We start from the raw sequence: 113733 nt of genomic DNA on the forward strand, positions 1-113733 counted from the left end.
GTTCGCACAGCCGGTGTCGGGTCTCTGATACCTTGCGGGGCATGGACTTGAAGTCGTGCGGGTATTGCAAGGAAGTGGTCGATCTTAGCGCTGACCCTCACATCCATGACCCCAAGAAGTGCAAACGGTGCGGGGAGACGCTGCCGGCGGAGGCCTTCGATCGTTGGCCCTCCAGCGCTGACGGCCGCCGGCACGTTTGCAGCGAGTGCGTATCCGGTGAATCCGGGAAAGCCAGGGTCCAGCGGGTGGTCGCAAAGGACAAGCAGTTCCGGGACGATAAGGAAAAGCTGAAAGAGCATGGTTACCGTTGGGTGCGGCGGGTCGTTCAGCCTGGCCCGGATCCCGTCTTTCGTTGGGCATTGTTGGATCCTCAGGGGCAAGAGGCGTCAAAGGAACAGGCCCTGCGGGATATCGAGATCGCGGTAAATCCGGAGCCCGACGACTACCCGATTTACTAAGAGGAGATTCAGCTTTGAGACTGCGCGAATTTTTTGTTCGGCGACGGACATCAGCTGCGGCTGTACTCTTCCCTGTGGCCTCGGCCATGAAGACGGAACGCCCGGCGCTTACACCGGCCCAGCTGGCCGAACTGGAAGAGGCTTGGGTGGAGCTCCGACAGGCTTGCCAGGAAGCCGGCGTTAAGTCATTCAGTGCTTGCACGCGTGACGGCAGCCGCTGGGAGGAAAACCCGGAGTCCGTGCGGGCCATGACGCGCATGATCAAGGACACGCACAAGGACACAGCCGAAGTTCCGAAGGACGTGTAGGGCTGCAGGGTCAAGCCCTGCGCTTTGTCAGACCCCTCCCCCATGATGAAAAGGATGGCGGCCTTTCCTGACCGCCATCTTTTGGCGTGTCTATTCGAATATATGTTCTAAGGTTGTGCTATGTCCTCCGAAGAGATTGCGGCCGCGCTTCAGGCGCAGTACGCGCGGCGGGCCGGCCCAATCGGGCTGACCGTGGAAGAGCTGGATTTCGAGCACTTCCCGGTCAAGAACGGGTATCCGGGGATCCCAGTGAAGGCGTGGATCCGGTTTCCGGACTGCGCCGAGCTGGTGGACGGTGAAGTGTTCGCCTGGACAGCGAAAGCAGCCGAAGTGACGTGGAAGGACGGGCCGGTCACGTACCGGACCTGGGTGTGGAGTTCGGCGGTTACCCGCCGGGAAGAATTGATGAACAGGAATTTGGGAGAGCGGACCCGTGGCAGGAACAGCAAATAAGAAACCACTGGATGTGCCGGTGCAGGTCCGGTTCACCGCCAAGGGCATTCCCCTGGCCGTCAGGTATGACGGCCGGATCTGGGCCGTGGCCGCGGAACCGGTGCGCTGGTTCACCCGGGCGGACTGGTGGAACACCGCCAAGCGGGCCCCGGTCGGCATCGGCAACCTGGTGGACATTGAGCACTGGCAGGTCCAGGTCAGGTTGACCTCGACCTCGGCGCTGCGGACCTTTGAGCTGCGCCGCGACCCGCTGTCCGAGCAATGGCTGCTCGCGGCCATCACGGACGCGGGGGCGGCCGCCGCCTGACCCCTCCAGGCCGGCAGCGGTAGCGTGGCTGTCATGACTGAGGACGTGCCGGCCGCGCTCCGTCCGCCCGTGCCTCTGGCGCTGGCGAAAGCAGTTGAATCGGTGCCGGCAGAGGCGGCGCTGCCCGGCGGCAGCGTCTATGAGCCCAAGTGGGATGGCTACCGGATCTGCGCCCTAGTGCGGGCTAGCGGAGTTTCCTTGTGGTCCCGCCAAGGCAGGGAATTGACCCGCTATTTCCCGGATCTGGTGGAAGCTGTGGCCGGCCAAGTTCCGCCGGGGTGCGTCCTAGACGGGGAAGCCGTGGTGTGGACCGCCGACAGGTTGGACTTCGACGCCCTCCAGCGGCGGCTGGTGGCTTCGAAAGCTGGCCTGCCTGCCCTTGTCCGGGAACACCCGGCTTCGTTCGTTGCCTTCGATCTGCTGGCCGTGGCCGGACACGACATCAGGGAAGCGCCGCTGTTCCAGCGCCGGGAGCTGCTGGAGCAGCTGGCCGGCGATTGGGCGCCTCCGCTGAACCTCTCCCCCACAACCAAGGACCGCGTCCAGGCACTCACATGGTTCGATGAACTGCACCATGCGGGGCTGGAAGGGCTCGTGGTCAAGGGCGCTGCCCAGAGCTACCAACCGGTGCGCCAGTGGCTGAAGGTGAAGCGCCGCGAATCCCTGGACGCCGTGTGCGCTGCCGTGATCGGCCCCTTAGATCGCCCCCAGTACGTTGTAGCCGGCCTACCGGTGGAGGGCCGGCTGCGGATCGTTGGACGCTCCACGCCGCTCACAACTAGAGCTGCATTGGAGCTGTCGGCTCACCTGCACCGGCCGCAGGGCACGCACCCGTGGCCGGATGTCGTCACCGAGGCGATGCTGAACAGGTTCAGCAAGGACAGAGGCCCGGTGTCCCTCACGCTGGTAGATCCGCTGGTGGTAGAGATTTCCGCGGATGCGGCCTGGACAGGCAATGCCTTCCGCCACGCAGTTAGGTACCTCCGGCCGCGTCCGGAGCTATCCCCGGCCGATGTCGTCCTGCCGGACCGGCTTCAGGCGGGTTAGCGGTCCGTGCGGATCACTACGAGGTTTTGGCCTTCTTCCAGAAGCGCGTAGAGGTTTTCGCGCGCTTCTTCATAGGTGTCACCTTCGGCTTCTATGTGGTTGTAGCTGCCGTCCGGGTTGGTAATGGTGCCGGTGAGTATCACGGCATGAGTCTATTTGGCTTCGGGTTCGGCGGGCTCAATGAGCTCTGGTCCGTTGTTGCGCACGCTGTTGACCCGGGTGCTGACGATCCGGGGTGTCAGGATTGGCTCGGGCAGGGAGTCCAGCAAGTGCTGGATGCCTTCCTTATCGGTCAAGTCCGGGTCGAGCCATTCAGCGAAGCGGTCCCGCGGGATGATGACCGGCGAACGGTCATGGACGTGGCCCAGGGCGTCCTGGGTGGTCGTCGTGAGCACCGTGCAGCTGAGCAGCCATCTTCCCGGATCATCCTCCGGCAGCGACGGATCAGCCCACCACTCGTACAGGCCAGCGAACCCGAGCAAGGGTTCCTTTTCCGAGTACAGGTAGTTCGGGATCTTCTTGCCGTCCTCGGTCTTCTGCCATTCGTAATACCCTTCGGCAGGGACGACGCAGCGGCGCTTGACCGCCGCTTTCCGGAAGGACGGCTTGTCCAGGATCGATTCGCTGCGGGCGTTTATCAGCTTGTTCCCGATCTTGATGTCTTTAGCCCAAGACGGCACCAGGCCCCAGTGGGCGATAAGCAGGTGCCGGTCAATCGAGTCCTTATCCAGCCGTTCGGCCACGATCGGCACATCCTGGGTAGGTGCGACGTTCCACGACGGCGGCGGCGGGCTGCCCTCGACCTCTTTCGCCTCAAAATGGCTCAGGAGATCCCCCGTTGCCTTGGACATCACGTACCTGCCGCACATTAGACCATTCTGCCTGAACCCACACACGGACGCCCCCTGCCACGACTTGGCCACGCGTCCGGCCTGTCCAGTTGAGGGCAGTGCGGGTTTTCCACGGCTGGTCTCTTCCGGGGAACTACCTTCGGTGGGCGCAGCGGTGGATAACCCGCAACGAATTGTCTCCGGTTGTGGCAGCGCGGCCCCTCCCACAGGCCCCGGTTTCGGCTCCTGCACCAGATGAGGAGCTCGACCCAACGTGAGGCTGGGGAGTGCACCGCGAGGCGTAGGCCAGGTCCCCCTGCTCCACCCATGTAAAGTTCTTGATACACGCAGGATCGCAACGAGGGCAGGGACGAGCACGCATGGCAGAGCCGACGGGGGCATCCAGGAGCACAACGGCACGCATTGTCTGGGACACGGCGGACAAATACCTCCGCAACATCGTCGATGAGGAAGACTACGGCGACTACATCTTGCCGTTCACGGTACTCCGACGGTTGGAGTGCATGCTCGCCGATACCAAGGACGACGTCATCAAGTACGTGGACTCGTTCGCCCGCATGCCCCAGCATCTGATCGACATCGCGGTCAAGGACCGTTTCGGACTGGGCTTCTACAATGTCTCGCCGCTCGACCTCGCCACTATCGCGTCGGTCGATGACAACGTGGACAAATCCCTGAAAAACTACGTTGACGGATTCTCGAATAACATCACCGACATCTGGGTCTCGTTCGACTTCAATCGGCGGGCAAAAGTCCTGGCCGACGCGAATCGCTTGCATGCCGTCGTCAAGCATTTCTCTACGCTCGACCTCAGCCCCGGAAGCTTGAGCAACACCGGCATGGGCGACGTCTTCGAGGACGTTATGTACCGGGCCTTCAACAAGAAGGGCAAGGCCGCGGGCAACTTCTATACGCCGCGAGACGCGATCAAGTTGATGGTCGACGTCCTCATCGCCAATGACGACGACACTCTCGCAGGGGAGAACACGGCGCGTTCAATTTACGACCCTACGGCAGGTTCCGGAGGCATGCTGCTTATTGCCCAAGAAGCCCTGCGGCGCATGAATGAGACCATCGATGTCACGCTCTACGGTCAGGAGCTCATGCCATCCGCGTTCGCCCTCGGCAAGGCCGATCTGCTCATCCAGGGCGGTCGCCCGGACGCGATCAAGCAAGGCAACACCCTCGTCCAGGACCTCTATGAGGGACAGGCTTTCGATTACGTGCTCTCGAACCCTCCGTTCGGTATCGACTGGGAAGTCGAGGAGAAATCTGTGCGAGACCAAGCCAAGGCACCCGGGTCCCGCTTCAGTCATGGTCTCCCGAGCATCAGCGACGGTCAGATGCTGTTTCTGGCCCACTGTGCTTCGAAGCTCAGCCCGGCTGGTGCCAACGGCCAGGGAGGACGAGCCGCGGTCGTCTCCAACGCAGCTCCCCTTTTCAACGGCGACAAGGGTCCGACCGCCATCCGAGAGTGGCTCCTCGACGAGGACTTGGTAGACGCCATCATCGCCCTGCCGCCCAGCATGTTCTACGGGACCGGTATTCCGACCTATGTCTGGATCCTCGATACGAACAAGAACCCCGAACGCGAAGGCAAGATCCAGTTAATCGACGGATCTGACCGATGGAGCTTGCTGCGCAGACCCATGGGTGAGAAGCGCCGGGAAATGCGTGCCGTCGACCGCAATCCCGTGCTCGAGGCGTATAAGGCCTTCGACGGCGCTGACCCTGAGATCTCCCGCGTGATGACTCCGGAGGACTTCAAGTTCCGGGACGTTCCCGTCTTCAAGCAGATACGACTGGCTTCACGTTTCAGCGACGAGGCACTCGATTTGCTGCGAGAGCGGACGGACTTCACGGAAGAACTCATCCCCGTGCTCAAACAGCTGGACGGTACGAACTGGAACGACCTGCCTAAGGCCTTTCCGCATGCCGCGAAGGCAGCTGGGCTGAAAGCACCTCTCGGCCTGCTGGACGCCGTGATGAAGGCGATGGCCGTGCCCGACAACTCAGCGCCACCAGCTGTCGATCGCAAAGGCAACGCTGTCACTTCGAGCGAGTGGAAGATCACCGAACGCGTAGCGCTTAGTGAAGATCTTGCAGAACACATGAAACGAGAAGTCGTGCCATTCTCTCCCGATGCACAGTGGGACGAGAGCAAAGCAAAGCACGGTAACGAGATCCCGTTCACGAGGATCTTCTACACGCCGCGGGCACCACGACCGCTCGAGGAGATAGATTCCGAGGTGCAGAGCCTCATGGGCGAGCTCGGTGAGATGTTTAAATTGGTAAGGAACCAGTGACCACGCGGGCGGTCCATGAGTCCCTACTGGAGAGCTCCACCTTCGTAATGGCTCCGCTCGGATCCATCGTCGTAGAGCGGAACGAGAAAGTCGGAGAAACCGCGTTCTCCCCGTTGTCGGTCGGGAAACTTGGCGTGACTCCCCAACTCGCCGGCGTTGCCAAGTCGCAAACCGAAGGCGATCGGAAGCTCGTGCGTGCCGGAGACCTCGTCATCAATTCGCGAGCTGACCGCCGTGGAGCATCTGGTCTGGCGAACCAGGACGGGAGCGTTTCGGTCATCTACTCCGTTATGACACCGAGGCCTGATCTTCTGGTCCCGGAGTACGGTCATCATCTGTTCCGCAGTATCGCGTTCCAAGACGAGTTCTTTCGCTGGGGCACGGGAATCGTGGACGATTTGTGGTCGACGAATTTCACGCGGATGTCCCGCATTCGCGTACCTTTGCCGCCTTTGAAAGTCCAGTCCGAGATTGCAGCTCGGCTCAACAAGGTTGATGCCATGATCGCAAAGCTCGATAAGCTGACCGACGCATTGCGTGCGCGGGCCATCGACACTGCTGCGCTTTTTGGTCTCTCGCAAGAGGACTCGCGCCGAGGCGAAGAGGCGCAGTCTCCGCTGTCCGGCATACCTAAACATTGGGGGCGGACGAAGTTTGGTTACGACTTCACCGAGAGCACCGAACGGAACGGTGAGAACCCGCCTGGGCCGCTACTTTCGATCTCCGAGTACCGGGGCGTGGAGCTGAACAACCGTGCCCAGGGCCAGCAAGCGTCGCTCGATGTCTCGAAGTACCGGGTGGTGCGACCAGGGCAGCTCGCGGCCAACATGATGTGGCTCAACCACGGCGGTCTCGGCGTGTCATCGCTGACCGGGTACATCAGCCCTGACTATAAGGCGTTCTGGATCTCGCCGCGATTCCACCCACGCTACGTTCACCATCTGCTCCGAAGTCCCCGATACGTTGACTACTTTGGAGCGATCGGGACGGGCGTCCGTCCCAATGCCCAGCGAGTTACAAAGATCGGACTCGACATGATGCCTCTGCCTCTGCCTCCCCTGGACGAGCAGCAACGCATCGCGGACCATCTCGACGAAGTGACTGGTCGCATCGACTGCATGCTGTCGAAGATCGCCAGCCTTAGAGACCTTCTCGTGGAGCATTCCTCTACGTTCTTGCTCGACGCCGTAACCGGAAAGAAGGAAGTCGCATGAGCCACGCACAGCTGATGGAGCGCGAGTTCGAAGACAACCTCTGCTTCGAATTGGCCGAGCGCGGCTGGCTATGCGAGGACGACGGCAAGCCAATCGGCTGGGATGCCGGTCTGGCGATGGTTCCGACCGATGCATTGCACTGGTTGGCTACTCAGTACCCGGAGGAGTACGAGAAGGCCGTCCCCAGCGACCTGGTCGACGAGCAGAAAACTGACGCCGAGCGGAATCTTCTCGAGCACATCACCAAGGAACTCGCTAAGACGACGCGGATGGATCCGACGACAGGTCACCCAGTCGGTGGTCTGCTCGGGGTACTTCGTAAGGGCTTTTCCTATGCCCAGATCGGCCGTCCCACCGCGAAGTTCGGCCCGATGATGGCCTTTCCGCCTGCGAACCCGGGCTTGACCGAGGTCGTGGAAGCAGCGGCGTCAGTCCGACTGCGCATCCTGCGCCAGGTGCGCTTCGACACGAAAACCAATGAGAGCATCGACGTCGTGCTCCTCGCCAACGGACTTCCGGTCGTCACGCTGGAACTCAAGACCGACAACACTCAGACCGTCAGCCACGCAATCCGCCAGTACAAGGAGGACCGCAAGCCAGGGAGGAGTCGGCCCCTCCTTGCGCCCGGCCGCGCCTTGGTTCACTTCGCTGTCTCCAATGATCTCGTCTACATGACGACCAAATTGCAGGGTGCTGACACGGCCTTTCTACCCTTCAACCAAGGCGATGGCGGCCACCAAGGCAACCCACCTTCGAGCACCGGCTCGTCTACGAACTACTTGTGGCGCGAAATCCTCGCCCGACCAACTTTCATGCGAATTCTCAAGGATTTCGCGCTCTTCGAGCCGAGTAGATCGGGCAAGAAGGACGAAGGACGCCTCGTATTCCCGCGCTTCCATCAGCTGCGCGCCGTGGAGCGGGTTGTGGCTGACATCGAGGCAAACGGCACGGGAGGCCGCTACCTGATATGGCACTCGGCGGGATCGGGGAAGACCAAGACGATCGCGTGGCTCAGCCACCGCCTCATCCGGCACATGAGCGCCGATTCGAAGTCCACTTTCGACTCGGTAATCGTCGTGACCGACCGGACTGTTCTTGATGAGAACATACGCGAGGACATGAACCTCGTGCAGTCGAGCAAAGGACTCGTCGTTACTGTCGGCGAGAAGTCCGGCGCCAAGTCACCGCAACTGAAGAAGGCGTTGCTTGAGGGCGACCACATCATCACCTGCACTCTGCAGACCTTCCCGGAGGTCATGAAGCTCATCGAGGGAACGCAGGAGCTGCGCGGCAGGCGTTGGGCTGTCGTTGCCGATGAGGCGCACTCTTCGCAGTCCGGATCCGCTGCGCGCCAGCTCAAGGAGCTGCTCGCCGACGTCGAACTTGACACCGATGACGACATCGGCGCGGACGACCTGCTGCGAGCCAAAGACTCGGCAATCGCTGCCTCCAGCAACATCACCTTCGTCGCCCTTACCGCTACTCCTAAGGCGAAGACGCTGCGCCTTTTTGGCACCGAGCGCGACGGTCGCTGGGAGGCCTTCGATACGTACACGATGGCTCAGGCGATCGAGGAAGGGTTTATCCTCGACGTCCTCACCAATTACTCGACCTACGATATGTTTCTCCGGGTCAAGAACACGCTCGACGGTCAGCCGTCCGAGGGCGAGATCCGGGTCAACACAGGCGAAGCCGTGTCTAGTATCGTTCGCTTCGCCCGGCTCCATCCGACCGCGATTGCGCAGAAAGTGCGGGTCGTCGTAGAGCACTTCCAGCGCAACGTTATCCACATGCTCGGTGGCCAGGCGCGCGCCATGGTCGTCACGAGCTCGCGGATGGAGGCCCTGAGCTGGTCGCGGAAGATGGACGCGTACATCGCAGAGAAGGGGTACGACTTGCACACGCTGGCCGCATTCTCCGGATCACTCATCGATGAAGACGGCGAGAACGTGACCGAGACTTCGGTGAATCGCGTAAGCGACGTCGGCAGGGCATTCCGCGAGGAGGGCGTCTACCGCGTACTAATCGTCGCCAACAAGTTTCAGACCGGCTTCGATGAGCCACGACTGATCGCCATGTACGTAGACAAGAAGCTTTCAGGCGTGGCCACCGTGCAAACCCTATCCAGGCTCAACCGGATCTACCCTGGCAAGACCGCGCCGATGGTCGTCGACTTCCGGAACACCCCCGCGAGCATCCAAGAGGACTTCAAACTCTATTACTCCGACGCCCATGTCGACGGTGACGTTGACCCCAATGCACTAATCACCGTGGGGGAACGCCTCGACACGTCCGGAATTTACACACACAAGGAGATGGACGCCGTCGCTGATGCCTTCGTCGCGGACGCCGGCGGCGAAGCGATAGCCAAAGTCTTGTCTCCCATCAAGAACCGGTGGATAGGCCAATGGCGTCAGGCCGTGCGTTCGAAGGACAAGGCACAGAAGGAGTTACTCGAGTCATTCAGGTCCGATGTCCTCAGCTACCGCAATGCCTGGCAGTTCCTAAGCCAGATCGTCGACTACCAAGACCCCGAGCTACACCGCCGCGCAATCCTGGCTACGTTGCTTGGTCGCAACCTCCACACGGACGGAAATGACTACGACGATAGCTTCCTTGAGGGCGTACAGCTCTCCGGCGTGAAGCTCGTTCCGTCCGCGATAAGCGAGGACCACTCGTTGACTGAAGGCAGTGGAGAAAGCATCAGACTCCCAATCTTCGATGGCGAACACAGGGGCAGCACCGCGCCCAAGCGCGGCCCACTCGATGAGGCCATCGACAAGGTCAACGAGATGTTCAAGGCCAAAGGTGTCGACGTTAGCCCCGAGAGCGTCGCTGGCTTCATCACCACGTTTTGGGGGTTCCTTGACGCGAACGAGGAGGCCGTGGCGATGGCGAAAAACAACACCATCGCGCAACTTAAGGCATCCGAAGGGTTCAGCGGCGCCGTTGGTCTCGCTGTCCTGAAGACAGTGAACGAGTCCAAGGAAATCCAGTCCTACATGACTGACCCGGCGTTCCTCGGAGAGATTTCCAATATTGCAGCTGACGCGCTCCACACGCAGCATCGCTCCGATTCGGATGCAAGCACTAACGGAAAAGGCGTTGAGGCATGAGCGAATTGGCGCCGTCCGGCTTCGGTGACGTCATTCGCGATGCCCGGAAGAAGCAGGGATGGTCACAAGGAGAGCTCGGCGAGAAAGCCGGGGTGTCGCGTCCGACCATCGCACGTATCGAGGCCAACAACGACGTCACGACTGCGACCATCGCCAAGGTTGCGCAGGCGCTGGGACTGAAGCTCGAGCTAAGGAGCGAATGATCAAGCTCGCGCTCCTATGTCCACACAGCGCCCCTGATGGCGCCGGTTTGTCCATCTCAAGAGTATGGCCCTTTTCCAGGAGCTTTGTAGGGCGGTTTGTTCCGCGCGTCTTGTCGGCCTTCGGGCTGCGTCCTTCTCTTTGTTCGCGCTAAGCCCGTACTTGGACCGCGTCGCAGCCGGCCACGATTTCCTGGCTCGCGGCTAGCTCCTAGGACTCTCATGGTCAATGGCACCCAAAACGTGCCGTCCCATTTCCTTCTTCCCGGAAAGGTGCTTGTGCTTGGCATACAGTCATGGAATTGGTCTCGTGGAAGGAAGCCATGCCGCTGCATCCGCCGTCGAAAAAGCTCTTGAGTCTGCCTACACAGGAAGGGCCTTCCGATGACTGCGACTCGGGTGGCCGGGCGACTAAGTTTATGCTTGCTCGCTAGTACCTCCGAGCCCAGGACATATTCGCCATGATTGCCGGTAGCCGCCGCGGTCCCGCCATCCAGTACACATCGGCTCTTGACGACATACTCGCTCAGGCAGCCGCCGCTGACCAAGAACAACATGACTCCTCTGAGGACCTGTCGGAGCTCCGAGAGCACCCGGACATCCTTGCCCTCCTCGCCAAGGCGAAGCAGAACGAAAAGAATCCTCCCCGGAAACACCATGTAGTCCCGGCATCATATTTGCGACGTTGGACGGAAGAACGACGGTTGCGGGTGACGGAAATCGACCAAGGAAGATCCTGGACCACAACCGCAGAGAAGGCCGCCAGAATAACCGATTACTATAATTTGGCCTCGGACGACCTAGACCCTGACCAGGTTCCACCGTTGCTCGCCGAGACATTGCTGTCGGAGATTGAAGCTATCGGAAAAGAAGCAATAGACGCTGTGCTGGAGAAAGGCATCGACGCTCTTTCGCATCAAGAACGCAGCAACCTGGCGATCTTCCTCGGATTCCAATCCGTCCGCGGCGACAGCACGCGACAAATGATCAGGAAGGTCGTAAACGACGGGTTCAAAATCCAATACGGGCAGCTAACCAGAGATGGCGTACGCCAGGAGTTGATCAAGCACGGTTTGGAGGCTTCTGAAGATAGCGTCGAGGAGTCCGTCAAATTCATCGCGGATCTGAACGAAGGCACAATGAGTGTTGGACCCCAACGGCCAGCAGAAGTGATGCATGCTTTCCAGATGGCACTGAAAGTTGCCGAAGTTTTCTATGACAGGCATTGGGCCAGGTTCAAGACCGCGCCGATCCTGCTGACGTGCGACGAACCCGTGATCCCCCTTGGCGGTCCAGGTGATAATCGTGCTGAGCGAACTGGGATTGCCGACGCTAGGGCGATCATTTTTCCCCTCGCACCCGACTTCCTCCTGGTGATGTTCCGCAACCCTCCATCATTCAGAGCACTCGCTCCCTTAACCCTCCAAGAAATTGCCGAGATCAATCACGAAATCATCGCCTATGCCGCTCGGTGGGCATTCGAGCGGCCAGGAAGAAGAACATCAACGGCCCTTCGTGTCCCACCCCGCGCCCAAGCAACGCAAATAGTGGAGCACGAAGTCACGGGCAAGCCAAATACGTCCATCGTCCGCTTCTTCAGCCCATCCCGGTGGGCAGGTAGCCCGAACCCACCGTTGTGGCCTGTGTCGAAGTGGCTCTAGAACGCCGGCCTAAGCTGACTTTCCGTTTGAATTACTACTCCTTTTAGATAATGTCGGAGGGTCGAGGTAAGGTCCGCGCATGGAATCAGAAATCCTCAAGTACCTCACAGCCATGACGCATGATCCCTTGGCTAGATCCGTCATCGGCGCGGTTCTGGCATTCCTTGCCATCAATGTTCTAAAAGGCACTGGAAAGTGGCTCTGGCTCTCTCTAACGAACATCCCTAAAAGGCTCAGCCGTTGGGCTGACCGTCAACAGAGCATGCTTTAACCGCCTTTTGAAGGGCTGAAGCCCTTGAACCGACATGACTTCCCCCTGCTCGCTGTGGAACTGATCCCGAAACCCGTCTTCGGGGAAAACCTCCGGAACCGACTAACGCGTTCTGAATGGGAGAAATGTAAGAAGTTCGCCAGGGCGGCATCAGGAGACGTGTGTGGCATTTGCGGCGGCGTTGGTGTTAAGGGCCGATTGGATTGTCATGAGCGTTGGGATTGGTTGAAGGATGGCGAGTTCCATGTTCAAAAGCTTGTAGGACTGGTCGCGTTATGCCCGCGCTGCCACAGCGCTAAGCACTATGGCCGAACGCAGGTAATGGGGTATGCGAGCGATGCGGATGAGCAGCTAAAGAAAGTTAACGGGTGGTCAGCGAAACAGTTGAATGAACACCTACTCGCAGCCCGGGATCAATGGCTGGAGCGAAACGCCCACGACTGGAAACTGGACCTTGATTGGCTGCCAGCAACGCTTGGAATTATCCCGGGTCCTGCCAGGGAAACGGAGTTTTCAGCGCAGCCACCAACGGCTGAGACACCTACAGTCGTGCCTCCACAGGCGTTTTCAACGGTGGGGAAGCTGAAACAAGCGCAAGCAACTTTGACGGACCTCCAGGAACGACTGAAACAAGCCCGTTACCGGGCTAAGTACGCAGAGTCTTGGAAGGCGAAGATTACTGATCCAGAAGCAGGGGAACAGCGTCTAGCCGAAGCAGTCGCTGAAGCCAAAGACGCCACCAATGCCGTGCGGAGGCAAAAGGCCGCCGTGAAACGCTTGGCCGAGGACTTGGACCGGGAGCAGAAGAGGGAGAGAACCCTGAAACGTGCCCAGAAGACCTGGCCACAATACACCCGCGATGAAATCGACCTCGCCGACAATGCCGCCAGAACCATCGGAACGACGAGGGCTGTGATACTCCGTGATTACGTTCCTGTGACCCGTCAGCAAATGGCTTGTTAACGCCAACCGAAAATAGGGCCAGTTTTGCCGACTGAAAACAGGGCCACGGGTTGCTGTTCTATTGTGCCTGAAGCTGGGTTCTTGTCTTGTTCCGGAGCCGGTAGCTGCTGCCGGTGAGGTTCAGGACTTCTGCGTGGTGAACGATCCGGTCGATCATCGCCGAGGCCACAGTCGCGTCGCTGAAGACCTCGCCCCACCTGCTGAAGGCGAGGTTGCTGGTAAGCACTAGAGAAGCGTGTTCATAACGGGATGAGACGAGCTGGAAGAACAGGTTGGCCGAGTCCTGGTCGAAAGGGATGTAGCCGACTTCGTCAACGATGAGCAGCTTGTATCGGCGCAACTTGGCCAGTTCCTGGGGCAGGCGGCCGCGGTCGTGGGCTTCGGCCAGTCTCGATACCCACCCGGTCGCGGTGTCGAACAGGACGCGATGCCCGGCGCGTGCGGCCCGGATCCCGATCCCGACGGCCAGATGGGTTTTCCCGGTGCCGGGCGGGCCGAGCAGGACCACGTTCTTGGCTTCTTCCAGGAAGACCCCGGTGCCCAGATGCGCAACGAGGTTCCGGTCCGCGGCAGGCTGGTGGTCGAAGTTGAACTCTTCCAGCAGCTTGTGTCCGGGGAACCTCGCGGCCCTGATCCGCAGGGCGGCCCCGGAGGCCTCGCGTTCGGCGACCTCGCGGGAGAGGACAGCAGCGAGGTATTCCTCGTGTGACCAGCCTGCCTCCCGAGCCCGGTCGCCGAGGGATCGGTAGCCGTCGGCGATCCGCGGGGCGCGCAGTGCGCGGGCGTAGTACTCGATGTCCTTCACCGCAGCGCTCATCGTCCTGCCCCGGAGAGCTCGCGGGCGTCGTCGGGGATGGCGACACCGAAGAGTTCGTCATAGATCGACAGGTCCCGTTCCTCCACCACCGTGGACCGTCCGGCCTTGACGCTGCGGTGGATCCGTCGGAGGGAGGCGGCCTTGTCCACATGCCCGGGGTCGGTGAAGATCTGGTGCCTGGCCCACCGCCGCTCGTGCCTGGCCAGCAGCCGGCCGTCTGCGCTCACAGTCACCTTTTCCAGGTCTGCTTCGACGTTCACGATCCGCCCGATCGCGCCCGGGTCCACGGAATAGTCATTGGAGAAGACCCGCACGTAGTAGTCCCGTGGCAGCCGGACGCTGCTGCGGAAGGCGAACTCGGGCGCCACCGGCGTCAACGGCCGCATCGCGTCCCGGTCCCGGACGAAAAGCTCGACCGGGCGGCCGTGACGGGTCCGGGAGTAGCGGGCGTTCGCGCGCGGCAGCCAGTCCGCGAGCTGGTCGTTGAAATCCAGCGGGGACGCGAACGTCCGGCCGGGCATGAAGCCCTGGCGGAAGTAACGGTTCATCCGCTCCACGATGCCCTTGGATTCCGGATCCCGTGGCGGCAACTGCCGGATCTCGCAGCCCAGCACGCCAGCGAACGCCGCCGCCGGCTCGGTCAGCCGGCCCTGGCCGATCCCTGATTCGTTGTCCCAGACCAGCTGCTTGGGGACTGCACCGGCCTCCTGCAGCAACGACCACATCCCGCCGAGCAGATCAAAGGTCGTGCGGGTTGGCAGCATCCTGGCCTGGATGTATCCGGAGAACGCGCTCGTCATCACCAACACCGGAGGCTTGCCCTCCTGCCCGTGCCCCAGGGGCAGCGGCTCATGGGGGAACCATAAATCGCACTGCATCGCCTGGCCTGGTTCATGGACCAGCCGGTCCACCGGATCCGCCGGCATATATTCGGGCCGGAGTCCACGGACCTTGTCCCGGAACAAGGATGCAGAGCCCGTCCAGCCGACGCGTTCGGCCAGTACCGAGGCCGGCATCGTCGGCGTCTGAACCAACAAGGCCCGCACCTGCGCCGCGTAAGCATCAAAACTCGAACCGGCCGGCTTCCGCTCATACTTCGGCGGCCGCTCCGCCTCCAAGGCCCGATCCACCGTCCCCCGGGAAACTCCGAGCTGTTTAGCCAGCTCCCTCTTGGAGATTTTCTCCGTCGCGTATCGGTGGCGTATCTGCGCCCAAACATCCAATGTGATCACCTTCCATAATGGTCAGTGGCCTCATTTTCAGTTGGCGTTATTGGCCCTACTTTCGGTTGGCGTCAACATGGCTGCCGAAAGAGGCATGACTGTTGAAGCCTGGGTGGAGTCATCGTTTGCCCTGGAGCGCTTCCAAGACGCCATGGCCCTTAGGGAGGCCCGCGAACTCGGACCCGACGTGCCCCTCGATGAGAAGACAGCTGCCGATCTCGATATCGTCCTTGCCACCCCGGACCCTATTAGCCCCAGTGGCGGGCACTAGCCAGATGACAACGACCCAATGGCTGAAGGATCAGGGGTTTGAAGGATTCATTCGATTCGACCAGATAGACGACCAAGAAGTAACCACTGAACATGGTGTCTACGCAGTCGTCCGCGAAGGCACGGATAAGCCGCGTTTCGTGCTTCCAGGAACAGGACGAAAAGGAAGCTCTTACACCTTGGAAGTTTTGGAGGCTGTGTGGGTGTACGACGCTGAAATCCTCTATTTCGGCAAAGCGGAGTGCAGGCTAGGCATCCTTGAACGCCTAACCAAGTACCGTCGGTTTGGAAACGGCAAAAGAAGCGGACACAGTGGGGGCCGGGCCATATGGCAGCTGGAGGACGCTCATAATCTCAGAGTGTGCTGGAGAGTCACAGGTGACCAAAACGCCGATGACGAGGAAAGCAAGCTCATCGAAGCCTTTAAAGAGGCCCACCGGGGGGCGCGTCCCTTCGCGAATCGCATCGACGGAAAGAAGAATCACAGATGAATCTCGAAACAGGGCCCACACTCACCGTGGCCGGCCAGACCCTCACCCTAGAAGACGCCATGGGAGTTCTGGAACGGTACCCGCGCAAGACGCCTGCCGCATTCGATTATTTAGGCAGTGGAGAGCCAGAAGAACTCACCGCCCACGAAGTGATTCGGACACGCAAGATCAGCTCCCGAATCTCGAACAAGGAAGTGACCTACTTCGTGGAGATGTCAGCAACGGCCCCGTGGATCAGAAATACTGCCGACCTGGGCGATGCGACCCCAGAGAGCACGTTGTTTGCCGCCATGACAGATCTCTACTGGCACTTCGCCGAAAACTCACCCAAGGGGGTCAGCTTTGCAAAGATTTCGAAGGTGCTGCACTTAAAACAGCCGAGCTTATTTCCCATCCTGGATAGTCACATAGCGCGTTCGTATGCGCCGGCAGCAAGGCTGCTTCGAACGGGCTACCCGGAGTTTGGATGGCGACGTCGGACATGGCTCGCCATACGCGATGACCTAGTTGCGGCGAGGGCGGCCGGCACGTTATCCGAGCTAAGGCATCGTCTCCGCTCCTATGAGTCCGACGACACCAACAAACAAGATGCAGTCCGGCTTCTCGACGGACTCACGGATCTTCGCCTTTTGGATATTTTGGTCTGGTAAGAAGATTCATCTTGGGCAAGAGCAACAACAGACGGGGCTGTGTTGCTACAGATCCGGCACATCTTTCAGCAGTGGCGCAGACAGCAGATCTCCAACAAAGAGCTCCAGACCTGCTCCCCGGAAATTGACTTCGTTCTCATCGATCCCGCTTGACTCCCCGTGCACAAGCTTGCTCCGTAACGTGTAGCACTTGCTGAAAAACGCTGCCGGTTCAAGATCCTGATACTTCCGCCCCACGAGTGCTTCGGCTGCCAACTCCCTGCCGGCTTGGCCCACTGATTGTTCCTTCATTTGGCGCAATGATCCCAGCAGTGAAGCCTTTATATTCATTGGTATCTCGGCTGAATCAGTCTGTGCAAGGAACTTGTCTACGAGCCCGATGACCTCAGGGGGATGAGCTTTCTGTCTGATGAGGGTCTCAACAGCCATCATTAACGTCACGAAGCGCGTAGTGAACTGATCTGAGGAAAAAGACATGCCGAAGAGGTCGAATGCGATTCTGTCATTCAGTGTCTGGGAGAGACCTTTTTCCTTTGCAACCCGAATAGCCTGGACGATTCCATTTGGGTCCTTGTTGACTACAACAGTCGCCTGGAACTGCGAGAAGGCCGGTGGAGGATCGGTCCTAAAGATGATCCTCCCGGGTACATCTTTAAGGACGGGCCTGCCTTCAAGCTCGAACATGTAACTCCCGGCCTCAGGCCGGGGGTGATAGAACTCAGCTCCTGCGTAACGTCTGGCTAATCCGAACTGAAGGTAGGACGACCATTTCTCTGCGGCCTCAGCCGCTTCTTCCCCGCTTGCAAAGCCATTTCCTTTAAGGGCAAGGTCGGCAGTGTCTGCTATCGATGGGGAGTTCAAAACGGCGAGGAAGACTCTATGAGGTGCATCGTCTTCGGTGGACAGAACAAGTTCTTGGCCCGCCTCTGCGATCCGCACCCTATCGCCCAAGTGGAAGCGCTCCCGAAAGGAATACACAGTACTTGCCTCCTCGCCTCGTGAAACAAGGGTCCCACACCCTGTACTGTCGCGACGGCGGTAAATTGACCCAGCTTGATCAGGTATGAATGATCCATGGGCAGATTCTGGGCTGACTTGGAGCCACAAAGCACTAACAAGGAATTCGAGCTGTGGCCAGAGCGCAGTCCGGAGGATGACACACATGTCAGACTCTGAATCGTCGGGCTGGTTCCCTCCACAGCTTGATCCTGTAGTTCTACGCCTGGCCCGCGCCGATCAGCTTGCGTATGAAATCGGTGATCTTGCAGGCGAGTGGTCTTGGAACGGCCCAATAACGCTAACGGAGTTTAGACGCGGGAACACGATGGAGCTCAGGGTCACCTCCATCCGACCAGTACCTCCGGTCGCCTCGCTACTGTTCAGCGAAGCCGTCAATCATCTACGCGCTGGGCTAGATAATGTCATTTGGCATTTGGTCGGCAAGGTGAATACCAAGCTCTCGCCCGCGGCCGAGCGCAAGGTGAGTATGCCCATATACGACGATGCGGAGAAGTTCAGAAGGTGGCAGGACGCGATGGTCCGCGCCCACGTTACAGCGGTCGGTCCGAGCACAACACTTGGAAAGAGATTGCGCCAATTGCAGCCCTTTCAGGATGACAAGAGCCGGGTGGGTTCAATTTCCAGCCGGTTTGCAGCTGCCAGCGGTCAAAAGATCGAGTACGCCCACCCTCTGCTCCTGCTACAGGCCTACTCGAACGCCGACAAGCACCGAGCCGTCAGGGTTGCTGCCGCCCGAACATTCACCTCAGATGATCTAACACCCTTTAGATCGCAGGATCATGGCCACCGTGAACTCCTCATCGGAGATGTCTTAGGGCGGGGGCGTATAGGACAGCAGGTTGAGGTCGAAACGCAGTCCGCTGCGATGATCCATCGCCCAGGGCCGTTCTCGGCATGGGTCAGCCCTGTGCGCGAACTCAATGAGATGCGTCAGTACTTGAGCACCGTCGCCTTCCCTACACTTCTCACCGGCCTCGCCCTCACAGACGGGCTGCCTCCCGACATTCAGTTAGGCGACACCGGCGCCTCTAACAGGGACCGCATTGCTGCAGGCGGTTGGAAAGACGCGTTGGAACGCCTTGTTGGACCCACGCAGGATCGATTCAAGCGCGCGGATGCGCGCGGGTTTGTACGGCACGACATCGTCTACGAAGACAGCTAAGTGGCGAAGGCTGGCTATGCTGCCGAAGCTTCTTCTTCCTGGGTGTCGCTTCCACTGAGGGCTCGCGTCAGCGATGAAACGCTGACGCTGAGCCGCTGCGCGGTCTCCTTCAAGGTCTTTCCTTCAGCGCGCAGCTGCCGGGCGGTTTCCAGCTTTCCTGGGGTCATGGAACGAGGCCGCCCTCCCAGCCGGCCGCGTGCCTTTGCCGCTGCAAGGCCGGCTTTCGTTCTTTCGGAAAGTCGGGACCGCTCGTACTCCGCCAGTGAGGCAAACATATCGAAGATGAGTTTTCCGTGGGCACTGGTGGTGTCGAGCCAGGGTTCGGCCAAAGAGCGGAACCCAATCCCCCGCCGGCCAAGGACGGTCACGATTTCAGCGAGATCCGCCGTGCTTCGACCGAGCCTGGTCAAATCTGCGACAGTCAAGACATTGCCCGGCTGCAGGTAGTCCAGGCACTCTTTCCATCGCGTCCGCGCCTGGGTGGCACCGGAGGCGTACTCCTGAAACACCCGGACAGCTCCAGCCGCCACAAGGGCATCAACCTGGGAATCCAAAGATTGCCCTCGAGTGCTGACCCTCGCGTACCCGATAACATTTCCAGACACGTCAAAAACCCTCCACGAATGGTTTTGACTGGTTTTCTTTCCGGAAACCAGTTTTGACCAACACTAAAGGGGTCTTTTAGGGAGTTCGGGTGTGGATGTTGGCATTGGGTGGCGGCTTTTGGTGTTCGCTCTGTGTCGCGCTAGTTTCCGATGACGAGGATGCTTGCTGCTGCTTCTACGACGTCGTCGGTGATGGTTTCGAGTTGGTTGATTTTTAGGACGCGGGTGATCTGGGGGAATAGCCGTTCGAGGAGTCGGAAGTTGCCTCGGGTGATGCGTTCTACTGCGGCAATTGCCTGGGCGTCGGTGAAGTCATCGGGGTCGAGGGTCCGGCCGAGCCGTTTCCAATGTCGGTCCAAAACGAAGAGGAGCTCGTCTCTGCCAAGGGCGCGGTATCGGTGGGAGAAGCCGAGGCGGCTGTATAGCTGGGGGTAGTGCCGGAATCGTTGGTCGATGCCGGGCATGCCGATGAGGATCATCGGCAGGTGGGTTCGGTCGTGGTTGTCACGGAGGAGTTCAAGGGCTGTCGCGCTAAGCCGTTCGGCTTCGTCGATTATTAGCAGCTCCACGAGTGTGGTGACTCTGTTCATTGAGCGTGGTGCGGTATCGAGTTTGTGCAGGTGTTCGTCAATGCACGAGCCGATTCTCACCTGGTAGCGGTGGATGTCCTCCATGAGTGTTCTGGGTCGGCAGAGAACGTCCGGGGTGTAGAAAACGGTGCGGGAGCGGTTGGCGAGGGTGTAGTGCTTTTCGTCCTGGTCGCCGCGTGGTCCCCATTCGGTGATGTAAGGCTCCAGGTCATCCCAGTTGGCGTAGCGACGCGCGGAGAGTGTTTTACCCACTCCGGCATCTCCGTGGCAGATCCCTATTGTTCGTTCTTTTCGGACTGCATTGGCGAACTCGGTGAAGCGTCGGTGTTCTTTGGTGACGATGAAGGTGGTGTTCATCATTCGTCCTCTTCGTAGGTGCGAAGTCGGCGCCGGCGCCGTACTGGTTCAGTGATGTGCGGTTCTTCACGGCTGGTGATTGTTGGAATGCGGTCATTGATGGTGCGGCGCAGTTCTTTCCGCCGCGCTCTCCGTGCAGCCTCGATGTCCCGCAGACTCAGACGAAGGTTGGGGTGGTCTTCATCGACCGCGGCGCAAACGAAGGTGTCGTGGTCGTAGACACGGATCTCGGAGATGTCCCGGGGGTCGTAGCGGATGGTGACGGTTTGCCCCACGAAGGGCGCCAGCGTGGGTGAGAGGTAGCGCTGGCCTTGAAAGTGGATGCCGTCGCGTTGCACGGTCCGGTTCTTTGGAACTGTCAGGAGGAGTCCGTCGAGGTCCTCCAGACTTTCGGGCATCCGGGGAAGCCAGCCGTCGGCGACCCAAGCATCCCGTGGTGAGATACCAAGTTCGCTGTGGGGCCGGTCGTTGTAGACGGCGACGAAGCCTCCGATGGCTCGGTCCAGTCCGGGGAGATCGAGTGCGGGGTGAGGTTTTCTGTTCCCCGGCCCCAGATGTCCGGGGAGGGTGGGAAGAACTTCGGTGTTGATGGTCCCGAAGAACCGCTCGATTTTTCCCCTGCCCTGCGGCCTGGCGATGGTCGAGTGGATGACGCGGATGTGCAGCTCGATGGCAGTGTGTTCAAGATGGCGGCTCGTGAAGTCGGAGCCGTGGTCCACGTGCAGGATGTCGGGCAGTCCGCACATTGCCCAGCTGGGGTCACTCTTTCGCCAGATGGCCTGCCGGAGGGCGAGGGCTGTGTTGAGCGCTGAGGGTGCGCCGGTGAAGACGGTGTAGCCGCAGAGCGCGCGGGAGTAATCGTCCATCACTGTCGTCAGCCAGGGCCGGTCGGGTTTGCCGTTGGCGCCGTTGATGAGGATGTCGAGTTGGGTGTGGTCCGCTTGCCAGATTTGGTTTGGGTGGTCGGCGCGGCGGCGAAGGACAAGTTCATGCCGGTCCCGGTAGGATGCGGAACCTTCGAGAGCCAGGGTCACCAGGGCGGGGTCCAGTGCCTGGACGATCTTGCGGACGACGGAGTAGCTCGGCGCCTGGTCGCCTCGTCTGCCCGCTTCGGCCGCCGTAAGTCGGTGCAACGTTGCGATACTCGGGCGCGGTCTGGTCAGCGCGAGTCCCTCGATAAACCTAACCATTCTTGGGTCTGTGCGACGTATGCCGGCATCGGCGCGTGGATGCAGGTCAAGAGCACTCCCGCCACCAGTTCGGTAGAGCCGGAGCCAGCGCTGAAGAGTGCGGGTACTGATTCCGGTTTCGCGGGCGAGGGCGGCAAGCGGGATCTGGTCCTCGACGTAGAGTCGGAGGACTTTCCAGCGCTCATCGCCGTTCAGGATTACCTACGTTCTTGTGCTCTCGCGGGCGGCGAGGGCTTGCTGGTGGCGGTAGAGAGTGGCACGGCTCCAACCAACGAGACGGGCTGCGTCTTCCGCGGTGCGTCCCTTCGCCCGGGCGTCCTGCGCGATCGCCAGCTTGTCCGCAATGACGCCCGGATCCGTCAGTGGGCGGCCAAAGCGCGTTCCGTTCTGTCTGGCGGCGGCGATGCCGGCATTGACCCGCTCGACGATCAGCTCGCGCTCATATTCGGCCAAGGTGGCGAGCATGTTCAGCATCAACCGACCCGTCGAGGTCGCCGGGTCGATACCGTCTGAGATGGATCGGACCTGAACGCCGCGTTTACGCAGCAGGTTCACGGTGTTCAGCACGTCGATCAATGACCGGCCCAGCCGATCGACCCGCCACACGACGACGGTGTCGCCCTCCTCGGCGTACTCGAGGAGCCTCTTCATCCCTGGCCGCTCGATCGCCGTCTTACTTCCCGAGGTTACATCGGCGAAGACGTCGCGCTTCTGCACGCCGACGGAGAGCAGAGCGTCGAGCTGCAGTCGGGCATCCTGGTTCGAAGTACTCACCCGCGTGTAGCCCAATTGCCTCATCAGGCCATTCTGACTCAAAAAGTCCGTCACGAGGCTATGCTGAGACGATTTACGGTGAGACGTGTTTTCGGGACATCGGCCAGCCCGGTTTTCTCAGTCCGCATGTCAGTTTCAGAAGTCGGCTGCACAGATTGTCAGAAGCCGTCTGCACTCAATGTGTACTGTCCCTCCACGAGTTCGATTGATTGCCAGGATTCCTTCGGAACTTCCATCGGCCACAAGTCACCCGAGGAAGCCGGGTACAGAGCTGAACCTCCAGCTCTATACCCGGCGGGCGCGGGGCTACGCCGAGGTGCCCGCCTTGTTTCGGCGACGCATGAGGTAGACCAAACCCGCTGCCAGTGCGGCGACGATGACACCGGCTCCGATAAGCCATCCGGTTCCGTCGGCAGGTTGGGTTTGTGACGCGGGATCTGCTGCGGCTTGGGTGGCAACGGCTAACGTTTCGGGCGCAGCAGCGGCTGGAGCGCTGCTTGTCGCGGTGGCCGAGGGAGCTTCAGTTGCTTCACCTTCGGGTGCGTAGGTGAAGCTGAAGGTTCCCTCTATAGGGTGGCCGTCAGCGGACACGGCCCGCCATTCCACGGTGTGTTTGCCGTCGTGGTCGATGTCGGCGTCCGTGCTCAGCGTCTTACCCTCGACGGTGACTTCGCCGCTGCTGACGACATGTCCGTCGGGGGCGGTGACGGTGAGGATATTGGAACCGGGGATGCCGGTCGTTGGCGGGTTGGTCAGGGTGATGGAGACCTTGCCCGGGTTGGTGGCGATGGTCTGCCCGTCGGTAGGGCTGGTGGAGGCCAGCGCGTCGTGGGCCTGGGCCGGTGCAACACCCAGAAGTGCGGCAAGGGCCAGGGAAGCGGTCAGCGCTGCGGTGGTCCGGGCGCGGCGGAGGGAAAAAGCCATGGGGATGTCCTTTCGGGACTGCCTGCTGCGTCTTGGGGCAGGCAAGAAGATGAGGGAATGGTCGCGTGTCCTGGTGCGGCGTCAAAGCACCGGCAGGAGGGTCCTTGAGCCCGGAGGGCCGCGGGGCGCAGCGATGCGGGTGCCTGGTGATTTCCGTGGCTGGGATGCCGTCCGCGGGATGGGCACGGCAACGACGGGAGGCAGTACGGCTGGTCGCGGCGCGTGGGTCAGTGGCCTAAGCCAGGCCCGGAGCTGCCACAGGGCGGCTTCGGCACGGCCGAGGGCCAGGACGGTCAGGGCGGTGGCCAGCACATGCGCAGCAGTCATTGCGGTCGGCCCGGAACCGGTGGCGAATGCGGCTTCGGCGAGATCAGCCGGGGCTGCCGTGGCGCATTCAGGAACCACCATCTCCTGGTGATGGCTGTGCGCGGCGATGCCCGCCGGCCCACAGCCCTGGCCTTGGCCAGACAAGGCGCTGAAAGCCGAATGCAGGAAGCCCTGGCCCGTCGCCAGAATCGCGGCGAGGACAGGGAGTGAGATCCGGCGGCGGGACAACGCGGTGACCGGGGCCATGATCAGGGCGGTGAGTAGGGCCATCAGCGGTACCGCGGGCAGGTGCCCGCCGGCTCCGGTGTGGGCGGCAGCCGCGATGCCGATCACCAGGGCGGTGACCACGCCGGCGCGGAGAAACTGCCAAAGGGATCCGGCTTGTGTGGGGACGGCGTTCCGCGCCCCAACGGTGACGGGCATCATCTGGTCAGCCGTGGGTCGGTTCGCCGGTGATCCGGTGGTCGGCGTGGTTGAAGGTTTCCTGGATAAGGCGTACCAGGTGCCCATCATGGAGGGAGTAGATAACGTGCCGGCCGTCTTTGCGGGTGTCCACGAGGCCGCTGAGACGGAGTTTGGCCAAGTGCTGACTGACTACCGTCCGGGGCACTCCCGCGGCAGCGGTGAGCTCAGTGACCGTCTGGGGGCCCTGGCCGAGTTTCCAGAGCAAATGGAGGCGGGTCGGTTCGGCCAGCATCCGCAACGTGCCGGCGGCCGTTTCCAGCAGTTCCGGCCCGGGGGTGACCGGGTGGACCAGTGAAGGTTCATCAGGCGCGGGGACGGGCGCGCCGTGCGGCTGGCTGCTCAACGGACTGCTCCTTCCCTGCCGGTTCCATGGCTTGTACGGTGTCGTGCCGCGGCCAGGACACAAACGCTCCTGCACTGGCTGTCACCGCAATAATAGTCAATGCCACCGCAGCCCAGCCCAAACCGGCGACCGCCCCGACCCACCCGGCCAGCGGGTAAGTCAGGATGTAACAGGCATGGGACAGCGAGAACTGGGCCGTGAACACGTACGGGCGCGTCTCCTCGGTAGATGCGTCCCGCAGCAGCCGGGACGAGGGCGTGAGGATGGTCGAGTTCGCAGCTCCCAGCAGGAACCACAGGCCCAGCAGCAGCCACCAGCCCGCGCCCGGAACACCCAGCAGGGTCAGTGCGGCCGCCCCGGCCAGGACGAACGGGATGACACCAGCGCCCGTGAGCATCACCGCCCGGTCCCCGAACCGGTCCAGGACCTTGGGGGCCGACAACGCCACGATCATGGACCCGACCCCGAAGCACGCCAGCGCCAGGGCAAGGTCGGTATCGGGCCGGTGCAGGACGTCCCGAACGTAAACCACCGTGTTGACCAGCACCAGCGCGGTGGGGGCGGCGACGACCAGGTTCAGGGCCAGCAAGGACCGGAGGCGGCGGTTCCGCCAGAAGATCCTTGCACCGAGCGTGGTCCGGTGCCACAGCGAAGTCTGCGGCGCCGCGGCTGCCGCGCCTTTGGGCAGCACGGTGATGGCGACCATGAAGGCCGAGAACAGGAATCCACCCACTGTGCCGAGGAAGAGGTTGTTGTAGCTGAGCACGGTCAGCAGCAGCGCCGCCATGGCCGGGCTCACCAAAGCTTCCATGTCATAGGCAAGCCGCGACAGGGACAGCGCACGGGTGTAATCCTTCTCATCCCTCAGGATGGTGGGAATCAGGGACTGGAACGCCGGGGTAAACGTTGCTGAGGCTGACTGGAGCAGGAAGATCACGATATAGATCTGCCAGACCTCGGTGATGAACGGCAGGCACAGCGCCATCGCCGCCCGGATCAGGTCAGCCCCGATCAACACCCGCTTCTTCGGCCACCGCGCCGCCAGAGCATTGATCACCGGGGCCAAGCCCACGTAGGCGAGCATTTTGATGGTCAGTGCCGTGCCGAGGACCGCGCCGGCGTTGCTGCCGGCTAAGTCGTAAGCCAGCAACCCCAGCGCCACCGTGAGCAGGCCGGTACCGATGAGTGCCACGATCTGCGCAGCAAAAAGCCGCCGGTACGTGAGATTCCGTAGAAGTGACAACATGAGCCAAACCCCCTAAGTGCATATGTGCATCATCATGCACCCATGCTACTCCGTTCCCCGTCCAGGCGTTCGCTTGTCAGATTCCTACAATGGCCGGAGACCGGACCGGATCCTAGGAAGTGGAACGCCCGAGGCTGGTCCTTTGAAGAGTTTCGACACGCCACGAACTGTGACTTTCAGCGATAAATGGCGGCGTTTTTACGGCGCTATTTGGCGCGCACGGTGCAGCCGTAAGGGGATCTTTTGATGGCCTTGGCATGACACTCGCCTCATGCAGGGACTTATTTCGCCGCCCAGAGCAGTTCACGTATAAGTCGTTGCAATACCTGGCGGTCAACTTCCGGATGGGTATCTGCCCAAACGACAAGGGCATTGGAGTAGTTGCCGTAAGGTCCGCCTGGATCGCAGCCACGCCGTGCTTCGGCGTGTAGTGCGTGAATGGTGGGCAAAACGTCTGACCTCTCTCGGAGCCGAAATCCGCTAAGAACCGCTTTTCCGGTATCGGAATCTCACAGGCTTGTGTGCCGGTTCCTTTTGGTACTGTTTCCACACATTGCGGTAAGTCGCCAGCGCTGCGCTGAGTTCTTCATCAACCATTCCCCAAGAATATGGCGGTAATGAAGACCGCATGCCTGCAGGCCGGTCGTGTCACCGGGCCCAGGAAACACGCCGCCGCGTTTCGTGAGGGCGGTGTTGGAACTCGCTATGTACCGTTGTCCAGGATACCCGGACCATCTCCGCCAATTCAGCCTGCCTGTGCCACCCGGCGTCGTGCAGCATCAGAAGATGCTTGCGCTGCGTCTTGGATAATTTTGCTTTCGGTCACGCCTTCTCCTTGGCGACCGCCATTCTTTCACAGGTGCGCCTCCGGATAAGGTCCACCGCAAACTAGGCCACCATCGGCCGCCACACATCCGGTGGCTCTCTCAGCAAAACGCTAGGAGTGTTACGTAGTGCATGAACCCGGGTTCTGCCGCTAGTCCACGCCCTGACTCTGTGTGGTTCTAGAGCAACCCGTCACGCGTGCTTCGGGGCGATTTCAACGGCGTCTCCGGCCAGATACATCCGGCGTGGAGCGTGACCGTCGATCCGGACCCACACCACGGACCCGTCCGGAGTCAGGTTGTCGATGACCCCGTGTCCGGACTGTCTGCCGGATTCGCGGACCGTGACTTCCTGCCCGGGTTCCAGAGGCCCCCAGGGACCCTGGGGGTCAGCATTAACGGCGGTGGGAGATGTCTCGTTCATCTACAGATCGAAACAGATGTTGGTGAACGTTTCGTGAACCAGGCCATTGGGCCGTGCTATTCATCCGCGCGGCAGCCGTGGTGGCGGTTGCTCTTTGGGGTGCGGGTTAATGTCGTTTCACCAGTTGTGCTTTTCCACGGTGAGTCCGAACGGCACACTCTCGCTCAGCGCTACCGTGAACTGGTCCGCGCCCTGCCTGGTAACAAGGATGCCGCATCGATGCTCGATGACTGCCTGCTCCCGGAGAGCTGACACGGCTTTGTCCAGTTCAAGTTCCATATCGTTCCGGTTGGTGACTTTGATGGTCAGCGGCTGCTCGGACCTGATTGCGGGCATTGCGGTTCTTCCACTCGTCGGATATATGCAGGGATGGGGCGGGCAGGGCCACGCGAAGTGGTGGCCAGCCCGCCGCGGTGCCGGCTTAGTGCCGGTAGTTAGTCGGGGCCTGCTGCCCAAGGTGCCTTACTTTCCCGGCGGCTGCAACTTGAGTGGTTCACGTGAGGGCATTAGCGTGTAAGCGCTTGCATACGCGCGGTTTTTCGTGTTAGTCGTCGCCGCTTCAAACGGGGAAAGGAGCAAAAGCTCTGGAGGTGGTGCCACCGAGAACTTGCCCGCCGACCAGAACAGGAAGGATGCGACGCTGGAGTCGCTGGTTCCCCATACCGGGCTCGCCGGAAGGAATGACCAGGCCAGGCCTCGAGCCCCCATCCGGTCTCAAGCCTTCGGGGCGCTCCTCCGTGTCCATGCCTGTCCTCCTGGTGTATTCCCGCGCGCACCGCCCAGGAATTCTTATACCCTTAGGGGTATTATACTCGCACCGGTGAGGTCCCGGTCGATCGCGCGGAACTGCCTTGTTCCTTACGGACCAACCCGGCACGTGCGAGGTTGCAATGACCCGCGGTACGTCCGACACCCCTCAAAAGTTCCCTATCACGCCATTCCTTAAATGTTTATACATTTATGATTTTTCCGTGTAGATTTGGGCCCGTGCCGCCCATCAGGTGCTGCACCCTTGGCCTGTTACCGAGCCCTGCCGCCTGCCAAGGCCCATACATCAACAATCTCCGGCAGGGGCGGGGGAACCAAAAATACGGATTCAAAATTGAATCCTTGGGGTTAAGCCGCCGCATGTATTTCCGGCGGCCGGGTGACTCCCACCCGCATCCGACAGCTCACCTCGCAGGTATCGGGAGAGGTTAAGCAATGTCAAAGAGAAACGCCCGCCACAGGGCCGTCACCAGCAGCACCTTGTCCACCATTTCACGAAGCGTTTCCAGCCACGGCGGAGCAGTGGGCCGCCAGGCCGCCCTTGTCGTAGTCGGATCCGGGCTTGTGCTGAGCATGGCCGTCCCAGCCCAAGCGGGCGCCACCGCATCCGACCCGCACGGGGGAACTGCTTCAGGCGCCATTTCCTCCCCGGCAGGTATTCCCGGCCAGGTGCCCGCTTCGGGGGCCTCCGTCCACACCGTGGTCGCCGGGGACACTTTAAGCCAGATAGGAGCGCTGCACGGAATCTCCCTGGATGAGATTCTGTCACTGAATGGACTTCACATGGCTTCGATCATCTATCCGGGGGACGTCATAACACTCTCCGGGGCGGCGGGCCTCCCGGGCCCGGAACAGGCTGCTGTTCCGGCACCGAGCACGACCGCAGTATCCGCCGGTGCGTCCGAGCAGCCTATGGCCCTGGCGTCGGCGAGCGTCGGTGGCGGACAGGGTGCACCGTCTTCACTTAACGGAGTGATTCTGACCGCGGCTCAAGCCCAGATGGGCGCCGTCCAGGACTGCACTGTTCTGGGGGAAGTAGCCTTGCGGTCGGCAGGGATCCAAGGAGTCGGCGATGAATCGCCCGAGTCCCTGATGGCCTACGCCACGCCGGTATCGACGCCGGAACCCGGTGATTTTATCTACTATGCCGACGGTGGAATGGGATTCTCGCATAACGCGGTCTACCTCGGTGACGGGCAAGCCATCCACAGCGGATGGAACGGCAACCAGACAGTAGTCTTCAGCGTCAATGTCGGTTCCGGACCTTCCTACTACCGCGTGAACGCCTAGTTCCCAAAGTCCGCGGTGCCTGACCACGCAGGCCGGCACCGCGGACTCACAGCGCCTGACCACAGAGCGAAACATCCGCATGCCCAGCAGGCGCCCCGATACCCAGGCTTTACACGCCGACGTCCGGACCGGTACCGTCCACAAAAAAGAAATGTATAAACATTTAGGACCTTTTTGGCCACTCTGAGGAGCCAGCATGCCATCGCCTACCACCGGCACTTCCCGTAACCGACCCTGGACCATAGCGATTTCCACCCTCGGGGTGGCAGTCCTAATCCTGCTGGTTGGGATTTTCGCATATCAGGGAGGGGTATCCCAGGGTGCCGGCACCGAAGCGGCGCCCCGGGAATCCGCGGCGTCCGAGAACGCGCCGCTGGATATGTCCCGCAGAACAGCGGACGACCCGACAGCACTTGGCCCGGTCGACGCCCCGGTGGTCCTGGTCGAGTACGCAGACTACCGCTGCCCTTTCTGTGGGCTTTTCTCCCGCGATACCCTGCCGCCCCTGGTGGAAAAATACGTCAAGAGCGGTGAGTTGCGCGTTGAATGGCGTGACCTGCCGGTTTTCGGCGATCAGTCCACCATGGCCGCTGTCGCCGGCCGCGCAGCCGGGAACCAGGGCAAGTTCTGGGAGTTCAACAAGGCAGCTTTCGCCATCGCCCCCGAACGGGGACATGCCGATCTTTCGCGGGAGCGTCTGGTGCAGATCGCACAAGAGGCCGGCGTGTCGGACATGACCCGGTTCGAAGCGGACCTGGACTCCACGGAACTGCAGCAGGCCGTTGCAAAAGATGCACAGGAAGCGGCATCCCTGGGTGCTACCGGAACACCCACATTCCTGGTCAATGACACGCCCCTGGTCGGCGCGCAGCCCCTGGCGACCTTCGAAAAGGCCATTGAAGCTGCGCTAAAAAAGGCTGAATCCCAGTAATGGTCATCGGATACGCGGGCGCCTTCCTGGGAGGCATCCTCACCCTGTTGAGCCCCTGCTCGGCACTTTTACTGCCGGCCTTTTTCGCCTACGCATTCTCCACCAGAACACGGCTCGTCGCGCGGACCGCCCTCTTCTACCTGGGCCTGCTTTCCACGCTGGTGCCGCTGGGAGTATTCGCCGGCACGCTCGGGTCTCTCGTAACCCAGCACCGCGGCATCCTGGTCGCCTCAGGCTCCGGAGTTGTTATCGCCCTGGGCCTCGCCCAGATCGCCGGGATCCGGATGCCATCCATTCTCCGGAACAACGCCCAGGCAGGATCCTCCCGCCTTTCGGTCTTCGCCCTCGGCGCTGTCTATGGCATCGCCGGGGTATGCACCGGACCCATTCTGGGTTCCATCCTGACCGTGGCGGCAGTGGGCGGCAACGCCCTGTACGGGGGAATCCTTCTGGCGGTCTACGCGCTCGGGATGGCACTGCCCCTGTTTGCGCTGTCCCTGCTGTGGGACAGGCTCGGCATTTCGGGCCGCCGCTGGTTGCGGCCACCGCCGGTGACCATCGGCCGGTGGTCCAACTCCTGGGTCATGATCATCTCCGGCGCCCTCTCCATCGGCATCGGGGTCCTGCTGCTGGTCACAGACGGCACTGCCGGGCTCGGCGGAGTGCTCACCGTCACCGACCAATTCCAGCTCGAATCCACCGTCAGCGGAGCAGCTTCCGGTGTTCCGAACACCGTCTTCGCGCTGCTGGCCGCGGCCATACTGGCGGTCACTGCCGCCCTGTACTTCAAAAGCCAGCGCAACGGCCGACCCGCCAGCACCGACGCAGAGGCGAAATCAGAGGAAGCCATGAACAAGGAGAACCGATGAGCCCCCGTGTGTCTTTAAAGTCAGCCCTGGCCCAATGGCCCGGTCGACGCTGGCAGACCGCAGCCGTCGCCGCGGTGGCCACGTACGTGGTGGTGGCAGTACCCACCGACCTCATCGACACTCCCCTGTTCAGCCGCGAGGTCCCTCCCACCTGGTGGTCCTTCCCAGTCCTGGCTGTCACCGCCGTCCTGACAGGGCTGCTGCTGGCCACCTATGTTTCCCGCGACCCAGCCTCCTCTGGCGAAGAGGGCGAGGAGGAGGGCCGTAAAGGGAAATTCGGGGCGGCAGGGGCCATCGTTTCCTTTTTCGCGGTCGGGTGCCCGGTCTGCAACAAGCTGGTGCTTCTGGCGCTGGGTACCTCCGGGGCCATGCAGTACTTTGAGCCGATCCAGCCGCTGCTGGCGGCTTTGTCCATTGCCCTGCTGCTGTGGGCGTTCGTTAAGAGGGCAACCTCTGAGGACCGCTGCCCGCTGCCGCGCAGGCAGACCGCCGGTGCGGCGGCGGATGGGTAAAGCGGGTTTCGCCTTAGTCCCGCCGGGGCGGGTTGGTCTTGCAGCCGAAGGCAGTCGCCATGGTCACGCGGCCGCCCAGGACATAGCTGCGCCGGAACTCGAGGTCACGGGCCCGGTGGCAGCCGGTCCGCTCGATCAACAACAGCGGAGAGCCCTCGGCACACCGGAGCAGGAGCGCCTGGGCGGGGCTGGCGAGCACGGCAGTGAGCTGCTCCGTGCCGCCGTCAAGGACCAGGCCGCACCGCCGGTCGAGCTCCCCGTACAGGGACGAGTCACGGAAGTCTGCCTCAAGTAATTTCCCTGCGGTGGCGGCGGGCAGCCAGACCTGGTCCAAGCCGATCGGTTCATCATCGGCAAGCCGGATCCGGGAGAGGTGGAACAGCTCTGCATCCGGGGGAAGGGAAAGCTTTGCCGCCACCTCCGGGTTGGTCACCAGGTGCTGCTCCAGGACCACGCTGGCGTGCTTCATGCCGGACTCGCGGATGGAGGCAAGGACGCTGTAGATCGGCCCGTAGGCCGTGCTCCTGCCGGCCACCACCATCGGCTTCCGCCCGGGGTGGGCGGTGATGTGCCCGGCGTCGCGCAGGGGTTTCAGGGCAGCCCGGATCGTGCCCCGGCTTACCCCATACCGCTGGGCCAGTTCCAATTCCCCAGGGAAGCCATCCCCAAACTCCCCGGCGAGAACCTCCTGCAGAAGTTCGTCACTGACGGTTTTCCACAGCGGGCCAACACTTGCCCGCCCAGCGGCGCCGCCCTCCGCGACTGATGCGAACGCTTGTCCCTGCTGATCCTTCACACCGCTCCCGACGGTTGATTCCACAAAGCTGCTGGCATAACGACGTTACTGCATGCGGCTTTCCAACATCCCGGGGCTACACCCAACAGGTTCCTGCCGCACCCGTGTGTTCATACCCCGGGCGGTATGTGAAAGAAAGCTGGGAGACCCCAAGGTGTGCCATCAAGGAAAATAAACCCGTCAGGCGAGGAGGCCAGAGTGACCCCACGTGCCCTGCGCCTTATCCGCGGCTGGACCGGCGCCCTCGCCGCCACGTCCGTCGCAGCCGCGTCACACGTGGTGGCAGGGGGAAGTTCCCCCGAGCCCCTCCTTCTCCAGTTGGCCCTTGCGTCGTGCGGCCTGGCTTGTACCGCCCTCACGGGGCGCGGTTTGTCCCTGTGGCGCCTCTCGGCCGGGGTTGCCCTCAGCCAGGGCACGGCCGGAGGACGGTTCCCAGCGCATCTTCCGGCGTGCGTACAACTACGATGCCGCTCCCGGCGCCGGGGGAATTTCGGATTCCGGGCTGATCTTCGTGTCCTACCAGGCCGACGTCGAGAGGCAGTTCACCCCTATCCAGCGCCGGCTTGATGAGATGGACATGCTTAACCAGTGGACAAAGCCGATCGGTCGGCCGTGTTCGCCATCCCCCCCCGGGTGCCGCGAAGGCGGTTTCATCGGCGAAGGCCTGTTCACCTGACACTGCAAGGAAGAGCCACGCACCATCCACCGGGTTGCCCCCGTGTGGGTGGTGCGTGGTCCCCGCCGGGACGGGCCGCGCAGCGCGGCGCTCTGAATCATGGGGCCGGGGTGGGTTCAGGCTTCGCGAGCACGTATCCGGCGCTGCTTTCACGGGAGGCAAAGATAGCTGAACCATCAGCGAGCACGGCCTCAGGAAGGACAAACTGCCCGGATTCAAGGACTGCACCGGATTCAAGATCGATTCTTGCTGCCGCTCCGTTGATGCGCGCGTAGACCGCCACACCTCCCACGGCAGTGACCTCAAGGTCCCGAAATTCTTGACGCCACAACAGACCTTTGCCCGGATGCACAGCAGTCAGGGTGTAGGCGCCGTTGGCCTGCTGTGCCGGCAACAGTGTCACGCCTGAGGCGTCGTCCACTTTGGCGATCCCCGCCGGTTCTCCCGGCACCTGGACCAGGTTCTCACCGGTCAGCAGGTCATAGGCTACCGGAACACCGGCGCCGCTGGCGGTGGCCCATTCCAGAATCACCACACCCCCGCTGGACGGGCCGTATTGTCCACGGAATACTGGCCGCGCGTCCGGGTCCGCCCCGGGTGGACGACTCATTTCGCCGGTGCTCCACAGCGCCTCACCGGATCCGGCATCCACGGCAGTAAGCACCACGCCGGAATCAAACAGGACGGTGCCGTGATGCTCATACACTGCAACACCGGCGTCCACCTCAACCACGGAACCCGTGTCGGCATCGAGCACTGTGCCGGGCGCTTTTTCGGCGGTGAGTCCTTTGGGGGTGTTGGCGAAGATCAGGCCGCCGGTGGAGGGACCTGGCACTTCTGTGGGACCCCAAAGTTTTTCACCGTCATCCACGGCGAATGCCGTTGCCACCGTGACGCTGACGGGCCCCTTCCCGTCAGTACGCGCGTCCGAATCAAGGATGACAATGGAGGGTTCACCGTTCACAGAGGTGAGCACGGTCCCCACACAGGAGGGGTTCGTGTCGATCCTCCACTGGGTGCCGGAGGAATTAAAGCCGTAGAAACTCAAGTTCTCCCTGCCGCCGGCAGGAAAGACGGAACCGGTGAAGGCCGAGCCGCTGCCCTTCGGAGCGCTGTCCACGGACACACTGCTAACGGGGCGGAAACCGGGAAAGTAATCTTTCCCTCCGGCGCTGGAAACGGCCCGGGTCAGCGGCTCCCCGACATCCACCTGCTGGGCTCCGATGCCGGAACCGCCGTCGGAGCAGGCGCTCAACAGCAGCAGTGCGGGGGCGGACAGGGCGGTCACCATCACCCATGAGTAATGTTTATACATTTGGTGGCAGGCTACCACGCCTTGTGGTCCCCCCGGGCCGGCCGGCGTCAGGCCCCGTCGCTACAGCCTGGCGTAGGCCCAGCCGTCCCATTGCCGCCGTGCCAGGTGGGCGATGGCTGCGGGAACCGTGCCCACGCCGGGGGCTAGGTCTTTGTCGTCCATGCCTGCTGAGCGCATGCTGTTGCCGCAGGCGAGGATGCCCACGTCCAGCTGTCCGGCGTTGGTGATGGCTTCGGTGGCGGACGAATCTTTGGCGAGGAGCGTGACGCCGGGCCCTTGGACGACCACTTCTATGCCAGCTCCCTGGCCGAGGGCGGCACGGGCGTTGGCGGCGATGCGCAGGACGCCGGCCAGGGCGTCCTGCTCGAGCGGGCCGGCGGAGTGGATGAGCAGGCCGGCGGAGTGGATGAGCAGGCCGGGCCCCGCCTGCGCAGTCTCTGGAACCGTTGTTTGCACGGACGCTTCTACTTCGCCGCGTCGCCCAGGTCGGCGAGGGCTTTCCGGAGGCGGGTGCCGGCGTCGTCGGCGATCTCCTTGACGGCCGGTGCGGCGCTGAGCTGGACCATGGTTTGGGGGTCGATTGCTTCCACGGTGGTCGCGTCTGCGTCTTTGTTCCGTCGTACCACGACGTTGCATGGCAGCAGAGCACCGATTTCGGGTTCGGCGGCGAGGGCTCGGCTGGCCAGGGCCGGGTTGCAGGCGCCGAGGATGACGTAGTCGCCTACAGCGTCCGCGGCTTCGGTGCCGAGCTTGGTCTCAAAGGTGGAGCGGACGTTGATCTCGGTAAGGATTCCGAACCCTTGGGCTGACAGGGCGTCCCGGGTCCGGTCCACAGTTTCGGTCCAGGGAAGGTCGACGGTGGTGGCGAGAGTGTATGTCATGGTTCTCCTTGGGTGGCTCGACAGCTGGTCTGGTTAGGCGAGTGAGAGGAAGAGCTTTTCCAGGTCTTTCTTGTCCATCGTTGCATCCTTCTGGACGATGCACTGCTCCAGGCCCGTGGCGATGATGGCGAACCCGGCCCGGTCCAGCGCCTTGGACACGGCGGCGAGCTGGGTGACGACGTCCTTGCAGTCCCGGCCTTCTTCAAGCATGCGGGTCACGGCGGCCAGTTGGCCCTGGGCCCGCTTGAGGCGGTTGATGACAGGGGTGAGTTCTGTGGCGTTCAGTTCCAAGGGGTTCTCCAAATATCGGCGGCTTCCCTCCATCTTATACCCCTCGGGGTGTTTTGACTACCCCCGGGGGTATCTGTAATACTCGGTGAGGTATCCACCCGACCCCTTCAGAGAGGCCAACTATGACTTCCCCTTCGACGGCACCGGCCGTTACCGCACTTGCCCCTGAAACCCTCCAGTCCTGGTTCACAGAGCACCAGGATCTCGTAGTGATCGATGTGCGTTCCGCCGCGGAGTTCGAGTCGATGCATATCCGCGGCTCCTACAACGTGCCCTTGCCGCTGTTGTCCGAGCACACCGACGAACTCGCCGCCCGGCTGGGCTCCCGCGTGGTCCTGGTTTGCCAGTCCGGCGTGCGTGCCGAGCAGGCCCGTCAACGCCTGGCCACTGTTGGGATTGACGCCGCCTACGTCCTGACCGGCGGGGCACCCGCATTCGCCGCCGCCGGCGGCGACGTCGTCAAGGGCAAGGACCGCTGGGACCTGGAGCGGCAGGTCCGCCTTGTGGCCGGCTCCCTGGTGGTCCTGGGCCTGGCCGGCGGCAGGTTCGTCTCCCCGAAGATCCGGACGCTTGCCGGGGTCATCGGGACCGGACTGACCTTCTCCGCAGCCACCAACACCTGCGCCATGGGCCAGGCCATCTCGGCCATGCCGTGGAACAAGGCCGCCAAGGAACCGACCCGCGAAAGCGCCATCCTTGCCCTGCCCGCCGTCAGCAACAAGAACACGGAAGCCGCAGCCTAATGACAGCCACCCTGCTCCTGGTCCTGGCCCTCTCGGTGGTGATCGGGCTCTCGCTCGGCGTCCTGGGCGGCGGCGGCTCGATCCTGACCGTCCCGATCCTGGTCTACGTGGCCGGGTTCGAGGCCAAGGAAGCGATCGCGGCCTCGCTGTTCGTAGTCGGAGTCACCTCCGCGGTGAGCGTGTTCAGCCACGCCCGCGGCGGCAGGGTGATGTGGCGGACCGGCCTGATTTTCGGCGCGGCCGGCATGGTCGGCGCGTTCGTCGGCGGCCTCCTCGGCGGGCACATCCCCGGCCAGATCCTGCTCATCGCCTTCGCCGTCATGATGGTGGCCACCTCCGTGGCCATGCTCCGCGGCCGGAAGAAAAAGAACGACGACGGCGCCGCGCCGGTCAAGCACGAACTTCCCCTGGGCAGGGTCCTGCTGGACGGCGCGGTCGTCGGGCTCATTACCGGCCTGGTCGGTGCCGGCGGCGGATTCCTCGTAGTCCCGGCCCTGGCACTGCTCGGCGGCCTGCCGATGTCCGTTGCCGTGGGCACCTCACTGGTGGTCATCGCCATGAAATCCTTCGCCGGGCTCGCCGGCTACCTCACCACCGTCCAGCTCGACTGGGGCCTCACCCTCGGCGTGACAGCCATGGCGATCGTGGGCTCGCTCATCGGCTCCAGACTCGCTGGCCGCATCCCCGAAGCCGCACTGCGCAAAGCCTTCGGCTGGTTCGTCCTGGCCATGGGCACCTTCGTCCTGACCCAACAGGCTCCGGAGGATCTGCGCCTGATCATCGTCGCCGTTGTCGCGGCCCTGGCAGTGGCAGCGGCCGGGATCTGCTGGTTCTTCGTCAGTTCCTGCCCGCTACGCAACAGCCGAAACCTCACCCGAAACGGCCAGCCCTCATCCGCCTGACCGGCCAGCGGCAGGTCACCAGCCGCGGACTTTCCTCAAGCACCAACCGGTTCTATTCGAAGGAATGAACATCATGGGCCTCATCAGCTCTCTGAAGAAGGCATTCAGCAAACCGTACAAAACCGTCTCGGTGGCAGAAGCCAAGGACCTCCTATCCTCAGGCGCGGCGCTGATCGACGTCCGGTCAGCCCAGGAATGGCGGACCGGACGGGCACCCCAGGCAAAACACGTTCCCCTGGACCGGCTGCAGACCAGCACCGCCGGAATCAACAAGAACAAGCCCGTGATCGCCGTCTGCGCCTCCGGGGTCCGCTCCGCCTCAGCGGCACGGCTCCTCGCCTCCCAGGGCTACCAGGCCTACTCCCTGCGCGGCGGCATGGGCGCCTGGCGCGCAGCCGGCGAACCCGTCCGCTAACTGCACCTGACCGCTAACACCAGCCCACACTATTTCGAAGGAGAACCATCATGGCTGAAATCACCATCACCGAAGCCGAACAGCGCCGCACCACCGCCCGCATCCTGGATGTCCGCGAGGACTTCGAGGTCGAGGAAGGCATGATCCCCGGCGCCCTGCACATCCCCATGGGCCAGCTGCAGGCACGCCTGTCCGAACTGGACCCCGCCGTGCCCGTCATCGCGGTCTGCCGCAGCGGCAACCGCAGCGCCAAGGTCGCTGATGCCCTCAACGGCGCCGGCTACACCGCGGACACCATGACCGGCGGCATGATCGCCTGGACCGGCGCCGGGCTCCCCACCACCTGACCCCCCTCCCGGCCACGGCCACCAACCACCCAGGACAACGCCCGAAAGGACACGACAGACGATGGCAACCATCGACGTCACCGAACAGAGCTTCGCCCAGACCCTGGAGAACAGCGAGATCGTCTTCGTTGACTTCTGGGCAGCCTGGTGCGGCCCCTGCCGCATGTTCGCCCCCACCTACGGGGCCGCGGCTGACCGGCACCCGGACATCACCTTCGCCAAGGTCGACACCGAAGCAGAACAGGCCCTTGCCGCAGCAGCGAACATCACCTCCATCCCCACACTGATGGCCTTCAAGGACAAGACCCTGGTCTTCTCCCAGCCCGGAGCCCTCAACGCCACCGGCCTCGAAGAAGTCATCCAGGCCGTAAAGAACGCGGACATGAATGAACTCCGCGCCCAGGCCGGGCCCCAGAACGTGTGACGACAATGCCAGACGACCCTTGCGTACCGCACTGTCACGGCAGACGAACCCGCCACGGTGTGGCCGCGCGCCACGCTGGTGCACGTCCGGAGCCCTGAAGAGCACGCCACCGCACACGCCCCCGGGAGCCTGAACATTCCACGCAGGCCACCCACAGGCCTGCGCAGGCACCTACACAAGCTGTTCCACAGTAAAACGGCTTAGGCCGCAGCCCAGTTGCAAGATACCCCTGGGGGTATCTATACTGGATTCAGAACAAACCCTCACCCCCTTTCAACCAAAGGAGATCACCAGATGCTTATCGAGCGTATTTACGATGAAGACCTCGCCCAGGCCAGCTACCTGATCGGCTGCCAGGCCAACGGCACCGCCGTTGTTGTGGACGGCCGCCGCGACATCGCGGTCTACCAGGAACTGGCTGAAAAGAACGGCATGAAGATCATCGCCGTGACCGAAACACACATCCACGCCGATTACCTCTCCGGCACCCGCGAACTCGCCGCCGCCACGGGCGCGAAGATCTACGTCTCCGGTGAAGGAGGGCCGGACTGGCAGTACGAATTCGACGGCGAACGCCTCTACGACGGTGACAAGATCACCATCGGCAACATCAGCATCCAGGCCCTCCACACCCCGGGCCACACCCCCGAGCACCTGTCCTTCCTGGTCACCGACGGCGCCTTCAGCGACCAGCCCGGCTACCTGCTCTCCGGTGACTTCGTCTTCTCCGGCGACCTGGGCCGGCCGGACCTGCTGGACGAGGCAGCCGGCGGCATCGACACCCGCTTTGAAGGTGCAAAGCAGCTCTTCGCCAGCCTGCGGGAGAAGTTCCTGACCCTGCCGGACTACGTCCAGGTCCACCCGGCGCACGGCGCCGGCAGCGCCTGCGGCAAGGCCCTGGGCGCCATCCCGTCCTCCACGGTCGGTTACGAGCGGCTCTACTCCTGGTGGGGCCCCTACCTCGAGGCCAACGATGAGCAGGGCTTCATCGATGAACTCCTCGATGGTCAGCCCGACGCGCACGCCTACTTCGGCCGGATGAAGCGGGAAAACCGTGAAGGCCCCGCCGTCATGGGCGAACGCGCCCCGCTCGAGGAACTGGACACCGCTGACGTCGCAAAGGACCTGGCCGAGGACAAAGTCACGTTCATTGACACCCGCCCCAACAGCGAAGTTCATGAAGGAACGGTAGCCCGTTCCCTGAACGTGCCGGCCGGGAAGTCCGTGGCCAGCTACGGCGCCTGGGTCGTGAACCCCGAGACCGACAAGAACCCCCTCGTACTCCTCGCCCAGGACCAGGAACAGGCCATGGACATGTGGGACCACCTGGTCCGGGTCGGCATCGACAACGTCGCCGGTTACGTCACCAGCATCGAAGGGTTCCCCCTGACCACCCCGAAGCTGATCCAGCCCGAAGAGCTGCAGGGTTTTGACGCCGCCATGGTCGTGGACGTCCGCAACCGCAGCGAACACATCGCCGGGAACATTCCCGGCTCGTACCAGCTCAGCGGTGGCCGTGTCATGTGGCACCTAGACAAGCTCCCCGCCGAGGGCACCATCGTGACCTACTGCCAGTCCGGCGTCCGGAACTCCGTCGCCGCCAGCGCCCTGCGCCGCGCCGGATACGACGTCGTCGAACTCGACGGCAGCTACGCCGCCTGGGACGCCTTCCAGCAGACCCGACAGAACGCCGACGCCTCAGCCTAGACCCCTCACCAACCCCAGTACCGCCCGGGCAGGACCCCCCTCCTGCCCGGGCTCCCGGCCCGAGCGCGTTCCCCCAACGCACCCGGGCCACCTTCATGTAAACCCACAGGACGGAACAAACCGATGCACGGCAAAACACTTCCTAACGCCTACGGTTCAGTCGGTCCAGTGCTGGGTTTGCGGCAGAACTTGGCGCAGTTCATGCTGCTGGTAGCCATCAACGCCCTGGTGGGCGGAACCCTCGGACAGGAACGCACCGTCCTGCCCCTGCTGGCATCCCAGACATTCCACCTGGACCTGTACACCAGCGCTCTGACTTACATTCTCGCTTTCGGCCTGTCCAAAGCCGCGACGAACTACTTCGCCGGAACACTCTCCGACCGGTATGGCCGAAAACCCGTCCTCGTCACCGGCTGGCTGGTCGCGATTCCCGTACCGCTCATGCTCATCTTCGCCCCGTCCTGGGGATGGATCGTGGCGGCGAACGTATTCCTCGGCATCAGCCAAGGCCTAACCTGGTCTACGGCAGTGATCATGAAAATGGACCTGACCGGCCCCAAGCAGCGCGGCCTCGCCATGGGTCTGAACGAAGCGGCTGGCTACCTCGGCGTCGCTGTCACTGCCCTGGCCACCGGGTACATCGCCTCCACCTACGGGCTCCGGCCCGGCCCGTTCCTCCTCGGAGCCGCATACATTGCCCTCGGACTGGGCCTGTCCGTCCTGACGGTACGCGAAACTCGCCACCACGCCAAGGCCGAGGCCGCCCAGCACACCACTACACACAGCAGCGCACATGCCGGTCTCACCACCGGTCAGATCTTCACACTCACCAGCTTCAAGGACCGCTCCCTCTCCGCAGCCAGCCAGGCCGGCCTGGTGAACAACCTCAACGACGGCCTCGCCTGGGGTCTCTTCCCGGTCCTCTTCGTAAGTTCCGGGCTGAACCTGAACCAAGTGGGGATTCTGGCTGCCGTCTACCCCGCAGTCTGGGGCGCCGCGCAACTCTTCACCGGTGCCGCCTCAGACCGGTGGGGCCGCAAATGGCTCATCGTGGCCGGCATGATCGTCCAGGCCGCGGGACTCGCGTTAGTCGCCGCATCCCACACCTTTGGGCCCTGGCTCATCGCCGCAGTCCTCCTTGGACTGGGAACAGCCCTGGTCTACCCCGCCCTCCTGGCAGCCATCGGCGACGTCGCACACCCCACCTGGCGGGCCCGCTCCGTCGGGATCTACCGGCTCTGGCGCGACGGCGGCTTCGCAGTAGGGGCACTCCTGTCCGGTTTTCTCGCAGACCTATACGGGATTCCCGCAGCCGTCGCCACCGTCGCTGCACTCACCGCCGTCTCCGGCCTAGTAGTCGCCTTCCGAATGCGCGATAACGACCACACAGCAGGATAGAAATGGCCACTGTCCTGGTACGCAGCCTTCATGAATGAGCGCGAGACGCTCAGAACGGCCCGAGCCTAACGATGTCAGTGCCCTGGTGCGGTGAAGCAAACCCAGAGACCCAACGAGCACCTCGAAGCCAGAATCGCGGGTGCTGAGGAGTGACGGTGTGCTTCTATCCCTGGAAGGAGACTGCCCCTGCAGGTTGGGATGGCGACGGTTCCGCGGTGGCGTAAAGGGTGTTGAGTTGGCGGTAGAGGGTCCGGGCGATGTAGCGCTTGAGGGATCTGCGGATTTCGCGGTAACTACGTCCTTCTTGGGTGCGTTTAGCGACGTAGTCCCGTGTTCCGGGGTCGTGGGTCATCCGGGTCATGGTAATGGTGTGCAAGGCTCGGTTGAGGCGCCTGTCACCACCGCGGTTGAGCCTGTGCCGGACAGTGTTACCGCTTGAAGCTGGCAAGGGATTCACCCCTGCCAGTGAGGCGAAGGCAGCTTCGCTGCGAATCCTTCCTGGATGCGACCATGCTGTCAGGACGGTGGCGACTGTGACAGCTCCGGCGCCCACCATCTCCAACAGCGGTGCCGCGGGGCTTTGCTGGATCAGTTCTGTCATGCGCTTCTGGTTCGCAGTCAGCTGCGTGGTCACTTCCAGGACGCGGCGCGCCAGCCGAACGGCCTCCTCGCGCGCGATCGATAGTTCTATCTGTTCCTGTCGTTCCCGCCATCTGGTGATCGTGGCGATTTGGGCGGGAATCAGAGGTTTACGAGCGTCGATTCCAAGATCGTGCGCCCGGAGGAGGGCGGTGAGTGCATTTACGTTCATTGTTCGTTCCCGGGTCAGCTGATCCCGGGCTGCGCTCAGGATCCTGAGTCCGGCACGGGTTCCTTCATCCCGGCGCGGAGCGCGGAGCTGGGACTCCTCTAAGCCGATGACAGCGGTTCCGATGGCGGCGGCGTCCAGCGGGTCGGATTTGCCGATCGCCCGGCGCCCTCGGGCGTTCATCCGTGGAGCTTCGGCGACGTCGTAACCGGCGTCGGTTACTGCCCGGGCCAGACGTGCCCCATATGAGCCGATACCCTCAACGGCCCATAGACAGGCCATATCGCCGTCTGTCCTGCGGCCTACCCAGGCAAGTGCGCGGGAAATCCCTGCCGAGGTGGTCGGGAACTGCTCACACGCGACCCGTCGCTTGGTGCTGGCCTCGATGATGGCGTAAGTGTGTGTACGGGCGTGACAATCCACGCCGATGACGAACGGGCGGGTCTGCGCAACGGTAGTCATCGCGGCCACCCTCCTTCCTTTCGAACGGGCAAGAATGGCCGCAGCACGACCGGCGCTGGACCTGGGAAGAGTCACTTCGAGGCAATACTGTGATGAGCCACAACCTCAGAGGCTGGGCAAGCTTCTGATTAAGCCACCGACGTGGGACAGGCCAATGCCGGCCGCTCCACCCAGCGCGGACAAATCGGGGGAAACGCACCCTCAAGGGGCAATTGTTTTTTCGAGTCACGCACCGGGCAGAACGACCGGCATCAACACTGCCAGTTAGTCCCAGACCAACCACTGAAAGACTCACAGTTGTTTTTTGGCTGCTGGCGAAGCTTGCGGAGCTGTGCCCGAGCAGGCCCGTCTACCCGCAGGGCAAGGCACGGAAAATCTTCGGAGGAAATCAGCGACGAAGGAGCGCCGGAGAAGAATTTCCGGGCCGCAGGCCCCGACGAAGGAGGGGCTAGAGGGGCCGGAGCGGGCACGTACAATCCGAAGGAATCTCAATGATGTTGTCAACGGATTCCTGCGGGTCGGATAGGGGGCGGTCCTCTCCCGATCGGTGCTCCGGGGTAGGGCTCGCGAAACTTCTTTTCGCTCATGGTTGTGTTCCTTCCAAGTGGGTGGGGCGGCTTGTGGTGACCGGCCAGTTTCCCTCTCCCCCGGTTGTTTTTTGCCTGCTGGCGGAGCAACGCGTAGCTGTGCCCGACGGAGCCGGGGCAACCCGAAGGGCAAGCAGCGGATGGGTTGTGGGAGGAAATAAGCGAAGCGCCGACACAAGGCATCAGTTGCGCAGCCGTCCGCAGGACGGTTGAGCCGGTGGAGCGGGCACGTACGATCCGCAGGACAGCAGCAAAAAACAGAAAAACGCTTCTACAGCCCGAGCGCAGCGAGGTCCGATCCCCTAACCCAAGCGCTGCATGGGCGAGGCTGGAGACGGTGTCAGCCGTTACCCGCTCTTCAGGAGCACCTACGGGGTGCTGTTCTGGCGTGCAGCGAGGGCCTGCTGGTGGCGGTAAAGCGTTGCACGGCTCCAGCCCACGAGCCGGGCGGCGTCTTCCGCGGTACGGCCCTTCGCGCGGGCGTCCTGGGCGATCGCCAGCTTGTCCGCGATGACGGCCGGGTCGGACAACGGCCGGCCGAATCGGGTTCCGTTCTGCCTGGCGGCCGCGATGCCGGCGTTGACACGTTCAACGATCAGCTCGCGCTCATACTCGGCGAGGGTGGCGAGCAGGTTCAGCATCAGCCGGCCCGTTGAGGTCGCGGGGTCGATGCCGTCCGAGATGGATCGGACGTGGATGCCGCGGTCGCGCAGCAGGGTCACGGTGTTGAGCACATCGATCAGCGATCGGCCCAACCGGTCGACCCGCCACACCACAACGGTGTCGCCCTCCTCGGCGTATTCGAGAAGTCTTTTCATTCCGGGCCGCTCGATGGCGGTCTTGCTGCCCGAAGTCACGTCAGCGAAGACGTCGCGTTTCTGCACGCCAGCGGTGACCAGCGCGTCCAGCTGCAGCTTTGCATCCTGACTGGAAGTGCTGACGCGCGTGTAACCAAGTTGCCCCACCAGGCCATTCTGACTCGAAAAGTCCCCGATGTACCCTCGGTGAGACGACTGCTGGTGAGACGTGTTTCCGAGATGCAGGGAGCCCTGCTTTCGCGCCGACCCGTGTCAGTTTCAGAAGGCGTCTGCACTGGATGAGTGAACCCGCCTGCACTCCGGTTGGATTGGCCCGGCTCGGCGCTCTTGCCTATTCACGCCCGAGGTCGCGGTGGTGGGTGGCGGCGGTGACGTTGGGGAATTGAGCGAGACGGGCTGAGAGTGCTTCGGCCATGGCAACGGAGCGGTGTTTGCCTCCTGTGCAGCCAATTGCGACGTTGACGAAGTGTTTGTTTTCGCGGCGGTACCCGTTGATGACGGGGACCAGGGCTTGGACGTAGCGGTCAAGGAAGTCCTTGGCTCCGACGGCTTCGATGACGTACTCCCGTACTTGGGGCTCCAGGCCGGTCAGTCGTTGGAGTGCCGGTACCCAGTGCGGGTTGGGGAGGAACCGCACATCGGCGACGTGATCAGCATCCAGCGGCAGCCCGTACTTGAAGCCGAAGCTCATGACATCCACCCGGATCACAATCGTTCCGGTGGAAGAAAACAGTTCGGTGATGGCCGTGGAGAGGGAGTGGACGTTCATTTCCGTGGTGTCCAGGACAATGTCTGCAGCACTTTTGATGGGCCGGAGCGCTTCCCGTTCCGCATTGATTCCCTCAAGCGTTCTTCCGCCGGCCTGCAGCGGGTGAGGCCGGCGTTCTTTTTCGAAACGGCTGACCAGCGCGGCGTCGCTGGCGTCCAGGAAGAGCAGCCGGTAGGGAAGGTCCGCTGACAGATTGGTGCGGAGGTCGTTGAAGAAGTCGCCTCCGCGGATGTCCATGACGACGGCCAGCTTCTGGGGTTCATCGGGCGTTTTGGTGACCAGTTCGGTCAGGGCCGCCAGCAGCACCGGGGGCAGGTTGTCGATGACGTGCCAGCCGTGGTCCTCGAGTGCGTTGGCTGCACTGCTGCGCCCTGCCCCGGACATGCCGGTGACAATCAGCAGTTCAGGATGTTGTGCCGTCTTTGGATTGTCGGTTCGTGGCGGGCGCCGCACCGGGTGAACCCGTCTAACCGGCCTGGGAGTCAAGAGTCCAGGATTCCTTTCAGGACCTCGGCTTCATCCCAGGGCAACAGAAGCTGCGTTTCCTTTGATTCTCCGGAATGGCTGAGGGTCAGGTGCAAAATCAGCCCCGGCTTGTTTCCCCCTACTTTCATGGCGCTGACCGCCAGTACCCGCCAAGGGACGTCGTGCAGGGTCAGGATGCCTGAGGAGTGGCCTGCATTTCCTGCCTGATGCCTAAGGACCCAGTCCTCGCCGCTGTCCATGATCTCTTTATGGGAGGCGCACACAGGCAAGGCCTGCTCGTCCGGGCCCTCGACATAAAAAACTTCGTCCGCTCGTGCGGTGCAGCGGTTTACCGAACACTCTTGCATGGTCACTCCCCGTGTCTTGACGGCTTGTTGTGCAGGACCTTAAGGGCAGCCGATGTCCGAAGATCGGGTCAAAACCGCCATCATATCTACCATAACGTAAGAGTAGAGTCTTCGAGCAACCCCTACTCTACAATTATGACCCTAACCTAACGTTAGGGTAGAGTTATGGGTGTTCTACCTCTACCACCATTCCTTTTCCCCATCACCCGCGCCGAGGAGATGCAGCGACGTGGCTTCCCCCCGCACCAGTGTCCGCCCGGTTCCGGGCGCGCAACCGACTGTGTCAGGCGCTGCCGTATCTGCGTTCCGGGGACGACAGGACGCAGAGGTTCCTCCTGGTTCCCAGCAGGCGCTGGGCTTGCGGAACCGTGAACTGGTGGTGGAGAGCCTGCTCTCTGCGGGGCCGGCGACGCAGGCGATGCTGGCCCGTTCGACGGGCTTGTCGGCTGCAACAGTGTCGAACGTCGTAAGCCGTCTCAGGCGCGAGGGCCGGGTTCGGACTGACTTCACGGTCAGCACCGGCCGGCGGGCGGTGCTGGTGCAGTTGCAGGCCGTGAAATTCGTCGCTGCGGGGATTGAGGTCTCTGGTGACCGGATGCATGCGGTCCTTCTGAGGCCCGGCGGGGATGTTTTGGCCGGGTCCAGCACCCCGGTTTCAGACCCCGTCACCGGCGCCGATTGGTCCGCCGTCATTTCAGGTGTGCTGACGCTGCTGCTGGGTCGCCCTGAAGCTGAAGGAAGCACTCTGGGCGCGGCGGGTGTTGCCCTTCCTGCTCTGACTGGGTCCGGCAGGGAGCAGCTGCCAGACTGCCCTGACTTCCTCCTCCCTCCGGAAGAAGATCTTCAAGCCGTTTTGGGTATGGGGTTGGGTGTCCCCGTGACCGTCGCTTCGACCGCTGCCATGTCAGCGTTTGCTCATGCCAGCAGGCTGGAGGGGAACAGCGCGGCGTTGCTGTTCCTGAATGTGGGTGCTGAGGTCACGGCCGGGATCGTTATTGGAGGTCAGCCGTACACCGGCCACGCCGGACTGGCCGGCCAGCTCGGGCATATCAGGATCAATGATCACGGATTTCCCTGCCGTTGCGGCAACAGGGGTTGTTTGAACACGGTCTGTTCTGTCCCCGCGATGCTGGCCGCTTATGCAGCGGGTCGCGCACCGGTCACGCTCCAGGAATTCGTGGTCAGGGCCATCGCCGGTGACCCTGCAGCCCAACGGATTGCCGAGGGGGCTGCCGAAGCGCTCGGTCTTGCCGCGGCCGCAGCCGCGAATATCATCAACCCCCGCCACATCATTCTCGGCGGTCCACTGCGTCCCTTGGGCGCGTTGCTGCTGGACCCATTCCGCCGGACCCTGATCCGTGAAGCCAGGCCCGGCATCGGGGACGGTGCAGAAGTCAGCCTGAGCACTTTGGGCGCTGATGTCGCGGCGGCTGGCGCTGCGTTGTCTGCAGCCCGTCATATCACCACGCTTTGACCAAGACCTGTGCGGGAGCTGCCGCGCATCACAAGGAAAGAAGGAGCACCATGTCTGTATCCCAGACCATCCGTAAGACCGTTACCGTGGAGAACGCCGCGCATGCGGATGAAGTCACGGTACATTTCGAAGTGGACGTCAACTGCCAGTGCGCTTCAGGCCAGGGCGGGTCCTACACTGCCACCGAACCGCCACGCCGCTAGGCACTGCCTCCCGCGCATTGCGGGCAACAGCACAACGCCGCCGAGTCTAAGGAAACCAGCACCCATGAACCATGCCCACATCGAACATAAGACGCCGCCAAAGCTCGCGCACGGCGCCCTGCGCGTCGTCGCCCTGGGAGGCATCGGGGAGATCGGCAGGAACATGACCGTCTTCGAATACGGAGGCAAGCTGCTCATCATCGACTGTGGGGTGCTGTTCCCGGAGGACCACCAGCCCGGGGTGAACCTGATCCTGCCGGATTTCTCGTCCATCCGGGACCGGCTCCAGGATGTGGTGGCCGTGGTGCTCACGCACGGGCACGAGGACCACATCGGCGGGGTCCCGTACCTGTTGCGGGAACGGCCTGATATTCCCGTGGTCGGGTCCAAGCTGACGGTCGCGTTCATCGAGGCCAAGCTCAAGGAGCACCGGATCACACCCAAAACCGTCCAGGTCGCCGAAGGAACGTCCCTCTCCCTGGGTCCGTTCGATCTGGAGTTCCTCGCCGTCAACCATTCGATCCCTGACGGGCTGGCGATCGCGGTGCGGACCGGGGCGGGGCTGGTGCTGCACACCGGGGATTTCAAGATGGATCAGTTCCCGCTGGACCGGCGCATCACCGACCTGGCCGGGTTCGCCCGGCTGGGCACTGAGGGTGTTGACCTGTTCCTGGTGGACTCGACCAATGCCGACGTCCCGGGGTTCACCACCTCGGAGAAGGACCTGGCCCCGGCCATCGATACCGTGTTCCGGACGGCTCCGCGGCGGATCATTGTCTCCAGCTTCGCCAGCCATGTCCATCGGATCCAGCAGGTCATCGACGCCGCGCACCGGCACAAACGCAAGGTCGCTTTCGTGGGCCGTTCCATGGTCCGGAATATGACCATCGCCCAGAACCTGGGCTACCTCACGATTCCCCGCAACACCCTGGTGGATTTCCGCCGGCTGCAGAAGAGCGATGACCCCAACGTGGTCCTGATCTGCACCGGCTCCCAGGGTGAACCGCTGGCCGCATTGTCCCGGATGGCGAAGAAGGACCACGCGATCAGCATCGCCGAAGGTGACACTGTCCTGCTGGCCAGTTCATTGATTCCGGGGAACGAGAACGCCATCTACGCGGTCATCAACGCCTTGACCCAGCTCGGCGCGAACGTGGTCCATAAGGGTAACGCGAAGGTCCACGTCTCAGGACACGCCAGTGCCGGGGAGCTCGCGTACTGCTACAACCTCGTCAAGCCCCGTAACGTCATGCCGGTCCACGGGGAATGGCGGCACCTGAAAGCCAATGCCGCGGTGGCCGAAAGCACGGGGATCGACCCGGCACGCATTGTCCTGGCGGAAGACGGCGTCACCGTGGACCTGCACAAGGGCCGGGCGACGATTTCCGGCAGGGTGACCGCCGGCCTGGTTTTCGTTGATGGCGATAACGTCGGCGGCACCACCGAGGACACCCTGCGAGAGCGCCGCCAGCTGGCCGAGGAAGGGTCCGTGACTGTGCTGGCCATCCTCGATGCGGAGACCGGAGAGCTGGCCGAACCTGCGGAATTCTTCACCCGCGGGTTCGCCTGCACCGACGCGGATCTGGACAAGGCCGCTGCGGCGGTCGGCAAAGCGGTCGGGCAGGCCCGCCCGGCCCGTGGCGGGCGCGGGCCGGTCAAGGACCCGGAGGCTGTGATCGAGCAGGCCACTGCTGACTGGATGCGCCGGTTCTATAACCGGGCCCCGGTGGTAACCGCCATCGTTGTGGACGCCTAAAGGGCGATCCCACAGGTGAAGGCCAGGTCCAGCAGCGCGGCCTGGCCTTCACCTGTTTAAACCTTCGCCGGGGCGCGGCGCCGGAGTATTCCGCCGGTGCTGCCCGGTGCCGGGCAGAGCAGCGCGAACACGGCGACCCCGAGGGGGATTACCGCGGCAAACAGGGCAGGCATCACGTAGCCGCCGCTGGCGTCACGGCCCAGTGAAAACAGGATAGGACCCAGTGCGGTGGACCCGACGTTGATCGCCGAAATGACGCCCCTGATCCCGCCGATGCTGGCGGTTCCGAAGTAGTGCGCCAGGGCGATCGGTTCGACGGCGCGCACCGCTCCGCCGGCCGCGCCGAGCAGCAGACCGTAAAAGATTCCCGACAGTGTTCCGGTGACCAGGGGCAGGAACAGCAGGGCGGCAGCAAGAAGTCCCATGGAACCTGCCAAGGCCAGGCGCGGGTCCAGGCGGTGTGAGACGGCGCCCAGGATGATGGTGGCGAGGATGCCCGTCACTGTTTGCGGAATGAAGTTCGCGGCGGCTTCGGTGCTGGTCAGACCGCGGGCGGTAAGGATGGACACCTGGTGGAATGCCAGCGCCGTGGAGAGCATACCGGTCGCCGCCAGCGCTGCAGCGATGGCCCAGAAGACCGGCGTCCGGGCAGCCTGTTTGCCACTCCATAACCGCTCATGGGCGCGCCCGTCCGCACGCCCGGCTGCGGGAGCAGTTGCCCCGGCAGGATCGGGATGGGCGGGATCCTTGGCGGGGACTGTTGGTGGGCGGTGCCGCGGCAGCAGCAACACCATCGGCAGGATGACCAGCAGGACCGCTGCCGCTTCGAGCCGCCACGCCTGCTGCAGGCCGCCGGCGCTGATCAGCCGCTCCACCAGTACCGGTGTCAGGGAAATACCCGCCGATCCGACGGCGGCGGTGATGCCCACAGCCAGCCCGCGCCGTTTGGTGACGGCTTTGACGACCGCTGTGGTGGCGGCGAGGGTGAGCGCGCCCTGCCCGGCCATCCGCAGGAAGACGAACCCTGCGGTCAGGCCGAGGATTTCGGTGACGAAGCTCATCGCCAGCAGGGTCCCGGAGAAGACCAGGGCGGCTGCGGTGATGACCAGCCGGGCACCCCACTGGTCCAGGGCCCGGCCGATAAAGGGCAGGGCCAGGGCCCCGGCGAGGGTGCCGACCAGGTAGCTGAAAGAGATGTCGGTCCGGCTGACCCCGAGCTGGTCGATGAGGGGATCGGTGAAGGGTGAGAGGCCGGCCGTTTGTCCCGGCGCGCTGGCGGCGGTGATCAGCGCGGCCGCGGTAACGGTACCGGCCCAGGACTTCCGCCCGGCCCCGACGTGAGGCCCGCTCACCCCCGGCCTCCCGGGTGCGGGCGGCCGGGGGCACCGGACGAGACGCTCCTGGTGGGGTCAGTGTGCGCCGTTGAGCATCCCGCCGAGGCGTTCGCGGATGGCCGCGCTGGCCGTATTGAGCCCTTCAACTTCAACCTCTTTGCCGTAGCTGTGGTACTTCGCGGCGATGGAATCAAGCGCCGCGATGGTGGATGCATCCCACAGGTGGGAATCATAGAGGTCGATGACGATCCGGTCGGGGTCCTCGGCATATTCGAACTGCATGTACAGGTCGTTGGAGGAGGCGAAGAACAGCTCCCCGCTGACCTTGTACTTGGCGAACGTTTCCCCGAAGTGCTCTTCGATGGTGCGCTCCACGCTCATGAAGTGCGCCACCCGGCGGGCGAACGCGACCATCGCGACCAGCACACCGAAGATCACACCGATGGCCAGGTTGTGCGTGGCGACGGTCAGGACGACGGTGGCGAGCATGACGGTCGTTTCGCTCTTGGGCATGCGCTTCAGGGTGTTCAGCTGGATGCTGTGCCAGTCAAAGGTGGCGATCGAGACGAAGATCATCACCGCGACCAGGGCGGCCATCGGGATCAGCGCCACGATGTCCCCGAGCGCCACCACCAGGATCAGGACGAAGACCCCGGCCATAAAAGTGGAGATCCGGGTCCGGGCGCCGGAAGCTTTGACGTTGATCATGGTCTGGCCCACCATCGCGCAGCCGCCCATGCCGCCGGTGAAGCCCGAGATGACGTTGGCAACACCCTGGCCCCAGGACTCGCGGGTCTTGAGCGAGTGCGTATCGGTCACGTCGTCCACGAGCTTGGCGGTCATCAGCGATTCCATCAGACCCACCACCGCCATGCCGGCGGCGAACGGGGCAAGGATCTGGAACGTCTCGAAGTTCAGCGGAACGTTGGGGAAAAACAGCGATGGAAGGCTTTCAGGCAACTCCCCCTTGCCACCGACGGTGGGGACGTTGATGGCAAAGACGACGGCGGCCGCGGTCAGGACCACAATGGCCACCAGCGGCGCCGGGACCACCTTGGTGATGCGGGGCAGCAGGAAGATGATCACCAGTCCGACGGCGACCAGCGGGTAGACCAGCCACGGGACCCCGATCAGCTCGGGCAGCTGCGAGGTGAAAATCAGGATCGCCAGGGCGTTGACGAAGCCCACCATCACAGAGCGCGGTATGAAGCGCATCAGTTTGGCTACCCCGAGCAGGCCCAGGATGATCTGGAAGATGCCGGCGAGGATGACGGCGGCGATGAAGTAGTCCACGCCGTGGGACTTCACCAGCGGGGCGATCACCAGGGCTGTGGCCGCTGTCGCGGCGGAAATCATTGCCGGCCGCCCGCCGAGGAAGGCGATGGTGACGGCCATGGTGAACGAGGCAAACAGTCCCAGCCGGGGGTCAACCCCGGCAATCAGGGAGAAGGCGATGGCCTCGGGAATCAGTGCCAGGGCCACGACAAGCCCGGCGAGGACCTCAGTGCGCAGCAGGCGGGGGGAACGGAGGGTGCGCCAGACGGACTGGCGTTGCTCCGGGGTCAGGGTTGGCGCGTGGGCGGCAACAGTCATGCGGGCTCCATTTCATGGGTTATGGGCAGACGAATGCCCGGGCGGTGCGAGTGTGGGGAGGCGCCGCGCTGCGCCGGTAAAAGTAGGGGGAACTTCCGGCCCACCACCAACTGTACCCTAACGTAATGGTAGACTTCTAATCAGGAGCTGTTACCGCCCCGGAAGGAATTACTGTGCATATTGGGCAACTCGCCGAACGCACCGCACTGTCGCTGAGGACTATCCGGCACTATGACTCGGTCGGTCTGCTGCACCCGAGCGCCCGCACGGAGGGTGGTTTCCGGGTCTATTCCGAAGAGGATTATGAGCGTCTGCTGCTGATCCGGCAGGCCAGATCCCTTGGCTTTGGCCTGGACGAGATCGCGGAGATGCTTGATGTCCTGACCTCCCGCGGATCGAGGTCCCCGCAGGCTGCCCGAGACGAGCTTGAGTCGATGCTGCGTGAGGCGACAGCCCGCAGGGAAGCTTTGGCTTCGGACCTGGGGCGGGCGGACCAGTTCATCGCCGTCATCAGCGACCGGATGGCCGGCTGACCCCAGGGTGGCACGCGCGCGGTCAGGCGCCGATGTCCGTGAGCTCCACGCCGGGGTTGTCCTCGCGGAAGTGCGCGAGTTTGTACCGGTCCGCGAAGAGCGCCAGGGCTTCCCCGTCGGAGCGGTGCATGATTTCACCGCCGCGGAAGGTTTCGGGCAGGCTGGAGCCCTTCGCGTCCACGTGCATCGCCAGGGTGTAGGGCAGGGCTTCAAAGGTTGCCGGGGCGTGGAATTCCCCGGCCATGCGGTGCTGCGCCACCTCGAACTGCAGGGCCCCTACTGCCGCCAGGACGGGCGCCTGTTCCCCGCGCCGGTCCGAGCGCAGGACCTGGACCACGCCTTCGTGTTCGAGCTGGGTGATGCCGCGCCGGAACTGTTTGTACCGCCCCGGGTCTGCGGCCCGGGCGACCGTGAAGAGTTCCGGGGCGAAGTGCGGGATCTCCGGAAACCGGACCGGTTCGGTGGCGTAGAGGCTGTCCCCGACCCGCAGGCTGGCGGCGTTGACGAGCCCGACGATGTCCCCGGGCCAGGCAATATCAATGACTTCCCGGCTGCGCCCGATGACCCGGTGGGCGTACTTGGTGGCGAACGGGCGTCCCAGCCGGGCGTTGGTCAGGATCATGCCGCGTTCAAAAATTCCGGAGCAGACCCTTAGGAAGGCGATGTGGTCGCGGTGCGCGGCGTCCTGGCCTGCCTGGACCTTGAAGACGAACCCGGAAAAGCCGGCATCCACGGGCTGGTGCCCGCCCTCCGCGGTGGCGCGGGCCGACGGGGCCGGGCCGAGTTCGGCAAGCACGTCCAGCAGCTGCCGCACGCCGAAGTTTTTGGCGGCGGCGGTGAACAGGACGGGGGTCTGCCGTGCTGCGTGAAAGGCTTCCCGATCGAATTCTCCATGGGAGTCCGCGACGAGTTCGGCCTCCTCCAGCGCCTCCCGCCACTGCCCCTCCATCGCCCCGGATCCGCCCGGCACTGGTGTTTCCAGGCTGGGCAACGCACCGCCCCGGACCGCTTCCAGCCGCACCGCTTCCCCGCTGCGAAGGTCAAAGAGCCCGGTAAAGGCCCCGGCCCTGCCCGCCGGCCACGTCAACGGCACAGGAGCCATGCCGGTCCGCCCGGCAACCCCGTCGATGAGGTCAAGGGCTTCAAGCCCTGGCCGGTCCCACTTGTTGATCACCGTGATGATCGGAAGCCCCCGCCGCCGGCACACGGCCAGGAGCTTCAGGGTCTGGGGCTCAAAGCCCTTGGCGGCGTCGATCAGCATCACCGCAAAATCGACCGCTGCCAGGACCCGGTAGGTGTCCTCGGAAAAGTCCGCGTGGCCCGGGGTGTCCACCACATTCAGGACCGCGCCCCGATGGTTCAGCTGAAGGGCGGCGGAGCTGATCGAAATTCCGCGCTCCTGCTCCAGCCCCATCCAGTCCGAGACCGTCCCGTGCCGGCTGGACTTGCCGTGCGTGACCCCGGCGTCCTTGATCACGCTGGCATAGAGCGCCAGCGCTTCGGTGAGCGTGGACTTGCCCGCGTCGGGGTGGGAAATGACCGCGAACGTGCGGCGCCTGCCCGCCTCCTCGAGGACGGGCGGGCTGTGCAGGGCGGGGATGTTTGCTGTCCTGGGCATTCTGGGCCTTCCGGCTGCTCCATCGTTGATGTTCCTACGTCAACTACACTCTACCCTAACGTTAGGGTAGAGTGTAGTTGCGAAGCGTTATCACCCACCGGACCCTGCAGGAGTATTTTGCCGACCCCCACGCACAGAACGCTCATGGCTGAACCTCAGTCCGGAACGCGGTTCCGGCCCGAAGTTCAGGGCCTGCGCGCGGTCGCGCTGCTCATCGTGGTGCTCTATCACGTCTGGTTCGGCCGGGTGTCCGGCGGGGTGGATGTGTTCCTGCTGGTCTCGGCATTCCTCCTCACCCTGTCATTCGCGGAGCGTGTGCGCTCGGGTGAGCCGTTCAGGCTGCGGCGGTACTGGGCGAGGATCTTCAGCCGGCTGCTCCCGCCCGCCGCGATCGTGCTGCTGGCCACCGTCGCGGCGGGGGCGGCGTTCTTTCCCCAAGTCCGTTGGGCGGAGCTGATTGAACACGCCTGGGCGTCCCTGTTCTATGTACAGAACTGGGCGATGGCTTTCGGTGCCGTGGACTACCAGGCTGCGCAGGCAGCAACAGCCAGTCCCTTCCAGCACTTCTGGTCAATGTCCATCCAGGGCCAGGTGTTCATCTTGTGGCCCCTCCTGCTGCTGGGCGTCCACGCCGCGGCCCGGCGGACGGGCTTGTCGTTCCGCGCTCTCGCCGCCGTCCTGTTCGGCGTGATCTTTGCACTCTCCCTGGCCTTTTCAATCCACCAGACAGCCACCAACCAGTCCTTTGCCTACTTCGACACCCGCACCCGCCTCTGGGAATTCGCCCTCGGCTCCTTGCTGGCCCTGGTACTGCCGTACCTCCGCCCGGGAAAGCCGGCCCGGATCGTGCTGGGCTGGGCCGGGCTGGCCGCGATCCTGTTCTGCGGGGCAGTGATCCAGGTGGACAACCAGTTCCCGGGATGGGCCGCCCTCATCCCCACCCTCGGCGCAGCCATGGTCATCACCGCCGGCAATACAGGACACCGTTTCGGGGCTGACCGGCTCCTGACCGCCGCGCCGGTCCGGAAACTCGGGGGAATCTCCTACGCCCTTTACCTGTGGCACTGGTCGGTCCTGATCACCTACCTGGTCCTGACCCAGGAAGCCGGAGTCACCGCAGCTGCCGGCGCTTTCATCATCGGCGCCTCGGGCATCCTGGCCTGGCTGACCACCCGGCTGGTGGAGCGCCCGCTGCGCTCGTGGGGCTGGATGCACCGGCGTAAACGCCGCAGCGCCGCCCTGACCATCGCCCTGGCCATCGGCGTCGCAATCCCGCTCGGGGCATGGGAAACGCGCATCGGACTCACCGAACGCCAACTCCGCGTGCAGGCCGAGCAGCTGAACCTGAACCCCGGCGCCGCTGTACTGGAGCCCGGACATACCGGCCAGGACCTTCCCGACGCCCCGCTCATCCCGGCCGAAACCGCACTGGATGATGAATGGGGCAACGCCGGCCCCTCCTGCACCCCCGGCTACGCCCCCGGGCATCCGGCCCTGGAATCCTGCCAGCAGATCGAACCGGACACCGAAGCCACAAAAACCGTTGTGGTGATCGGCGACTCGCATGCACAACAGCTCATGCCGGCCCTGGTCCCCACCGCGCAGGAGCACAACTGGCGGATGATTTCCCTGCTCAAGAACGCCTGCCGGTACGGCGCCCAGTCACCCGAACGCGACACCGAATGCAACGAGCGCAACGATGCAGCCCGGGACTACGTCCTTGACCTGGCCCCCGACGCCGTCATCACCCACGGCACCCTCAGCTACGAGGACGAACCCAGGGAAGGACTCGTCCCCGCCTATGAGCAAGGCATCCGGCCCTTCCTTGATGCCGGCATCGAAGTCGCAGCCGTACGCGACAACCCGCGGTTCCCGTTCCACATGTTCGCCTGCGTGGGCCTGCACGGCCAGGACTCCCACCAGTGCAACCCCGCCAGGGACGAGGTCCTGCTCGAGGTGAACCCGCTGGAGGAGCTGGCCACCCGCGAACCCCTCCTGCACTCCGTGGACCTCACCAACAGCATCTGCACAGACACGACATGCCCGGCGGTCATGGGCAATGTCTACGTCTACCGGGACCACGACCACCTCAACAAAACCTACGTCGAAACCATGACCCCGGCCGTGAAGCGCACTTTATTGGCCGCCACGGGCTGGGGCGGCTGACCGGCTGCCATGTCAAGAGAATTTCCATCACTAACGAGCCCGGGAGCGTATCGTGACACCGTTTGAGGCCCTACCCCACAGCAGCAACCTGCTGGACATCCGCGGCGCGGCAGCAGCCGCCGGGGTCTCCGCCGAATCAGTCCATCACCTGGTCACCCTAAGGATCATCAAAGCCCTCGAAGAAGACCCCGAGCACGGGCCCTTGTTCGGTGTTGAACAGATCCCGGTACTGGAAATTCTCAGCGCGATGAGCGTGCTCAACTTCCGGATCGAGGACATGCGCGACATGGTCCGGGTCATAGATACCCTCGGACAGCAGCCGGCCTCGGAACTCGCCGCACGGTACCGCCTGCGGCTCGGGCTGTTCACCGAAGCGCTGCAGCACAGGCCTGTCGTGACAACGGAGCAGCAGGTATCAAAAAACCATCTGATCCATGCGCTCACCACCCGTTACACCTGGCTGAGCAGCTAGGGCCTAACTGTTCTTGCCCATCCGTTCAATGAACTCATCAGCCTGGGACAGGTTCCGTGCGATCTTTGCGCGCTGGCTTTTCGCCCGTTCCATGAATTCCGCGAGCTTCTCCCGGCCAGCCCCCTCTGCGGCCCCGGATTCCAGGGCGGAGAGGATGTCCAGGATCTCCGCCATCTCCTCAAGAGAGAATCCCAGGGGCTTCATCTGTTTGATCAGTGTCAGCCGCTCGACATCGTTCTCGGCATAGACCCTGAACCCACCCTCGGTGCGTCCCGTGGCGGGCAGAAGCCCGACCTCGTCATAGTGGCGGATAGTCCTCAGGGACAGCCCGGTCCTTTCAGCCAGTTCACCAATATGCATGGTGCGGCTGCTGATCCGTTCCGTCATGAATGACCTCCTGCGTTGCCCGGCCTAAACTCTACCACCACGTTAGGGTAGACTTGGGGGAAATGGGTGTAGACGTCCAAGCCTAGTTGCTGGTGTTCTCATTCACGGCGCTCCGGTGCGCCCCCAGTTTCCCCTGAACAGTCGAAGCCGCTCCCGCGCGTCTTCTTGAGCCTGAAACGGAGCCAGCATTGGCCGTTAAACCAGCCACGGATGCCCCGGCATTCACGCCCGAGCAGCTTCAGTCTGTCCGGGAAACCCTCAAATCCCCCAGACGGCTCAAGACCGAAGTCCTCGCCGGCCTCGTCGTCGCCCTGGCCCTGATCCCCGAAGCGATCGCCTTCTCGATCATCGCCGGCGTCGATCCTCGCCTGGGACTCTTCGCCTCCTTCACCATGGCCGTCACCATCGCCTTCGTCGGCGGACGCCCGGCCATGATCTCCGCCGCCACCGGCGCTATCGCCCTGGTGATCGCCCCGCTGGTGAAGTCCCACGGCGTGGACTACTTCATCGCCGCCGTCATCCTCGCCGGCATCTTCCAGATCATCCTGGGCCTGTCCGGGGTGGCCAAGCTCATGCGCTTCATCCCCCGCTCTGTCATGGTGGGCTTCGTCAACGCCCTGGCCATCCTGATCTTCATGTCCCAGGTCCCCGAACTGCTCGGCGTCCCGTGGCTGGTCTACCCGCTGGTGGCGCTGGCCCTGGTCATTGTCTTCGGACTGCCCAAACTGACCAACGTCGTTCCCGCCCCGCTGGTCGCCATCGTGGTCCTGACCCTCATCACCGTCCTGGCCTCCATCGTGGTCCCCACCGTAGGCGACAAGGGCGACCTGCCCGAATCACTGCCGTCACTGTTCATCCCCAACGTGCCGTTCACACTGGAGACCCTGCAGGTACTCTTCCCGTTCGCGCTTGCCATGGCCTTCGTGGGGCTCCTGGAATCCCTGATGACCGCCAAGCTGGTCGATGACGTCACGGACACCCGCTCCCACAAAACCCGGGAGGCCTGGGGCCAGGGCGTGGCCAACATCATTACCGGTTTTACCGGCGGCATGGGCGGTTGCGCCATGATCGGCCAGACCATGATCAACGTCAAAGCCTCCGGCGCCCGCACACGCATATCGACCTTCCTTGCCGGCGTTTTCCTGCTGATCCTGGTGGTGGCGCTCGGAGGCGTAGTCTCGGTCATCCCCATGGCCGCCCTCGTCGCAGTGATGATCTTCGTATCCTGGGCCACCTTCGACTGGCACAGCATCCACCCCCGCACCCTGAAGATGATGCCCAAGAGCGAAACCCTGGTCATGGTCGCCACCGTCATCGTCACCGTCGCCACCCACAACCTGGCCATCGGCGTCGGCGTCGGCGTCCTCGTGGCCATGGTGATGTTCGCCCGCCGCGTGGCCCACTTCGTCACCGTCGAACGCACCGTCAAGACCGTGGACGGCCACGAAACCGCCACCTACGTAGTGGACGGCGAACTGTTCTTCGCCTCCTCCAACGACCTCTACACCCAGTTCGAATACGCCCACGATCCGGAACACGTGATCATCGATATGCACGCCTCCCACCTCTGGGACGCCTCCACCATCGCAGCCCTGGACGCCATCACCGAGAAATACCACCACCACGGCAAGGACGTGAAGATCATCGGCCTCAACGATGCCAGCATCCTCATGCGCGAACGCCTCGGCGGGAAACTCGGCGCAGGCCACTAGCCAACCGCCACGAATGACTGAAGGACCCTGACCGAATCCGGTCAGGGTCCTTTTCGTCGCTGCAGCGGCCCCATGAAGACCAGCGAAGGCGGACATGGCCCGAATGAATCCGCAAAACCTGTGCACCTGGGATTTTGAACCTGTGCACTCGACCCCAGGCAAAAGGATTCACTCAGCATTGCCGCCGCCAGCGACCGCCGCCCCGCTTCTACCGATTGAGAAGCTTCTCGCCATCGGGGCGCAGATCTCCGGTCGGCGATACGTGCCGGTACAGGGTCTGGCGGGTGATCCCGAGCTCGGTGCAAAGTTCACCGACATTAGTGCCGGCCTTGCCCATCGAGGCCATGGCCAGCCGCAGCTTCGCTGGGGTCATCTTGTAGGGACGTCCGCCGTTGCGGCCGCGGGCCCGTGCCGAGGCGAGCCCGGCGAGGGTGCGTTCGGAGATAAGTTCGCGTTCGAATTCGGCAAGGGCGGCGAAGATCCCGAAGACGAGCTTTCCGGAGGCGGTCGTGGTGTCGATAGCCGCCCCCTGCCCGGTGAGGACCTTGAGCCCGATGCCACGCTCGGTCAGGTCGTGGACGATGTTGACCAGGTGGCGCAGGTCCCGGCCCAGCCGGTCGAGCTTCCACACCACCAGAGTGTCGCCGTGTCGCAGGGCTTTCAGGCAGGCGGCCAGGTGGGGCCGGTCATCCTTTTTCCCGGAGGCCATGTCCTCGTAAAGCGAAGTCTGTTCGATACCGGCGGCCAGGAGTGCGTCCCGCTGCAGGTCCGTGGTTTGGGAACCGTCGGCTTTCGAGACGCGCATGTATCCGACCAGCACCCGACTTCTCCTCTGTCATTTATACGTTCGTTTAAGTGACGGCAAAAGTCTGAATCCGCCTGAGTCCGAATTGCGTCACTTAACCCGTGATTTATTCTACGTCAGTCAAAGGGTGGTCATCCTTCTGTTTGTGACAGAAAGTTGAGGGGTATCTGAAGCTCGGCGAAGGTGTCCCGAAGACCGCGCAGAGATTCTTCACTGCGGCACCCGTAGCGTGCGAAGTCGAAGAGGTGCTTCGCGACCACGGGATCCGTCTTGGCTGCTTCGATGCACGAGTCCAAGGTAGCCGTCGCCTGGTTCCAGAGTTCATCCAGTGTCGGCCGCTTCTGCACGCCGTCGGCGCCTATCAGTGATCCTGGTGGGGTTCCATCGCTGATCGCGGTGTCCGGTTCGGGGCGCAGCAGGTGCCCGGAGGTACCCCGGGCGGTCAGGGAGCCGTCCTCGATCAGTTCCATCGCCGCGGCGGCCGCTTCGAGCAGTTGCTGCTGGACGGTCCAGTTCAGGGTCTCGAACGGTTGCCATGAATGCAGGCCAGCCCGGAACGGGTGGCCGCAGTGTTCCCAGACACGGCGCACGTCATCCAGCTGCCTCCCGTAACGTCCCTGAGCTGTGCTGAGTTCGTCCAGGAGGGTCCGCAGCAGCCGGAACCAGACGCCGGCGTTAACCGGATACCGGGGAAGGTCAACGGATCCTGTTGTTATCGCCTGCCAGGTCCGCCGGTCCATGATGGACAACGAGTCCGGAAGCGCCCGCTGGTCATAGGCGGGAGCTGTCCACATGATGTAGTCCGCCGGGTGTCCTTCATAGGTCTCGAGCCGGCGCCGGTGGACCGTGCAGCTGGCCATGACCGGCACTTGCCAGAAGAGCAGCAGCGTCGAGCCGGACTCCAGGCATTCACGGCATCCCCGCTTCGCCGCGGTTTCCGAGAGCCACGGCAGCCACTTTCGCGGAGCATAAATATTTCGCCGCCCGGGCGACAGGAGCAGCGAGAACTGGTGCACGTAGGTTTCGTATGTATCGGGTGCAGGGGTGAGGGTGTCGAAGAGCCATGGCACCCATCCGGACATGGTCATGGCGCTGACGCGGTGTTGATCGAGCCCGCTGCGCTTGGCGAGCACTTCGAGCAGGTGCACCGGCGGGTCCAGGTCCAGCTCGGCGTCGCGAAGTTCCTGCTGGCCAAGTCCGTGTTCGAGCAGTTCGTAGGAGTACATGCTGTAGCTGGCGGCGATCCGCCGCATCCATGAGGACAACGATTCCGTTTCTGCAGGCGCGGGGTGCAAGGGCCAGCGCTCCGGCGGTCTCACCTGAGCTCGCGTTCGAACTTCCGGCGCCGGATGCTGGGGCCGTCGTATTCGGCAAGCGTCAGCGTCCGGTGATTGATGGATTCCTCACCGCTGTCCACAGCGGCCACTGCGGCTTCGGTCAGGAGCAATGTAAGTTCCCCGATGGTGCCCTCACTCCGGGTAAGGAGGTAACGGGCCATATCATCGGTCGCCAGATTCGAGTGCTGATGAAGCGGGAAAGATGAGGCGAAGCTGGCCAGCAGCGACGACAGGTCGGCGTTGGCCTCCCACAAAGGCAGCGTGACGGGCTCAAACCGGTTTTCGAGCTGATCATCGGAACGGATGGCCAGATAGGCCTCACGGGTTCCTACCCCCACCAGCGGGATCCGCAGCTCGTTCCCCAGGAAGCGCAGCAGGTTCAAGAATTCACGCCGGACGTCGGCCCGGCCGGCCAGCACGTTGTGCAGTTCGTCAATTACCAAGATCCGCACTCCCACGCGGCGGAGCACGGCAAGGGTGAGCTGTTCCAGGTCAGCGACGCGTCGGCGCGGTACCGTGGGCGCGCCGAGTGCGGCGAGTACGGCCGTGTAAAACCGCGGGATGGACGGTTCGGAGGGCATCTGGACGCACAGTACGGGGATGTGCTCCTGGTCGTCGTCCGAGTGCGCAGGGTGCTGGCGTCGGAACCGTTCGATGATCATGGACTTGCCGTTGTTGGTCGGTCCGATCAGCAGGAGGTTAGGCATGCGTTGTTTGCCGGGCCAGTCATAGAGCGTTTCTAGCCGGGTGAGGGTCTGGACGGCCAAGGGGTAGCCGATCCAGCGGTCCGCCCGGATGCGCCGGATTCGTTCCTCCGCCGGCAGCCGGGCCATGGTCTGGGCCCAGGGCTGGAGATGGGAGAGATCCGGGGGCGGGTAGTCATCGCTGGTCACCACTGCTCCACCTCTTCAAAAGGACGGGCAGTCGCCGCGTCACGGTCGGGCGGAGGCATTTCATCAGGCGGAGCCGACGCTTCCGCCACGGATTCGGAGGCCTGCAAGTGGCGCCTTCGCTGCAGGTCCCGGCGTGATCTGCGGGTTGCCCGTTGCGCCGCGGCGGCAATTTCGCGCATTTGATCGATCGTGCGGAACAGTGCTTCCTCATTGACCTGATCGTGTCCCTGCTGACGGAGTCGCACCAGTGCCTGCCGATGCTCCCACAAGGTGACCGCAGGGTGGGAAATGGTGCGGTACGGGACTTCCACATATGCCGTCCCTTCCGGTTCCAGCACCCAGACCCTGCTAATGTCGCGCGGGTCCCGCCTGATGACGAACTTCTCGTCCCGGTCCCGCCGTGCGATCCAGGGTTTGAGCGCGTTTGCGAAGTAATGGACATGGTCGATGACGAAACCGGTGCGGGTGATTTGGCGCCGGATGACCGGCAGAAAATCGATGAGAAATGCTGCCGGGTGGGAGACCACGGGCTGCTCACCGAACTCTCTTACGCCCCCGTCCCAGCGCCCGGCGGGTGTCTGGTTCAGGGATGTGTGGATGCTGCCGTGGTAGCTGGCGACCGCTAAGGTCAGCCAGCGTTCGAGCTCCGTAAGCGTCAGGGCGGACATTTTGTCGGCATCGTAACCGCCACGTTGTCCCGGGTTCGAGAAGGTCGTCCCCGGCAGTTCATGGACCCGCTGCATCACCGTTCCGATGATGCGCTCCACTATGCCGCCGTAGTGCGGGCGCCCAAGTGGCCGGTAGCTGAGCTTAATGCCGTGCTGTTCGCAACCGCGGCGCAACGCTTCGCTCTTGAATTCCGAAGCGTTGTCCAGGAACAAAACCTTGGGCTTACCGCTCATTGGCCAGGCCGCGTCCACACCCAAGGCTTCGATCCACGGCCGCTTGTCGCAGGCCATGTGTGCGATGCACAAGCCCACCGAAACCGCAGACGGCGCCTCCAAAGTCACAACCATTCCCAGGATGCACCGGCTGTAACCATCGATAGCAACCGTCAGGTAGGGCCTACCGATAGGCTGCCGGTCCCGGTCATCGACGACAATCAAGTCAATCACGGTGTGGTCGATCTGGACCTGGTCCAACGGAGCCATGATCTCCGGCACCGTCCCGCCGGCCGACTGCAAGGGCCGGGCGGCGTCGCTACCCTCCCGGCTGCGCGTGACTTCCACCGGATGCAGCGCCTCAATCCGGATGGCAACAGTGTTCCTTGCCGGCCCCGTCAATCCCAGCGTCTTGCACTCACGCACAATTTGGCGGTGCACGACCGCGAGAGACGGCTTTTGCTTCGTCAGGTAAGTCCTCCGGATGACTTCCCTGATCACGGCTTCCACAGGTTCCGACAGCCGCCTGCCTCCCCGGCCGCCAGCGGAGCGACCCGGGGCAAGATCCGTCAGCAGACCCGTACCCTTCCGGTGTCGGCCGATCAGGATGTAGACCTGCCGCCGCGACAATCCCAACTCTTCGGCCGCGCTGTCCGCCGCGCCGTGAGTGACCGTGGCCAGGGCTGCCAAAGGCGCGATTACCTCGTCCTGCCGGCGTAGGCGCTCCCACGCCCTATCCGACATACCCAGCACCCCCCGCTCGAGGATCTGCGGGTCATCCGATGTCATTACGGGCGCTGACGGTGCAGACGACTCTTGACCATGATTCAGGCTAGTGCAGACGACTTCTGATGAAAATGCCGGCAGTGCACGCTACTTCTGACAAGGGGTTGTCAACAGTCCCGTGCACCGGGACCATACTTCCCCATGAAGGGGTGCAGACGTCTTCTGAAAACGACAACCCGACCGGCCCATCCCTGCCCCGAACGGGTGTCTTGAAAAGCTGTTGAATTTCAAGACACCCGCAGTGCTTCCATTGCGGCACGTCTGCCCTAGTCCCTTTGAATTTGCTTGCCAACCTTTCACCTACGCTTGCCTTATGTATCGTCCCCTTATCCCGTTCGAAGACGTCCGCAACCTGCCGCTACCTGATTTAGCTTTGAAACTATTAGCGAAGCTGGACACGGGAACCGTGACCGCCAACAACACCTTCCGAGGTTTTGACGCGGCAATGAGGGATGACCAACAGCCTGACCGGCAGGTCTTGTTGAATAGACTAAGTGACGCCTGGGCATGGCTGGAGTCTCATGGGCTGCTGGGTCCAGACACGCAAGCTGCATCGAACTGGCAACGAGTGACGGCGTCAGGATGTGAGCTTATAAACGATCCGAAGGCAATTTCGAAGGTTTGGGCTGCTGACAGATTGGCTGGCGCACTCGACCCACTGTTATCGTCCGCTCGTTCCAATTTTGCCCTCGGAGATTACGAAACCGCCTGCTTCGCAGCCCTAAAAGCGGTGGAAGTAGAGGTAAGGCGTGTGGCGAGCCTCCCCGATGAGACCATCGGTGTCCACCTCATGCGGAAAGCCTTTAATACCAAAGACGGGCTGTTGACGGACACCGCGGCTGAAGGTGGAGAGAAAGAGGCCACCGCCAATCTCTTTGCCGGCGCCATAGGCGCATACAAGAATCCAACTAGCCACCGTACGGTCCAATTCGATGACCCTATGGAAGCGGTTGAAGTGATTCAGCTTGCTGACCTTCTACTGCGGATCGTACACAGAGCTGAAAAGAGACTTGCGCCCTGACGCCAAAATCTCCATTCTCGCTGGTAACGCGACAATTCCTTCTCCGAGAAGATATGCGCCTCCGCTACCTGAGTGGGATACCATCCACGTGTGAGCTCAGAAGACGTGACAATCGACTACACCAATCACCGCGGTGAGCGGTTCACGCGCACGATCCGTCCAGTACGGATCTGGTTCGGGTCCACCGAGTGGCATGACCAGGACCAGTGGATGCTTGAAGCCCACGACTACTCGCGGAATGCACTTAGGAATTTTTCTCTCGCTGATATCCATCGCTGGTCTAGCTAGAAGGCCTTACGATGGCTCTCGAACCAGGCATCTACGAGCACTTCAAAGGGGAGCGATACGAGGTCTTCGGAGTGGGTCGCCACAGTGAGACAGAAATTGACTTTGTCTACTACCGGAAACTCTACGACGACTACAGCTTCTGGGTGCGCCCACTGTCCATGTTCACTGAACAGGTCGTCCGTGACGGGTACAGCGGGCCCCGCTTCTATCGCGTTGCTTAATTGATCGGAGCGGCGTCTGAGCGCTGCTGCCACTCTTTGGGACACACCTTCTTCAAGTCTTTTGCCGCGTTCACTGAACGATCGAGGAAAAGTGCAGGATCGGTTACCGGCACCATGGAGTGGCCCATCTGACGAGCGCCGACTGGCCCACTATAGAGATAAAATCCAGCGCTCGGGACAAGTTCATTCCCTCTGGGGACAAGAGCAACGACTCCATATCCGTACGACTGTACGTGCGGAGATGATAAGTCGTGGTTCGCGAAGATGTAGTGAAACTCCTTGCGTTCCTTGTCTACGTAGCTTGCCGTGGTGCTCCAATGACAAAAGGGACGGCCGTCGTTATGGTAGTTCGTCCCGTCAAAGTCGTAGCGACGTTTCCAGAACCTGTATCGGATGACACCAACGCTGAACTGACGTCCGTATCCTTCTGGGGTCCACTCACACCAAGTACCCTCAATTGCTAGCTTGCCGCCGGAATTGCGAGCCACCAGCGAACGAAGATATTCGAAAATAAAATTTCCACCGATACCCAAAACCGCACCGACAACCGCCCAAATCCACTCCATACGGACATACTGACAGAACACGGGAAAGGATGCTGTGCGTAGGCCTGGCGGCTCGATCTTAAATCCTGGTGGCACTGTACGTGATTCACCTGATGGAGCGATCACGAGGGCAGGATAGGTTTCTCGGAATCAGACCTTGCTTCCCTGACCAGCACCTCTCGTTAGCGTGGTTGCGGCGGTCCCCAGCCTCTCAAACTCGTGCAATAGGGAGCGAACTTCCGTTCTTGGCGCTTCGTTAGGCCGCGGAGGCAGCTTACGGATCTGGCTTGTCACCGAGTCGAGGGTCGTATTTTCCTGAGGGAGGATCAGGTTTTTCGTTTCCAGGTCCGAGCTCTACTTCCCCTAATGGCCCTGCTGACACGTCCGCAATTCACCGACACCCCTTCAGGGGCGTACTTTGCTAACTGATGTAAGATCAGTTAGTAACTGACCAAGGAGGAAGCTGGTGCTGTACCAAGTCCCCATTCTCGAAGACGTGGATTACCAAGTGCTTGGGGCCGTTGACGGGCTCCGCGAGAAGCTGCGCTTTCAAGTTCGTGAGCCGCGACGATGGACCGGTCTTTTGCGTCGAGTGGCTCTCGCTCGTGCGATCCGTGGTTCTAACAGTATCGAGGGCTTTCACGTAGACGTGAACGATGCCTTTGCCGCTGTTGGAGAGGAGGAACCCATGACTGCTGACCATGCCGCTTGGTCGGCAGTCAAGGGTTATCGAGATGCCATGACCTACGTCCTGCAATTGGCAAACGAAGAGGACTTTGAGTACTCGGATGCGCTCATCAAGAGTCTTCATTTTATGATGCAGCACTACGACCTTACGAAGTGGCCCGGCCGGTATAGGAAGGGCCCAATTTACGTATACGACGAAGACCAAGACATGCAGGTTTATGAGGGCCCAAACCCTGAGACAGTGCCAGCACTGATGCGAGAACTAGTCGTGGCCGTCAACAAACAGACCAAGACTCCCGCCATTGTCCGCGCGGCCATGGCACACCTGAATTTAGTCATGATCCATCCCTTCAAAGACGGGAACGGGAGGATGGCGCGGTGCTTACAGGCACTGGTTCTCGCCCGAGAAGGTGTCCTTGCACCTGAGTTCTGCTCGATCGAGGAGAACCTTGCAAGAAACGAGCAGGCGTACTACAAGGTTCTCGCTGATGTCGGCAAAGGGAGCTGGCACCCAGAGAATGATGCCATCCGCTGGATTCGATTTTGTTTGACTGCACACTACCGGCAAGCGCTGACGGTACTCCGTCGCACCCAGCAGGCAGAGATGCTTTGGGGTGTTGCTGAACGCGAAATCCACGCAGCTGGACTAAACGAAAGGTGTATTGGCCCATTCTTCCACGCGCTTTCGGGGTATCGATTACGCAATCAGACATATAGAGAAATCGAGGATGTCTCGGTGAATTTAGCGAGCCGTGACTTAGCAGAGCTCGTGACGGCGGGTCTGCTAGAAGCTTTTGGCGCAAAGAAAGGCCGACATTACGAGCCCGTAGAGCGCCTCAAAGAGGAAAGCTTGGAAGTTAGAGCGAAAGTACGCCGAGAACATCCCTTGGATGCAGACCCTTACGAGGCACTGGCTGAAGGAGGACGACTAGAAGGCGCCACGGAAGTTTTTGAGCCGAGACTGTTTTAGCTGACCATCTTTGTTGGTCGAGCAACGGATAAGCTCCGCCGCGACGAGGTTCCCCTACTATTCAACCCCCTACGCCTATCTGGACTTACATCATGAACGTACGACTTATGGTTTCACCAGCGCAACTACGGCAGAAGCTCAATGAGGCGATGACTCAGGGCTCAAACCTCCTCGCCACCGACGCCAGAGATGATTTGACTGTTCTCTCGGCGGGCTATCAAACCTGGGACAAGCGAAATCAACTCATCTTGGAGGGCAGCTTCGAAACCAAGTCATTTTTTCAAGCTGGGCCAAAAGCTGATTACTTAGACTTCCGCGGGCTTTCGTACGGTTTCGGGTTGGACCATGTCGAGGGGGTCAGTACAGAAGGATTGCGAAGCGACATCGAGAAGAAGATTCAGAGGCTTGCCGTGATTAGAGAGAACCTGGACTTCTACAGATACGAATCTCAGCGAAATGACGATCGTGGTCTCGCTCAGGAATCACCTTCGATTTTTCTAATCCATGGCCGGGCGGAAGCACCGCGCCTCCAGGTCCAGAATCTGTTGCTCCGCGCCACCGCTCACGAAGCGGTAGTGCTGATGGAGAAGACCAACCAAGGTGCAACGATCATCGAAAAATTGGAGGAACAGCTAGGCCAACGGGCTGGTTTCGCGGTCGTGATCATCACGGGAGATGATCACGGCGGCCTGGCTGGCTCGCCAGAAATGCAGCCCCGCGCCCGTCAAAACGTGATCTTGGAACTAGGTTATGCAATGGGCCGAGTAGGACGACGCAACGTCACGATTCTTTACGAAGAGGGCGTGGAACTCCCCTCAGACATAGCAGGCGTGGCGTACTACCCTCTTGACTCTCATGGTGGATGGCAGCGTCACCTGCTCGGTGACTTGAAGGCAGCGGGATTCCAAGTGAGTTCAGAGGCTTTACTGTCGTAAATTGCCTGACCTGCTCCCCACGCAACCGTAGCCCGCGTTTTCCGCCCTCAGATGAGGATGATTTTATGGGGATGTCGTGGATCGTCAGACTGTCACGGGTCTATCCTTGGTCGTCGCGAGGGAGTATTTAGTGCCGTCGCGAAGCATTGCCCAAATGACATTAAGACGTCGCCTGGCGAGGGAAAGAAGCGCCTGAGTATGTGTTTTTCCTTCGATGCGTTTGCGGTCGTAGTAGGTTCTGGAGGCGAGACAGCTCTTCAGCGCCGAAAGGCCGGACAGGTAGAAGACGCGTAGGAGCCGCCTATCGTACCGTCTGGGCCGATGGTGGTTGCCGGTGATACGACCGGAGTCCCGGGGTGCCGGGGCCAGTCCGACAACGGCCGCGAATCGGTCAGCGGTTTGGAAGACCGTTAGGTCTCCGCCTGTAGCGCCGAGGAACTCGGCAGCGAGGACCGGCCCGAACCCAGGCATGCTCAACAACACCTCGGTGGGCTGGTGTTTCACGACCTTATCGCTGATGAGCGCATCGAGTTTGGCAAGCTCCTCGTTCAAAGTCAGGATTTCCTGGGCAAGTGCGGCGACGATCTCCTCCCCATGTACTGGGCGGGAACGATGGTGTGCTGGGATTTCGCCGCCTCCACGGCAGCTGCGGCCACTGCTGCCGACGAACGGGTACCGTGCTTCTTGAGCCAAGCATGGATCCTGGCTTGGCCCGCGCGGCGGATCCCGTCCGGTGTGCGGTGTCTTGTCAGCAGGGTCAGGGCTGCCTTGGAACGGCTGTAGTCGAAGGCCCGATCCAGCGCGGGGAAGTATTCCAGCAGCTGGGGCTTGCAGACGGTTGATCGCTCTTACTCGGTCTGCGGACTTGTCCGCCCACCGGGCGGTCAGGAGCCGCAGCCCAATGCTCACCTCATCCCCTGCGCGCAGGGGCTGCACGTCAGTTCGCATCCGGGCCTGGTCGGCGATGACCGCAGCATCTTTCGCGTCGGTTTTACCTTCGCCGCGGTAAATCTTGGAAGCGTGGTGCACAGTACGACCCGGGATGTAGAGGATGTCCTGGCCGTGACCGACTAGTAAGGCAATCAACAGCGCCGGTCCGCCGTGGTTCAGGTCAGTCGCCCACACCACCGCGTCCCCCGCGGCAAGCTCCAGCACGTTGGCCAGGAGCTGAAGCAGCGCTGGTTCATCATTGGGGACTCTCTGCGAAAGCAGACGGTTTCCGTCGCCGTCGATCACAACGCAGTGGTGATGGGCTTTGCCGGCATCGATGCCGGCCCATAGTTGCACCAAGAACAGCCTCCAGTCTGTTAGATGGGTTAGAGCCCAGCAGATAACCGCGCCGTCGTGTCCTTATCCGGCGATCATGTCGCGTCTCTCAATCAGCGGTCGGGTCATCGCGGGGTGACGGGCGGCCAATCCTTCGAAGCCGTCACGAAACGTCCGGCACAGCAACCAAAGCCATACCCGTCTCCCCTGGGTAGCCACGACCCTACAATGGCCGCGGGACTGAGCCCGGTAACAACATAAGGACAGCAACCAGAAAACGTCGTAGACAAGGCAGGGCCAGGGGGTCCGGAGCTCTGCGACGGCGCGCCCTGGACCCAACAGCCGGCCGCGAAGCGGACGCCCTTCAACTGGTTGAAGGGCGTCGAAAACCAGTGCGAGCCCCGCGAGCATGCGGTCCCGGCAAAGCTGGCCGACGAAGGGAACGCGGCGCCCGCTGCTAGACACCACGTCCAGTAGTAACGCTACTTACTATCTGGCCGGCACATAAGGCCGGGCTGACGTCCGGACCTGCCTGTCGGAAGGGATCAATTAGCCCCTCCCCTTGTGGCCGCCAAGGACTGCGCCCTCCAACTCCTGCTGATCGAGGACGAGACAAACGTCAGCACCGTTATCGGCGAGACCTTCGACGAAGGGCGGTGGTAAGCCAACCCGGCAAGCCTGCCGCCATGCGTTCATGCATGAATGAATGCACGCATGCATGCATGCAGGCTAGCGTGCCTGCAGGCCAGCAAGCAGGATGGCACGCATGCCAGGCACGCGCGCCGGCCCCGCTCCTCCCCCACAAGCATGGACGACACCGTGAGGTCACGGTACGCGGTTCGCGGGAGGCTAACAATTACCGGGCCGGAGCCCGACCGGGCACGGGCGGGAGGAAGGGCTGGCGGCAGCAAAGGGGTAGATGGCTTCCCGGGCCAGACAGCAAGCGTTGCTTCCTTCATACGTAAATGCACGCACTCCCGCTTTCCTTCAGGAATATGAGCTCCGCCTGGGGATGTCGGCTTGCGATGTGCCATTCCTTCTTTCATGCATGAATGAAAGCAAGACAGAAAGAGCCGGTCCGGCACCGCGAACAGGCATTCATTCATGCCTGAAAGATTGACGAAGTTCCCGAAGCTCCAACAGGCCGGCTTGCCTGCATTCATGCATGAAGATTCGAAGCCGCGGCAGTTCATGGACCTTCTGGGTTAACTAATCCCAGATCTCGAAGATCACATGAGCGGCTACGGAAGGAATGCATTCATTCATGCATGAAAGAGCCTGTGGAAATGAAGCCAAGGTCCGGGGCCGGACGGCGTTGCCTCAAGCAAGCCAGATGGCCAGCCAGCTTGAGCGCATGTGTGCAAAACCTGGAGGCCAGCGTGCATGCCCTCCTGCATTCCCGCATGCAAGCCAGCGTGCAGGCAGGCGTGCGCGACAGCTTGCATGCATGCATGCATTAGGGCGCTACAGAAAGAAGGCAGGAATAGCTCAATCCTGCCCACCCGTCGGCTCCAGACGCGGCGCAGACTCCCGTCCAATCATTCTGCCAGGTGGCGGTCTTGCAATCGTTCATGCATGAATGCATGCAGCAATGACCCCCGGCAGGGCCGGAGGACGCCTGGCCAGCAAGGGAATCGGCCCCTGACCCTTGTGGGGGAGGGGCGTGGTCGGCGTGCTCGTGGCACCGACAACGAACGGCAGGAAGGAACGCATCATGCGTGCGTGCATCCTTTCTTTCATGCATGAAAGAAAGAAATCTGTCATGCCAGTTTGATCACAGCGGGGGTGCGGTCGGCGTGGCTCCTTGTAACGCACATGTGCGCCCGGGAAGCTTGAACCCATGCAAACAATCATGGTTTACAGCGAGTCAGGTGGCGCCACCAAAACGACGTCAGCTGTCTCTCTCGCCGCTGTAACTGCCGCCTCGGGGCGCAAGGTTGTCCTCGTTGATCTGGACCCGCGTGCCGCCGCAACCAAATGGATCGGGGTGGCACCGAAGGAGTCTGGCCTCCACGTCGGTGCCATCCTGGGCGACCCGGACCCGGAAGGTTGGGCTGAAGACCTAGCCGTAGAGTCCAGCTGGTTCCCCAACCTCCGCGTCGTTCCGTCTGCCCGCAGCGTCTCCAACCGTGAAGCAGACCGAGCCGATCACGCAGAGCTCCGCCTGAAGACATCCCTGGTGGGAATCGACGCTGACGTCGTCATCATCGACTGCCCGAACCGTCAGGGTGGGCCGCTCACTCTCTCCGCGCTCAACGCAGCGGACACCATCGTGTACGCCGCCGGCGCCACGGTGGACGGTGTCGATGGGGTAGCGGGTGCCCGCCGCAGCGTTGAACAGTTCCGCACCTCACGCAAGCGCATCGGTGCGCCCGACAACCTCCATGAAGCCGGCATCATCGTCGGCGCCGTCGCCTCCACCGTCATGTCCAGAATCGCTGTCGCCAGCATCGAGGAACTGCGTGAAACCGGGATGCTGCTCACCCCGCTGGTCCCGCACCGTACCATCGTCCAAGAGATGCGCATGACCCAGGAGTGGTACGGGGAGTACCGCAAAGGCCTGCCAGTAGTGGAGGCTTACACCGAGCTGATGAAAGAGATCGTCCGATGACCGAGGCAAGCGTAATCAAAGACCGACCCGCACAGCTGCGCCGCAGGCCCCGGCCGGCCCCGGACGACACGGTGGACCCTGTCGACTACAACCCGGCAACGCATACACCGGCAGCTCCGTCCGCCGCCCCGGTCCAGGTTGGGGCCACCCCCGTCAGTGGGGGAGGGGAGAAGGAGCCGGCCGAGGAAGCAGCGCCAGCTTCGGTTCCTGCTCTAGCGGCTGAGCCCGTCTCAGCGCCAGAGGCTGCAGGAGAGTCGTCGCTCCAGGCAGCACCTGCCCTGGCTGCACCTGCAGCGGTCGCGGTTCCCTTCGAGTCGCTGGCACCAACTCCTGCCCGCCAGACCTCCAGAGGGTCAAAGGCCAAGGCGACTACGAACAAGAAGTCCCAGCGCCGCGAGGTCACCTTCCCGCTGAGCACCCGCGTCTCCCAGGAGATCCTGGATCTGCTCTACGACGCCCAGGAAAACGAGGGCGTCACCCTGCGAGACGCGATCGAGCAGGGTGTCCGAATGCGCTGGGGCTCCAACCGCTAACCCGCATTTCCGCGGTCATGCTTTCATGCATTCATTCATGCATGAAAGCATGACTTTCCCTTTGCCCTATTGGTCAGGCCGATTGTCTGAAGGCCATGTCGGACAGTGACCACTCATCGGGCGGTCCCTCGAACATTTCCCACGGGTAGTCCTCACCGGGGGAGAGGAGCTCGACGACGGTGGTGACGTTCTTGGCCAGCCACTCCCGCCAGATGATCCGGTCTGTCCGGTACCTCTGCACCTGCGCCGCCACTCCCTCCAGGACTCCGAACTGTTCAGCGAGCTGACTCAATGACGTCGTGGTGACGACCGACCAGGCCCTGCCAACGTCGCGGGCGACCAGGTTCCACGCCGTAAGAACTTCTAGGGCCTCGTGCACCGCGGACCTAGAAAGGCGCGTGGCACGGACAATTTCCAATGTCGGCATGGCGGGGGAGTGCTCCAGGGCCTCGTAGACGAACGCTGCCGGCAGCCCCAGCTCCCGGAACACCGGGCGCAGGGCGTGGACCTTTCCCTTCCGCCACGTCGCATCTTCGGCGGCAATCTTCAGCTCTTCGGGCACGGTCAGCATGTACAGATCACCCTTGGTTCCACGAGCTTCTTCCACCAGCGCGACCAGGGGATCCTTCTCGGCACGCAGCTCCCTCAGGTGGAGACCGACAGTGGTGTGGTCAAGGCCGGTGGCCACGGCGATGGACCGGACGCCGAATTCTACGAACCGTGAAGCTGTCATGTGAGCTGCCTCCCCCAGTGCCCGTAGCACCATTCGGCGTGCCATTCCCGTCCTGGATTCCTGATACCTCGCCTCCCTGATCCTGAGTGCACTACGCCAGGTCCGGATGAACCGATGCTCTGCATCGGTATTTAAATTTGAGGGTGATCTCTTTACCCCTGCCGCCTGTGTAGGGGGCTGGCTTGTGGGGGATCTGCGGACATTGTTATTCGGAGCGTTTTTGGCCTTGTTTTTGCTGAGGTAGCTAAGGGCGCTCATCCAGTCACGGCGTAGGGACGGGAGCCGGTGACGGGCTGCGTACCGGGCGTAGAAGGAAGCGAGTCCGGGCCAGGTTCCCTGGAGCATACGGCGTTCAACATCGACCAGCTCGAGGCCCGCTGCCGCCGCGGACACGATGACGGCCTGGCGTGCGTCGGAGTCCGAGGCGTACTGATTGGTGTCGTACAGTCCGGTCTGGGCGAGCACCTGCATTGCCCGGGACATGCGTCCGACGGGCTGGTCGATGACCGGTGCGTTCGCGGCCGCGGGGGTGAAGGTTTCTTCCTGCCGGAGGGCCCGGACAGCCTTGATTTCTGCGGCTATGTCCTTAGTCATGGCGGTCCAGACGGCGGCGCTGTTGGGCCGGCGTGCTATGTCGTAGGCCATGGAAAGGCTCATTGCCAGCTGCTGGTGGCCGCCCCGCTTGTGCGGTGAGCCAGGGGTTCGCATACAGCCGTGGAGCAGGTTTTGGTGCGGGGTCTTGTCCAGGGTCCGGTACCGTGTGCCCAGCGCCTCGACAAGGTCACGCGCTTCGGAGAAGGTGACCCGCTGCGCCAGCGGGATGTAGACATGGCGGCCACCGTTGGGGGAGTAGTCCTCAATCCATCGCGCCCCGACCGAGTGCAGCCAGGTCTGGACGGCCCGGACATCGGCCTGGACCCAGTCCACTCCGGCTACAGATGAGTCGAAGTCGAGGAAGATCGCGGCACAGGTGCCGTCTTTGCCGAAGATCCGAACAGCGGCGGGAAAAGACGGGAGTGTCTCGGTGAGGTTCCGTTCATATCTCTGCGGATAGGTTTTTCCGGAGTCCTTGGAAAGCCGGACCCTGGGCTGACCCGCGAGAACAGGAGCAAGGGCTGCCCACGCTTCGGCTGGCGAGTATGACGAGGAGAGGTTGCGCGACACGCCAGACTCAGATATGGCTGGCGACGCACATGGGTGTCCATGTACGATGAGAACAATCCTTTCGGGGAGAGTTGCTGACAGGCAATGAAAAGGACCGATCTTGGCGGATCGGTTTTGTTACACAAATGAAGCCCTGTAAAGGACTTCCAAACGATTCGCGGACTGTTCGCCGGCAAGCATCCCAGTTCGTGAATCAGAAGCTTCGAAGGCCCGCCTCGTGCGGGCCTTCAACTTTTAAGAGGCTAAGCGGCCGAGTGGCAGCTCGTCCTGCTGGTGGATTGCGTGAAGCCTGGTGTTGGCAAGGCGCTCCTCAACCACGTCAGACAGCCAGTCGCTGACGTACTGGTACCCCTCCGCTTTTGCAATTTCCTCCATCGCATCGGCCTTAGGAGTAGCGATGCGGAAACCGACGAATTTGCGATCGCCTTTGGAGCGCCTGCCCGTACGAGTAGTTGGAGCCATCATCCCTGTCCTTTGAACTACGGCAGCCGGGGCTGCCTTTACTTCAATAGAGTGGTCGAGCCAAGTACTCAGCGGCCCTAAAGGAGTGAAATGCTGGACCTTCCAGCTCCTCTGAAACTGAAACTACCACCGACGACTTCCGCCCTCCAGCATTGAAACAGAAACAGCCTCGGCGTGTTGAATCGGAAACAGCCTCATATTTCAGCCTGCTGCAAGCGGTCCGAGCGCATCATCATGAGCTGGCCGACAAAGGCTCGATGCCGGTGCGCCGCGCATACGTGGCATTGTTGTTTCCCTTCCGTTCGTGACAAGCGACTGTCGTGCCCTCTTGGTAAGGTAGGCCCGATTTGCCTTGGTCTTTGTTTGGCCATTCCAGCAAAACACGTCTGAAACATGTTTCAGACTAGCCTAGTCGATACAACCATGTGAAGGAACTTGTAGTGACGCAAGCTCTGCGTTCCTTGTCAATAACTAAGTCTGAGCAAGCGTTCCGTGATGCCTCCAAGGCTTTCGAGAGCCTAAATCTTTCGTCTGGTCTTACGCTTAAGCAGACCGTAAGTGCCGTCGAAGAAATCCGTGGCCGTCGGATTCGTATCAAGGCAACCGACAGATTGCTTGGCACCGCCATCTGCGGTCTCTGGGTTCCTGGAAGGAGACAGGAATGGGTGTTTCATCCTCCGACTCCTTGGGAGTTGCAGCGGCAGCAATTCATCCTTCATGAGCTCGCCCACATGGTCTTGGGGCATGATGCGAATTCCGCAGCCCGCGTGTTGCTAATAGAAGGTCTGCAAAGCTTGTCACCCGAGCTTGTACGTCGAGCGCTCATGCGAACAGAATTCCGCACAGTGGAGGAGGCCACGGCCGAGTATCTGGCGGATTTGATGGCAGAAGCGCTCAGGGGAACTCCAAGAGAGCCAGGAGCTTTCGAGGAGGTCTTCGGATAGTGCAAATCTTCACGGCAGCGCTGATGATCGCCCTCAGCGTGGTTGTCGTAGTGACCCGGCGGCCCGGAAAGGACACAAGCATCCTCTGGGCGTCGGTCCTCATCTCGATCTCCCTGCTCTTCAACGTCGATTGCGTTTATGTGGTCGTTGATCAGCTCTTGTATGGACGGAACTATGCCGACCTCGGTGCAAATCTCCTGCTCTTGGTTGGTGTCTACTTCCTTGCAAGAGCCATCCACAGGGCTGCCCGTCCCCTTCCTGTACTGGGACATTCCAAGTCGCCCCGTGTGCTAGGTAAGTTCGGCGTAATGGTAGCCGCGTCCGCTGCGGCTGCTTTTTTCACCCTGATCGATGCCCCCATCACTTCCACAGCCTTCATGATGCAGTACGGGGCTCAGCCTGCCGCTGCCCTATATTCGGCGGTCCAATACGTATACATCGGTGCAGTGATGGCCGCGGCAGGTTGGACCTGCCTACGCTTCCGCAAGTCTTGGAGCACTGGCAATTACAAGACGGCGTTCGCGCTGGTAGGTATGGGTTGCTTGTCAGCTGTCCTACTAGTGGTCAACGTACTAGCGCTTGACACTCTGCATGTCTTGGGCGAGCTGCAGGCGATGGCCACGCTCAGTGGGCTGTATGGGGTACTTAACGCAACAACTTTTACTCTGCTCTGCACCGGACTGGCCCTCCCGCCAGCACGGCGCAAAATTCTCTCCATATACGAGGCCTCACGGATTAATTCCATGCTCGCTGAATTAGACCCAGTCTGGAAGGTGGCCATCGCCGGAAATTCCGGGGTGACACTAGATTTCGCGGTCGTACCCGAACGTCCGCACCGACGCCGACGGGAGCTGCACCGCATGATTGTGGAGATCCAAGATTCTCTTGTCCGGGATCCCGGATCGAGGAAACGGATCGGTAGCGACGGACTTGACAAGCTGGCTAAGGCAACCCGATACCTCGAGCGGCAATCGTGGCGCTCGAGATGACTGCTGCTATCGCCAAATTAGTGGTTGGTGCAACGTGCGCCACACTGACGACGCTTGCATGGGCGGCACGGGAGGCCGTTTGTCCCACCCACAGACACCGCTATGACATCATTCCCCTAGCGATAAATGACGATGAAATCGAGCTTCGGGCCACCAAGCGCACGCTTGCACCAGGGACCTTTGGACTAAAAATCGCTGGGCAAGATGACCCAGCTGTTCTAGGACCCGTGCTTGGTACGACAAACGGGGCGGTTCGGCGTCGACTTCTTTATCGGCCCATAGCATTGTCATTGCAGTCGCGTTGCAGGTGGAGCGGCATCGTAGCCGTCACACCGTCTTCCTCTTTCGTTGAAACTGAGGTGCCCACCGGACTAGGTCCGGCTCCTGCATGGATCGTCGATAAGGGAAACGACCTGTGGGCAATTCACGTACACGGCCAGGGGAGTGACCGTCGACAGACACTTCGAGGCGTGGAAAGCGCAAGTGCTCTCGGTCTAACCTCACTGATCGTTTCCTACCGCAACGATGGTGAGGGGCCGAGATCGCGGGATGGCCGCTCTCACTTGGGCGAGTCTGAGTGGCACGACCTTGAAGACGCGCTCAAGGTCGTTAAAGAACGGGGAGGAAACAGCTGCATCATATTCGGCTGGTCCCTTGGGGCGACCATTGCTCTCAATGCTCTCCACCGTTCAGAGCTGGCAAATATGATCAAAGGTGTCGTGATGGTGTCTCCGGTACTGAACTGGGAGGCGGCCTTCCGTGCGAACGCCCACCACCAAGGCTGGCCCCGGTTCCTCGGTTCCGTGATTACCTCATTAATTTCCTCAACTCAGTTGTGCCGGCTGGCTGGCCTCCACCAGCCACTGGACATCAGGAGAGCGGACGCGAACAGATTCGGCCGCAGGCCTGACGTTCCAGTGTTGATACTGCACAGCAAAAACGACTGGTCCGTCCCCATCGAAGATTCTGTCCGCTTCGCCGCGGCCCACAAAGAACAAATAAAACTGGTCGAATTCGAGTGCTCAGGCCACACACAGGAGTGGAATGCAGACCCGGTAGGGTGGGATTTGGCAGTTCGTTGTTGGTTTGGAAAATTTTTCCAGCCGGACCGGGCTGAGGCTCAAGCTGCAACGTCAGCTGGTGAACTTTCGGATGGGGTAGGAAATGGCTGGCAGTGAGACCGCCCGGGATCGGCTGGCAAAGGCGGAGACTCTTGCTCGCAAGGTGAATCTTCTGCTTGACGTAGTAGTGGCCGAAGGTGGCAAGCCGTATGAATTCTCGGACATACAGGCCGGCGTCCGCCAGCACGGATACGAATTGTCCAGGACGCGGTGGTGGCGCATCCGGTCTGGTGAATCGCTGGAGGTTGTTCCCACGGAGGCGCTGGTTGCACTCGCCAAGTTTTTCGAGATTGACCCGGTATACCTAACAGATGAAACCGGTGAACTTCCAGAACGCATTGAACGGGAGCTTCAGCTTCTGAAGAAGATGCGACGAAACCAGCTGAAGAATATCGCGGCTCGAACTCTTGGCGACATTGACGTCAAGACCCTGGACGCCATCAACGCTCTTCTCGATGAAGTCGATGCCCTTGAAAGAATTGATCCGGAACACCCTGAATAACGTTCGAAACATGTTTCGTCCCTGTTAGGGTGGTGACATGGCTGTCAAGAGCAAGGCGTCGGGATCAGCGTCCCTCGATATAGTCAAAGTATGCGCGCGCCAAGTTTCGGACCCTGGCTGGTCGCACAGCATAGGTGACATCCCGGCCTTGGCGTACACCGCGCGGAGGATCAGTTTCGATCAACCCATCATCTTCAAGAGCGTCCAGATGCCGGTTCAGGCTCGGTCTGCCTATGTCCAGCTCAGCCTGGAGTTGCCCGATCGTCGAGGGACCCACAATAGCCAATTGCCTCAAGACTTTCGCTTGAGCCCTGTTGCCCATGAATCTAACTGCGGCTTCGACATCTGGAGGAAGATTCGGACGGATCAGTCGGGGCATGCGTCCATACTGCCCGACTTTTCATTAAATCATCACGGGTATGCATGCCGTACTCTATTGCTAAATAAAAGAGTGCGTTCCGCGGCACTCTTTATGTGGAGTCGCCAAGGCAGCTGCCCGCAGCGTCTTTGCCTCATCTCCGATGTCACTCGTGCTTGCACCACCGACCTGGCGACGAAAACGGACGCCACGGACCTCTTGTTAGTCGGACCACACGGGGGTCTGGGCTGATGCGGGGCAGGTCATTTGCTCTGGTTACGCTCATCGCCACCCCGATACTGTTTTTTGGCCTGATACTCAGCATGCTCGTGCTGCTCACCCCTTTGAAATCTACCGCGGCGACCTGTGGCCCGGCCGTTTCTGCCGTCATCGATGTGAACTTCAAAGTCCATGGCTACACCGGGGAGCAGTTGAAGAACGCAGCAGCGATCATGCGGGCCGGTAAGGCCCTGGACCTGTCGTTGAGGGGACAGATGATCAGCGTCATGGTTTCCCTGGGGGAGTCGGGCCTGCGGGTCCTGGATTACGGCGACGAGCCGGGCCCGGACTCGCGCGGGTTGTTCCAGCAGCGCGACAACGGCGCGTGGGGCTCCTACGCAGACCGCATGGACCCGGCCATCAGCGCCACGAACTTCATCAAAGCCCTCCAGAAGAGCGAGGGCTGGGAGTTGCTGGAGCCGACCATCGCCGGGAACAAGGTCCAGCGCAACGCCGACCCGTACCACTACGAGAAGTACTGGCCCGGGGCGGTCAAGCTCGTCCAGGCACTCTCGGACGGGGAGTACTCCCTGGAAGGCAGCGACTGCGCCATCCCGGGGAAATCAGGTGCCGGGGATGATTACCCGTGGAAAGACTCTCCGACCTGGATGCAGGTCGGGGCAGGAGCAGCCGCATCCCCGCTGGGCATGTTCTACCGCGAGTGTGTGGATTTTGCCCTGTGGCGGGTGAACCAGCAGATGGGGTCCACCGGTGAGCCGTTCAAGTTCCTGAACGGCAACTTCCGTCAGGACGGGCAGGGGCTTGGCTCGGCCCTGACGTGGAAGGCCGGCTGGGACGCCAAAGGCTGGCCCACCGGTTCGATACCGCGGGTCGGGGCTGTCGTCTGGTACGCGCCCGGGGCAGGGGGAGCGGACCCGACCTACGGTCACGTCGCTGTGGTCAAGGAAGTCAAGGACGACGGGACCTACGTCGAAGAGGGCTACAACGGCAACCCGCCCCCGGATGACCACAACTACTACACCCGGACCGTCAGCAACGGTGTCCCCTCCGCCTTCTTGTACCTGCCTACCCAAGAGGAGAAAAAGTGAAGAAGCCCCTGGCCCTGATCGCAGTAGCCCTGCTCTGCGCCGCGTGCGCACCGGCAGCGAACACCAGACCTGCCCCGGCTGGACCCACGATCGCAACGCCTTCCGCGCCGGTTTCGTTGAGCGCCAGCAGCGGACCGCAGGCTCCCGGAGGCACAGTCCCTGCCACGATCGGCATTACCTGGGACCAGGCCAGCACGGACGCGGCCGTAGAGGTCGCTGAAAAGGCCATGACGGACTTTGCCCGCCCTGGTGTGGAGGAAAAGCAGTGGGCCAATGATCTTGCCCGATGGCTGACGCCACAGGCGACTGCCGATTACTCGGCTGTGGACCCGGCCAACATTCCCGCCAGTCGCGTCACCGGCCCGGCCACGCTAAACGTCGATGAAGCCAACGGATACGGGGTCATGGCCACCGTTCCGACCAACGCCGGGACCTACACTGTGCAGCTGCTGCGCACGGGCCAGGACGCCCCGTGGAAGGTCAACCGTTTCACGCCACCCTCGTCCTAAGCGTCGGAACTCCCCATCTCACACACGTAAGGAAGAAGCCCATGAGCACCACATCAACCGAGGTCCTGGCCTTTCCAAACATCAGGGCCATCGTCCGTGACAACGGAACCGCTGAAATCGTTGTCGCCGGTAACTCCCGCATCGTCCCTGCCGGGGAGTCCCTGCAGGATCTTCGCAACAACGCCCTGGTTCTGGTTGTGGGCGAGGCACAGACGCTGAACCGTCCTGTCAGGGTCCGGATCGAGGATCCCGAAGGGCACGGTGAACTGATCGTGCACCCGGACGGTCAAATTGAGTCCGTCTCCTACGAGGCAAGCCCCGTCCGACGCCGCGCCGACGCACCGGGAACCGCGCCTGAGACGGTGGCTCCTGCCGTCATTGATACCGTCCCGGCTCTTGCATTTGAGCCTGTGTTCGCCCCGGCAGAACCTACGGCTGCCGCCGTCGCCGCGGTGGACCGCCAGCCGTGGCCGCCGAATCCCGTCGCATCAGAGTCGACGCCAGCACCGGTCACGTCGAAGCCGGAAACGGCGGTGGTCATGGAGGAAGCACCGGCGACCCGGCGCAGCTTGAAGGAAACCTCATTCCTGGTCAGCGCCCCGGTCCTGGAACCGGCCACACAGGGTTGGCGGGGTGCGCTCACTCGCCTTGGCTTCCGGATGGACCCGTCCGCGGAAGAACTGTCCGAGCGGGAGGATGTCCGCACGGTCAGCCAGCACTGGCCAGGTCCGCGGACCATTGCCGTGGTCAACCGTAAGGGCGGTGCGAACAAGACGCCCACTGTGGTCATGCTCTCGGCCATTCTCGCCCGCTACAGCGGGGCCGCGACCGTCGCGTGGGACAACAACGAGTCCCAAGGCACACTGGGGTGGCGGACGGAAAAGGGCGCACATGACCGGAGTGTCCTGGATCTGATTGATTCCTCGACCGAACTGCTCTCCCCGGCAACGAACGCTGCCGAGATTGCCAAGTTCGTCCACCACCAGACTGCAGACAAGTTCGATGTCCTGCGTTCGGATGAGAACGAGGAAGGCGACCACGAAGTCACGGCTGAGGAAGTCGACATCGCCCATCAGGTCCTCACCCGCTATTACCGGCTGGTGGTCATGGACTCGGGCAACACCGCTCGGGCGGCGAACTGGCGCAGGATGATTCACCACACGAACCAGCTTGTCGTACCTGTGACGGCCATTGAGGACCGCGCCGAAGCCGCCCGGCTGACGCTGCAGACCCTCGAATCCCGTGGTGGCCACGATGCCGAGCTGGCCCGTAACGCCGTCGTGATCGTCTCTGAATCCACTGACGCAAAGCGCGCCATGTCAGGGGATGCGTTGAAGCGGGCCAAGGACGAGGCCCAGCGGATTGCGGACGGCTTTGAGCCGTTTGTCCGGGCCGTCGTGAGGATTCCCTACGATCCGGCGCTGGTCAACGGACCCATCCGCTATGAAGCCCTTCAGCCCGCCACGCAGCGGGCATGGCTGGCGGCCGCGGCCGCCGTAGCCAAGGGCTTCTAAACCCACCCATCAACGGACTTTCGAAAGGAGGAACTATGCGACAGTCCCTGAATCCCTGGATCACCAGCCCCGCCACCGAGACTGCGGAAGAGGAAACACCAGATGTGTATTCGCCGCCGGCGGCAGTTATCAGTGCGCCTCTGAAGGGAATGGTTGAACCCGACGCAGCGGACCGCCTGGCCTGCCGCACCATGACCGGTTCCGCCGCGTTATGGATCATCGGCGCTCACGGGGGAGCAGGCGAAAGCAGAATCGCCGACCTCCTAGGTGCACGCGCCACCGATCACTGCTGGCCTGTCCTCCAAGGCGGAAGCAAGCCACGCGTGCTGCTGGTCTGCCGCGCAGACATGCGCGGCCTCACGGCCGCCAGAAGCGCACTGACCCAGTGGGTGTCAGGTGCCACACCGAAAGTCGACCTGCTCGGCCTTGCAATCATGGCGGACGCCCCAGGTAAGACCCCTAAAGCGCTGCGTGACTTCACTTCGATCGTCGGCGGAGGAGCACCCCGGCTCTGGACCCTGCCCTGGGTTGAAGCCTGGCGAATCGGAGACACCACAACGACGGCGTCCCGCGAATTCCAGCGCTTCATTACTGACATAGCCACCTTGGCTACCGACACCACCACATCAAACATCGCTCACTGAAAGGTCTCACCATGAACGACTTCTCCGCACTTGCAACCAGCGTTATCCCCAACCCCACTCCGACCATCCCTGCAGAGGCAGACGGGCTGCTCCTGGTCCTGAACTGGGCCTCCGGTATCGGCCTGGTCCTCGGCGTTCTCGGCGTGATCATCGTCGGCATCGGCATGGTCATCCAGCTCCAACGAGGCGAAGGCGCACAAGCCATCGGCAAGCTCGGCTGGGTCCTCCTGGGCTGCATCATCATCACCGGTGCCGCCGGCATCGTCCGTGCCTTCGTCTAAGCCAGCACCAAGAACGGGAGGTTCACCATGAGCCAGTCAACAGAGAGCACCACCGAAAGCAATCCGTTCACCAAGCCCGGTTTCATCATCGCTGCCGCGCTGGTGGTCGCGCTGATCGCAGCAACCATCGTGATCTTCCTTCTCCCCAAAGGACAAGGCGACACGCAGCCCGCCCCTGCGCCTGTGGAGTCCAGCAGTTCAGCCAGCCCCAGCGCTTCAGCTGAGGGTGGCAGCAGCGTTTGTGGACTTCCTTCGTCGTCGGAGACGGCGTTAGGCTCGGCGCCGGACACGAATTGGGAGCTTGTTGGCAAGATGGCTACGCCTACCGAGCCGGACACCTTCGGTCCAGGAACCACAGACGAAGATGGGTTCCGTTCGTGCTTTTCCCAAACGCCAACAGGAGCCCTCTACGCCGCTGCCAATTTGCTTGCGATGGGCTCATCAGGGGACCGTACCATCAATCAGAAACTGACGGATAGGCTTTTGCTTCCCGGGCCGGGCAGGGATATCGCCAAAGCAGAATCGCAGGCCATGCCGGCAACGGCGGCGCCAAGTTCAACCGTTCAATTTCGCGGCTTTGTCCTCAAGAGCTACTCAGGTTCAGCAGCCAATGTGGACATTGCCTTTCAGACCGACACAGGGGTGTTGGGACACACGGTACTTCCCCTGGAGTGGGTAGATGGTGACTGGAAGCTGGCAATTGCTGACTCAGGTCGACTGGTTAACGACATAACCCAAATCCGGGACCTCAGTGGCTTTATTCCTTGGTCGGGAGCCTGACGTGGCGGAAAAATGCCAAATGCTCGACGCCGGATGTGAGTTGAAAAACTGGGCTTCAGGCTTGGCTGATGACGCCTTGGGCAACATGGCTAAAGCCATCATGGAGGGCATGAGTCAGATGGTGACGACTCTGTCTACCTTCTGGGTCTCCATGCCTACGGTGAACCTGATCAGCGAGGACAGGACTGGGCCGAGTTCCGTGGTGTCGATAATCAACGGCGAGTTGATGACTTGGACGCTGACGCTGGCGGTCCTCGCCGTCATCATCGGCGGCATCCGGATGATCTGGGAACAGCGCGGTGCTCCGCTAAAGGACCTGCTCCGCTCGCTGCTCACCCTCACCCTGGTGTCCGGCCTTGGCCTGGGAGTCATCTCTATTTTGGTCATTGCCGCAGATACTTTTTCGGCCGCCATCATTGAGCGTTCCACGGACGGGAAGGGCTTTGCTCAGTCGATGAGCGTGCTTGTCATGACTGGGCAGACGGAGGTTGGGGTATTCATTCTCATCGTCCTGGGTTTGATCGGATTGATTGCGTCACTGGTTCAGATTGTGCTGATGGTGGTCCGGAGCGGCATGCTCGTGATCCTGGCCGGCATCCTGCCAACGACCGCCGCGTTCACGAACACGGAGATGGGCCGGCAGTGGTTTCAGAAAGCCGTGGGTTGGACGATCGCGTTCATTCTCTACAAGCCGGCAGCGGCCATCGTGTACTCGGTCGCGTTCGTTCTCATGGGCACCGGTGAGGGGCGCGACGCGCTGGTTAAGTCCATCACGGGCTTCACGTTGATGATCGTTGCCTTGTTCGCGCTTCCGGCGTTGATGCGCTTCGTCACGCCGATGGTCGGAGCCGTTGCCTCGGGCAGCGGAGCAGCCGCAGGAGCAGCAGTTGGTGCCATGGCCACCGGTGCCGTGTCCCTGGGCCGTAGCGGCAGCGGACGAGGCAATGCCGCGCCAACCCCTGCAACCACAAGCACTACGGCCAGCGCCCAGAGCACTTCCGCCGGCGCTTCGCCGAAGGGCAGTGACGGAGCGTCTGGTCCTCGGAGCGGGGGAGGTCAGCCCACCCCCGGTGTTACGGGTCCGGGCGGAGCCGCTGGCGCTGCAACCGCAGGCAAAGCAGGCTCCGCAGGAGCCGTGGCAGGGGCAAGCGGCGGGGCAGCAGCAGCTGGGCCGGCTGGCATGGCTCTAGCCGCCGGGGCCCAGGTGGCGTCCAAGACGTCGCAGGCAATCGAAAAGACCGCGCAGGATTCAACGGGGGAGGGCCCCAGTGGCAGCAATTAACACCGAATACAAGGAACCGTCCTACGGCAACTGGCGCCTACCGCGCTCCGCCGGCCTGGGCAACCTCGGCGCCATTGGCACCGGAATTGTCATGGCCGGACTGTTGATGGGCATCACCACCTTCGCTATCTGGGGCCTGTTCCCGGGCCTCGCTGTCCTCGCCGTTGCCGGGGCCAGCGCCTTGTTGCTCACGGTCAAGGACAAGCACGGCCAGTCCGTTGTAGACCGCTTCGGCACCCGCATGACGTTCCGGCTCTCCAAGTCTTCCGGGACAAACCTCTACCGTTCCGGCCCTTTGGGTGTGACCGAATGGGGCATGTACCAGCTGCCCGGTCTGGCCGCGAAGTCGACCCTGTACGAGTTCGCCGACTCTTACAAGCGCCCGTTCGCCATGCTGCACGTACCGGCCACCAGCCACTTCACCGTGGTCTTCTCCACCGAGCCCGATGGAGCCTCTCTGGTGGATCCTGAGCAGGTCGATGCATGGGTCGCTAACTGGGGCGGTTGGCTCGCCGGTCTAGCCGATGAAGCCGGGCTGGACGCCGCGGCGGTGACGGTGGAGACCGCGCCCGATTCCGGGTACCGGCTCCGGCACGAGGTCGAGATGAACATTGACCCGAACGCACCGGAATTTGCCCAGGCCATTCTGCGCGAGGTCGTTGATACCTACCCGGAGGGATCGGCCACGGTCCGTGCCTGGGTGTCCCTGACTTTCAACGCCTCCCTGCGGTCCGGGTCAAAGAAGCGCACTCCCGAAGATGTTGCACGGGACCTCGCCTCCCGGATCCCCGGCCTGTCAGCCCGCCTGCAGTCCACCGGAGCAGGTATCGCCCGGCCGATGTCGGCGCAGGAACTCTGCGAGGTCGTCCGCATCGCCTACGACCCCCCTGCAGCGCTGATCATTGATGAAGCCCACGCCGCCGGTTCCCCCGTGGCCCTGACCTGGGGTGAAGTCGGCCCCACCGCCACGCAGGCGAATTGGGATGACTACCGCCACGATTCCGCGTTCTCTGTCTCTTGGACCATGACCGGTGCGCCCCGGGGTTCGGTGAACTCCTCGGTCCTTTCCCGGCTGCTGGCCCCGCACGGTGACATTGACCGCAAACGCGTCTCCCTGCTCTACCGTCCAATGGATTCCGCGAAAGCCGCCACTGTGGTCGAGCGCGACCAGAACAATGCCAACGTCCGCATCACTTCCGGAACCCGGCCCAGCGCCCGTGCCCTGGTCGATGCCCGCTCCGCTGTGCAGACTGCCCAGGAAGAAGCCCGAGGCGCCGGCCTGGTGAACTTCGGCATGGTCGTCACCGCCACAGTGACCGACAGGGAACGGCTGCCTGATGCGGTGGCCGCCATCGAACAGACCTCCGGCACCGCCCGAGTGCTGTTGCGCCGCGCCTACGGCGCGCAGGACACCGCCTTCGCGGCATCCCTGCCTTTGGGACTCGTTCTGCCCAAGCACAGCATGGTCCCTTCCGAAATCAAGGACGCGCTCTAATGGCCCTCAAAGACCTTTTGACGTCAATGACAGCAATGCCAGCAAGGAGCGCGCCAACTGACAGGGCTGGGAAGCAGCCGCGGGAGTCAGGGCCGGGTGCCCGTGGCTGGTCCGGCCGTGGCGGTGGCATGGCTCAACTCGTCCCGTCCGTGAAGGAGTATCGGGGGACCACGGTTCAGGTCTGCGGCTTGTGGCCGTTTTCCTCCGGTGCGTCCTCGCCCATGATCGGCGTTCCGCTGGGGCGTCACGAGGAAACTCAGGCGACGGTCTGCTGTGACCCGATCAGCTGGTTCCAGCGCGCACGCCTCATCTCCAACCCTTCCGCTTTCATCCTCGGCAAACCCGGATTGGGCAAGTCCACGCTGGTCCGGCGGATGTTCCTGGGCCTCGCCGCACAGGGCGTCAACCCATTGGTTCTGGGTGACCTGAAAGGCGAGCACGTCAAAGCCGTCGAAGCTCTCGGCGGGCAGGTTATCAAGCTCGGTCGCGGCGTCGGCTACCTGAACATTCTCGATCCGGGCCAGGCCGTCGAGGTTGCCCAGCTCCTCGAGGAACACGGCCACCACGAAGCCGCCACCCGGGTCCGGGCCGACGCTCACGGCCGCCGGCTGAACATGGTCGTCTCCCTCATCACCATCAGCCGGAACAACCCGCCCACCGACCAGGAACAAACCATCCTGGACCGGGCACTGCGGGTCCTCGATGACCGGTTCGATGGCGTCCCGGTCCTGAAAGACCTCCTGGACGTCATCGTCTCCGCCCCGGATGAGCTGCGGCAGGTCGCACTGGACCGTGGCGACATGAACGTCTACCTGCAGGAAACCCGGGCGCTGGAAGCGACCCTGCTGGGCCTGACCGGGGGAGGGAAGCTGGGAGAAATTTTCTCCCGGCAAACCACCAACCCCATGAAGCGGGACCGCGCCGTGGTCTTCGACGTCTCCAGCATCGACGAGACCGAAACCGACCTGCAGGCGGCCGTGCTGCTGGCCTGCTGGTCCTACGGATTCGGAACGGTCAACGTTGCCAACGCCCTCGCTGACGCCGGCCTGGAGCCGCGGCGGAATTACTTCGTGGTCCTGGATGAGCTGTGGCGGGCGCTGCGCTCCGGCAAGGGCATGGTCGACCGGGTGGACGCCCTGACCCGCCTGAACCGGTCCGTGGGCGTCGGGCAGATCATGATTTCCCACACCATGTCCGACCTGCTGGCACTGGCGGCGGAAGAGGACCGGATGAAGGCCCGCGGCTTCGTCGAACGCTCCGGGATGGTGATCTGTGGCGGCCTGCCGGCCTCGGAGATGCCGCTGCTGACCTCCGCGATCCCCCTGTCCCGGCAGGAGCAGCAGAAGCTCATCTCCTGGCAGGACCCGCCCGCCTGGGACTCACGCGGCCTCGACGTCGAACCCCCGGGCCGGGGCAAGTTCCTCATCAAGGTCGGCGGCCGTCCCGGCATCCCCGTCCAGATCGGGCTGACCTCGATTGAGAAGAACGACGGCCTGAACGATACCGACTCCCGGTGGCATGCACCGGCGAACACACTGATGGGCCCGGCAGCACCTGCGCTGCCGGCCGAAGGAGGCGCCCTGTGAGTGCACCGAACCGCAAAGGAATGGGCCTCGAAGATGCCCTGCTGGTCTGGCTGGCCATTGGCGCCATCGTCATCTTCGGTGGCGGCACCTACGCCTCCGTCCATCTCGGTTCTTGGATGGCCGGCATCGACGCGCCCCCTGCGCACCCGATTGACCTGGTCGCCGGGCTCATCAAGGGCAAGGTGCCCTGGCCAACCCAATCCACAATCGTCGTCTGCGTCATGGCCGGCCTGGTCCTGGCGCTGGCCATCGTCGTGCTCCTGGCATGGAGGAAAGGCGCATCGAAGCGTGCCCGCGTGGACAAGGCCGCACGCTACCTGGGCCGCGGCAAGTCCCTCGCCGCGTTCTCCGAAAAGGGAGCACAGGCCAAGGCCGAACGCCTCGGTATCAAGGACAATCCCGGGATCGTCGTCGGCAAAGTGGTCTCCACCGGCCAGAAATTCGTCCAGTCCTGGGAAGACCTCAGCCTCGACATCTGGGGACCACGAACAGGTAAGTCCACCTCCCGGGTGATGCCCGCCATCCTGGACGCACCAGGCGCCGTTGTCTCAACCTCGAACAAGCGCGACGTCGTGGACGGCACCCGAGGCGTCCGCGAGGCCACGGCCCCGGTGTGGGTCTTCGATCCGCAGAAGATCGCCCAGGAAGAACCGGACTGGTGGTGGAACCCGCTCTCTTACGTCACCGACGAAGAAAAGGCCTACAAACTCACCCAGCACTTCTCGGTCGGGTCCCGGGTCCCGGGGTCAAAGCCGGACGCCTACTTCGATCCCAAGGCCGAGGACATTCTCTCTTCGTACTTCCTCGCGGCCGCACTGGGCGATTTGCCGATCACGCAGGTCTACCTGTGGGTGACGGAGCAGGTCAGCCAGGAACCCATCGAAATTCTCCGGGAGCATGACTACGAGCTGCAGTACAAGGGCCTGGAGTCGACGCTGAAGCTGGCTGACAAGCAGCGCGACGGTATCTTCGGCACCGCCGAGAAGATGATCCAGTGCCTCAAGAGCAGGAACACTCTGCGCTGGGTTGCCCCGGCCGGCGGCGCAAGCGTGGCCAGTGATGCCCGCCTGCAGTTCGACCCGCACGCCTTCACCGCGTCTCAGGAGACGATCTACATCCTGTCCAAGGAAGGGGCCGGCTCAGCCGCCCCGCTCACCACGGCACTGACCGTGGCCATCGCTGAGGCGATGGAGGAACGGGCCGAGCGCAGCGGCGGCCGACTGCCCAACCCTGCGCTGTTCGCCCTCGATGAGCTGGCCAACGTGGTGCGCTGGGCGGGCCTGCCAGACCAGTTCAGCCACTACGGCTCCAAGGGCCTGATCGTCATGGGCATCCTGCAGTCCTGGTCCCAGGGCGTCGAACTCTGGGGCGAAGCGAACATGCGGAAAATCTGGTCAGCCGCGAACGTCAAGGTTTACGGTGGCGGCGTCGCGGAAGAAGGGTTCCTCCGCGCACTCTCGGACCTGATCGGGGACTACAGCTACATCAACGTTTCCGTGTCATCAGGGAAGTCCGGGTCCAGCCGCTCCCGCCAGGAGAGCAAGGAACGCATCTTCGATGTTTCCAATCTGGCCGAGCTGGACCGCGGCCGCGCCGTTATCCTCGCCTCCGGTGCACCCGCCACATTGGTCCGGACCATGCCCTGGTACACAGGGTCACACAAGGAAGCCGTGGAAGCATCCATCAAAAAGTACAGCCCGCAACCGGAGGAAGAACTGGTATCGGTAGCAGCGGCGCCGGCGACAAATCCATGGGTGACCGGGTAGGGGAGTAGGGCATGACTGTCGACATTGGCCGGTTCCGTGAAGCTCCCAGCCCGGACATCGAGGACACTGACGCTACGGCCGGAGAACAGCAGAAACCTCCGGAGCTGGTGTATGGCTCAGCCGAGGAATTCCTGCACGAGCAGCTGCTTCCTACCTACGTCCGCGATGTCGACGGGCGCGCTGCAAAATGGTGCATCGAATGGTACTTCCACCCCGAAGCAGTCTCCCGAATAGAGGCGCTGTGGCGGGCATGGGAACACCTACGACTCGACGGAGCCACCGGAATCAGCGTCTGGTTCAAAGACCACGCAGACCACCACATGCACGTGCTCCTCGACCCACGCGGACCGTTCTATAAATGCGACATGCAAAAGCACCGAGACCCTGAACACCTCGAACCAAACAAAGCCCCAGCGGGCTGGTTCCCAGACGTGCGAACTATTCCTGTCTGAAAAGTGCAGCTCAGGATGCAGAATCCCGCAACAACAAATCGGGGCTGGAATCAGCAATGATTCCAGCCCCGATTTTGTTTCCCCTGGCTCTAGTGAGCCGCCTCGTACTTCTCTACAACGTCCGCCTGGATACGACCACGTGTATTTACTGTTATGCCGTTCTCAGCCGCCCACAACCGTACCGCCTTGGCGTCCGGACCACCGTGCGAGGAGGACTTAGTCCGGGCTGCCGGACGGCCCCGTCCGCCAGCTACCTTGCGGCCAGCGCTGGCAAAGCAGGCCAGTGCTTTACGCAGTTCATTAGCATGCACCTCATTGAGGTCAATTTCATAGTCACTGCCGTCAAGGGCGAAAGAAATCGTTTCGCTAGCTTCCGAGCCGTCAATATCATCTTCCAGTAGCACTACTGTCTTTTTTGCCATGAAATAAGGCTATCAGTTTGTTGAACAATTGAATGGCAATGGGGAGGTGGCACAGAACGGAGCAGTCCACAGCTGTGGGTCAAGCCGGGTTATCCACGGCAGGAAATTGGGAGCCATTGGGGTAGCTCCCTCAGCAGCAGTAGCGGGGGGTAACCCATCAGGATTGTCCCCGGCTGTGGGCATCCGGACGGATTAAGAGCCGCCTGCGAGCACAAGAACGTTGGTTATGCTCAACTCAGAGCGCCTTCTGCTCCTCTGCAGTCAGCATTCTCACCAAGACTTTGCTGTCGTGAACGCGCCAGACGTCGTATAGGCCGTCCGGCTCCTCATGCGCGCGTTTGTAGAAGGTGCCCGCAAATGCGTGGGCGAGGTAGCCCAGGTCAACCTTCGTTTCCGGCAGCTCTATAGCCCAAGGAACAAGCATCACGGTTGTTTCGGCATCATCGCTGGCATCCGGATTGTGATCTGTCGAAACAAGGTCCATCTTCAGGGTGAGGGTTTGACCATTTAGGAGGGCCCCCGTTTTGAGAATCTGATGCACAAGGTTCTCGTCCACATCCGAGAGGTTTGGCATGTGGAGCAGCTGTGGCGTGCGCTCCTGTATCAGACTCAGCGCATGCGCCACGTCGTGCCAGAGATCTGCGGGTCGAGTGCCTTTTCCTTCGACTGGATTCAGGGGATATCGATGTTCCGGAAGAGGACCAAAGCGAGGAGCGAGAACCAAGGAATTCGGTGCGCACATCCTCCTGTAGAAACGCAGGACGGGGAGAGCATCCACGGCGAGCTTGCTGCTGTCGGGAGCCTCAACGTTCAGCTTCAGATTTTGAACCTGCTTGTCCACATCGAACCTCAGAACGACATTCATAAGGCCAAGCGCATCCGTTAACAACGTTTCGAGGCCCCTTGGTCCCTTGTCCGTTGGGATGCCGGTGGTGGTGTACTTGCGTTTGATAGTGAGGGAGTCGACCTGCTGATCGTTTTCATCGACAAGTACCAGGCGAAGCTCGCTAGCACCTTCTGAGATATTGGTGTTGGGGAGGACTGCTGCAGCGGCATTTTCGAAATCTCCTCCAAGGCCGCCAGGCAAATTGGCAACACCGTTCACGCTTCCGTCCGGCAATTCGAGTGGGCTGCCAAACTTGATGAAGTCTTCTATGGCGGTTGCTTCGGGCGAGCCAGCCTTTGCCGTGAGGTTCACGTTGAACGTCACGGGGGCAAGATCGAACGCCACCCTATTCTTTGCGTACACGTCGACTTGGACACGTATGGCGCTATTGCCCCATATGGTCGTGCACACAATGCCGGGCTTCTCCCGCTTCAAGGCTGCACGCAGCTCTTCCTCTACGGGAGCCAGGGACGGTGGCTCTACGTGAACGCCATAGGTATAGAAAGGATCTTCTCGGCTTAGGACCAGCACCGTGTCCTTCAGCTCTTCCGCAAAGCCGGAGATATCCCAAGACTCGACATCCTCTTTTCTGATGTCCTTCAGCCGCAACCCATGAACTATCGATAACGCCATCTGCTGTATGCGCTCGGCGTTTCCCCCTAGGTAGTAATCCACAACGTGGGGGTATTCGCTGGCCCAGAGATCACATTGAGTCAGCCCGTCCCAAATGGGTTCTGGCAGCCCTTTGCCAGTGACGTAGTCCGCCAACCACTCCTTTGCTTCCAGCGTAGGGTCCCAAGGCATGACGATGTGCCATTCATCGACTTGCAGGTCCTTTACGCGAGGATCCGTAACCAAGCTGTCGACAGACTTCTCGACCTGCTTCTTCTGGTTTGCAGTCAAAGCTGCTGAAAATTTCTTGACCTGGTAGACACGTGTTTTATCGCTTCTAACCAGAACATCAATGCCACCATCGCCACTGGAAGGAGTGATTCGTTCCGCTTGCGGGTACTCGGCGCTGATAAACATGGCCACTACGGACTCGATATCTTCCCCGCTGTATCGTGTCCATTCGACTCGCGACAAGACGTTTCCTTCCTCAATGTTTAGAGCTGATACCGGTGTGGTGGCACTTGCTGCTGTAGCCAAATCAAGAGACAACACATGGACTTCGACTTCGACAGCAGGCGATGCAGGCAACCCAAGCATTGAGAGGCGGCAAGTCAAAACGAAGCGCAGCTGAGCGCACGACTGGGCTGCCCGCCCAGCAGTGGCTAGTGCCTGGTAGTGGGGTTACCGTCCGAGGATTTTATGATGCTTTTATGAATATTTCAAGTTGTTTTAGTGCTGCTTTCGAAGCATGATTGACCCATGGAACCGACTATCCGCGATGACATCTACATGGAAACCACCAAAATGGACATCCATGCTTTGGTTCGTGAGCTCAACGAGAATGTCGGCGCCACCGTCGTTCAGGCAATGGGCGGCGTGAAAAACCGCACATCGCCCTACAACTGGGCCAAACCCGATGGTCAGGACCCTCGCCCCGAAGTCGAGGCGCGGCTTCGACTCGGCTACAGAGTGTGGCGAACGTTGGAAAGAGCAGAGGGAAAGCACGTGGCGCTCAGCTGGCTCATGGGCCCAAACCCCCGCCTGGGTGAGGAGCTACCAGTGCTCTACATTCAACAGCTGCACAGCCGTGAAGTTCTAGGGGCCGCCGAAGCTTTCGTTGACGACACCTACGCCGCGTGATCACGGAGCGGACCTGCGGCAAGACAGGGCTGCGTCTTGCCGCAGCCACGGCGGAGATTGGATTCAGGGTCGCCAAGGACCGGTACGGCGCCCTCTCTGTCCTTTCGAACGCCATCGTCGGACCGCTTCCGATCACATCCACAGCCGCGAAGGCTACGCCTGACCGACGCGGGCGTTATGACACGCTCGGATCAACAATTTATCTTGCCGACTCCAGGCGGTGCGCCTATGCAGAAGTACTGGTTGGATTCCGGAAGGACCGGGCGGCGGTAGCCAAAGTTGCTGAGTCGATCGGCTGGCCAGTGGACGCTTACATCGCCCAGGTGCTGGAGGACGCCAGAACCAACGGAGTTGACGCCCCCTGGTCGGTCTCAGTGGATTGGCAAATGGACCGATCTATCTATGAAATCCAGATGCCTCACAGCGGATGGTGGGCCAGAATGGATCACCCTGATACCCTCAACGCCCTCGAGAAGCTGGCGCCAACAGTGCCGGGGATGACCGAGGTGCTCCAGGTCCTCACTGCTGGGTCTACCAGCAGTGAGGATAGGGCTGTAACAACGATTCTCGCTGAGATCATCCGACAGCAGGTTCTCGATGATGGCTCGGAGCCGCTCGGCATCTCTTTCCCTTCCAAAACGCTGTTCGGTCGCTGCTGGGCTTACTGGGACCGCCGCTTCGACGCCGGCTTGCCGTCCGGCTCCAATGACCTACACCAGCTGTCCTCTCAGAACGTAGGACCGGATCCGGAGTTCACCTACGTGACCGACTACTATGAGCTCCCGTTGCTTGGGCGCCATCCCTGACAACCCATCACAAACTATTTCGTCAGGGTGAGTTCTAGGACTCTGCACTCGCGGTGTGGGGTAATACGCTTTTGGATCCTAGCCTGACACGCTAGCGAGACCATTCTGACGTCATGTTGGGGTGTGCCCGATCTGGACCCGCGTGCGGGACAAACGTGTTCCCAGTTCGGCATTCCAGAGACTTCGCAGGATCGAGGCCGAAGAAGATGCAGTGCCATTCGCGTGTGTGGCACCGGTCATATTCCGATGCCAAGGAAAAGATTCAGTTTGGGATCCCAAAACCATTGACATGAAACTTCCGGGATCGTAACGTCTTATTTGGGATCCCAAAAAGGCACTGAGGGAGAAAACTTCCTCCAAGTGCCACCAGCAGGGCTTCGAGAGCCACCGCCCTCTCGCCCGGTATTTTTCCATTCCCCATTGCTGCTCAGTCCTTGAGCCTGTCGCATCGCCCAGGAGGGCCAATGTCGATTCAATCTCAAACCCCGGGTTCTCCGGTCCGCGGTTCCACAGCCGATATAAAGCCGAAGGGCGGCGAAAACTCAATGAAGAGGGTCGTCGCCGCAAGCTTCGTCGGCACCACCCTCGAATACTACGACTTCTTCGCCTACAGCACCGCAGCGTCCATCGTCTTCCCCATCCTTTTCTTCCCCGGCTCGGATCCTGCCATCGGCCTGATCCTGGCCCTGTCTACCTACGCCGTGGGCTACGTGGTCCGTCCGCTCGGTGCCGCCATCTTCGGCCATTTCGGCGACAAGATCGGCCGCAAGAACGTCCTGGTCACCACGCTGCTGCTCATGGGCCTGGCCAGCGCCGCTGTAGGCCTCCTGCCAACGTATGAAAACATCGGCATCTGGGCACCCATCCTCCTGGTCGCCCTGCGGTTCCTCCAAGGCATCGGCATCGGTGGTGAGTGGGGCGGCGCCGCACTCATGGTCACCGAATCGGACAAGAGCGGCCGCCGCGGCTTCTTCGGCAGTCTGGTCCAAAGCGCGGCCCCCACCGGTTTGTTGCTTGCCACGGGTATCTTCACCCTCCTCACGGCGGTCCTTGCCAAGGACGCCTTCCTGGCCTGGGGCTGGCGTATCCCGTTCCTTATCAGCTTCCTGCTGGTGGCGATTGGCCTCTACATCCGCATGAAGCTCGCTGAGTCCCCGGTGTTTGAAGAGGCCGAGAAGAAGGCCGAAGCCAAGAAGGAGGAAGAGGTCAAGGCCCCGCTCGTCTACGTCTTCACGCATTACAAGAAGTCCCTGGCCCTGGCAGTCGGCGCCCGGATCGGCAGCGACATCGCCTTCTACATCTTCGCCCTTTTCATCCTCGTCTACGGCACCGAGCAGCTGGGCCTGCCCAGGAGCCTGGCCCTGGCCGCCTCCACACTTTCCGCGGTTGCGCAGATGATCGCCATCCCGCTGTTCGGAGCTCTCTCGGACAAACTGGGCCGACGCCCAGTCATGATCGGTGGCGCCGTCGCCGGGATCGTCTACAGCTTCGTGTTCATCGCGATGCTCAACTCCAAGGATCCGTTCCTGGTGGTGATCGCACCCGCCATCGGCCTGGTGATCGTGGCCGCCATGTACGCCCCGGTGGCGTCCTTCATCCCGGAACTGTTCCCCACCAAGGTCCGCTACACCGGCGCGGCCGTGGGCTTCCAGCTGGCAGGCGTCTTCGGCGGCGGTTTCGCCCCGCTGATCGCCATCCAGCTAATCCTCCTCACGGGCACCGGCTTCTCCGTGGCCGGCTATCTCTCCGCCGCCCTGCTGCTCATGGTCTACTGCGTCTATGTAGCCAAGGAGACGTCCAAGATCGCCATGACCGAGGCCGGCAAGCTCACCGCCAAGGCAGAGTAGAGATCCTGACATGAACAACACCGTCCTGCCTTCCGCAGAACTCAACCCATCGCCCGTCCTGGACGCATGCAAACTGACCGAACTCTCCATGGTCGAATGGGCAACAGCCCTACGAGATCGCCAGCTCACCGCCGTGGAGTGCCTGGAACTCCACCAGGCGCGGATCGCTGAGGCCAATCCCGACCTGAACGCCGTCGTCACCCCTAACCCCGGGGCGCGGAAAGACGCGGAAGCCGCCGATGCGGCCACTGCCGGAGGCCGGTCCCGTGGTCCCCTGCACGGCGTTCCCTTCACGGTGAAGGACACATTAGCGGTCAAGGGGTTGCGCTCGACGGCGGGTAGTCCCCTCCTAGGGGACTACGTCCCCCAGGAATCGGCGACGGCCGTTCGCCGGCTGCAGGAGGCAGGCGCGGTGTTGCTCGGCAAGACCAACTGTTCAGAATTCGCGGTGGAAACCCACAGCCGTAACCCCTTATTTGGGGAGACGTGGAACCCTTGGGACACGAGTTTGACGTCCGGGGGTTCCACCGGGGGCGACAGCGCGGCCGTGGCTTCCGGGATGAGCACCTTCGGGCTGGGCACCGACTTCGGCGGCTCCATCCGTTGGCCCGCGCACTGTACCGGCATTGCCAGCCTTCGTCCCACGGTGGGCCTGGTCCCGGAAACTGGCCTGCTGCCCTATGTTCCGCCGACGGATGGCAACCTGCCAGCACCGAATTCGATGTCCGCGCTGCACCGGCTCGGCAGCATTGGCTGGCTGGCCCGCAGCGTGGAAGACCTGGGCGTACTTCTAGGGATCCTTGCCGGGCCTGACGATGTTGACCCTTCCACCGTACCGGTGCCGCTGGGTGAGCCGCTGGAGAATCTGGATGGCCTCACCGCCGCCTGGTTTGAAGATGAGGGTACCTACCCGGTCCGGGAGGACCTCGTCGCCGTCGTTCGTTCGGCAGTGGCGGTCCTGCAGGGCCTGGGCGTTCCGGTGAGTCACGGCCGACCGCCGGGACTCGAGCAGGCGGCCTCGGCCTTTGTGGCGCTCCGCATGGCCGAAGGTATGCCCGAGGTGGCGGACTTAGCCACCGGCCGCGAGGATGAACTCGGCGAGCATCTACAGGGCGTGCTGGAACCCCCTGCCTCGGTGGTGGAGTACCGCAAGGCCGCCGCGACACGGGATGCCATCCGTTCACAGGTGCTCTGCTTCATGAAGGAGCACAGGATCCTGCTGCTTCCAGTAGCCAGCGTCCCGGCGTCCGACCCACGGCAGCAAAGCTTCACCGTGGAGGGCAGGAACATCCCTTGGACCGAGCTGGGTTCCTGCTGCCGGGCAATCAGCATCCTCGGCTTCCCCGTGGCAGTGGTCCCGTGCGGCCTGTCCCGCGAGGGCCTGCCCGTGGGAGTTCAGGTAGTAGGCCGGCCGTACCATGACCGGGAAGTGCTCGCCGTAGCCGGCGCCCTGGAAAGAGCGTTCGGCCGCTTCAGCCCTCGGGCTTTCAGCGGGCTGCAAGGCTGAAACGTCATAGACGGCACTGAAGGCATAGAGTCACTACGACCCCCCGAATGGAGCATTCATGCTGACAGCAGAAGACACGAACGCAACTGACAGGCCGCTCAGGGAATTCGTGCGCGACACCCTTCGGACCAGAATCTTCGAGGGATACTATGAACCCGGAGCGCGGCTGGTGGAACGTGATCTTGCCGCCGAATTCAACGTTTCCCGCCTACCCATCAGGGAGGCGCTGCGGATGCTCCGCCAAGAAGGCCTGATCCAGGACCGCTCCTCCCGTGGCACAGAGGTGGCCGGCCTCAGCGCCAAGGACGTGGAAGACCTCTTTGACGTCCGCGAGTCGCTTGAGGTGCTGGCTTGTAGACTGGCGGCCACCCGTGCTACAGCGGAGGACCTGAAGCAGCTTGAGGACCTCTTGGACGATGCCGACCGGTTCCTTGCCAAAGGTTCCATCCACGAAGCTCACCGCGCCAACAGCGATTTTCACGACGCCATCACCGCCATCGCCAACAACGGCTTCCTCCGTTCGGCGCTCGAACCACTCCAAGGCCGCATGCACTGGCTCTTCCGCCATGTCAGCGACCTTCCGGAACTGATCAAAGAGCACCGCGAACTCTATGCCGCTATCGCAAGCGGTGACCCCGACCTCGCAGCGGCCCAGTCGGCATCCCACATCGGAAAGTACCGCGAACAGTTCCCGGAGGACCCGCCTGCCGCCGAAACACATCGGAAAAGAACATGAAATTACTGATCATCAACCCCAACATCAGCGACGACGTCACCGCTCTGATCCAGGCTGAAGCATTGCGTTCCGCTGGCCCGGACACCGAACTGATTGTGCGCACCGCCAGTTACGGTGTCGAATACATCGAAACCCGTTTCGAATCGCTGATCGCAGCCGGCGCAGTGGCCGAACTCATCGCCGACTACACAGAGGGCGGCAATGACAACCGCGTGGACGGCGTGGTCGTGGCGGCCTTCGGTGATCCGGGGATGCCCGCACTCAAAGAGCTGGTGGACGTACCTGTCATCGGCATCACCGAAGCTGCGCTGTGTGCCGCGGCCCTGCAGGGCCATCGCTTCTCCATCATCGCCATTTCCGACCGCATCACCGCCTGGTACCGCGACTGTGTGGAGCACTTCGGACTGGGTGGACGCCTCGTCTCCATCCGCTCCATCAACCAGAGCCTGCACGGCATCGGCTCCGTGCAGCAGGACTTTAGGGACACCCTGCTGGCACTGAGCCGGCAGGCGGTCGAAGAAGACGGCGCCGACGTCGTGATCCTCGCAGGTGCGCCCTTGGCCGGGCTCGCCCGCGACCTCGAGGGACAGATCCCCGTCCCCGTGGTGGACGGAATTTCCGCAGGTATCCGCATGACCGAGGCGGTTGTGATGCTACAGTCCGGCGTCCACCGGCAGGGCTCGTTTGCCCCGCCCCCGGCCAAGAAGCGCAAGGGCCTACGGGAGAGTCTCGACGCCGCCCTGGCCACGGCCCAAGCCAAGGTGGCCGGTGCTGCCGCACCCGCCACCGCATCCGTTTCCAAGAAATAGGAGGACATTGATGTCCCTCATCCCAGAACTCGTCATCGCCAACGGCACCGTAGTGAACTCACGCCTGGCCGGGACACCCGGGCGTCAGAGCGTGCACATCGTGATACAGGACGGACGCATCGCGGAGCTCCTCGATGCCTCAGGGCCTGTACCCGCAGCCGTCCGCACCATCGACGCCGGCGGCAAGCTTGTGATCCCCGGTGGCGTGGACGGCCACTGCCACGTCGCCCAGGTGACCGGCCGCTTCCGCACCCTGGACGACTTCTCCGTCAGCTCCATCGCTGCGCTGTGGGGCGGCACGACCACCATCATCGACTTCGGCATCCCCCGCGACGCCCAGGAGACACCGCTGGACGCGGCCCTGAACAAGAAAAAGCTCGCTGCCGCGGCCCGGTGCGACGTTGCGCTCCACGGTTCGGTAATAACTTGGGATGAAACTGTTCCGTGGCAGCTGGAGCAACTCGCCGCTGAAGGCATCAGGTCAGTAAAGATGTACACCACCAACCGCGGCTCCACCATGGCGGACGGGGACACCATCCTAAAAGTCATGCGCGAAATGGTGCGCTTGGACGGACTGACGTACATACACGCAGAGCACGATGCGATTATCACGGACTGCACGGCCCAGCACGCCACTGACGGGCTCATCGGAATTGAACACCTGCATCGCACCCGCCCTGAACTGGCAGAGGAAATATCCGTCAAGGAAACCCTGGCCATGGCCAAGTACACTGGCGCCCCGGTGTACTTCGTGCACCAGTCCACCGCAGGCGCCGTGGACCTGGTCACCGAAGCCCGCGCCAACGGCCAGGAAGCGTACTCCGAGACCTGCCCGCACTACCTGACCCTGGATGACACTGTGTACGGCAGCACCTTCCCCGAGTGGTACGCCTGCTGCCCGCCCATGCGCTGCCCTGCAACCGTAGCTGCCCTGAAGGAACGCCTCGCCGCCGGAGCCATCCACACGGTCTCTTCGGATCACTCCTGCTACGACCTCTCCCAGAAGCGCGAGCGGACAGACGACATCCGCTTCATGCCCCACGGCCTGCCGGGCGTGGAAACCCGCATGCCCGTGGCGTTCACAGCCTTGGTCACTGAATCCGGTGGCTCCGTTGAGGACTTCGTGGAGGTCTTCTCCAGCGGCCCCGCGCGCATCAACGCTGTGCCCGGCAAGGGCACCATCGCAGAAGGCTACGACGCCGACCTCGTGATCTTCGATCCCGCCGAGGAACGCAAGGTGGACGGCACCGCCCTGCACATGGGAACGGACTTCTCGCCCTTTGAAGGAAAGACACTCAACGGCTGGCCCGCCGTCGTCGTCTCTGCCGGACGCGTGGTGCTGGATGAAGAAGGCTTCCACGATCCCGGCCCGGTGGGTCGCTTCGTAACCCGCAATGGCTTCACCGCACATCGCGCCCAGGCCGCCCCCGCTACCCTCTAGGAGCCCTCAATTGCCTTCCGAACACCGGCCGGTCCGCATCGGCATGATCGTGCCGTCTTCCAACACCTGCCTGGAGCCGCAAAGTTACCGGATCCTCGGCGACCGCACAGACGTCACCCTGCATTTCACCCGGATCAACGTGACACGAATCGCCCTGGATAACTACTCAGACAAGCAGTTCGACGCCGCGGGAATGCGCGCCGCCGCCGAACTACTTGCGACAGCGGACGTGGACGTCATTGCCTGGAACGGCACCTCCGGATCATGGCTGGGTGCCGCCCACGACGAGGAACTCATCCGGGAAATCACCGACGCCACGGGCATCCCCGCCACCACGTCCACCCTGGCGTACCTGGCGGCCTTCTCCGCTTTCGGCACCGAGCGGATTGGCATGCTGACCCCGTACACAGCGGATGTGAACGAGGCCGTAGTAGGCTCCTACGCGAAGCACGGGATTAAGATCGTGGACCACCGGCACCTGGATCTCAGCGACAACGAATCCTTCGCCCGGGTCACGGAAGCCGAACTGCTGCCAGGTTCCCTGGAGTTGGCCGCGCTGAAGCCCGATGCCCTCATTTACCTTTGCACCAACCTCTACGGCGCCGAAAGTGCAGTAGAGGTGGAAGCGCGCACGGATGTCCCGGTGCTGGACTCTGTGGCCGTGACCCTGTGGCACTGCTTATCACTTACTGGCAGCCGCTTACTCACACCAAAATGGGGCCAACTGTTGGCGGACCCGTCACTGACTCTGGACCCGCCGCCGCTCGGATTAAGGTAGGGAGCCTGGCGCCTCGGGCTTGCTCCGAAGATTCAGGAAGGTGTGGCCTGCTCAGACAAAGTTCCCGACGTACGCTCTCTTGCGAATCTCAACGCTCCTCGAGAGGCCGTCGTCGATATGGAGGTAATCGCGGCGGCTCCGTGGCCCATCGATCTGCCTGCTATCCCCTTGGTTTAGTCCGATGCGGGCCGGTCGGGTCGAAACCTGAAGGCTACCCATAGGCCGCACCGCCGGCAAATGTACGTTGGTGCCGGACCGAGGGCGTGCAGTTTCTTGCGGCTCATGGTTCTGCCGCAACATGTGCAGGTGTACTCGTTGTCAGAGTCCATTGTTCCTGAGCGCTTCCGCCAGTTGATCAATGGTGGGCAGTCCTGAGAGGCCTTGGGGTGTTTTATAGACCCGGCAGGCGAGTTCATCAGCCGGCGCTCCTTCGGGGAAGATGTCGGCCCCGTCGATGGTGATGGTTGGTGATCCGGCGAATCCGCTGCCCAGGATGTCCGAGGGTGTCTTCAGGCGCCGCATGTGTACTTTGACTTCATTGTGTCCCAGAGCGGCCAGCGCTTCCTCAAGGCGTACACGTGCTGGCTCAGAGTTGGGGCATTCATCGATATGGAGCAGTTCGAGTCTCATCACTTGATTCTCCTGCAGTGGCCCTTCATTTTGCCCATCAGAACCGTGCTTCTATCGGCATGACGTCAGAGCCGCTTGGCGTTACGAGACAGGAACGAGGACCTGCCAGGGTTGCGAGCAGGCAGGGGCCAGCCGCCGCGGCGGCAGCCAAAACTAGAGTCCGCATCTCGTCTGTTAGCTGGAAGCCGGGGCAAAATGAAAGTGTGTGCGTGCCGGGCCGTGGAATGACGTCTCCTCCCGGCACGCATGCCGAGCATTGCGTACTTCTTGTGGATTGTCCTGTGCCCTGCCGTGAAAGCCTCGAGCTGCGGCTTCCCGGGTCTTGTCGAGTGCGGGGAGCAGAAGCAAGGATTGGTCATGAGGGACTTGCGGTTGGCGGCCAGAATATTGCTCCAGGGGAAATCCGTGGCTCTGATCGATGTCTGGATCCTGTACTGGAACAATGGCGGTCGCTGTCATCCCTTTGATTTCGACGCCATCATTCATGATGCCTTACCGGCTACCTGGTTTGATTCGGAAGCGCTCGGCTTCGCACTTGATGAGCTTCTTTTGGAACCCAGCGGCTGATCACATTTCCGGCTGGGGGAGTTTCTGGTTAGGGGGCAGCCGCTGGCGCCCGTCATCCGTCGATATCGGCGGCGAGATGGGCGCGGCTTGAGTGCAACCGCAATTCTTGGCAGGTATGGCGAAAGTCCGTCGATTGGGGGAGCGACGGACTTTCTGCCATGAAACATATAACGCGACAGTTTTGCCTATCGAATGGACGGGCCTTTTCGCGACCTTGAGCAGTTGCCCCAATTGGTTGTTGGCAGCATGTATTTTGTCGGATGATGTGCAGCGGTGGGTGTTCTTTGTCCTTGTTGGGGGAGGTCCTTGTGTCTTCGCCCGGAGCACTTGCCATGGGGGTGGGGCTGGCTCCCGTTCTCAGCACGTCTGGAGTCAGCTCCACTTAGCGTCTGGCGGGCCCAAGGATTCCGCGACGAATGCAGCGTAGCCTTCAGAGCACTTTCACCTGGGTGGCGGCATTGCGGGTGGTCAACGGGAATCAGGGAGTGCCTTCGCAAAATGTCTCAAGGCCTGGCTGCCCCTCAAAGCCCGGCACATCTCCTACCGTCCGGCTAACGCCGAACCCATTCATGCGGTTCTGAGGGAGGTCTTCTCCCATCAGAATGCGAGGATCCTCGAACCCGTGCCACCGTGAAGCATCCAACTGGCTCCCTGCTGCAAAGCGGCACTATGTTCGTCGCATACAAGAGCTTCCATCCGGGACCCTGGGATCAACTCGACTGCGCGGGTAGGCGCCTCAGAGCAGCGCAACACAGAACAAGTCGTCATGTTTGCGATGGTATCTACCACCACTCCACACCGAAGCATTCCGTGGGTGTTAGCGGCCATGAGAAACTGCCCATAGGCGGCCACGAAAGTGCCCACTGACGGCCAGTAAAACTGCCCGACGGTGGCCATGAGGTCTGCCCACTTCCTTACTGAACCGACCGCGCCTTAAGCGGCGGGAGCCTCTCCCTGGGGTTTGATGACGGTGTCTAAGCGCACCAAGCGAACCAGGAAGAGGCCCTGTATGAAGTCTGACGGAGAAATCATGGAAATCCTTGCTGCCTACGATCTGACCGGATCGTTGCGCGCCACCGCGGAGCTCACGGGCTGCTCGCACCACACCGTTGCCAAACACGTCACCGCCCGGGATGCCGGCAGGCCCATCGGGGAGCCGACGGCACGGGGCCGGGTCACCGACCCGTACCTGCCCAAGATCGAAGAATGGGTGGAAGCCTCCAAGGGCCGGATCCGGGCCGACAAGGCCCACGAGAAGCTCCTCGCCCTGGGCTATACGGGTTCGGAGCGCTCCACCCGACGGGCGATCGCGCAGGTCAAAGCAGCGTGGCGGCTGGGCCACACCCGCATCCACCGGCCGTGGATCACAGAACCGGGGATGTGGTTGCAGTACGACTTCGGCGACGGGCCCCGGATCGGCGGGGTGAAGACCATCCTTTTCGTGGCCTGGCTGGCGTTCTCACGCTTCCGCATCGTGATCCCGCTCAGGGATAGGACCGCGCCGAGCGTGTTCGCGGCCCTGGACCGGTGCTTCCGGCTCCTCGGAGGGGCGCCGACCTATGTCCTCACGGACAACGAGAAGACCGTCACCACCGCCCACGTCGCCGGGGTCCCGGTGCGCAACCAGCAGACCCTGGACTTCGCCCGGCACTACGGGGTGACCGTGCTGACCTGCCAACCGGCGGACCCGGCCACCAAAGGCGGAGTCGAAGCGTCCGTGAAACTCGCCAAGGCCGACCTCGTGCCCAAAGACACCAACCTCCGCGATGACTACCGCACCTTCGCCGAGTTCGAGGCCGCCTGCACGGCGTTCATGGACGAGGTCAATCACCGTGAGCACCGGACGACGCGGCGGAAACCCGCGGCCATGCTCGCCGAGGAAGCCCCGCGGCTGCACCGGATCCCGGACACCGCCCACACGGTCGCGTTCGGCCTGGCCCGCAGCGTTCCGGAGAACACCCCAATGGTCACCTTCGAAAACGCCCAATACTCCGTCCCGGCCCACCTGCTCGGAGCCCGGGTGTTCGTCCGCACCCACGGCACCGGGCCCGGCGAGCAGGTCATCATCGTCCACCACGGCACGACCGGGCCCGTCGAAGTCGCCCGCCACGAACGGGCACGGCCCGGCAGCCCCGCCATCAACGACGAACACTTCCCCGGAACCCGGGCGAAGCTCCCCGGCGACTACGAGGTGAGGGCCCGCAGCGCGGACGAGGCCGCGTTCCTGGCCATCGGCGAAGGCGCCAGAACCTGGCTCGTCGAGGCCGCCGCGGCCGGGACCGCAAGGATGAACGTGAAAATGGCCGAAGCCGTTACGCTGGCCAAAATCGCCGGCACCGATCAGGTCGACCGGGCCCTGGGCGACGCCGCCCTGCATGGCCGGTTCGCGCACCCTGACCTCGCCTCGATCCTGAACGCCAACATCCGCCGCACTACCACCCACGCCGCCAATGAAGCCACCTCCCTCACCCAAGGAACAGGGGCGTGGGCCGCGATCGGCAACCCCGCAACCATCACCACGCCGGAGGAGGCCCGATGAGCCCCTTCACCACGACCAATACCGCGGCTCCGCCGCTACCGGCGGACCTGGAGGCCCTGATGCGGTCCCTGAAAATGCCCCACGCCCGGGCGCTGGCCCCGGACCTGATCGCGACTGCCCGCGCCCAGCGGTGGGAACCGGCCGAGGTCATCAAGGCCCTCTTCACGGAGGAAGCCGCCGGCCGGGCCCGGTCCATGCTCGCTTCCCGCCGCAAAGCAGCCGGGTTCCCGACCGGGAAGACATTCGAGGAGTGGGACCCTGCAGCGTCCTCCATCCCGGCCCCGACCCAGCAGGCGCTGCGGACTCTGGAATGGGTCACCCGTAGGGAAAACCTCGTCGTCTGCGGGCCCTCGGGGACGGGGAAGACGTTCTTCCTCGAAGCCCTCGGCCAGCAGGCCGTCGAAGCCGGCATGCGGGTCGCCTGGTTCAGGCTCGAGGACCTCGGCGTCCTCATCCGGGCCCACCGAACCGATGACAGTGTCACCCGGGCCGTCGCCCGGATTCTCCGAGCCGAGCTCGTGGTGATTGACGACATTGGCCTGCTGCCCGTGGCCACCGACGCCGCCGAAGGCCTCTACCGGGTCGTGGACGCAGCCTACGAAAAACGGTCCGTCGCGATCAGCTCCAACCTCCACCCCGCCGGGTTCGACGAGCTCATGCCCAAAACCCTCGCCACCGCCACCGTTGACCGACTGCTGCACCACGCCCACGTCTGCCAGACCAGTGGCGATTCCGTCCGCCTCACCCAAGCCCTCGCCGGAAAAGGAGTCACCCGCTTGAACTGACCAACCCAACGATGGCCAATCCCGCCGAAACCAATCAGTGGGCAGATCTATTGGCCATAACCGGGCAGTTTTACTGGCCACCAGCGGGCACTTTTTGTGGCCGTCCATGGGCAGAAACAACTGGCCATTGACACGTGGGTTCCATCAAATCTAGGGAACAGTGCCGTAAAGGGTTCCTCGAACGCCCAAGCATGCTTGCTGCCCAGCACCGGACAGCCTCTTCCGACTTCGAGCCCGACTGGCAGCGAGACGTGTCGATGTGGGACGAGTCGGTGACATGATTCTGGCGTGACTTCTATCGTTGAGGCAGCCATTGAAACGCTTTACGAGGCGCGTATTCCGTTGGGTCCGGGTCTAACTAATACCGAGATCGCCGACGTCGAGCAGCAATTCGACATCAGATTCAGCCCTGATCATGTGGGGCTGCTGAGTCTGGCGACGCCGATAGGCCCTGGATGGGTTGATTGGTTGGGGGAGCCTGACGGGATTCAGCAGCGGCTTAACTGGCCACTGGAGGGAGTCCTGTTTGACGTTGAGCAGAATACTTTCTGGCCTGATGAATGGGGCGAAAGGCCAAGTGAAACGGCTGCTGCTTTGCAGGTAGCACGCGAGCAGATGCGGCTGGTGCCGACGTTGATTCCGATTTACTCACACCGGTATCTCCCTGGCGCGCCGGCGCCGGCAGGAAGTCCTGTCTTTTCCGTGCACCAAACTGACGTGATCTATTACGGCAGCGATCTAGCTGCATACTTCGCTGCCGAGTTTTTTCGGGACCCAGATCTGCAGACCCCGACTCACCGCGTTGATTTTTGGTCTGATCTGGCAGAGGGCCGGTGGACTTAACCTTTGGTCGTGCTGAGCGAACGTATGTACTGGGCGTAGTTGGCTGACGAATCGATGGCGTGGCGATCGATCGTGGCCGGGGAGTATCCCAGGGCTTCGGCGATGATTGCCACCGGGGCGAGTTTGGTGAGTTCGTGGAGGGTTCCGAGCCTGGCCGCGCGACTGCTGAACGAAGCGCTGAGCTGCTCCGTGAGGGTTGAGGCCTGGAGGTGCTGGCCGGGTAAGCCTCCTCGGAATACCCATTTGCTGTTGGGGTGCGCGGCTGTCTGATGGTGGGTTGGGGTGGCTGCGAGTTCGCGCCAGGGCTCATCGAGCGGTGGCGTGAGTGCGATTTCGACGGTTCCGAGGGTGATGGTGACGAGTTCCTCTGTCACGGTGACGTTGTCCCAGGTTAGTTGGACGATGTCGGAGACTTGCTGGCCGAAGACCAGGATGAGGATGGCTGCGGCGCGGTGTCTAGGGTTCATGTCGGTCATGTGGCTGAGGTTGGTAACGAGTTCGGTTTGAGCCGCGGCGTCCAGCCGCGGGCTGGTGCCGCGGCGGTGGGGCTGCAGTTTCAGGGAAGGGTCGATGAGGTTGGTCCTGATTGCCCAGTCGAGGAAGCGTGAGGCGATGCCCCGTGTCGTGGGGCCTTCTGCCTGCCATCGGTCCAGGTGCGCCTGGTTCACTTCGGGGAGTTCGGCGCCTTGTTCGCTGAGCCAGTTCTGCAGTTCGATGGCGACGGTAACTGCTTGTTTGGCCCGCAGGAACGTTCCTCGGGTGACTTCGTCCATCTGGTTCATGCGGCGCTGGTGGTGCCAGCGGATGTATCGGCGGGTGATGTCGCGGTGGCTCGAGCTAGTGATCCGCTCGAGGGCCTGCTCGGCCCAGACGCTGAACCTAGTGCTCAGTTCATCGCGGCGCGGCAGTGCATTGTGTTCCACCAGTAGTCCGCGGACGTATTCGCGGGTGCGCGATGCCGATAGTTCGTCAAGGCGGGCGTGGGAGATCGCAGACTCGGCCGCGAGTCGTTGGAGGAACTCTGTGACGTGTGGCTGCTGGATCCAGGTGAGGCCGCTGTTGGCGCGTTTCATGGACTTCAGAGCAGTGGCGACTGCCTGAAGTTCGCCGGAGGGTGGCTGGTTGTCCGGTGGGCTGAGGATCCGGTCAACGGTCATGGCAAGGATGCATGACCAGCATCGATTGCCTGAGTGGAGTTCGTCTTCTTTGCCGCATCCGATGCAGTCGACGTTGAGGCGGACGCCGGAGCATTTCCGGCATGTCGGCAGACTGTCGACGCGACCGGGTAGCACCCCTTCGTGGCCGCAGGCGCACGTGCCGCGGGTTCTTTTAGCTTGCTGGTAGCAGTAGCCGCAGATTCCGCCGTCGGGCCACCGGACCGCGATTTTGTGGTGTTCGGCGCAGCGCCCACAGGCTTCAGGCCACTTTGCAGGGTCGCCGGCTTTCCGGGGCCTAGTCATCTTCGTCCGGCGGGAGAACCCGGATTCGGCGGGCGATCGGCGCGCCGGGTGCGATGCCCAGGTCTTCTGGCCGCTTCGGGGCGTTGGCGGTCTTGGCGGCGCGCATCTGCACGTAGGGTTCGAACAGGTCGTTGGGCGTGCATTCGAGGATGTCGCAGAGTGCTGCGAAGGTCTGGGCGGGAATGCGTTCGGGTGTTCCGGTGACGAGACGGTGGACCTGGGCGTTGGAGAGGTTGATGCCCCGGGCTTTGAGCAGGGGGAGCAGCTCGGTGGTCTTCCAGAGGTTTCGTTGGGCCATCAGCTGCCGGAGGTTCCAGCGGTAGCCGATCCGTCGCTGTTCAGCCATGGCTATTCCCCTCGCCGTCACCCTTGCGCAGCCGCTGGGCGATCATTTTCTGGATGGTCTTCTGTTTGAAGTCCGCCGACACGGAAGTATAAAGGGCAGTGGTGGAGGAGTAGCTGTGCCCGACCTGCTGCTGGATAAACAGCGGGTCGTAACCGGCCTCAATCAGGTGCGTCACGTACGAGTGCCTCAGCGTGTGCAGGGTCAGTTCTTCCGGGAGCCCGGCGATTTTCCGCACCCGCTGGAAAGAACGGTCGAAGTTGCGGTGCACAGTCGAGCCGGAACGCTCCGACGGCCAGAGACTGGCGGACCGATCGGCGGTCGGGAATCGCTTGCGGCCGTCAGGGGAGAGCCAGTACTCAAGGAGCCCCACCACCCAGTCGAATTCCGGGACGGTGAGCACGGTCCGGCGCCGGGGCCCTGAGCCCTTGGTTCCCTTGGCCCACCGCACCTGGAGCGCCCCGAACCGGCCGAACTGCTCGACGTGCGGGTTGGGGCCGAAATCGACGTACTCGAGCATCACCAATTCACGCCGGCGCAGCCCGTAGGCGTAAGCGACCTTGAATGCCGTCGAGTCCCTCAGTGCCGGCAGCCAGCGCTTTGAACCCTTGGCGAACTCCGTGTCGACCAGGTCGTCGGCGGCGTCAAAGAAGGTCTGCAGTTCGGTCCGCGTGAAGGCCCGCCGCCGCGCCGGCACGGCATCATCTGTCGTATGCCGGGGAGAGTTCCACTCGAAGACCACCTGCACTGGTATGTCGGCGAAGACCCGTTCGCAGAATGACGCCCAGCCGTAGCGTCCGTCCGTCAGGTAGGAGCAGAATGCCCTGATGGCTCCGGAATTGGCCCTTAGGGTTGTCAACGCGAGACCTCTTTCAGAGCTGCGCCGGTCCGCTAGGAACTCGTCCACGTGATGCGCCGACCACGTCCACGGATACTCGTTGGCGTGCTCCTGGAACCGCTGGACCGTCCCGCACGAGCTCTTGATGTACGACGTCGACAGGCCGCGCGCCAGCATCTGAGCACGCCAGCCATCCAACATCGCCTCGAAAACGCGATCCTCGGCCCGCAGCAGCCCGACATTCACGTTTGTCAGAAAGGCAGGAATCCGCCCAGGTTCGATACTCACTGACCAAACTGTACGCAAAAATCTCTCATCTAATGAGAGATTACGTCGCCACGCCGCGCCGTGGCGCGCAGCCGCCCGCTATGGATGATCGGTATCAGGTCGTCGAAGCATTAGTTTGACCTGCGGAAACTTCCGAAAGCAGATCGAGACGAGTCCTCTCATCTACTTCTACTCGTCCCACTCAAGAGCCGATAACGGATATTCCGTCAAGCTAGGGCGAAGAGCGGGGGAGCGGACTATTCGCTCCTCCATGTCAGGCCGAGCATCCGGAAGGCGTCCTTGATCGCGTCGCTGTCGTGGTGCAGTTCCTCGGGCCTGGCGTGCGTGAGCTTCGGGCTGACGTGAGGGTCGCCGGGCCGTTCGAAGATTGCCCAGAGCCTTAGGTCGTCGCCATGGCGGGACGCGAAGGTAACCCCGTCGAGGTCTGTTGTCTCGTAGATCCAAGCGGCAATGGCCTGGGTCAACCGGCGCGGCCGGGCATCTTTTAGGGCTGCGGCGTCCAGGTCTACGAGTCCGAGGCTGAGAGCCAGTCCGATGAAGTGCGGATGGAGGACAGCGATGGACCGGGAGTCCGTCACGGTGCAGTAGGTGCCGGTAAGTTCGGCTGACGTCGCTGCGCGGGCGTCAAGCCATTCCCGGGGCACCTGCCCGGATACCAGTGTCGGGTGCAGCACCGCATCTTCGTCGTCCTCGACGATCTCGTCCAGCTCCGTTGCTAGCCTCGCGTCACGGCGGAAGCCGGCGAGCACCTCGAGCAGGCATGCCCTCAGGCTGGAGCCGGCGTAGACGGTCCGGAAGTTTCCGTGCAGGTCATCCCACCGTCCGGGAAACCTGCCATCGGTTGCCCACTCCCAGCCACTCCACGCCCAAGGATCCGGGCGGAAACCAATGCGCCATACCCGGGTGTCAGCAGTGGCTGTTGCCAGTTGTTGCTCGTCAACCACCCGTCAGCCTGCTGCCGCGAATGCCCTGGCAGCGGCAAGGACCGCCTGTGCCGCGTCGTCGACCTGGCCTTCGCGCAGTAGCCGCGCTGGCGGCACGTCGTCCAGTTGGGGGTTCATTCCCTGGAACCAGGCTTGGACCACGGACCGGGAGTCCCGCTCAGCCAACAGAGCTGCGACGTGGTAGGCATGACGGAGCCGGGTCATGACCTCGGCTGACGGTTTCCGCTCACCGTCGGCCCACTGACGCACGGCCCGGGTTTCCTTGACCGAGCCGATGTAGGCAACGAGCTTCGCCCCCAGGATGTCCCGCAGGTCTCGGACCAGTTCAGGCTCGGAAAGCCGAATGGAATCCTGGTGCGCTTTCAGCCCTCCACGGGCTCCTGCAACGGCTGTCATGCCTTCATGGTGTCATGGAACAGCAGTATGTTTCAATGTCCAATCACACCCCGAATCACAAATGGGGACACCGATAACTGAAGATTGGTCCTCCCGCCGCTTCGTGTGGTGGCGTCAGAATAGTGCGAGATTCCGTTTTATTGACGGTGGCTCGTGATGTTCTCAGATCCCACCCTGACAGTGGGAGGGGTAGGAAACGGGGTGGGGTAGCTCGAGAATTGTCGAAATAGTCCAAATAATCTGGACTTGATGAGTCCGTTTGGGGCAGGCGGTGGTTATGTCACATGTCGTGACTGGGCGGGCCTCTGAGAACGAGAAGGAACTCCGCCCACAGGCCTAATCCTCCCTTGTCAGGCGGTTTTGACGTCAGGATGGGGTGTACATGTCGAGCACGTCCTGTCCTGAGTGTTGTCATGTCGAAATCTAAGTACTGTCTACTCGTGCGGCCTGATCTCGAGTGAGGGGTTAATGGTCAGCGGGGCCATCGCTTCCTCAGAGGCCTGGACGCAACGGCGTCAGGGCGGACCATTAGGAGGACCGTGAAGAGATCAATAGAACATGGGGGGTACGGCCACGCGCCTGAACTCTTCAGACGTGATTCCGAGGACTGGAGAGTTCCCCGGCGACAGGCGCTGTTGCTGGCCCTGCTGCCCTTCGTCCTCGCCGTCGTTGTGGCGGTCACTGTTCCCTTCAAGGAGCTCTATCTGTGGCTCGTTGATGAGGATTCCTTGATTGAATGGCTCCAGTTCCTCTGCTTGCTGGGCGCAAGCGTCTTCCTGCCCCTCCTGACTTTCCGCCTGTTGCGGATGGGACTCAAAGGTATGGCACTGCTCTACGGCCTGGTCACTCTCGGCGTCTGGTTTCTAACGGGCGAGGAGATCTCCTGGGGACAGCGCATTTTCGGTTGGGATACGCCTGAAGACTTGGGGGAGGTCAACCGCCAGGGCGAAACCAACGTGCACAACCTTAATGGAGTGCAGGACCTGGTCCCTCCCGCCATGCTCCTGGCGAGCCTGTATGGCACCTGTGCCCCGCTGGTAGGAGCGGCGGTCGGCGCTCGGTGGAACCGGGTTGTGGCCCGGCGCCTGCTGATCCCGCCGCTCTGCCTCGTACCGGCCTTCTTGTTGGCTGCGGGCTACCGCCTGTTCCGCCTATTAATCTGGCCGGAGCCCACATTCGTCATTTCGGAATACGGCGAAGTGATGGAGTTATGCCTGTATCTGGGGCTGGCGCTGTTCTGCTGGTTCAATCTGCGCCTACTGTGGCAGCAGCGTCTGGGCCCTGGGGGCCGGGACGTACCTGACCGTGTGGACCGGAGACTGTGAGATCGTTCCGGAGCGGTGTTCCGCAAGTCTCGTAAGAAGGCAATTCGCCTCCGGACCGCCAGCCCTGTGGCCTCAACGTGCAGCCTGGGGGTCGCCTGCTCAGCACGTCTTCGACTTAGAGCATGTGAAGGACGATGAGCAGCCGGTTGGCGGTTTCAAACAATAGCTGACGGGAACGCAGCGAGAGGCTGGGCCCGTGTCCGGGACAAGAGTCGCTGCGTCCACCTTCCCTGTTGGCTCGGAGAGGCAAGCCCCAGCACGCACCAGAGCCACTGCCTTGATGCTTTCGGCAAGGAGAAGAAGTATGGGCAAGATTGGAGGATGTTGGTTCCTTCCCGCCGTCGGCTGCGGTTCGAAGTATGGATAGTCCTGGGATTGTCGCTGGGGCAGTCCGCCGTCTACTCGGTGGTGCAGTTGGTGGAGAAGATGACCGGGGCGCCGCTGTCGCAGGGGACGTCCACGTTGAACAGGTCTCAGAGCACGCGTGAGTATTTCGACTTGACCTACCAGCTGCTGGACATCATCTTTGCCTTGGTTCCGGTCCTGTTGGTGATCTACTTCCTGACGGACCAGCGTCAGGCGGAGCCGGGGTCCCGTGGTGACTCCGGCTCCGCGTTCCGGAAGCTGGGGTTCAATTTCGCCAGACCGGGAAAGGACCTGCTGCAGGGGCTCGGGCTGGCCGCCTTGATTGGTATCCCATCGCTGGGCCTTTATGCCGTCGGCCGCGCTCTGGGCATTACAACGGCGATCATTCCAAGCGCCTTGGACTCCTACTGGTGGACGGTGCCGGTCCTGGTCCTGTCCGCCATGCGCCACGCAGTCGTGGAGGAGGTCATTGTTGTGGGATATCTTCTGGACAGGTTCGCCAAGTTCGGCTGGTCCCTGCAGGTGGCCATTTTTGCCAGCTCCACGCTGCGTGGCAGCTACCACCTCTACCAGGGCTTCGGACCTTTCATCGGAAATGCCATCATGGGCGTGGTCTTCGCCTGGGTTTATACCAAAACCCGTCGGGTGATGCCACTGGTCGTAGCCCACGGACTGGTGAACATCGTAGCGTTCGTTGGATTCAGCCTGTTCGGCAGGGCTGGGGGGCTGGGGTAGTTTCTAATAGAATTCCGACCGACCTTTGAACGCCTCCTGCACCCGATCCAGCCCGCCCGTGCAGATTTGCTTCTTGAAGTACGCGCACCCTCTTCGCCGGTTGCTTTCTGCCCTTTCCGGGCCGAAGTGACAGACATCAATCGCAGCCTTAAACGGGTCCAGCCGCCATGACACCCCTTGCCTTGGTTTGCGTTCGGGAGGGGTAGCCGATTCAAGAGCTTGCCGCACCGTCCTGCGATGGACCCCGTGCCGGGCCGCCAGCGCACGAACGGATAAGCCCTCGACCCGGGCGTCCCTTCGGATCCGCGCAAACAAATCCACTCTCGACTCCATCCAGGCCTACCCTCCGCTGAT

116 protein-coding genes and 1 riboswitch are annotated in these 113733 nt (G+C 62.3%); of the genes, 71 read left to right on the forward strand and 45 right to left on the reverse strand.

Features of this window, described 5'->3' with window-relative positions:
- The 5 genes from HTS88_RS08510 to HTS88_RS08530 form a co-directional block, all read left to right on the forward strand.
- Nucleotides 1-458, forward strand: a 458-nt coding sequence (locus HTS88_RS08510) for a hypothetical protein (protein ID WP_217432372.1), incomplete at its 5' end; no start/stop codon positions are given.
- A 74-nt stretch (nucleotides 459-532) separates the two neighbouring features.
- Complete coding sequence (locus HTS88_RS08515; protein WP_343044907.1) at nucleotides 533-766, forward strand: hypothetical protein; 234 nt, start codon at nucleotides 533-535, stop codon at nucleotides 764-766.
- 120 nt (nucleotides 767-886) lie between these two features.
- Nucleotides 887-1219: a hypothetical protein gene (locus tag HTS88_RS08520; RefSeq protein WP_174177352.1), complete on the forward strand. Its 333-nt coding sequence runs from the start codon at nucleotides 887-889 to the stop codon at nucleotides 1217-1219.
- A gap of 19 nt (nucleotides 1220-1238) precedes the next feature.
- A complete protein-coding gene (locus tag HTS88_RS08525; RefSeq protein ID WP_174177583.1) occupies nucleotides 1239-1526 on the forward strand; it encodes a hypothetical protein in 288 nt (95 codons plus the stop codon).
- A 33-nt stretch (nucleotides 1527-1559) separates the two neighbouring features.
- Nucleotides 1560-2573 carry an ATP-dependent DNA ligase gene (locus HTS88_RS08530; protein WP_174177353.1) on the forward strand — a complete coding sequence of 338 codons (1014 nt, stop codon included), beginning with the start codon at nucleotides 1560-1562 and terminating at the stop codon, nucleotides 2571-2573.
- On the opposite strand, the gene HTS88_RS08535 is transcribed toward HTS88_RS08530, so the two are convergent.
- Nucleotides 2570-2716, reverse strand: coding sequence for a hypothetical protein (locus tag HTS88_RS08535; RefSeq protein ID WP_174177348.1), 147 nt, complete (start codon nucleotides 2714-2716; stop codon nucleotides 2570-2572). The two genes, HTS88_RS08530 and HTS88_RS08535, sit on opposite strands and share 4 nt — an antisense overlap.
- A 9-nt stretch (nucleotides 2717-2725) precedes the next feature.
- Complete coding sequence (locus tag HTS88_RS08540) at nucleotides 2726-3442, reverse strand: SOS response-associated peptidase (protein WP_174177355.1); 717 nt, start codon at nucleotides 3440-3442, stop codon at nucleotides 2726-2728.
- Between the two features lie 341 nt (nucleotides 3443-3783).
- Between HTS88_RS08540 and HTS88_RS08545 the strand changes: the two genes are divergently transcribed.
- The 7 genes from HTS88_RS08545 to HTS88_RS08575 all read left to right on the forward strand — a co-directional run bounded on the left by HTS88_RS08545 (nucleotide 3784) and on the right by HTS88_RS08575 (nucleotide 13155).
- Complete coding sequence (locus HTS88_RS08545) at nucleotides 3784-5730, forward strand: type I restriction-modification system subunit M (protein ID WP_174177357.1); 1947 nt, start codon at nucleotides 3784-3786, stop codon at nucleotides 5728-5730.
- A gap of 47 nt (nucleotides 5731-5777) precedes the next feature.
- Nucleotides 5778-6944: a restriction endonuclease subunit S gene (locus HTS88_RS08550; RefSeq protein WP_217432374.1), complete on the forward strand. Its 1167-nt coding sequence runs from the start codon at nucleotides 5778-5780 to the stop codon at nucleotides 6942-6944.
- Entirely contained in the window at nucleotides 6941-10060 is a 3120-nt protein-coding gene (locus HTS88_RS08555; protein ID WP_174177359.1) for a type I restriction endonuclease subunit R, read from the forward strand. Before HTS88_RS08550 ends, HTS88_RS08555 begins: the two co-directional genes overlap by 4 nt.
- Nucleotides 10057-10263, forward strand: a complete 207-nt coding sequence (locus HTS88_RS08560) for a helix-turn-helix domain-containing protein (RefSeq protein ID WP_174177361.1) — start codon at nucleotides 10057-10059, stop codon at nucleotides 10261-10263. The genes HTS88_RS08555 and HTS88_RS08560 overlap by 4 nt, the downstream gene beginning before the upstream one ends.
- 458 nt (nucleotides 10264-10721) lie before the next feature.
- A complete protein-coding gene (locus tag HTS88_RS08565; RefSeq protein ID WP_174177363.1) occupies nucleotides 10722-11921 on the forward strand; it encodes a DUF4238 domain-containing protein in 1200 nt (399 codons plus the stop codon).
- Nucleotides 11922-12000: 79 nt separating this feature from the next.
- Entirely contained in the window at nucleotides 12001-12192 is a 192-nt protein-coding gene (locus HTS88_RS08570) for a hypothetical protein (protein WP_174177365.1), read from the forward strand.
- A 24-nt stretch (nucleotides 12193-12216) separates the two neighbouring features.
- The gene (locus tag HTS88_RS08575) at nucleotides 12217-13155 is read left to right on the forward strand and encodes a hypothetical protein (protein WP_174177367.1); all 939 of its coding nucleotides are present in this window, start codon (nucleotides 12217-12219) and stop codon (nucleotides 13153-13155) included.
- Nucleotides 13156-13213: 58 nt separating this feature from the next.
- On the opposite strand, the gene istB (HTS88_RS08580) is transcribed toward HTS88_RS08575, so the two are convergent.
- On the reverse strand, nucleotides 13214-13972 hold the full coding sequence (istB, locus tag HTS88_RS08580; RefSeq protein ID WP_104190113.1) for an IS21-like element helper ATPase IstB: 759 nt from the start codon (nucleotides 13970-13972) through the stop codon (nucleotides 13214-13216).
- A complete protein-coding gene (gene istA, locus HTS88_RS08585) occupies nucleotides 13969-15204 on the reverse strand; it encodes an IS21 family transposase (RefSeq protein WP_174177369.1) in 1236 nt (411 codons plus the stop codon). The genes istB (HTS88_RS08580) and istA (HTS88_RS08585) overlap by 4 nt, the downstream gene beginning before the upstream one ends.
- A gap of 85 nt (nucleotides 15205-15289) precedes the next feature.
- Here istA (HTS88_RS08585) and HTS88_RS08590 point away from each other — a divergent pair, with 85 nt between their 5' ends.
- The 3 genes from HTS88_RS08590 to HTS88_RS08600 are packed head-to-tail and all read left to right on the forward strand — an operon-like array spanning nucleotide 15290 to nucleotide 16606.
- Complete coding sequence (locus HTS88_RS08590; RefSeq protein ID WP_174177371.1) at nucleotides 15290-15466, forward strand: hypothetical protein; 177 nt, start codon at nucleotides 15290-15292, stop codon at nucleotides 15464-15466.
- Nucleotides 15467-15470: 4 nt separating this feature from the next.
- On the forward strand, nucleotides 15471-15956 hold the full coding sequence (locus HTS88_RS08595) for a hypothetical protein (protein ID WP_174177372.1): 486 nt from the start codon (nucleotides 15471-15473) through the stop codon (nucleotides 15954-15956).
- The gene (locus HTS88_RS08600) at nucleotides 15953-16606 is read left to right on the forward strand and encodes a DUF6308 family protein (protein WP_174177374.1); all 654 of its coding nucleotides are present in this window, start codon (nucleotides 15953-15955) and stop codon (nucleotides 16604-16606) included. Before HTS88_RS08595 ends, HTS88_RS08600 begins: the two co-directional genes overlap by 4 nt.
- Before the next feature lie 45 nt (nucleotides 16607-16651).
- Here the strand turns inward: HTS88_RS08600 and HTS88_RS08605 are convergent, their stop codons facing one another.
- Nucleotides 16652-17545 carry a HEPN domain-containing protein gene (locus tag HTS88_RS08605; protein ID WP_174177376.1) on the reverse strand — a complete coding sequence of 298 codons (894 nt, stop codon included), beginning with the start codon at nucleotides 17543-17545 and terminating at the stop codon, nucleotides 16652-16654.
- A 223-nt stretch (nucleotides 17546-17768) separates the two neighbouring features.
- On the opposite strand from HTS88_RS08605, the gene HTS88_RS08610 reads away from it, so the two are divergent.
- Complete coding sequence (locus tag HTS88_RS08610) at nucleotides 17769-18788, forward strand: hypothetical protein (protein ID WP_174177378.1); 1020 nt, start codon at nucleotides 17769-17771, stop codon at nucleotides 18786-18788.
- A gap of 14 nt (nucleotides 18789-18802) precedes the next feature.
- Here the strand turns inward: HTS88_RS08610 and HTS88_RS08615 are convergent, their stop codons facing one another.
- The 10 genes from HTS88_RS08615 to HTS88_RS08660 form a co-directional block, all read right to left on the reverse strand.
- The gene (locus HTS88_RS08615; protein WP_174177380.1) at nucleotides 18803-19393 is read right to left on the reverse strand and encodes a recombinase family protein; all 591 of its coding nucleotides are present in this window, start codon (nucleotides 19391-19393) and stop codon (nucleotides 18803-18805) included.
- 140 nt (nucleotides 19394-19533) lie between these two features.
- The gene (locus HTS88_RS08620; RefSeq protein ID WP_174177587.1) at nucleotides 19534-20340 is read right to left on the reverse strand and encodes an AAA family ATPase; all 807 of its coding nucleotides are present in this window, start codon (nucleotides 20338-20340) and stop codon (nucleotides 19534-19536) included.
- Nucleotides 20340-21728, reverse strand: coding sequence for a transposase (locus HTS88_RS08625; protein ID WP_485061791.1), 1389 nt, complete (start codon nucleotides 21726-21728; stop codon nucleotides 20340-20342). The genes HTS88_RS08620 and HTS88_RS08625 overlap by 1 nt, the downstream gene beginning before the upstream one ends.
- Before the next feature lie 3 nt (nucleotides 21729-21731).
- Nucleotides 21732-22328, reverse strand: coding sequence for a recombinase family protein (locus HTS88_RS08630; RefSeq protein ID WP_174177382.1), 597 nt, complete (start codon nucleotides 22326-22328; stop codon nucleotides 21732-21734).
- Between the two features lie 282 nt (nucleotides 22329-22610).
- Nucleotides 22611-23228, reverse strand: a complete 618-nt coding sequence (locus HTS88_RS08635; protein ID WP_174177384.1) for a copper resistance CopC family protein — start codon at nucleotides 23226-23228, stop codon at nucleotides 22611-22613.
- Nucleotides 23229-23309: 81 nt separating this feature from the next.
- The gene (locus tag HTS88_RS08640) at nucleotides 23310-23981 is read right to left on the reverse strand and encodes a hypothetical protein (protein ID WP_174177386.1); all 672 of its coding nucleotides are present in this window, start codon (nucleotides 23979-23981) and stop codon (nucleotides 23310-23312) included.
- Nucleotides 23982-23985: 4 nt separating this feature from the next.
- Nucleotides 23986-24363, reverse strand: a complete 378-nt coding sequence (locus HTS88_RS08645) for an ArsR/SmtB family transcription factor (protein WP_174177388.1) — start codon at nucleotides 24361-24363, stop codon at nucleotides 23986-23988.
- Nucleotides 24323-25609: an MFS transporter gene (locus HTS88_RS08650; RefSeq protein ID WP_174177390.1), complete on the reverse strand. Its 1287-nt coding sequence runs from the start codon at nucleotides 25607-25609 to the stop codon at nucleotides 24323-24325. The genes HTS88_RS08645 and HTS88_RS08650 overlap by 41 nt, the downstream gene beginning before the upstream one ends.
- Before the next feature lie 1017 nt (nucleotides 25610-26626).
- The gene (locus tag HTS88_RS08655; RefSeq protein WP_174177392.1) at nucleotides 26627-26857 is read right to left on the reverse strand and encodes a hypothetical protein; all 231 of its coding nucleotides are present in this window, start codon (nucleotides 26855-26857) and stop codon (nucleotides 26627-26629) included.
- Nucleotides 26858-26974: 117 nt separating this feature from the next.
- Nucleotides 26975-27193, reverse strand: a complete 219-nt coding sequence (locus tag HTS88_RS08660) for a hypothetical protein (RefSeq protein WP_174177394.1) — start codon at nucleotides 27191-27193, stop codon at nucleotides 26975-26977.
- A 712-nt stretch (nucleotides 27194-27905) separates the two neighbouring features.
- Nucleotides 27906-28057, forward strand: a riboswitch (cyclic di-AMP (ydaO/yuaA leader).
- A 3-nt stretch (nucleotides 28058-28060) separates the two neighbouring features.
- Between HTS88_RS08660 and HTS88_RS08665 the strand changes: the two genes are divergently transcribed.
- From HTS88_RS08665 to HTS88_RS08680, 4 genes are all read left to right on the forward strand, one after another.
- Nucleotides 28061-28915, forward strand: coding sequence for a C40 family peptidase (locus HTS88_RS08665; RefSeq protein ID WP_174177396.1), 855 nt, complete (start codon nucleotides 28061-28063; stop codon nucleotides 28913-28915).
- A gap of 196 nt (nucleotides 28916-29111) precedes the next feature.
- Nucleotides 29112-29846: a DsbA family protein gene (locus HTS88_RS08670; protein ID WP_174177398.1), complete on the forward strand. Its 735-nt coding sequence runs from the start codon at nucleotides 29112-29114 to the stop codon at nucleotides 29844-29846.
- Complete coding sequence (locus HTS88_RS08675) at nucleotides 29846-30715, forward strand: cytochrome c biogenesis CcdA family protein (RefSeq protein WP_174177400.1); 870 nt, start codon at nucleotides 29846-29848, stop codon at nucleotides 30713-30715. The genes HTS88_RS08670 and HTS88_RS08675 overlap by 1 nt, the downstream gene beginning before the upstream one ends.
- Nucleotides 30712-31227 (forward strand): hypothetical protein, encoded by a 516-nt coding sequence (locus HTS88_RS08680; protein ID WP_174177403.1) that lies wholly within the window; start codon nucleotides 30712-30714, stop codon nucleotides 31225-31227. The genes HTS88_RS08675 and HTS88_RS08680 overlap by 4 nt, the downstream gene beginning before the upstream one ends.
- Nucleotides 31228-31240: 13 nt before the next feature.
- On the opposite strand, the gene HTS88_RS08685 is transcribed toward HTS88_RS08680, so the two are convergent.
- Complete coding sequence (locus HTS88_RS08685) at nucleotides 31241-32023, reverse strand: GntR family transcriptional regulator (RefSeq protein WP_343044910.1); 783 nt, start codon at nucleotides 32021-32023, stop codon at nucleotides 31241-31243.
- A gap of 208 nt (nucleotides 32024-32231) precedes the next feature.
- Between HTS88_RS08685 and HTS88_RS22405 the strand changes: the two genes are divergently transcribed.
- Entirely contained in the window at nucleotides 32232-32699 is a 468-nt protein-coding gene (locus HTS88_RS22405) for a Dyp-type peroxidase domain-containing protein (RefSeq protein WP_174177405.1), read from the forward strand.
- Between the two features lie 97 nt (nucleotides 32700-32796).
- Here HTS88_RS22405 and HTS88_RS08695 read toward each other — a convergent pair whose 3' ends face one another.
- Genes HTS88_RS08695 through HTS88_RS08710 form a run of 4 tightly spaced genes read right to left on the reverse strand, consistent with a single transcriptional unit; the run spans nucleotide 32797 to nucleotide 35186 of the window.
- Nucleotides 32797-34014, reverse strand: coding sequence for a hypothetical protein (locus HTS88_RS08695; protein WP_174177408.1), 1218 nt, complete (start codon nucleotides 34012-34014; stop codon nucleotides 32797-32799).
- A gap of 60 nt (nucleotides 34015-34074) precedes the next feature.
- Nucleotides 34075-34470, reverse strand: coding sequence for a DsrE family protein (locus HTS88_RS08700; RefSeq protein ID WP_343044911.1), 396 nt, complete (start codon nucleotides 34468-34470; stop codon nucleotides 34075-34077).
- A gap of 8 nt (nucleotides 34471-34478) precedes the next feature.
- Complete coding sequence (locus tag HTS88_RS08705; protein ID WP_174177410.1) at nucleotides 34479-34895, reverse strand: DUF302 domain-containing protein; 417 nt, start codon at nucleotides 34893-34895, stop codon at nucleotides 34479-34481.
- A 33-nt stretch (nucleotides 34896-34928) separates the two neighbouring features.
- Nucleotides 34929-35186, reverse strand: a complete 258-nt coding sequence (locus HTS88_RS08710) for a metal-sensitive transcriptional regulator (RefSeq protein ID WP_174177412.1) — start codon at nucleotides 35184-35186, stop codon at nucleotides 34929-34931.
- 122 nt (nucleotides 35187-35308) lie between these two features.
- On the opposite strand from HTS88_RS08710, the gene HTS88_RS08715 reads away from it, so the two are divergent.
- The 7 genes from HTS88_RS08715 (at nucleotide 35309) to HTS88_RS08745 (ending at nucleotide 41122) form a co-directional block, all read left to right on the forward strand.
- Nucleotides 35309-35929 carry a rhodanese-like domain-containing protein gene (locus tag HTS88_RS08715; RefSeq protein WP_174177414.1) on the forward strand — a complete coding sequence of 207 codons (621 nt, stop codon included), beginning with the start codon at nucleotides 35309-35311 and terminating at the stop codon, nucleotides 35927-35929.
- Nucleotides 35929-36831 carry a sulfite exporter TauE/SafE family protein gene (locus HTS88_RS08720; protein WP_174177416.1) on the forward strand — a complete coding sequence of 301 codons (903 nt, stop codon included), beginning with the start codon at nucleotides 35929-35931 and terminating at the stop codon, nucleotides 36829-36831. Before HTS88_RS08715 ends, HTS88_RS08720 begins: the two co-directional genes overlap by 1 nt.
- A gap of 73 nt (nucleotides 36832-36904) precedes the next feature.
- Nucleotides 36905-37246, forward strand: coding sequence for a rhodanese-like domain-containing protein (locus HTS88_RS08725; RefSeq protein WP_174177418.1), 342 nt, complete (start codon nucleotides 36905-36907; stop codon nucleotides 37244-37246).
- Nucleotides 37247-37296: 50 nt separating this feature from the next.
- A complete protein-coding gene (locus HTS88_RS08730; RefSeq protein WP_174177420.1) occupies nucleotides 37297-37593 on the forward strand; it encodes a rhodanese-like domain-containing protein in 297 nt (98 codons plus the stop codon).
- Nucleotides 37594-37654: 61 nt separating this feature from the next.
- Complete coding sequence (trxA, locus tag HTS88_RS08735) at nucleotides 37655-38017, forward strand: thioredoxin (protein WP_174177422.1); 363 nt, start codon at nucleotides 37655-37657, stop codon at nucleotides 38015-38017.
- A 294-nt stretch (nucleotides 38018-38311) separates the two neighbouring features.
- Nucleotides 38312-39724 carry an MBL fold metallo-hydrolase gene (locus HTS88_RS08740; protein WP_174177424.1) on the forward strand — a complete coding sequence of 471 codons (1413 nt, stop codon included), beginning with the start codon at nucleotides 38312-38314 and terminating at the stop codon, nucleotides 39722-39724.
- A 123-nt stretch (nucleotides 39725-39847) separates the two neighbouring features.
- Entirely contained in the window at nucleotides 39848-41122 is a 1275-nt protein-coding gene (locus tag HTS88_RS08745; RefSeq protein ID WP_174177426.1) for an MFS transporter, read from the forward strand.
- 163 nt (nucleotides 41123-41285) lie between these two features.
- Here the strand turns inward: HTS88_RS08745 and HTS88_RS08750 are convergent, their stop codons facing one another.
- The 4 genes from HTS88_RS08750 to HTS88_RS08765 all read right to left on the reverse strand — a co-directional run bounded on the left by HTS88_RS08750 (nucleotide 41286) and on the right by HTS88_RS08765 (nucleotide 45405).
- Nucleotides 41286-42392, reverse strand: coding sequence for an IS110 family RNA-guided transposase (locus HTS88_RS08750; protein WP_174177428.1), 1107 nt, complete (start codon nucleotides 42390-42392; stop codon nucleotides 41286-41288).
- Nucleotides 42393-43347: 955 nt separating this feature from the next.
- Nucleotides 43348-43944: a recombinase family protein gene (locus HTS88_RS08755; RefSeq protein ID WP_174177430.1), complete on the reverse strand. Its 597-nt coding sequence runs from the start codon at nucleotides 43942-43944 to the stop codon at nucleotides 43348-43350.
- Nucleotides 43945-44128: 184 nt separating this feature from the next.
- Entirely contained in the window at nucleotides 44129-44950 is an 822-nt protein-coding gene (gene rapZ, locus HTS88_RS08760) for an RNase adapter RapZ (RefSeq protein ID WP_174177432.1), read from the reverse strand.
- Nucleotides 44951-45048: 98 nt separating this feature from the next.
- The gene (locus HTS88_RS08765) at nucleotides 45049-45405 is read right to left on the reverse strand and encodes a hypothetical protein (RefSeq protein ID WP_174177434.1); all 357 of its coding nucleotides are present in this window, start codon (nucleotides 45403-45405) and stop codon (nucleotides 45049-45051) included.
- Nucleotides 45406-45679: 274 nt separating this feature from the next.
- Between HTS88_RS08765 and HTS88_RS08770 the strand changes: the two genes are divergently transcribed.
- From HTS88_RS08770 to HTS88_RS08780, 3 genes are all read left to right on the forward strand, one after another.
- Nucleotides 45680-46873 carry an ROK family transcriptional regulator gene (locus HTS88_RS08770; protein ID WP_425515556.1) on the forward strand — a complete coding sequence of 398 codons (1194 nt, stop codon included), beginning with the start codon at nucleotides 45680-45682 and terminating at the stop codon, nucleotides 46871-46873.
- A 50-nt stretch (nucleotides 46874-46923) separates the two neighbouring features.
- A complete protein-coding gene (locus tag HTS88_RS08775) occupies nucleotides 46924-47076 on the forward strand; it encodes a hypothetical protein (RefSeq protein ID WP_174177438.1) in 153 nt (50 codons plus the stop codon).
- Nucleotides 47077-47140: 64 nt separating this feature from the next.
- Nucleotides 47141-48832 carry a ribonuclease J gene (locus HTS88_RS08780; protein ID WP_174177440.1) on the forward strand — a complete coding sequence of 564 codons (1692 nt, stop codon included), beginning with the start codon at nucleotides 47141-47143 and terminating at the stop codon, nucleotides 48830-48832.
- A gap of 56 nt (nucleotides 48833-48888) precedes the next feature.
- On the opposite strand, the gene HTS88_RS08785 is transcribed toward HTS88_RS08780, so the two are convergent.
- Together HTS88_RS08785 and HTS88_RS08790 are read right to left on the reverse strand one after the other, a co-directional pair.
- On the reverse strand, nucleotides 48889-50184 hold the full coding sequence (locus tag HTS88_RS08785) for an MFS transporter (RefSeq protein WP_174177441.1): 1296 nt from the start codon (nucleotides 50182-50184) through the stop codon (nucleotides 48889-48891).
- Between the two features lie 57 nt (nucleotides 50185-50241).
- Complete coding sequence (locus tag HTS88_RS08790) at nucleotides 50242-51759, reverse strand: SulP family inorganic anion transporter (RefSeq protein WP_174177443.1); 1518 nt, start codon at nucleotides 51757-51759, stop codon at nucleotides 50242-50244.
- A gap of 173 nt (nucleotides 51760-51932) precedes the next feature.
- On the opposite strand from HTS88_RS08790, the gene HTS88_RS08795 reads away from it, so the two are divergent.
- On the forward strand, nucleotides 51933-52292 hold the full coding sequence (locus tag HTS88_RS08795) for a MerR family transcriptional regulator (RefSeq protein ID WP_306971290.1): 360 nt from the start codon (nucleotides 51933-51935) through the stop codon (nucleotides 52290-52292).
- 22 nt (nucleotides 52293-52314) lie between these two features.
- Here the strand turns inward: HTS88_RS08795 and HTS88_RS08800 are convergent, their stop codons facing one another.
- Complete coding sequence (locus HTS88_RS08800) at nucleotides 52315-53910, reverse strand: peptide chain release factor 3 (protein WP_174177445.1); 1596 nt, start codon at nucleotides 53908-53910, stop codon at nucleotides 52315-52317.
- Between the two features lie 144 nt (nucleotides 53911-54054).
- Between HTS88_RS08800 and HTS88_RS08805 the strand changes: the two genes are divergently transcribed.
- Together HTS88_RS08805 and HTS88_RS08810 are read left to right on the forward strand one after the other, a co-directional pair.
- A complete protein-coding gene (locus HTS88_RS08805) occupies nucleotides 54055-56076 on the forward strand; it encodes an acyltransferase family protein (RefSeq protein WP_174177447.1) in 2022 nt (673 codons plus the stop codon).
- A gap of 52 nt (nucleotides 56077-56128) precedes the next feature.
- On the forward strand, nucleotides 56129-56548 hold the full coding sequence (locus HTS88_RS08810) for a hypothetical protein (RefSeq protein ID WP_174177449.1): 420 nt from the start codon (nucleotides 56129-56131) through the stop codon (nucleotides 56546-56548).
- Nucleotides 56549-56551: 3 nt separating this feature from the next.
- On the opposite strand, the gene HTS88_RS08815 is transcribed toward HTS88_RS08810, so the two are convergent.
- The gene (locus tag HTS88_RS08815; RefSeq protein WP_174177451.1) at nucleotides 56552-56935 is read right to left on the reverse strand and encodes a MerR family transcriptional regulator; all 384 of its coding nucleotides are present in this window, start codon (nucleotides 56933-56935) and stop codon (nucleotides 56552-56554) included.
- 188 nt (nucleotides 56936-57123) lie between these two features.
- On the opposite strand from HTS88_RS08815, the gene HTS88_RS08820 reads away from it, so the two are divergent.
- Nucleotides 57124-58647, forward strand: a complete 1524-nt coding sequence (locus tag HTS88_RS08820) for a SulP family inorganic anion transporter (RefSeq protein WP_174177453.1) — start codon at nucleotides 57124-57126, stop codon at nucleotides 58645-58647.
- 208 nt (nucleotides 58648-58855) lie between these two features.
- Here the strand turns inward: HTS88_RS08820 and HTS88_RS08825 are convergent, their stop codons facing one another.
- The 4 genes from HTS88_RS08825 to HTS88_RS08840 form a co-directional block, all read right to left on the reverse strand.
- Nucleotides 58856-59467, reverse strand: a complete 612-nt coding sequence (locus tag HTS88_RS08825; RefSeq protein ID WP_174177455.1) for a recombinase family protein — start codon at nucleotides 59465-59467, stop codon at nucleotides 58856-58858.
- Between the two features lie 116 nt (nucleotides 59468-59583).
- Nucleotides 59584-60771, reverse strand: a complete 1188-nt coding sequence (locus tag HTS88_RS08830) for a TniQ family protein (protein WP_306971292.1) — start codon at nucleotides 60769-60771, stop codon at nucleotides 59584-59586.
- Complete coding sequence (locus HTS88_RS08835) at nucleotides 60768-61682, reverse strand: TniB family NTP-binding protein (RefSeq protein ID WP_425515554.1); 915 nt, start codon at nucleotides 61680-61682, stop codon at nucleotides 60768-60770. The genes HTS88_RS08830 and HTS88_RS08835 overlap by 4 nt, the downstream gene beginning before the upstream one ends.
- Entirely contained in the window at nucleotides 61679-63352 is a 1674-nt protein-coding gene (locus HTS88_RS08840) for a Mu transposase C-terminal domain-containing protein (protein ID WP_174177459.1), read from the reverse strand. The genes HTS88_RS08835 and HTS88_RS08840 overlap by 4 nt, the downstream gene beginning before the upstream one ends.
- Before the next feature lie 310 nt (nucleotides 63353-63662).
- Between HTS88_RS08840 and HTS88_RS08845 the strand changes: the two genes are divergently transcribed.
- The 3 genes from HTS88_RS08845 (at nucleotide 63663) to HTS88_RS08850 (ending at nucleotide 64879) form a co-directional block, all read left to right on the forward strand.
- Nucleotides 63663-64370, forward strand: a complete 708-nt coding sequence (locus HTS88_RS08845; protein ID WP_174177461.1) for a TIGR02391 family protein — start codon at nucleotides 63663-63665, stop codon at nucleotides 64368-64370.
- A 105-nt stretch (nucleotides 64371-64475) separates the two neighbouring features.
- The gene (locus tag HTS88_RS22550; RefSeq protein WP_485061794.1) at nucleotides 64476-64658 is read left to right on the forward strand and encodes a WYL domain-containing protein; all 183 of its coding nucleotides are present in this window, start codon (nucleotides 64476-64478) and stop codon (nucleotides 64656-64658) included.
- An 11-nt stretch (nucleotides 64659-64669) separates the two neighbouring features.
- The gene (locus HTS88_RS08850) at nucleotides 64670-64879 is read left to right on the forward strand and encodes a DUF1653 domain-containing protein (RefSeq protein WP_174177463.1); all 210 of its coding nucleotides are present in this window, start codon (nucleotides 64670-64672) and stop codon (nucleotides 64877-64879) included.
- On the opposite strand, the gene HTS88_RS08855 is transcribed toward HTS88_RS08850, so the two are convergent.
- Nucleotides 64876-65550, reverse strand: a complete 675-nt coding sequence (locus HTS88_RS08855) for a hypothetical protein (RefSeq protein ID WP_174177465.1) — start codon at nucleotides 65548-65550, stop codon at nucleotides 64876-64878. The genes HTS88_RS08850 and HTS88_RS08855 overlap by 4 nt on opposite strands.
- A gap of 340 nt (nucleotides 65551-65890) precedes the next feature.
- Here HTS88_RS08855 and HTS88_RS08860 point away from each other — a divergent pair, with 340 nt between their 5' ends.
- A complete protein-coding gene (locus tag HTS88_RS08860; RefSeq protein ID WP_174177467.1) occupies nucleotides 65891-67081 on the forward strand; it encodes a Fic family protein in 1191 nt (396 codons plus the stop codon).
- Nucleotides 67082-67173: 92 nt separating this feature from the next.
- Nucleotides 67174-68016 (forward strand): TIR domain-containing protein, encoded by an 843-nt coding sequence (locus tag HTS88_RS08865; RefSeq protein ID WP_174177469.1) that lies wholly within the window; start codon nucleotides 67174-67176, stop codon nucleotides 68014-68016.
- An 84-nt stretch (nucleotides 68017-68100) separates the two neighbouring features.
- Here the strand turns inward: HTS88_RS08865 and HTS88_RS08870 are convergent, their stop codons facing one another.
- Complete coding sequence (locus HTS88_RS08870) at nucleotides 68101-69303, reverse strand: IS110 family RNA-guided transposase (protein ID WP_343044913.1); 1203 nt, start codon at nucleotides 69301-69303, stop codon at nucleotides 68101-68103.
- Between the two features lie 1819 nt (nucleotides 69304-71122).
- Here HTS88_RS08870 and HTS88_RS08875 point away from each other — a divergent pair.
- Both HTS88_RS08875 and HTS88_RS08880 read left to right on the forward strand, forming a co-directional pair.
- On the forward strand, nucleotides 71123-71893 hold the full coding sequence (locus HTS88_RS08875; protein ID WP_104189715.1) for a ParA family protein: 771 nt from the start codon (nucleotides 71123-71125) through the stop codon (nucleotides 71891-71893).
- Entirely contained in the window at nucleotides 71890-72426 is a 537-nt protein-coding gene (locus tag HTS88_RS08880) for a hypothetical protein (protein WP_174177471.1), read from the forward strand. Before HTS88_RS08875 ends, HTS88_RS08880 begins: the two co-directional genes overlap by 4 nt.
- Nucleotides 72427-72499: 73 nt before the next feature.
- On the opposite strand, the gene HTS88_RS08885 is transcribed toward HTS88_RS08880, so the two are convergent.
- A complete protein-coding gene (locus HTS88_RS08885) occupies nucleotides 72500-74323 on the reverse strand; it encodes a MarR family transcriptional regulator (protein WP_174177474.1) in 1824 nt (607 codons plus the stop codon).
- A 234-nt stretch (nucleotides 74324-74557) separates the two neighbouring features.
- The gene (locus HTS88_RS08890; RefSeq protein ID WP_066281513.1) at nucleotides 74558-74788 is read right to left on the reverse strand and encodes a hypothetical protein; all 231 of its coding nucleotides are present in this window, start codon (nucleotides 74786-74788) and stop codon (nucleotides 74558-74560) included.
- Between the two features lie 437 nt (nucleotides 74789-75225).
- Here HTS88_RS08890 and HTS88_RS08895 point away from each other — a divergent pair, with 437 nt between their 5' ends.
- Genes HTS88_RS08895 through HTS88_RS22155 form a run of 4 tightly spaced genes read left to right on the forward strand, consistent with a single transcriptional unit; the run spans nucleotide 75226 to nucleotide 78341 of the window.
- Complete coding sequence (locus HTS88_RS08895; RefSeq protein WP_174177476.1) at nucleotides 75226-75729, forward strand: hypothetical protein; 504 nt, start codon at nucleotides 75226-75228, stop codon at nucleotides 75727-75729.
- Nucleotides 75729-76718 carry a hypothetical protein gene (locus tag HTS88_RS08900; protein ID WP_174177478.1) on the forward strand — a complete coding sequence of 330 codons (990 nt, stop codon included), beginning with the start codon at nucleotides 75729-75731 and terminating at the stop codon, nucleotides 76716-76718. The genes HTS88_RS08895 and HTS88_RS08900 overlap by 1 nt, the downstream gene beginning before the upstream one ends.
- Nucleotides 76715-77896: an alpha/beta hydrolase family protein gene (locus HTS88_RS08905; RefSeq protein WP_246256120.1), complete on the forward strand. Its 1182-nt coding sequence runs from the start codon at nucleotides 76715-76717 to the stop codon at nucleotides 77894-77896. Before HTS88_RS08900 ends, HTS88_RS08905 begins: the two co-directional genes overlap by 4 nt.
- Nucleotides 77883-78341 carry a hypothetical protein gene (locus HTS88_RS22155; protein ID WP_246256101.1) on the forward strand — a complete coding sequence of 153 codons (459 nt, stop codon included), beginning with the start codon at nucleotides 77883-77885 and terminating at the stop codon, nucleotides 78339-78341. Before HTS88_RS08905 ends, HTS88_RS22155 begins: the two co-directional genes overlap by 14 nt.
- A 64-nt stretch (nucleotides 78342-78405) precedes the next feature.
- Here HTS88_RS22155 and HTS88_RS22485 read toward each other — a convergent pair whose 3' ends face one another.
- On the reverse strand, nucleotides 78406-78720 hold the full coding sequence (locus HTS88_RS22485; RefSeq protein WP_082874624.1) for an ArsR/SmtB family transcription factor: 315 nt from the start codon (nucleotides 78718-78720) through the stop codon (nucleotides 78406-78408).
- A gap of 374 nt (nucleotides 78721-79094) precedes the next feature.
- On the opposite strand from HTS88_RS22485, the gene HTS88_RS08920 reads away from it, so the two are divergent.
- From HTS88_RS08920 to HTS88_RS08970, 11 genes are all read left to right on the forward strand, one after another.
- Nucleotides 79095-80027, forward strand: coding sequence for a CHAP domain-containing protein (locus HTS88_RS08920; RefSeq protein ID WP_425515555.1), 933 nt, complete (start codon nucleotides 79095-79097; stop codon nucleotides 80025-80027).
- On the forward strand, nucleotides 80024-80536 hold the full coding sequence (locus HTS88_RS08925) for a hypothetical protein (RefSeq protein WP_174177485.1): 513 nt from the start codon (nucleotides 80024-80026) through the stop codon (nucleotides 80534-80536). Before HTS88_RS08920 ends, HTS88_RS08925 begins: the two co-directional genes overlap by 4 nt.
- 41 nt (nucleotides 80537-80577) lie before the next feature.
- Nucleotides 80578-82050: a chromosome partitioning protein ParA gene (locus HTS88_RS08930; RefSeq protein WP_174177487.1), complete on the forward strand. Its 1473-nt coding sequence runs from the start codon at nucleotides 80578-80580 to the stop codon at nucleotides 82048-82050.
- A 35-nt stretch (nucleotides 82051-82085) separates the two neighbouring features.
- Complete coding sequence (locus tag HTS88_RS08935; RefSeq protein ID WP_174177489.1) at nucleotides 82086-82694, forward strand: DUF6668 family protein; 609 nt, start codon at nucleotides 82086-82088, stop codon at nucleotides 82692-82694.
- Nucleotides 82695-82705: 11 nt separating this feature from the next.
- Nucleotides 82706-82975: a hypothetical protein gene (locus HTS88_RS08940; protein WP_139031086.1), complete on the forward strand. Its 270-nt coding sequence runs from the start codon at nucleotides 82706-82708 to the stop codon at nucleotides 82973-82975.
- A gap of 27 nt (nucleotides 82976-83002) precedes the next feature.
- Nucleotides 83003-83755: a DUF8175 domain-containg protein gene (locus HTS88_RS08945; protein WP_174177491.1), complete on the forward strand. Its 753-nt coding sequence runs from the start codon at nucleotides 83003-83005 to the stop codon at nucleotides 83753-83755.
- A 61-nt stretch (nucleotides 83756-83816) separates the two neighbouring features.
- Nucleotides 83817-85037, forward strand: a complete 1221-nt coding sequence (locus HTS88_RS08950) for a TrbL/VirB6 family protein (RefSeq protein WP_174177493.1) — start codon at nucleotides 83817-83819, stop codon at nucleotides 85035-85037.
- Nucleotides 85024-86532 carry an SCO6880 family protein gene (locus HTS88_RS08955; RefSeq protein ID WP_174177495.1) on the forward strand — a complete coding sequence of 503 codons (1509 nt, stop codon included), beginning with the start codon at nucleotides 85024-85026 and terminating at the stop codon, nucleotides 86530-86532. Before HTS88_RS08950 ends, HTS88_RS08955 begins: the two co-directional genes overlap by 14 nt.
- 128 nt (nucleotides 86533-86660) lie before the next feature.
- Entirely contained in the window at nucleotides 86661-88118 is a 1458-nt protein-coding gene (locus HTS88_RS08960; RefSeq protein ID WP_174177503.1) for a helicase HerA domain-containing protein, read from the forward strand.
- Nucleotides 88115-89884, forward strand: a complete 1770-nt coding sequence (locus tag HTS88_RS08965) for a TraM recognition domain-containing protein (RefSeq protein ID WP_174177505.1) — start codon at nucleotides 88115-88117, stop codon at nucleotides 89882-89884. Before HTS88_RS08960 ends, HTS88_RS08965 begins: the two co-directional genes overlap by 4 nt.
- A gap of 11 nt (nucleotides 89885-89895) precedes the next feature.
- On the forward strand, nucleotides 89896-90336 hold the full coding sequence (locus HTS88_RS08970) for a DUF4913 domain-containing protein (RefSeq protein ID WP_174177507.1): 441 nt from the start codon (nucleotides 89896-89898) through the stop codon (nucleotides 90334-90336).
- Between the two features lie 89 nt (nucleotides 90337-90425).
- Here the strand turns inward: HTS88_RS08970 and HTS88_RS08975 are convergent, their stop codons facing one another.
- Both HTS88_RS08975 and HTS88_RS08980 read right to left on the reverse strand, forming a co-directional pair.
- Entirely contained in the window at nucleotides 90426-90758 is a 333-nt protein-coding gene (locus HTS88_RS08975) for a histone-like nucleoid-structuring protein Lsr2 (RefSeq protein ID WP_174177509.1), read from the reverse strand.
- Nucleotides 90759-90993: 235 nt separating this feature from the next.
- Entirely contained in the window at nucleotides 90994-92793 is a 1800-nt protein-coding gene (locus HTS88_RS08980) for a hypothetical protein (protein WP_174177511.1), read from the reverse strand.
- Nucleotides 92794-93015: 222 nt separating this feature from the next.
- Here HTS88_RS08980 and HTS88_RS08985 point away from each other — a divergent pair, with 222 nt between their 5' ends.
- From HTS88_RS08985 to HTS88_RS09020, 8 genes are all read left to right on the forward strand, one after another.
- Nucleotides 93016-93396 (forward strand): hypothetical protein, encoded by a 381-nt coding sequence (locus HTS88_RS08985; protein ID WP_174177513.1) that lies wholly within the window; start codon nucleotides 93016-93018, stop codon nucleotides 93394-93396.
- On the forward strand, nucleotides 93393-94202 hold the full coding sequence (locus HTS88_RS08990) for a hypothetical protein (protein ID WP_174177515.1): 810 nt from the start codon (nucleotides 93393-93395) through the stop codon (nucleotides 94200-94202). Before HTS88_RS08985 ends, HTS88_RS08990 begins: the two co-directional genes overlap by 4 nt.
- A 545-nt stretch (nucleotides 94203-94747) precedes the next feature.
- A complete protein-coding gene (locus tag HTS88_RS08995) occupies nucleotides 94748-96049 on the forward strand; it encodes an MFS transporter (RefSeq protein ID WP_246256104.1) in 1302 nt (433 codons plus the stop codon).
- Between the two features lie 10 nt (nucleotides 96050-96059).
- Nucleotides 96060-97556: an amidase gene (locus tag HTS88_RS09000; RefSeq protein WP_174177519.1), complete on the forward strand. Its 1497-nt coding sequence runs from the start codon at nucleotides 96060-96062 to the stop codon at nucleotides 97554-97556.
- A 58-nt stretch (nucleotides 97557-97614) separates the two neighbouring features.
- On the forward strand, nucleotides 97615-98292 hold the full coding sequence (locus HTS88_RS09005; protein WP_174177521.1) for a GntR family transcriptional regulator: 678 nt from the start codon (nucleotides 97615-97617) through the stop codon (nucleotides 98290-98292).
- Entirely contained in the window at nucleotides 98289-99101 is an 813-nt protein-coding gene (locus tag HTS88_RS09010; RefSeq protein WP_174177524.1) for an aspartate/glutamate racemase family protein, read from the forward strand. The genes HTS88_RS09005 and HTS88_RS09010 overlap by 4 nt, the downstream gene beginning before the upstream one ends.
- A gap of 10 nt (nucleotides 99102-99111) precedes the next feature.
- Nucleotides 99112-100542 (forward strand): amidohydrolase family protein, encoded by a 1431-nt coding sequence (locus HTS88_RS09015; RefSeq protein WP_174177531.1) that lies wholly within the window; start codon nucleotides 99112-99114, stop codon nucleotides 100540-100542.
- 10 nt (nucleotides 100543-100552) lie between these two features.
- Nucleotides 100553-101320 (forward strand): maleate cis-trans isomerase family protein, encoded by a 768-nt coding sequence (locus tag HTS88_RS09020; protein WP_174177533.1) that lies wholly within the window; start codon nucleotides 100553-100555, stop codon nucleotides 101318-101320.
- 318 nt (nucleotides 101321-101638) lie between these two features.
- Here the strand turns inward: HTS88_RS09020 and HTS88_RS09025 are convergent, their stop codons facing one another.
- A complete protein-coding gene (locus tag HTS88_RS09025) occupies nucleotides 101639-101950 on the reverse strand; it encodes a thioredoxin family protein (protein WP_174177535.1) in 312 nt (103 codons plus the stop codon).
- Nucleotides 101951-102355: 405 nt separating this feature from the next.
- Here HTS88_RS09025 and HTS88_RS09030 point away from each other — a divergent pair, with 405 nt between their 5' ends.
- The 4 genes from HTS88_RS09030 to HTS88_RS09045 all read left to right on the forward strand — a co-directional run bounded on the left by HTS88_RS09030 (nucleotide 102356) and on the right by HTS88_RS09045 (nucleotide 106684).
- Nucleotides 102356-102517 (forward strand): hypothetical protein, encoded by a 162-nt coding sequence (locus tag HTS88_RS09030; protein WP_174177537.1) that lies wholly within the window; start codon nucleotides 102356-102358, stop codon nucleotides 102515-102517.
- A 1009-nt stretch (nucleotides 102518-103526) separates the two neighbouring features.
- Nucleotides 103527-105056: an IS21 family transposase gene (gene istA, locus HTS88_RS09035; RefSeq protein ID WP_246256107.1), complete on the forward strand. Its 1530-nt coding sequence runs from the start codon at nucleotides 103527-103529 to the stop codon at nucleotides 105054-105056.
- Entirely contained in the window at nucleotides 105053-105841 is a 789-nt protein-coding gene (istB, locus tag HTS88_RS09040) for an IS21-like element helper ATPase IstB (protein ID WP_174177539.1), read from the forward strand. Before istA (HTS88_RS09035) ends, istB (HTS88_RS09040) begins: the two co-directional genes overlap by 4 nt.
- Before the next feature lie 288 nt (nucleotides 105842-106129).
- Nucleotides 106130-106684, forward strand: a complete 555-nt coding sequence (locus HTS88_RS09045) for a hypothetical protein (protein ID WP_174177541.1) — start codon at nucleotides 106130-106132, stop codon at nucleotides 106682-106684.
- Here the strand turns inward: HTS88_RS09045 and HTS88_RS09050 are convergent.
- From HTS88_RS09050 to HTS88_RS09070, 5 genes are all read right to left on the reverse strand, one after another.
- Nucleotides 106681-107841: a Fis family transcriptional regulator gene (locus HTS88_RS09050; RefSeq protein WP_246256109.1), complete on the reverse strand. Its 1161-nt coding sequence runs from the start codon at nucleotides 107839-107841 to the stop codon at nucleotides 106681-106683. The genes HTS88_RS09045 and HTS88_RS09050 overlap by 4 nt on opposite strands.
- Before the next feature lie 295 nt (nucleotides 107842-108136).
- The gene (locus HTS88_RS09055) at nucleotides 108137-108490 is read right to left on the reverse strand and encodes a helix-turn-helix domain-containing protein (RefSeq protein WP_115523747.1); all 354 of its coding nucleotides are present in this window, start codon (nucleotides 108488-108490) and stop codon (nucleotides 108137-108139) included.
- Nucleotides 108483-109613, reverse strand: coding sequence for a tyrosine-type recombinase/integrase (locus HTS88_RS09060; protein WP_174177545.1), 1131 nt, complete (start codon nucleotides 109611-109613; stop codon nucleotides 108483-108485). Before HTS88_RS09060 ends, HTS88_RS09055 begins: the two co-directional genes overlap by 8 nt.
- Before the next feature lie 236 nt (nucleotides 109614-109849).
- Nucleotides 109850-110557, reverse strand: a complete 708-nt coding sequence (locus HTS88_RS09065; RefSeq protein WP_174177547.1) for an RES domain-containing protein — start codon at nucleotides 110555-110557, stop codon at nucleotides 109850-109852.
- Between the two features lie 3 nt (nucleotides 110558-110560).
- Nucleotides 110561-110953, reverse strand: coding sequence for a hypothetical protein (locus tag HTS88_RS09070; protein WP_174177549.1), 393 nt, complete (start codon nucleotides 110951-110953; stop codon nucleotides 110561-110563).
- A 539-nt stretch (nucleotides 110954-111492) separates the two neighbouring features.
- On the opposite strand from HTS88_RS09070, the gene HTS88_RS09075 reads away from it, so the two are divergent.
- Both HTS88_RS09075 and HTS88_RS09080 read left to right on the forward strand, forming a co-directional pair.
- A complete protein-coding gene (locus tag HTS88_RS09075) occupies nucleotides 111493-112278 on the forward strand; it encodes a hypothetical protein (RefSeq protein WP_174177551.1) in 786 nt (261 codons plus the stop codon).
- A gap of 321 nt (nucleotides 112279-112599) precedes the next feature.
- Nucleotides 112600-113379: a CPBP family intramembrane glutamic endopeptidase gene (locus HTS88_RS09080; protein ID WP_174177553.1), complete on the forward strand. Its 780-nt coding sequence runs from the start codon at nucleotides 112600-112602 to the stop codon at nucleotides 113377-113379.
- Nucleotides 113380-113733 lie beyond the last annotated feature (354 nt).

The sequence above is a fragment of the Pseudarthrobacter oxydans genome (assembly GCF_013314975.1).
In the GTDB taxonomy this organism is placed as follows: domain Bacteria; phylum Actinomycetota; class Actinomycetes; order Actinomycetales; family Micrococcaceae; genus Arthrobacter; species Arthrobacter oxydans.

Coding starts and splice junctions, on each gene's coding strand:
- HTS88_RS08520 (WP_174177352.1), top strand. CDS start 887: ATGTCCTCCGAAGAGATTGCGGCCGCGCTTCAGGCGCAGTACGCGCGG.
- HTS88_RS08530 (WP_174177353.1), top strand. CDS start 1,560: ATGACTGAGGACGTGCCGGCCGCGCTCCGTCCGCCCGTGCCTCTGGCG.
- HTS88_RS08540 (WP_174177355.1), bottom strand. CDS start 3,442: ATGTGCGGCAGGTACGTGATGTCCAAGGCAACGGGGGATCTCCTGAGC.
- HTS88_RS08545 (WP_174177357.1), top strand. CDS start 3,784: ATGGCAGAGCCGACGGGGGCATCCAGGAGCACAACGGCACGCATTGTC.
- HTS88_RS08550 (WP_217432374.1), top strand. CDS start 5,778: ATGGCTCCGCTCGGATCCATCGTCGTAGAGCGGAACGAGAAAGTCGGA.
- HTS88_RS08555 (WP_174177359.1), top strand. CDS start 6,941: ATGAGCCACGCACAGCTGATGGAGCGCGAGTTCGAAGACAACCTCTGC.
- HTS88_RS08560 (WP_174177361.1), top strand. CDS start 10,057: ATGAGCGAATTGGCGCCGTCCGGCTTCGGTGACGTCATTCGCGATGCC.
- HTS88_RS08565 (WP_174177363.1), top strand. CDS start 10,722: ATGATTGCCGGTAGCCGCCGCGGTCCCGCCATCCAGTACACATCGGCT.
- HTS88_RS08570 (WP_174177365.1), top strand. CDS start 12,001: ATGGAATCAGAAATCCTCAAGTACCTCACAGCCATGACGCATGATCCC.
- istB (WP_104190113.1), bottom strand. CDS start 13,972: ATGAGCGCTGCGGTGAAGGACATCGAGTACTACGCCCGCGCACTGCGC.
- HTS88_RS08590 (WP_174177371.1), top strand. CDS start 15,290: ATGACTGTTGAAGCCTGGGTGGAGTCATCGTTTGCCCTGGAGCGCTTC.
- HTS88_RS08595 (WP_174177372.1), top strand. CDS start 15,471: ATGACAACGACCCAATGGCTGAAGGATCAGGGGTTTGAAGGATTCATT.
- HTS88_RS08600 (WP_174177374.1), top strand. CDS start 15,953: ATGAATCTCGAAACAGGGCCCACACTCACCGTGGCCGGCCAGACCCTC.
- HTS88_RS08610 (WP_174177378.1), top strand. CDS start 17,769: ATGTCAGACTCTGAATCGTCGGGCTGGTTCCCTCCACAGCTTGATCCT.
- HTS88_RS08620 (WP_174177587.1), bottom strand. CDS start 20,340: ATGAACACCACCTTCATCGTCACCAAAGAACACCGACGCTTCACCGAG.
- HTS88_RS08630 (WP_174177382.1), bottom strand. CDS start 22,328: ATGAGGCAATTGGGCTACACGCGGGTGAGTACTTCGAACCAGGATGCC.
- HTS88_RS08635 (WP_174177384.1), bottom strand. CDS start 23,228: ATGGCTTTTTCCCTCCGCCGCGCCCGGACCACCGCAGCGCTGACCGCT.
- HTS88_RS08640 (WP_174177386.1), bottom strand. CDS start 23,981: ATGATGCCCGTCACCGTTGGGGCGCGGAACGCCGTCCCCACACAAGCC.
- HTS88_RS08650 (WP_174177390.1), bottom strand. CDS start 25,609: ATGTTGTCACTTCTACGGAATCTCACGTACCGGCGGCTTTTTGCTGCG.
- HTS88_RS08655 (WP_174177392.1), bottom strand. CDS start 26,857: ATGAACGAGACATCTCCCACCGCCGTTAATGCTGACCCCCAGGGTCCC.
- HTS88_RS08660 (WP_174177394.1), bottom strand. CDS start 27,193: ATGCCCGCAATCAGGTCCGAGCAGCCGCTGACCATCAAAGTCACCAAC.
- HTS88_RS08665 (WP_174177396.1), top strand. CDS start 28,061: ATGTCAAAGAGAAACGCCCGCCACAGGGCCGTCACCAGCAGCACCTTG.
- HTS88_RS08670 (WP_174177398.1), top strand. CDS start 29,112: ATGCCATCGCCTACCACCGGCACTTCCCGTAACCGACCCTGGACCATA.
- HTS88_RS08675 (WP_174177400.1), top strand. CDS start 29,846: ATGGTCATCGGATACGCGGGCGCCTTCCTGGGAGGCATCCTCACCCTG.
- HTS88_RS08680 (WP_174177403.1), top strand. CDS start 30,712: ATGAGCCCCCGTGTGTCTTTAAAGTCAGCCCTGGCCCAATGGCCCGGT.
- HTS88_RS08695 (WP_174177408.1), bottom strand. CDS start 34,014: ATGTATAAACATTACTCATGGGTGATGGTGACCGCCCTGTCCGCCCCC.
- HTS88_RS08705 (WP_174177410.1), bottom strand. CDS start 34,895: ATGACATACACTCTCGCCACCACCGTCGACCTTCCCTGGACCGAAACT.
- HTS88_RS08715 (WP_174177414.1), top strand. CDS start 35,309: ATGACTTCCCCTTCGACGGCACCGGCCGTTACCGCACTTGCCCCTGAA.
- HTS88_RS08720 (WP_174177416.1), top strand. CDS start 35,929: ATGACAGCCACCCTGCTCCTGGTCCTGGCCCTCTCGGTGGTGATCGGG.
- HTS88_RS08725 (WP_174177418.1), top strand. CDS start 36,905: ATGGGCCTCATCAGCTCTCTGAAGAAGGCATTCAGCAAACCGTACAAA.
- HTS88_RS08730 (WP_174177420.1), top strand. CDS start 37,297: ATGGCTGAAATCACCATCACCGAAGCCGAACAGCGCCGCACCACCGCC.
- trxA (WP_174177422.1), top strand. CDS start 37,655: ATGGCAACCATCGACGTCACCGAACAGAGCTTCGCCCAGACCCTGGAG.
- HTS88_RS08740 (WP_174177424.1), top strand. CDS start 38,312: ATGCTTATCGAGCGTATTTACGATGAAGACCTCGCCCAGGCCAGCTAC.
- HTS88_RS08745 (WP_174177426.1), top strand. CDS start 39,848: ATGCACGGCAAAACACTTCCTAACGCCTACGGTTCAGTCGGTCCAGTG.
- HTS88_RS08750 (WP_174177428.1), bottom strand. CDS start 42,392: ATGACTACCGTTGCGCAGACCCGCCCGTTCGTCATCGGCGTGGATTGT.
- rapZ (WP_174177432.1), bottom strand. CDS start 44,950: ATGTCCGGGGCAGGGCGCAGCAGTGCAGCCAACGCACTCGAGGACCAC.
- HTS88_RS08775 (WP_174177438.1), top strand. CDS start 46,924: ATGTCTGTATCCCAGACCATCCGTAAGACCGTTACCGTGGAGAACGCC.
- HTS88_RS08780 (WP_174177440.1), top strand. CDS start 47,141: ATGAACCATGCCCACATCGAACATAAGACGCCGCCAAAGCTCGCGCAC.
- HTS88_RS08790 (WP_174177443.1), bottom strand. CDS start 51,759: ATGACTGTTGCCGCCCACGCGCCAACCCTGACCCCGGAGCAACGCCAG.
- HTS88_RS08800 (WP_174177445.1), bottom strand. CDS start 53,910: ATGCCCAGGACAGCAAACATCCCCGCCCTGCACAGCCCGCCCGTCCTC.
- HTS88_RS08805 (WP_174177447.1), top strand. CDS start 54,055: ATGGCTGAACCTCAGTCCGGAACGCGGTTCCGGCCCGAAGTTCAGGGC.
- HTS88_RS08815 (WP_174177451.1), bottom strand. CDS start 56,935: ATGACGGAACGGATCAGCAGCCGCACCATGCATATTGGTGAACTGGCT.
- HTS88_RS08840 (WP_174177459.1), bottom strand. CDS start 63,352: ATGACATCGGATGACCCGCAGATCCTCGAGCGGGGGGTGCTGGGTATG.
- HTS88_RS08845 (WP_174177461.1), top strand. CDS start 63,663: ATGTATCGTCCCCTTATCCCGTTCGAAGACGTCCGCAACCTGCCGCTA.
- HTS88_RS08850 (WP_174177463.1), top strand. CDS start 64,670: ATGGCTCTCGAACCAGGCATCTACGAGCACTTCAAAGGGGAGCGATAC.
- HTS88_RS08865 (WP_174177469.1), top strand. CDS start 67,174: ATGAACGTACGACTTATGGTTTCACCAGCGCAACTACGGCAGAAGCTC.
- HTS88_RS08875 (WP_104189715.1), top strand. CDS start 71,123: ATGCAAACAATCATGGTTTACAGCGAGTCAGGTGGCGCCACCAAAACG.
- HTS88_RS08880 (WP_174177471.1), top strand. CDS start 71,890: ATGACCGAGGCAAGCGTAATCAAAGACCGACCCGCACAGCTGCGCCGC.
- HTS88_RS08890 (WP_066281513.1), bottom strand. CDS start 74,788: ATGATGGCTCCAACTACTCGTACGGGCAGGCGCTCCAAAGGCGATCGC.
- HTS88_RS08905 (WP_246256120.1), top strand. CDS start 76,715: ATGACTGCTGCTATCGCCAAATTAGTGGTTGGTGCAACGTGCGCCACA.
- HTS88_RS22155 (WP_246256101.1), top strand. CDS start 77,883: ATGGCTGGCAGTGAGACCGCCCGGGATCGGCTGGCAAAGGCGGAGACT.
- HTS88_RS22485 (WP_082874624.1), bottom strand. CDS start 78,720: ATGCCCCGACTGATCCGTCCGAATCTTCCTCCAGATGTCGAAGCCGCA.
- HTS88_RS08930 (WP_174177487.1), top strand. CDS start 80,578: ATGAGCACCACATCAACCGAGGTCCTGGCCTTTCCAAACATCAGGGCC.
- HTS88_RS08935 (WP_174177489.1), top strand. CDS start 82,086: ATGCGACAGTCCCTGAATCCCTGGATCACCAGCCCCGCCACCGAGACT.
- HTS88_RS08940 (WP_139031086.1), top strand. CDS start 82,706: ATGAACGACTTCTCCGCACTTGCAACCAGCGTTATCCCCAACCCCACT.
- HTS88_RS08945 (WP_174177491.1), top strand. CDS start 83,003: ATGAGCCAGTCAACAGAGAGCACCACCGAAAGCAATCCGTTCACCAAG.
- HTS88_RS08960 (WP_174177503.1), top strand. CDS start 86,661: ATGGCTCAACTCGTCCCGTCCGTGAAGGAGTATCGGGGGACCACGGTT.
- HTS88_RS08970 (WP_174177507.1), top strand. CDS start 89,896: ATGACTGTCGACATTGGCCGGTTCCGTGAAGCTCCCAGCCCGGACATC.
- HTS88_RS08975 (WP_174177509.1), bottom strand. CDS start 90,758: ATGGCAAAAAAGACAGTAGTGCTACTGGAAGATGATATTGACGGCTCG.
- HTS88_RS08985 (WP_174177513.1), top strand. CDS start 93,016: ATGGAACCGACTATCCGCGATGACATCTACATGGAAACCACCAAAATG.
- HTS88_RS08995 (WP_246256104.1), top strand. CDS start 94,748: ATGAAGAGGGTCGTCGCCGCAAGCTTCGTCGGCACCACCCTCGAATAC.
- HTS88_RS09000 (WP_174177519.1), top strand. CDS start 96,060: ATGAACAACACCGTCCTGCCTTCCGCAGAACTCAACCCATCGCCCGTC.
- HTS88_RS09005 (WP_174177521.1), top strand. CDS start 97,615: ATGCTGACAGCAGAAGACACGAACGCAACTGACAGGCCGCTCAGGGAA.
- HTS88_RS09010 (WP_174177524.1), top strand. CDS start 98,289: ATGAAATTACTGATCATCAACCCCAACATCAGCGACGACGTCACCGCT.
- HTS88_RS09015 (WP_174177531.1), top strand. CDS start 99,112: ATGTCCCTCATCCCAGAACTCGTCATCGCCAACGGCACCGTAGTGAAC.
- HTS88_RS09025 (WP_174177535.1), bottom strand. CDS start 101,950: ATGAGACTCGAACTGCTCCATATCGATGAATGCCCCAACTCTGAGCCA.
- istA (WP_246256107.1), top strand. CDS start 103,527: ATGAAGTCTGACGGAGAAATCATGGAAATCCTTGCTGCCTACGATCTG.
- istB (WP_174177539.1), top strand. CDS start 105,053: ATGAGCCCCTTCACCACGACCAATACCGCGGCTCCGCCGCTACCGGCG.
- HTS88_RS09050 (WP_246256109.1), bottom strand. CDS start 107,841: ATGACCGTTGACCGGATCCTCAGCCCACCGGACAACCAGCCACCCTCC.
- HTS88_RS09055 (WP_115523747.1), bottom strand. CDS start 108,490: ATGGCTGAACAGCGACGGATCGGCTACCGCTGGAACCTCCGGCAGCTG.
- HTS88_RS09070 (WP_174177549.1), bottom strand. CDS start 110,953: ATGACAGCCGTTGCAGGAGCCCGTGGAGGGCTGAAAGCGCACCAGGAT.
- HTS88_RS09080 (WP_174177553.1), top strand. CDS start 112,600: ATGTTGGTTCCTTCCCGCCGTCGGCTGCGGTTCGAAGTATGGATAGTC.